Origin of the sequence: Faecalibacillus intestinalis (assembly GCF_015097455.1) — a bacterium.
GTDB lineage: Bacteria > Bacillota_I > Bacilli_A > Erysipelotrichales > Coprobacillaceae > Faecalibacillus > Faecalibacillus intestinalis.
In genome coordinates this window covers 692,059-807,401 of the sequence record NZ_AP024085.1, presented here as the reverse complement: position 1 = coordinate 807,401, position 115,343 = coordinate 692,059, and the positions used below count along the sequence as shown (strand labels likewise).

Sequence of the window (115,343 nt, the reverse complement as noted above, 5' to 3'; positions counted from 1 at the left end):
CAAGAGACGCATTCAAAATAATATTTAAAACACTATTCGATATTTGCATTAAAAATGCAGGTATTCCTGTTTGAATAATTTGTTTTGAAATATTCAACTGTAATTTCAATAAAGTTGTATTTAAAGGAATAATCGTTCTTTTTCCAAATAAAAATGCAAGTTGCCATAAAGCACTTAAAAACTGTCCACCAATCGTTGCAAAAGCAGCTCCTTTCATTCCCATATGGAAAATGCAAATTAAAATATAGTCAAATAAAATATTAAACCCTGCTCCGATCAATTGTGAAATCATGGCATTTTTAGGATTTCCTTGAGCTCTAGAAAAATTATTTCCTGCCATTGCAATACATTGAAAAACAGCACCATATAAAATAATACTTAAATAATTTTCAGCATAAGGCAAAACAGTTTTTGAAGCACCTAATAAACGTAACATTGGTGCTAAAAAAACATTTCCTAAAATCATAAAGACTAGGCCTAAAATAATTGTTAAAGTTAGACCATTTCCCATATACTTTCCAGCTTCTTCCTTTTTACCTTGTCCTAACGCTATTGAAAAACGAGTGGCTCCACCCATTCCAATCATTAAAGAAATGGCCATTAAAACAAGAGTTACAGGATAACAAATACTAATTCCTGCTAAACCAATTGACCCCAATTTTGGAGCATTTCCAATAAACATACGATCAACGATATTATAAATTGCATTAACAAGCATTCCGATAATAGCTGGAATTGAAAATTCTACTAATAAAGGTAATATATTTTTAGTCCCCATCTTATCATCATTTTTCATACGTATCCTCCAAATTCATTTTCATTTTTAATAAAAGTTCTTCTAAAAGAATAAGCTCATTTTGATCAATATCTTTAATCATCATCTCTGTTGTCTCTTTAATGACATCTTTAATTTTAGGATATAATTCTTTTCCCTTAGAAGTTAAAGACAAAACATGATTTCTTTTATCCTCTTTTGCTGTTTTTTTAATAATAAATCCCTTATCTTCTAATGTTTTTAAAATTCTCGTAACTGCACTTTTATCAATTTGTAATCTTTTATTTAAATCTTCTTGTTTGATATTATTTTCTTCATAAATAATTTTTAAAGTAATCGCTTGTCCATGGGATAAACCAAACTCTTTAAGTTGGACATTCATATAACTATTTTTTTGATTATGAAGAATAGAAATTAAGCGTGATAAATTCATATTTTCTCCTATAGTTGACACATCAACTATAGGAGATTTTATATCTTTTGTCAATAAAAAAAGAAATATATATCGAATATATACTTCTTTTATATTGTGTTATTTAAGAATTGAAAGAAGGCCTTTTTCATCTATTGGTTTTGATATATGTCCATTCATCCCTTGAGCAATCGCCTTTTTTCTATCTTCCTCAAAGGCATTAGCTGTTAAAGCAATGATAGGAATCGTGGTTTTGTCTTTATTTGACAATTGACGAATAGTTTGTGTTGCCTTATAACCATCCATATGAGGCATTTGAATATCCATTAAAATCAAATCATAGCTTTTAGCAGGCATTTGTTCCATTTTGGCCACACATTGAATCCCATCTTCAACACGTTCAACTATTAATCCCATATCTTCTAAAAGAGTAATCGTAATTTCAGCATTCAACAATCCCATTAGGTGCTAATTCATATGCTTCAATAATATTTTTATTTTTTTATATAACTTGCAAGCTGATTAAACTGTTCATCACTGATTGTATGTTTTGAAGATATAATATTTTTAAACATTTCAGAATTTTCTAAATATCTTCTAAGTTGTGTTTCTATTTTTCGAACAGTATCTTCTGCAGTATAACTTGCACTTATTTTTTCTTTATTTACTTCAAATTGAATTAAAACAAATAAACATGATACCCATCACTATAATAAAAAATAGGCCTGTTTTTCTTTTTAATTTATTTAATTGAACAGCCTCTTCTTTATTCATTACTTCTACCTATTTATCCAAACATTTACAAATTCATTATACACATTTATATAAATTCTCTCTATAAAAAGCTTAATAAAAAAGAGCAATCTTAATGATTACTCCTTTATACAAATTAATAAGCTTTTGCAAAGTAAACAACTTTTTTAGCTGGTTTACCACAAATTGGACAAACATCTCCAAATGGTTCTTCATCCTCTTTGATACATCTTGATGTAGCACCTGTTTCTTCTTTGATTTTAGCTTCACAAGCATCATCTTCACACCACATCATACGAATGTATCCTGCTTTAGTATTTAAGATTTCTTTAAATTCATCATATGTTTTCGCAGTTCTAATGTTTTCATCTCTAAATTTCAATGCTTTTGCATACATTTCATCATGAATTTGGTCTAATAATTGATGAATTGTATTTGGTAATTCTTCATTTAAAGCATATGTTTCTTTTGTACCATCTAATCTTTTAGCTAAGACACATTGTCCTTTTTCAATATCTTTAGGTCCAATTTCAAGTCTTAATGGAATTCCTCTCATTTCAGCATCTGCAAATTTATAACCTGGTGTTTTATCACTCGCATCTACTTTAACACGAAGCCCAGTTGCTTTTAATTGTTTTTCAATTTCATAAGCCTTATCTAAAACGCCTTCTTTATGTTGCATAACTGGAACGATCATCACTTGAATTGGTGCCACTCTTGGTGGTAAAACAAGTCCATTATCATCTCCATGAACCATAATGATTGCTCCAAGTAAACGTGTTGATACTCCCCAAGAAGTTTGATAAACATATTCTTGTTTATTATCTTTATTTAAGAATTTAACATCGAAAGCTTTTGCAAAACCTTGACCAAAATAATGAGATGTTCCTGATTGTAAAGCTTTTCCATCATGCATTAAAGCTTCAATTGTATAAGTTTCTTCAGCCCCTGCAAATTTTTCACTTTCAGTTTTACGTCCAGTAACCATTGGAATTGCAAGTAAATCTTGTGCAGTAGAGCGATAAATTTCTAACATTTGTAAAGTTTCTTTTCTTGCTTCTTCTTCACTGGCATGAATTGTATGCCCTTCTTGCCATAAAAATTCAGATCCACGTAAAAATGGTCTTGTTGTTTTTTCCCAACGTACTACTGAACACCATTGATTATATAATTTTGGTAAATCACGATAAGAATTAACAATTTTTGCATAATGTTCACAGAACAATGTTTCAGAAGTAGGTCTAATAATCAAATTTTCTTCTAATTCATTTAAACCACCTTTTGTAACAACGGCACATTCTGGTGCAAAACCTTCTACGTGATCAGCTTCTTTTTGTAATAAAGATTGAGGGATCAACATCGGCATATAAACATTTTCATGTCCTGTTTCTTTAAATTTTTTATCCATATGATTTTGAATTTGTTCCCATAAAGCATATCCATAAGGGCGATAAATAATAAACCCTTTCACACCACTATAATCCATTAATTCAGCTTTACGACATACATCTGTATACCATTTAGCAAAATCAACATCTCTAGCAGTAATAGCTTCATTTTTCTTGTTATTTGCCATCTTTTTTCCTCCTCTAAAATGCTCCTCTATTTTACTATAGAAATGATAAACAAGCAAGATTAGATCGTCTGAATCACACTTTGTTTTTGTTTTCTTTCAACTACAAGTTGTCGTTCAATACGATCTTTTAAATCACTAACATGTGAGATGATTCCAATTAATTTATTTTCATGATGCAATTCCATTAAACAATTCATTGCTTGATCTAATGATTGACTATCTAGAGAACCAAACCCTTCATCAATAAAAAGCGTATTTAATTCAATTCCTCCAGCATAATCTTGAACCATTCTTGAAAGTCCTAAAGCAAGAGATAAAGCCGCTTTAAAGGATTCCCCACCAGAAAGTGTCTTAATACTTCTAATATTTCCACTTTCTTGATCAAAAACATCTAATTCTAACCCTTGCTGACTTCTTCCTTTACCTGCATCATCTTTCCTTAATAATTGATATCTTCCTTGACTCAATTGTTTCATGATCACATTGGCATAAATCAACATATTTTCAAAATAAGTTGCTAGTACATATCTTTCAATCGACACTCTTGCATTATTTTTACCACTTGCTAGATTATAAAGATCTAAATATCTTTGATAAGTATCTTCATCTTTTTCTAATTGTTGATTGATTTTTTGAATATCTTTGATCATTTTTTCTTTTAATGAATAATCTATTTTTAATTTTTCTAAATCATCATTTTTTTCTCTCAATTGTTGATTTACTTCTTTAATTGTTTCACTTAAAGAAGATAAATCAACATATGTTGAATCTTTGACTTCATTTTCTAATGAAATAATCTGTTCATTTAAACTCTTTAAAGAAATTAAATAATCTTGATATTTCTTTTCCAAGATACTGATTTGATTGATTTGTGTTTTTAAATTTAAAAATTCTTCTTCATTTATAAATGCATCTAAAGCAGTATGATATTTATTATCTAATTCATCATATATTTCTTGTTCTTGAATAATTTGTTGATTCAATGACGAAATTTTTGTTTTTATTTCAAGATATTTATTTTTGACCTTTTCATAATCCTGTTGAATAGTTTCTATTTCTAATGAAAGTTGACGATATTCTTTTTGAACTTGTTGATAATTTTTATTAACTTCTCCAATTTCATATTGTCGCAGTGAATCATTTAATTTACCAGATAATTGATGAATTTGTACTTGAATATTCTCTAGACTTTGTGCTTGTTTTAATTCTTTACTTTCATAAGTAGACATATCTTTCAATGAAAGAGCCACACTCTTTTTAAGCTTTTGAATATATTTAAGTTCATCTTGTAATTCAAGATATTCTTTTTTCATTCTTTTTTCATCTTTTGATAAATGATCTAATTCTTTAATAAAGATTTCTTTAGATATCTCTTCTTGAATATTAAGTTCACTTGAAAGTTGTTTTGTTTGTTTAACAAGCATTTCCTTTTTTTGATTAGATAAGAGTATTTTTTGTAAGATATCTTGTAACCTATGTTCTTGTTGTTTTACTTTTTTAGCTTGTTGATCTAATTTTTCTTTTGTTATATCTTCTTTTTCAATTTGTGCCGGATGAGGATGATGTAAAGAGCCACAAATAGGGCATGGTTGATCCTCTTTTAATTGTAATGCAAAAATACCTGCTTGTTTTCTAAAATACAATTTTTCCATTTGATTATATTGCATTTTTTCATGATCAACTTGTTTTTCAACAACTGTATACTCTTCTTGTAAATCACTTTTATTTTCATTAAGTTTGAGTATTTGATCATAATAATCCGACAATTGATGAACTTTTACTTTTTGTTCGTTTAAACGAACATATTGTTGTTTGATCAGTTCATATTTAGATTGTACTTGTTGTTCACTTTGGATTCTTTCTTGATCTCTTTGCAGCCCATTTTCAAATTTTTCTTTCTTTTTTAAAAAGAGTTTATGTTCTTCATCTAACATTCTATATTGTTGTTTTAGAGTTTGTAAGTTTTGATAATCATTTTGATATTGATAGATTTGATTGATTAATTGTTTCGTTTCTTGAATTTGGTTTTGTAATTTTTCTTTTGTTTGTTGTTTGTAGTCAAGAAAATCTGCTTGTACCTTTTTTTCTTGATAATCTTTTTCAAGTTTTTTTAATTGTTTTAAAAAATCTTCTTGATTTAATTTTAAGGTTTGAAGTTTCTTTTGTTGTTTAATATAAGAAATATATAAATAATTTGTTTCTTGTGCTTTTTTTAAAGTATCTACAGTTTTATTTAATTCTTGATAATCATTTTCTTGTTTCTTTAAATCTTGAAATTGTTGTTTTAAATCTTTTAATTGTATTAATCGTTGATTTTGCAAGCGATAGAGTTGTAATTGTTGTTTCTTTTGATCTAAATCTTTTTTTAAATCATCATATTCTTTTTGTTGACTTGCGATAAGTTTTGTTTGTTTAGATAAATATTCTTGATGATCTTCAACTTGTAATTCTTGCATCAAATCTTTCCTTTTATTCAATAATAAATCATATTTATCCTGATACGTTTTTAGATGAACTTTAAGTTTTTCTTCTAACTTTTGATACGTCTCACTATGAAATAACTCTCTTAATACTTTTTCTCTTTCATCACTTGAAGCCATAATCAATTTTGTAAATTCTCCTTGAGCAATCATACAAATCTGTTTAAATTGTTGATCATCGACCCCTAATAAAGAAATCATTTTTTGATTGACTTCTTTAATACCTTCGACCATTTTGCCATCTGGTAAAATAAGTAACGCTGAAGGTTGTTTAGGTGTTTTTTTCCCTTCTAGATAATATTTAGGATTTCTTTTAATTGTATAATTTTGTTGATGCAAAGAAAATGAAAATTCAACAAAAGTAGGAATTTCATTTAAGGCATGATCACACCTTAAACTGTCCGTTTGTCTAATTTGACCACTTGTTTTACCATATAAGGCAAAGATCATGGCATCAAAAATCATCGTTTTTCCACTACCTGTAGGCCCTGTAATTAAAAAGAGACCATCTTCTTGAAATGATTCAAAATCGATTGTGATTGTATCTGGATAAGGTCCAAACGCTGATAATGTAAGGCTAATGGGCATCATCTTCACTTACCTCCTCTAGTAATTGTTGAATAATTTCTTCACTTTCTTGACTCATTGCTTCACCTTTCATTTTTTCATAGAATTCTTTAAATATTTCTATTGGAGATTGTTTTTCAACATCTAAGGAAGAAGCTGTTTGATTTGTTTTAAGTTTTTCTAGTGATTGATAAGTAATTTGTAATAAATAAGGGTATTTTTCTTTTAAAAAATCATATGCATGACCAATGACTTGTTTATCTAATAATTCTACCGCTACAAAATCATTTTCGTTATTTGGATAATGTAAAACATCTTCATATTTTCCAACGACCTTCACTAGATCTTTTTGTGGCTTTAAAGGAATAATTTGCGTAGAAACCCCAGTTTCATCAATAGTTACTTCAACCATTCCTTTTTTTTGATGAACTTCATCAAATGAATACTTCATTAAACTTCCTGCATATCTTACATAATCATATTTAATTTTTTGACTTGCATGAATATGACCTAAAGCTACATAATCAAAATCTTTACATAAATCAACATCAATAATTTCACTACCACCCACGGAAAGAATTACTTCACTTTCACTTCTAATCACTTCTTTATTTCCCGCAATAAATTGATGTGTTACAAGAACTTTAGGATGGTCTTCAACAAATGTTTGTTGACTTAAATAATATGCAAAAGCATCCTGATACGTTTTTAAATCATCTTTTTCATATAAATAACGTATATAAGAAGGTTTAAAAAAAGGAACCAAATAAAAATAAACACCTTCTATTTCAATTGGTCTTATTTCTTTTTCAGGATAAGAAACAATATACAAACCTTGACTTTGAAGTAAAGAACTTGCAAAATCAAGTCTTTCACTGCTATCATGATTTCCTGAAATGATCAATACTTTTTTATGATAATGTAAAATCATTGCTTCTAAAAAATGATTTAAAGCAACTATACTTTCTTTAGAGGCAATCGCACGATCATAAACATCTCCAGCAATTACTAAAGTATCTATTTTTTTTTGAACCATATAATTCATCACTTGATTTAATAAATCAATTTGAATATCTAATAGATTATTTTGATAAATAATTTTACCTAAATGTAAATCCGCTAAATGTATAAATTTCATAACTCCTCCAAATCCAAACAATATATTCTTTTTATATAATCACCTTGATCAAAATCTTTCTTCAAACATGCAGGTACTTCTTTTGTTTCAAGATACTTAAATGGCAATGACTCAATAATCTTACGACTTGCTATATTATCAGGAGAACATGTAATCATTAATTGTTTAAATCCTTTTTCTTTTGCTTTATCAAACAATAATAAACAAGCATCTTTACTATAATGATACCCTCGGTATTCCTTTTCTATCGTATAACCAATATGTCCATCATAATATCTTTCTTCATTACTACCTTCTCTTAAAACAATTCTTCCTACTTCTATATGATCGACCATGATTAAATATATATAATAAGGTTTCCAACCACGTGGAAGATTTTCTTTTTCATATGTTAAAAGTTCTAATTTCATAAAATCACCTATCCCTATTGTATCATGTATCTATCAACAAATTAATATAATAATCTCTTTTAAATCCATTTATTTCCACTTTAAAAATTTATTTTACATATTCTTTATTTATTTAAAATATGCTATTATAGATAGTAGGAAGTGGTAAATATGTATAATTTATATAAAGAATATCTAGAATACTTTGACTTGTTAGATAATCAAATACTTTTACGTTCTCGTGATAGAAAGCTTGAAGAAGCAAATAAAAAATATGAAAATCTAATCAATGAAACAAAAGAAAGCATTATCAGATACTCTCAACTAAAATTTCATGAAGATATAAGCAGTTCTATAAATACTCTTTCTAAATATCAAATTTTTGATCTTTTAGATCATTTATATGATTTTAAAGAATTTGAAGAATTAAAAAAACATCTTCAAAACTTAAAAATTTTAATTTTTTGATAAAAAAAAGAAAAACACTCATAAAAAGTCAATATAAATAATGGAGGACTTTTTATGAACAAAAATAGAGAGAATTTTAAAAAATATTCAAATGATTTATATTTTCATCATTTGCTTGTTGAAAATGAAAGAATTAGAACCCTTATTTGTCAAGAGCTTATTTTAGACAGAGAGATTGTTTCTACTAAATTAAAAAACGCACAACAATATGGTAAAAATTTCTATGAAAAGAAACTTATTTTAGATATTTTAGCTATTGATGATGTAGGTGATCTCTACAATATCGAATTACAAACTTATGGTTTAAATGAAGAGATACTTGTTCGTTTTGAACTTTATAATGCTGAACTTTTAAGACAACAGGTAAAACAGGGAGAAGATTATACTAGTGCTCATGTAGTAAGATCATTAATTATCAGTTATGGGCATATTTTAGACAATGCTCCTCTTTATAAATGTTACTTTAGAATGGTTGATGATGAACATCATATTGTCTATCCATTTAATCGCATGGAAATAACAATTATTCAACTCGAATATATCAATCAAGTAATTAATGAAATGACGAGTTTTAATCAGTTGATGTATCTCTTTAAAAACGAAAAACCATATGATAAAATTGAAATAGATTATAGAATAAAGGAAGCGATACAAATGCATGACAAATATATATCTTCTGAAGAATCATACCTAGAATATCTTGATCGTTTAGATAATGAAATATTGCTTCGTTCTCGTGATAGAAAAATTAAAGAAGCGAATCAAAAAGCCGAGAAAGAGAAGAAAAAAGCGGAGGAAGCAAACCAAAGAGCTGAAAAAGCAAATAACGAAATAGATAGTATTCTTGATGAAACAAAGGAAAGTATTATTAAGTATATTAAAATGCAATTTCATGAAGATATCAGTGATTTTATAAGCACTTTTTCTAAACAACAAATTCGTAATCTTCAAAAACATCTATATGATTTTGAAGAATTTGAAGAATTAAAAAATTATTTTCAAAAACCAAAGGGTTTGTCAAGAAAAGTGTGTAAGTAATTTAAAACTTACTAAAAAATAGGTTATTCAAGTTTGTAATTATTTCTTGTAGTGTCACTAAAAGAACTTGTATTTAATAAACAGCAGTGTTAAAACCTATCTTTAATACTGCTGCTTTTTGAATATATAAAAGGTTATGCAATATATGAATAATTGCATCCTTCTCAAATCAAAAGAATAAGCAGACTCGCTTATTCTTTTTAACTATCTTATTAATTGTCTTAATTCTCCAACATCAAGAGAATATCTTTCTGCTACCATACGATTTACTTTTCCAGTATTTACTAAAGTAGCAAGTGATGCATTTAATGTTGTCATTCCTTCATTTCTTCCAGTTTGAATCATTGTATCTATTTGATGACCCTTATTTTCCCTAATTAAATTTTTAATAGCGTCATTAGCAATCATGATTTCTAAAGCAGCTGCTCTTCCCTTACCACTTGCAAGTGGTAAAAGTTGTTGAGTAACAACCGCTTGTAAAACAGAGGCTAATTGAGCACGAATTTGAGCTTGTTTATGAGGAGGGAAAACATCAATAATACGATCAATTGTTTTAGGAGCACCAATAGTATGAAGTGTACTAAATACAAGATGGCCTGTTTCAGCTAAAGTAATAACTGCTTGAATCGTTTCATAGTCTCTCATTTCTCCAACAAGAATAACATCTGGATCTTCACGCATGGCACTTTTTAAAGCTGTATCAAAAGAATCAACGTCTTCATGGACTTCTCTTTGATGTATAAGAGCTTGTTTTTGTTGATATACATATTCAATTGGATCTTCAATGGTAAGAATATGACAATTTCTCATTGAAGAAATAAAATCAATCATTGCTGCTAAAGTTGTTGATTTTCCACTTCCTGTAGGACCGGTTACTAGAACAAGTCCTCGAGGAAGTAAAGCCAATTTATGTAAAACATCAGGTAAATTTAATTCTTCTAATGTCTTGATTTGTTCATTGATGATACGAATTGCGGCTGTCATATAACCTTGTTGAAAATAAATATTAACACGATGTCTTCCTAAATCATTTACATAGACAAAGTCAGCATCTTCATGTTTTTCTACAATCTTTAAAATTCGATCTTTACACATTGATAAAATCATTTCTTTTATTTCTTCATTACTAAAAGTTTGTTCAAATTCAATAAGTTTTCCATCTTGTCTCAATGTTATACCTGTATTTTCACCAATATGGACATCACTACATCCTTTAATTCTTGCTTCATTTAAAATATCATTAATATTTGCCATAACATTCCCCTTTAATCAATATAAGCAATAATCTTATTGAATTCATCTACTGTTGTTTTACCTTCTTTAACAAGTTTTAAAGCTTGATCTCTTAAAGTTTCTACTCCTTGTTCTTCAACAAGATATTTCATAATATCATCTATTTCTTCTTGATTAGAAATCATTTTACGTACTTTACTATCTATTTCAATAACTTCATGAATAGCAATTCTCCCCTTATAACCTGTTTGATTACAATGAGGACAGCCTGTTCCTTTAGATATATATTTGATTCCTTCTTGTAAAGCTAAACGATCAGATAATGAAGTAGCTACTTCCTTTTTACAATAAGGACAAACCTTTCGCATTAAACGTTGAGCAACAACACCTACTAAACTGTTAGCAACCATATAAGGTTCAACACCCATTTCTTCAAGCCTAACAATCGTACTAATAGCATCGTTCGTATGTAATGTACTGACAACCAAATGTCCTGTAATAGCTGCACGAACAGAAATTTCAGCAGTTTCTTTATCACGAGTTTCTCCAACCATGATTACATCTGGATCTTGTCTCATTAAAGCACGCAATCCTCTATCAAATGTAAGACCAGACATTGTATTGACTTGCATTTGATTAATACGATTTAATTTTCTTTCCACAGGATCTTCAATCGTTGAAATATTGATTTGTCCTTGAGCTAATTTTTCAAGGATCATATAAAGTGTTGTGGTTTTCCCACTTCCAGTAGGACCCGTAACATAAATAATTCCATGTGGCATAGACATCATATGATTCATTTTCTTAAAGTTTTCTTCTGTCATTCCAAAAGTACTTAAGCGGTCAATAGTACTATTAGAATTCAAATAACGCATAACAATCTTTTCACCAAAGATAGTAGGAATAACAGATACACGAATATTTAATTCAACTCCATCAATTACTCCCATAAAATGACCATCTTGAGGTAATCTTTTTTCAGCAATATCCATGTTAGATAAAATTTTAATTCTAACAATCAAAGCCGCTTGTATATTTTTATTTAAATCTAAATAATCAACAAGCATTCCATCAATACGCATTCTTACATGCAATTTTTCTTCAAATGGTTCAATATGAATATCAGAAGCACTTGTATTATATCCTCTAATTAACAATGAATTTAATAATTTAACAACAGGTGTATCATCTTCATTCGCATCAAATAAATTTAGATCCTCTTCTACTTCAGGTAAAGTCGATTCATCAATATCATCTACTAAATTCAAAGTATCAACATCTGAATAATATCTTTCAATAGCAATTTGAATATCTGCTTTTGTTGCAAGTGAAACACTAATACGACAACCTGAAACAAGTCTTACATCTTCTAATCCATAATAATTTAAAGGATCACTTGTTGCTACTGTTAACACATTGTCATTAAAAGCATAACCAATGACATTATATTTTTGTGCCATTGCTTCAGGAATCTTTTTAACAGCATTAATATCAAAATCTATATTATCCAATGAAACTAAAGGCTCAGCTAATTTATCAGATAAAGCTTCTAACATTTGTTGTTCACTAACAAAACCTAAATCTATTAAATGTTCCCCTAATCTTTTACTTCTATCTTTCTTTTGGGCATCTAATGCAATCTGTAACTGTTCTTCATTAATATACCCATATTCTTTTAATACTTCACCTATTGGTAAACTTTTCATGTGTCAACCTCCATCAATTTACTGTACTCCAAAAATAATTTGGATTTGGATTACCATTAACAATTTCTAACATATGTGGCCATGTTGTTGGATTATTATCTTTATTTATACTTTGCATGGCTTTAAGATATCCTAAATCTTGAGCTTCAGAATATAAAACAATATCACCCTTTAAGTATGCACTATTTTTATTCCAGTCACGAGATAAAATTTGCCATCCAGAAGATGCACTTGATCCGGGACCTCCAGATCCATCCAATACTTTCAAATAATATTGTTTAACACCGTTTTTTTCTTCATTATATATATAATCACCTATTTTATAATCCGTTTTATTAACATCATATTTAGGAATGCTATTTATTTGGCTTTCCGTGAGTCGATCCAATTTATTTAAAACTGTATCAGTTCTTCTTATTGAAATATCATCACAATTATGTACATCTTTTGTAACCGTATTTTTAGGACCAATATACTTCCAATAGGTCTGCTTTCCATTAAATCCATCTGGCGCATATCCATCAGAACTATCACTGCCAACTCCCATAGAATACATATCCTGTAAGCATTGATAATAACATTGTTCTTTTTCAAAAAAAACAATATCACCTTTAGTATATGCACTGAGTGGACTATAATTTTTATCTATCTTTTTCCACCATCTTGCTTTACTTTTATCAGGTGAAGTAGCATTACTTTTATCTTGAATTAACTGCCACCATGACCCATCACAATAAACAAAATCACCTTTACTATAATGTCTTCCTTCTACATAATCACCACGATTATTTTTCGTATTAATACATTCAACCTGTTTAGCAACTGTGATTTCACTACCCTCTTTCTCATTATCATCGCTATTATTAGACGAATCATCTTTTATATAATAAAGTTTTGTATTTTCTGATAACTGTGTCGTACTAGAAATATTACTAAATAAAGTCGTTTTATCCGTTGTATTAATATTAAAATTGACTAGCTCATATGTATTCTTTGTTGAATATGCTTCTTCTGTCCCATTTAAATACTTAAGTGTTAAATCCAAACGATATCCATTAGTAGTAAAACCTCTAACATCCATTTGTAAATCTCGATTATTAATATAATAATCATCATCAAAAACTGCTTTACCATCACGATAAAGTCTACCTTTATTTTTATCATTTTTTAATACATAAAGATAATGCCAATCTCTATCATCTGGTTTAGTATTTGATACTCTTACATCTGTTGCATAGGTGATTTCATTGCTAATAAAATCTAGAACACCATCTAATGTTTGTTTATCTAAAGATTTCTTGGTTGTTGTATCAAAATAACCTAATGAGTTGACTAAGATTCCACCAGTAATTGTCATAATAATAGAAGCAATTAAAAGTACAACAACAATTTCAACTAACGTCATACCTTTATTATTTACTTTTTTTATCATCTTAGTCACCCTCTTTTCTATTTTGATGTTGTATAATAAATCCATTCATTACCACTTATTATTTTATAAAACTCTGAATATGTTTTATTTTCAAGTATTTTTGTACTTATTTCACTTTTTGGAATTAACCAAGTATCTTGATCATCTTCAACAGTTGTATTATCAAGCAATGCCCATATATCTGTTGGACGATCTCCTTTTTTTGCCTTATCACCAACTAAAATGTATACATATTTTTTATAGCCACCATCTTCAAAAAAATCTTTATAAGTTAAATTTTCTCTAGTACTATCTGATATATACATACATGGTGTAATATATTTATACTTTTCCTTATCAAAATCTTTGTTATAAGTTCCAATAACCTCTAATAATGAATCTAGTTCTATATCAGGGTATATACTTGCATATAATTTAGGTAAATTTGTAATAAAATCTGATTTGTTTTCACCTGTTTTTTGCATCATCCACTCTTTTATATATTCTTTAGTCTTTCCTTCAAATAATTTATCATCCGACGTGACTCCTTGCTCTTTTAAATAATTCGAAAATTCTTGCATCATTTTGCAATAATTTTTATAAATATTTCTTCCTTTTACAGTTTCACTAATTTGGATAGATGGAATAAAATTTGAAAGATTAACATCCTTATATGTTTTACTTGTTGCTTTTTTATAAGTACCATTGATGATAATTGGATTACCACTCCCATTAACAGTAATAGAATAATTAGCTAAAGTATCATCCACATCAATATCTGTATCTTTATTTTCTTCATCAACTAAAGCTTTTTGTTGTTTATTTGTTACATCTTTATAATGATTAGAATCTGTAAAAAGATTAAGTGCAGTAACAAAACCAACCACAATAATTAAAGATGCTGTACTAATAATTAATAGAGAGATGATTACTTCAATAAGTGTCATACCTTTTGTATTTTTCATATTCATCCCTCCTACTCAATTTTTAACCATTGATCTGTATTGCTTACAGCATTTTTTATACTGTCTACATTTAAAAAATCACTTTCTCTAAATGATTTATTTTTAGTAACATACCAAGATTGATCATAATAAATAAGATAAACTCCTCCATTACTTGCACCACTTGAAGGAGATGCATAGATAAAATACTTTCCATTACTATTTGGAAATACATGAAAATTAACATATAAATCTGGATACCAATATTTGTTATCATTAAAAATAATATTTTGATCTTTTATTTTTTTATAAATATCATCTTCCAACTTATCAAACTGATTATTTTGTGTCATACATGTTAAATATGCTTGTTTAATATGATAATCAGAGCCCTCACTATTATTAAACCACCAATCGCAATTATAATTAGCATCCGTAGTTTTATTCATATACTTACATTGATCTTTATACCAATCAATAAATGTATAAATATTTTTAAAATCTCCATAGTATTGATTCAACATAACCGTAAGTCTTTTATCAAGTGTATCTGCTATATTACTTCCTTCTGGCAAACCAATATTATTGTCATTATCATTATCTGTACTACCATTATTTCCTGAATCATTTCCATTTGAGCTACTATCAGTAGAAATATCTCGATTTCCATTTGTATCATATTGAACACATTTCCATTGATTATCAGACTGCGTTAAATAAGCATAAATTGTATAATCTTCATCATGGTAATTAGCTTTTAGTGATGCAATAATTAAATTTTCTTTTTTTCGATTAATTTTAATATTTGAAATTGTTCCATAAGGAACAGAACATTCCATCTTTGATACATTAATTTGTTTACCTGTATCTGGAATTAGCTGCGAACTATTTTCATCATTTTCAATAGCACCAGCTAGAGATTTAATTGCCGAATTAGCAATCAATTCAACTTGTGTCTTATTTCTATTTTTAATAGATTGATTATAAGACATATATGCAAAAGACAAAGAGGCACCTACAATGACTACAAGAACCATAATCAATGTAATTGCCCATACAATTGTTGATCCCTTTTTATTTTTCATTGTTTGCACCTCTTTTACTATTTTTCTACCATATAAACTGTATATGTAATTGTTAAATCCAAGTTACCTGTTGAATTTTCATAAGCAACAGAATTAATATGTAAGCCACTCATATTTTTAACATCTTCAATTAAATTGAGTAAATTAGCTTTTGTTCCTTTACATGTTTGTGTAACAACACATGAATAAACTAAAGTATTGGATGATTTAGATTCATCTGTATTATCATTTGCGTTATCAGATGAATTATCATCACTCTTTTTACTTGATAAATCTGTTTGTGTTATTTCAGACATTGTTAAATTAGTAGGACTGATTTTATGTTCTATTGTTAGATTTGTAATCAATTGATCAATATCTTCTTTTGACATAAGATTGTAAAATTGATCATTTAAAACTTTAATTTCTTGATTAATATTCATAATTTGTGTTTTGATATCTTCTGTTGAAGAAGATGAACTTGTTACTTTTAATTCAGTAAGTTGTAATTCTAAACTATCTTTTGAAGACTTTAATGATGTATGTGATGTTAATTGTGGTTGTAATAAAATCAACCATCCAAAACAAACAATCAATAAAATCACTAATATATAAATCAATGTCTTTTCTCTAGAAGAAAGTTTTTTAAATGAATCTTTAATCTTGTCCACTTGTCGTACCTCCTTCTAATGTACATGTAATCGATGATTTATAAGTAATTGGTGTCGTATTCGTTACTGTTTGTGTTGTTGTCGCACCTGTTGTAGGATCTGTTACGGTTTCCGTTGTTTCACTAACACCACCATCTTGAGTATACCCATTGTAATCAACTGTTTTAAAAGTACCTGATTCTCTAAGTGTTCTTACTGTTTCTTCACAACCATTAACTTTAGAAGCTGTTACAGTAAGTGATATAGCTCCTGTTTCTTGATTAAATGATATTGAATCAATTGTTAAGTTCTTACATGATTTATCAATTGTTTCTAAAATACCTTTATCAATTTGAGGGTATTTTGATAATGTTTGTGTAATTGTTTGTAAGTTTGTAAGTTGTTCATTGAGCTTACTTAATTCTTTTTGTTGATCAGAATTTGTATTAGATGCTGTTGCAGCAAGAGCCTCTTCTATTTGTGTTTGCAATGTATCAACATCCTTTTGCAAGTTTCTATTAGTGATTGTTAAATAAAGTGTACTTGTCGCAAAAATAAGAATGAGTAAAACAGGTAATGCTATAAGCAAGAGTGTTTTAGAATTTATATTTATTTTTTTCTTTGTTTTATAGACAGATAAAAAATCAATATCTTTGTTACTGTTTCTTGCCATCTTATCTCCTCCATAAACTTCCTACAAATAAATATTTATGAATAGGAAAATTATTATCTTTACTACAAGTATGGTTTGTTGGTTTAAAACGAGATGTCTCAATACTCAAATTAGAAGAAATAGTTGACATCAACATATCTTCTTCATAAGTTTCTAGCCCCGCAAAATAGATTTTTTCTAATTGGGCATCTTTATAAGTACCTTTAGTAAACTGCATTAATTTAGTAAGTGAATTGGACAATTCAGTAATAAAAGCAACTGTTCCACGATCAGAGAAAATACGTATTCTATTAGCTATTTCATATTGTCCATTAATAAATAAATAATGAATAACATCTTGTCCATTGATTACTGTTAAAACATAAGATAGGTTTGTTAATTTAGGAATAGATTCTGTTAATTTAATAATTGAATTTGTCATAATATCAATTGATTCTAATGAAATTCCCATTTCATCAAACAAATCAATATACGGCTTTAAAAACTCTCTTTCCATTGCCGCACATAAAACGAGTTGACCTTCTTTACCTTCAACTTTATATTTTATGATTGCATAATCATATAATAAATCCGTATATTGACTTTCAACGTCAATAAATTCATCCTTTACAAATTGAAGAATTTGTTTATGAGAAACTTTTGGTAAAACAGCACACTTCACTAAAATTTGCCCACTATCGACAACAAGTCTCACACTATCAACATTTTCTTTTTTTAAATCAAGTAAAACATCTCTAACAGGTTGATCATCAAGAATATTTCCATCAAGCATTGTTCCTTCAACAAATTCAAATTCTTTGCAAGAAGAAATATGAATATTATTTTTTGAAACATTTCCTTGAACCATTTGTAATCCTTTTGTTGATAAAAATACAATATAACTCATAATTCCTCCTACATATTTCCTACATTGTTATACAATGTATAAATTGGTAATAATACAGATATAATAATTAAACAAATCACAACCGCTAAAAAGATAATCATTAATGGTTGAATAAGGGTAATCATTCTCTCTGATGCTTGTTCTGCTTCAAAATCAAAATCATCTGCAAGAGTTGTAAGCGTTGATTCCAAACGTCCACTTTCTTCTCCCACAAAAATACTACTTGTTAATTTAATATCAAAACCATCAATGTCCTTGATTGCTTGAGATAAACTTTCCCCGTTTCTTAATTTCTTAATAGCTCCGTCAAACTGTGATTCAATATAAACATTACCAATCGTTGTTTTAGCAATATTTAAAGCATTAACAATAGACATCCCACTTGTATATAAAGAACATAAAGTTCTTGCAAATCTGCTCGTATAAATTGTCATCAACAATTTACCAAACTTAGGAATTTTTATTTTTAATTTATCTACTTGAAAACGTACCTTTTCTACTCTAAGTAAAGCAATAAAAGTGACAACCAAACCCGCAGCAATCAATAAGACAAAATACCAATAATCTTGTAAAAACTTTGAAATACTAATATTGATTTTAGTAATCAATGGTAACTCAACATTTTGAAAAATATCAAAGAAAGAAGGAAGCACTGCTAAATAAACAATCAACAAAACAGCAATTGTAACTATAATTAAAATAATAGGATACATCATTGCTGATTTAGTTTTACCTTTAATACGATGATCCTTAGAATACTGATCAGACATCGTTAAAGCCGTTTTATCCATATCCCCACTTGCTTCACCTGAACGATACATTTGAATCATTAAATTAGGAAAAGCAACACCTTGAGCTTCCATAGCAGCGGATAAAGTATATCCTTGTTGTAACTTTACATAAATATTTTCATAAATTTTTTTTATTTTTTTATTATCTTCTCTTCGAACCATAATAGAAAAAATACGAATCAAAGATAAACCAGAAGCAAGCATTGTTCCTATTTCTCTAGAATAAGCTGATAATTCATTTAATTTCATTTTATACTGATTAACAGTCTTTTTAGTGACATCTTGGCAACTTACTAAAAACAAATTTTGTTCTTTAAGCTTTCTCACTAAATCATTTCGATCATCAGCTTCTAACGTTCCTCTTATTGTTTTAGCTGACATATCTTTCGAAATATATTTAAATGTAGCCATTCTATCACCTCTTTACATCATTAAATTTAAATACCAACTTATAATTTCACTACCATAAGATAAAGCAATAAAAATACCAATTGATAAATAAGGACCAAAAGCAATATGTCCTTTTTTATCAATCTTTTTACTTATCAATAAATAAACACTATAACTTCCTGCAAGTAAAATACCAATAAAAGCAGCAAGTAAACTATACTTCCATCCTAAAGCTATTCCTGAGACAAACATTAATTTAATATCTCCACCACCAAAAGATTCAGCAATTAAAACATTTAATAAAATCATTGGTACAGAAATACAAAACATACCCATAATACTTTCTAACAAAGACATATGTCTTACATACATTAAAACAATAGAAACAATGAACATGGCTATATTTAAACCATCAGGAATAATCATTGTATCAAAATCAATCATTGTAATCGCAAGTAAAATCATCGCAATTACAAACATTAAAATCGTTTCAATACTAAAACCAAAACGATAAAAACAAAACATACCAATCAATCCACCAAAAATTTCAATCAAAAAACCTCTAATAGGAATCGAAGTATGACAATAACGACACTTACCCCTTAAAAAAATATAACTTACAATAGGAATCAAATCATACCATTTTAAAGTCTCACCACAATGATCACAATGACTCCTTCCCTTTACAAAACTCTCATTTCTAGGAACACGATCAATCACAACATTCATAAAACTCGCAACACACATTCCTATTAAAAACATATATACATAAATCAAAATAATAATTGAATCCATAAAAACCTCATCTAATCAAAATTATGATTACTATCAGTACTTACAATCTTTACATCCTTATTCTTTGTTAATGTAGCTTCAATATGATGATCATCATCACTAATCCAATACATTGTATAAGTATTACCATTTCTTTCTACATCAACATCATCTAACTCTGTCTTTTTTGCAATAATGCCTTTTAATTGATTATTATCTGCAGTATCAATTGTATTACCACTCAATATATCTTTAATATAATTATCTATATCATTTTCACTAGGATCATCTGTTGCCTTATACTTAGCCACTTCCGTTTCAACAACTGTATAAATAGAATGTGCCTCTTGAATATAGCGAGACTCTTTAGCTTCATTTACATAACCAATTACAGAAGGTACAGCAATCGCAGCTAAAATAGCTAAGATTACTAATACAACAATAATCTCTACCAACGTAAAACCTTTCTTATTTTTCATCTTCCTCACCCTAATTAACACTTACTGTTATATCTTTATTTCTTTTAATTACAGAATAAACATTCTTTCCATCATCATTTTTAAAATTAACATAGTACTTTGCATTATCTTTTCCAATATGACTACAAGTACCAAACGTCACATTTTGAATACCCGTTTTTTTTGTTATTGTTTCTGTTAATTCTTTTTTATACTCAGTATTATTATAAGTATCATCATTTAATTCATTGCCTAAAGCTTTATACCTTGCTTCCTCTGTTTGAATAACTGTATAAATAGAATGAGCTTCTTCAATATAGCGCGTCTTTTTAGATTCATCTACATATCCAAGAACAGCAGGTACAGCAATAGCAGCTAAAATAGCTAAAATCACTAACACAACAATAATTTCTACCAACGTAAAACCCTTGTTATTCTTCAATCTTTCCTTCATATGCCCATTCCCCTTTTTTGGCTATATTATAACACATATATATAAAATTTCTAATAATCCAACATTTTTCTCTTAATTATTACATAAAAAAACCATTCTTATAAGGACTGGTCATAAACTTCTTAGAATAAAATTATAATAATTTAAATTATTCAATTGATGTAATCTTAACTTGTTTATTCTTATAAAGTTCTGCTTGTATTTTTTTACCATCATCACTTGTCCAATGTAAAAGATAAACATAACCATCTTTAGATTCATTAGAATATATCCAGTCCATACTTTTAATACCTACTTTATTAGAAATAATATTTTCACCATCTGGATTATCAGCTGTATTATTACGTAGTTTCTTATACATATCTTCCATATTATGGTATGAATCACCTTTATCTGTGTAATCTATTTCATTTTCTAATCTAGCTTCTTCTACCTGAATAACAGTGTAAATAGCTTTAGCTTCTGCAATATATTTTTCTTTTTTAGCTTCTTCGACATATCCTAAAACAGAAGGAACAGCAATTGCTGCAAGTATTGCAAGAATAACTAATACAACAATAATTTCTACTAATGTAAATCCTTTTTTATTAAATCTTTTAATCATTTAAATCACCTCGAATACATATAGAAATACCACTACTTTTTTGGGTATATTAAATTATCCGGTGCTTAGAGGTTCACTCTAAATTATTAGGCGGAGTACCCTCTAAATTCTCGCGGGGATGTGAATCATCCCCTTTTTTGATACAATTTTACTGTCTGGTCCTGATTAAATTATTATTATGAACAACGAATTATTAAAACTATTTGATATCAAGGATGATGTTGTTGAAACATTTACTGTAGATCATAAAGAATCTAATTATGAAATCGATATTAGATTCAAGCCATCTAGATTTTCATGTCCTACATGTGGCAGCACTCATTTCATTAGTAAAGGCAATAAGAAAAGATCTCTTGTATCTGTACCTGTTAATGATAAACCTGTAAAGATGATTACTTATGTTAAAAGGTATAAATGCATTGACTGTAATGCTTCTTTTTCTGATGTAAATCCTATTGCTTATGGTGATTGGTCTTTTACTAGAACAGCTATCTTTTCTATTCTAAACAGGTTAAAACCTTATAATGCTACTTATGCTTCCATTGCTAGAATGTTTGGTGTTTCTTCTACCAGAATCATGGAAATATTTGATACTTTTGTCAGAATTAAAAGACATAGCCTTCCTAGAGTTCTATTGATTGATGAATTTCATTTCTCTAGAAACTCCAAATATAAATATCCTGCTATCCTTATGAACTTTGAAAACAATTTGATTATTGATATCGTTGAATCCAGAACTCATGATATCATGTCCGACTATCTATTTAAGATTGATTTGGACGAAAGAAAAAAGGTCGAATACATATGCACTGATATGAGCTTTATATTCAAACCCTTACTAAAGACATATTTTCCAAATTCGACCTTGCTTGTTGACCATTTTCACGTTACCAGACTAATAAATGATCAACTCAATCATACTCGAAAAAGAATTATGCGTAAATATGCTAAAAATAAAAAATCCAGAGAATACAGATTATTGAAACATCGTTACAAGATACTGTTAAAATCCAAAAATAACATAGACAATGAAACGTTCAAGTATGATAAGATAATGGAATGTCATGTAACTGAAAACATGATACTTGAAACTTTACTAAGCTTTGATGGTGAACTTAGACAGGCCTATAATGCCAAAGAAGAATATTTGATATTCGATCAAGTTTCAAAAGAAGAAGTCAATAATTCTAATAAAAGAAAGGAACTCAATGCAGTAATTAAAAAATTCAAACATACACATGTGGAAGAAAGTATAAGTGTTGCGGTGACGCTTGAACATTGGAAAGAAGAAATACTCAACTCTTTTACATGGATAAATGACAGACGTATATCTAATGGACCATGTGAAGGTAAAAACAATTATGTAAAGAAGATCTTATCCAATGCAAATGGTATGTCCAATTTTCAACGTGCAAGAAACAGAATCCTATATTCTCAAAATAAATATGAAACTTACACAATGAATGAACATACAGACAGAATAAAACGTATAGGAAATCCTAGAGGAACCTACAAAAAATAAAATAAAAATAGAAAACAAATAAAAGGAGGAACACCAGGACCAGACATCATCCTAATTTTCCTCTTAAAAAAGCACTGAATATTTTAGAGGGGATACTGATTTCACATCAATATCCCCCTTAATAATTTAGAGCGAATTTCGCTAAAGCACTCGATTATTTAGAGCGCCCTTTTTTGGTAGTGGTATCATTTTATTTTTCTATTATTTACTCTTAGAAATAATTTTTACATCTTTATTTTTAGTTAAATGAGCATTAATTGTTTTTCCGTCATCACTTTTCCATGTAAGATTATAATATTTATTTGAATCAGTAGGAGCAGTAATTTCTGTTACTTGTAATCCTGTCATATCAAACGCTTTTTTACAAATACCATCTCCTGTATATTTTGTAGCATCAGCATTAGCAGTACCTGAACCATAAGTAGGTGTTGCTTCTTCTAAAGCTTTTGATTTAGCTTCTTCAGTTTGGATTACTACATAGATTGATCTAGCTTCTTGAATGTATCTTTCTTCTTTAGCTTCGTTTACATATCCTAATACTGATGGTACAGCAATTGCAGCTAAGATAGCTAAGATTACTAATACTACGATGATTTCAACTAATGTGAAACCTTTTTTGTTAGATTTTTTTGTAATTTCTTTAATAATTCTTTCATCATTTCTTTTTTTCTTCTCCCTCTTTGATATGATATTTTAAAGAAATCCTATGACAGTTAAAAACCACCTATTATTTTGGTGGTTGCTATAACTCATAGACATACGAAAATATATCTTGATAGGTTAGGGTAACCGGCGATCATAGCACTTACGTACTTTAGACCCTAGGGCTTTGCGTCACTGTTTTTCAACAGCTTTGCCTTTTTCTTTTCTTTACAAATAGATAATAATATTTTTAAAGGGAATTTGCAACAAATTCCCCTCTAATTCGACCTTTTTTCACATATTTTTATAATTGAACAATCAATTCTATTATTTTTTGATAGTTATCTTTAACTATTTGTAGAAGTTTACCTGCTTCTTCAAGTTCTTCATCATTTAAATTTTCTTTTTCTCTTAAACATTCTGTTAAATTACAACTTGCTTGATATAAATCATCAAATCCCAAATTAACACTTATTCCTTTCAAGGTATGAATAAAACGGAAGGCTTCTTTATAATCAACTTTATTAAAAGCATCAATAAGATTATCAAATGTTTCATCATCTTTAAATTTCAATACAAATTTTCTAATAAATTCTTCATTAAATAATCTTCTTTTAACATCTTCAAAGTTCCCACCAACTTGTTTGTAAAATTCTTCTAACTCCATAAACAACTCTCCTATAATATTTCTATGTCTCCTAATATCCCTAAAACTTCTTCACCATCATAAATAACTTGTACAGTTATTTTAACATCTTTAATTGTATTATTGATTTTAAGTTTTGTATTCATCGAAAACTTATCTTTTTCTTTTTCTAAATCAATAGCTTGTTGTATGAATACATTAAAATCATTATTAATAAATAGTTTTGTAACTTTTTCATTACTTAATGGATCTATAATTTTAGGTTCTATATTTAATAATAATGCATCTTTTTTAGATAATGTAAGTAATGGTGGTACAACTGAATATTCAAATTGAATATTATTAGATAATTCACTGTAAAATTTATATTTTGATTTTTCAAAATATAAATCTTGATAAAGTAAATTAGATAAATTAAGACCTTCATCTTTTAAATGTTCTTGTGTACGTTCTTCAAAATATTCATTATCTTCATAAAATTCATTAATTTTTAAATCATTTTGAATGTATGATTCAATATCCATTAAACATTCTATAAGTAAAGGATTAAAAACACCACATTTGCCTTTTTGAATCATTTTTAAAGCTTCTTCATGACTATAAGCCTCTTTATAAACACGTTTACTTGTTAAAGCATCATATGCATCAACAATTGAAACAACTTGTGCCGCAATAGGAATTTCTTCTCCTTTTAAACCATCTGGATAACCATTTCCATCATATCTTTCATGATGCCATCGACATATTTGATAACCATATTTTACAATTGGTTCATCATTATAAAATGGTAAACTATTTAACATCTTTGCACCGATGATAACATGTGATTTCATGACTTCCATCTCTTCTTTAGTAAGGGATGATGGTTTATTTAAGATTTCTTCTGGAATAGCAATCTTTCCTATATCATGTAAAGAAGAAGCCACTTCAATTGAAATCATATCATCTAAAGTTAAGGAATATTGATTTGTTTTCTTAACTAAAATATTTAATAACAATTTTGTAAGTTTTTTAATGTGTAATACATGTAAACCACTTTCACCATTACGAGATTCAACGATATGACTTAAGATCATAATCATCATATCGTTATTTTTATATTTTTCATAGATTTGTTTATTAATGATGGTTGTAAGTTTTTTTTGTCTTTTATAATGAGAAATAATATTATTTATTTTTTTTAAGACAACAGCAGATGAAAACGGTCTTGTAATATAACCTGATACACCTAATTCATAGGCTTTTTCAATACTTTTATCATCTTTATCGATAGAAATAATCATCACTGGCACTTCTTCTATCAAATGATTTTTGTTCATATACTTTAAAACTTCAAAGCCATCCATTTCAGGCATGACAAGATCTAATAAAACAAGTGCAACACTTTTGCTATCAGATTTTAAATATTCTAAAGCTTCATAGCCATCTTTTGCTTCTATAACTGTATATTGATTTAATATTTCAGAGAGTATCTCTCGATTAGACTTTGCATCATCAACAATCAGTATTTTCCCATTTTTATCCATCCTAATCACCCTCATTACGCCTTATTAATTTCAAATAAATATCTTTTCTAGATAAAATAGTATATCTTCTTTTAAGCTTATTATACCATTTTAATCCCTTTTGATTTTGATACAATAAAACAATAAAATGAATAATGATATTTAGTTCAAATTCTTCTAACTCTATTTCACCATAAAAACTCTTTTCAAACAACCTACAAACTCTTAAAAAATCACCTTGATGAATCAAATCCATCTTTTCTAAAGTCTCATCCACTTCTATAGAATCTAACCCTAATTGATAATCTATACCATAAGATTTCAAATACATTTCCATTAAACCATATAAATATTTTGTTTTATTTTTAGAAGAAGCATGATGATAAATATATTTAACACCTATATTTAAAATCAATCTTAATAATTCTAATAAAATCCATATAATAAAGATAACTACACAAACAATTGTTAATACCCCTAAAGACATCATACCTAAATTTCCAACATGATCAATTAAATCATTAATCATGCCACCATTTTGACCATCATCAACAGATTGAGAATCTTGATGTCCTTTTTCAATATTTGTATCACTTTGTTCTCCTTGAGGAGTTGCGACCATATTCATTAAAGTATACACATCATAATAATAACCAGGTGTAACATCAATTGGTAACCATCCCATACCATCAAAATATACTTCTACCCAAGCATGTCCATCTTTTGAGGTTAAAGTTGCATTTCCCTCATCATCAATTGCATCACTTTTTAAATAATAACCTTCTACATATCTAGCTGGTATATCGTAATATCTAAAAGCTTCAACTGCTACTGTCGAAAATAATACATCATTACCTGCTGTTTTTTGATTTAAGAAATCCTCTAAACTATCTTTATCACTTATTTGATCATCATATTTTAAATAACTTGTCATTGTATCTCTAACATGTTGACAAACAGAATAAATACCTGTGTTTTCAAAATCATCTTGATCAAATAATTGAGAAATTGTTTTTTCTAATCCTTTATCTACCGTTTGATAATTTTCATAAACAAATGATCTATAGATAGATTCAGTATCTAAATATTCTTTTTGTGAAGCATTTGGATTATTTAACCAATCACTTCCAACCATTAATTCGCTTGGTGAAGTAGAGGAAGTTTCTTGATAGCTATAGCTTTTACTTCCAAATAAGGCTATTGATTGTAAATTTAAATCTTTTTGAATATTTGATGATGTAACATCACTTTGATTAATTGAATAAGGTGTATATAAGTATTTTTTATTTGCTGCTACGTTATTAATGGTTACATTTTGTTTTTGATCATCATTCTTTGATAGTTTTTGATAAAGGTTATATTGATATGTTGAAGAAAATTTCTTCTTTTTCAACCATTTCAACATACCTTCATGTTCACCATTATAACTTGCTTTTGTCAAATCTTGCCATTGATTATTTTCTAATGTACTTCCTACAAATCCTTTTAAATAAAGGTTTTTTCTTTGTGAAACTGTTATTTCTAATCTCTCTTGATTATTTTCATGAATCCTAGAAGCCTTATTTAAATCACCTTGAGGTAAATTATCTTTACCATAACGAAGATCATCTACTTGTTGTAAAACATCTTCTTTAATTTGTTCAATTGTTAAATTATCTTGGTAACTTGGTATCGCAAGAGAAACAAAGATAATACAAAGAATAATAAACCATTGAATTGTTTTTGTATTAATTACTTTATTTTGATGATACATCCATACCATTAAAGCATTAATACTAAACAACGTTCCTCCTACAAAAGAAAAACAATCGATCCATAATGTAAAAGAAAATAAAACAAAGAAAAGAATAGATAACACAGTATACTTTTCTTTCTTTATAGATTGATAAATATAATACGTCATCCAAATAACAATTACTAAACTCATTGCTTGTATATGTGATGATGTAATAGAAGCAGCCATCATCATATTTCTAGCATCTTCAAATTTTGTATTATAACATTCAATAATATAATTCATTATTCCAAAGAATCCATAATAAAAACTTTGAAATGAATAAATAATTCCAATCATTATTGTCATCATGATTGGTAAAATAATTGTTTTTATTTTTTTATACGATAACAAAGATAAAGCTAGTAATAAAACAATACTCACAATTATTTCTAATAACCAAGAACTTATTACTACATTATGATAAAAACATAGAAAACTGATACCACTCATTAAAGAATAAAAGAAGGTCACAATGAAAGAAATAATTCTATTTTTTTTATTTTTTTCCATATTTGACCTCCTTATATTTCAAAATGATACATATTTTGATCAATTGAATCTAATGGTAATTCATATAACTGATTTTGAAAATGTTTGATTGTTTGTACATTTTGAATATCATTTTTAATCGTAATTGCACTAATACTCAAAAAATCATTTAATCTAGATAACTCTTCATTAAAATCTCCAGCAGTTACATAAATCATCTTTGTAAAATATAAATCTAAATGCTCACTCGCAAACAAATGAAGTGCATCTCCACCTTGACTTGTAATACCTTTAGAAATCCAATTTTCCATACCTTGATAATAATCTTGAAGACTATTCATTTCTAACCAATAAAAACTTCCTTGATCATATAAAGCAACATAATGCCCTATATTTTTCAATAATAACTTTTCAGACATACTCATCGCAAAAGCTAACGATTTAGATAAAACATGTTTATCAATTTCACTCATTTGATCTTTTAAACCAATATCTACAAGTAAAACAGTTTCAAAACTACTATTATGAGAACCTTCCTTTAATAAAACTTGTCCTGTTTTAGCAGAAAGTTTCCAATGAACATGACGAATATCATCTCCAGGATAATATGTCTTTAAATCATAAATTTCAGACATATCAGGACCTTTTTTATATTGGTACTGTAAAACACCATTTTCATAAGGTTTAGAAAGTTCATTATATAATAATTCTATATTTACTTTCCCTGGATAAACCACAAGATGATGTTTTTGAGTTTGTGAAATAGGAACTCTACAAAACCCAAAAACATCATATAAATAAACTTTTTCATATGAAATCATGACATTCCCACAATAAGTCGCAGTATATTCTTGATTCTTTCGGGCTGTTTTTATTCCTAATGGAATAAAAATATTTCTTTTAAGTTCATTTTTTAAAGTCATGTTTTTATAAACAAAAACATAATCTATTCTTCCAGAAACAAGTAGTCTATAACGACTCTTTACTTCTGTTGTAAATGATAGAGACTGACCTACTTTTCCTTGCTTTGGACCTTGGATATCCATTTGAATATATCTTAATTCCAGTTTCAATAAAGTAATTAAAATAAATGGAAAAACAATACCAATGATCCAAATAATTAAGAAGTAGAAATATGTAGAATAAATATAGGCAACAAGTACCAAGAAATTAATTATTCCATACGACAAATATTTATTCTTCATCTTAATCAGCCAAAGGAGGTTTAACTTCTTTTAAAATTTCATTTAAAATATCTCTAGCATCTAAACCTTCTACCCTTGCTTGTGGACGTAATATCATACGATGTGCACATACATCTAAAAAGACATATTGAACATCTTCTGGAATAACATAAATACGATCTTCTAAAACAGCATGTGCTTTAGCCATTTGTACAAGTGCTAATACTCCACGAGGAGAAACACCTAATTCTACTAAAGGCATTTCTCTTGTTTTTTCACATAATAAGACAATATATTTTAAAACATCATCACAGATACGTACAGAAGATAAATAGTTTTGTACTTCAATCACATTTTCTTTTGAAGCAACTTCTTTAATTCTTTCAATTGGATTATCATAGCGACGTGATTTAATAATTTCTATTTGTTTTTCTAAATTAGGATAACCAATAGATAAACAAATCATAAATCGGTCCAATTGTGATTCTGGTAAAGGTTGAGTACCAGCAGAACCCATGGGGTTTTGTGTTGCCATCGTAATAAAAGGATGTGGTAAATCATAAGTAACACCATCAAATGTTACATTATGTTCTTCCATTGCTTCTAGTAAAGCAGCTTGTGTTTTAGGCGATGTACGGTTAATTTCATCAGCTAAAAGTAAGTTACTAAATACAGCCCCTGGTCTAAATTCAAATTTTTGTGTTTCATTATTTAACATTGTAAAACCAACAATATCTGATGGTAATGTATCTGTTGTAAACTGAATTCTTTTATAATCTAAACCTAAAGCTTTAGAAAAAGCTAACGCTAATGTTGTTTTACCTGTTCCAGGCGCATCGTTTAACAAAATATGTCCTCCTGCATAAATTGTCATTAAAACCTTTTTAATTATTTCATCTTTACCAATAAAGACTTTTGAGACTTCATCAATAATATGTTGTGATTGTTCAATTATCATTTTCATCTACCTCATTTTCTAAAGCTTCTTGTTTATTTTCATCTTGTTGATCATTTTGATCTTCATCATTGACTTCTTGTTGGTTATCTTCTGGTGCTTTTTCAACATCAGGAACAACTTCCTGATTGTCATCAGGTTGAGTACCTGTTTCTGGTAAAGTATATCCTAATAAACCAGCAATTTTCTTTACTGATTGATTAAGCTTTTCTTCGTTAACACTTGGATCATTATTTTCACAAGCTATGAAACGGTACTTCCAAGCATCTATGTATTTTTGTTCTAAACCTTTAGCTGCTCCAATTAAAGTAATATGGAAATCTTCACTAGCCATGTCACCAAAAGTATATTCAGTAAATTTATTATAGAATAATTCAATTGGTGTTGCATTTTGGAAAACAATTTCACTTAAACTTTCATCCCCACCAAAAGTATTTGTCCATAAACATGCAGGATAATCTGTATCATTTCCATAAGTTTTTGGAAAAATAACTTTTGAAATATTTGATCCATAAAATGCAACTTGCCCAATTGGTCCTAAACCATCAGGTAAAACAAGTTCACCTGTTAAATTCGTTCCATAGAAGGCATAATCATCAATCCAATACATATCATCTGTCATATTAAATTGAACGGAAGTAATTGGCACATCTTCAAAAGCACTTGTACAAATTTCAAATGTACCTTCTTTAGTAGCCACATCCCCTTGAACATCTGTTGTGGCATTGATTAAATAAAATTCATCTTCTACTGTAACAGTGTTTCCATTTTGATCTGTTCCTCGAGCATATCCATAAAGAATTTCTCCACCATAAGATTCATCTATAAAATAAGCACCACTATATGTATTACCACCATTATAGCCTTCTCCATCAAACGGGATATATATTTGTTTTGTTACTGAAGGCAAATAATCATTTTCAAAAATAGCTTTTTTAGCATTAAATGCCATATAACGTAAATCAAATAACCAACTATCTGTAATTTCTAAAGCATTTTCTTGAATAGTGATGCTATCTGTATTTTCAGAGAAAATACTTTCTAACGCCTCACAGCCATAAAAAGCATAGCTATCAATTTGATTAATATGTTTAGATAACTTGACATGTTTTAAATTTTTACATTCAGAAAAAGCATGTTGTCCTATTTCTGTAATTGTAACCCCTGGAATACTATTTTCGTCAAATTGTATTAAATTAGTAGGTGCATTTAATAAAATCGTCGCATGTGATCTATCACGATAATACATTTCTAGATATTCAAAACCATTCTTTGTTTGAAAACTTGAATCTGTTTCACTAAGTAGTGCAAATGAAGCTTGATCTATTTCATTCTTCCATTTATCATCATATAATTCATAATAATTTATTGACACATTAATTGCTTTTAATGAATCCGCTTGGCTAAATGTATCACTATTTGTACCTGGAATATCTTTCGTTAAAAAATTAACTTCTTCAACATGGCTATCTTTAAAAATTTGATGTCCTAATTCAACATCACCATGAGTAAAGATAATACATATAATTTTATCATTACCACTAAAAGCATAATCATCTATTTTTTCTACTGTTTCAGGAATAACAATTGTTCCTGCGGCACTATCCATTGTACTCACTAATTCTCTTTCATCATTTAAGAAAACCAAATTATTATTCACCGTATAATCATACGATTCTCCATTTTCATTAATTAAATTTGTTACAAATCTTCTATAACTTTTCTTAAAATAATCCAAATAATATTCATCAGGGACATGAATAATTGTATCTGTTTGAATATTCTTAAATGAACTTTGATCAACCATACATGGACCATCAAAATAAACATCTGATACAAACCAGGAAACAATACCTTTAATTGCTGTAACTCCTTTAGGAATATAAATTGCATCCGCTATCGGTGTTTGATAAACAATTGTTTGATCTTTATTCATTAACAAGCCATCTTCATTAGAACTATATTTTGTATTATTTTCATCAACAATATACTTACCATAAAGTTGTAAACCACTCCATCCAAAATGGGCACTTTCAATAGAAGCAGGTATATAAAAATCGCCATAGAAATTTTGCCAACCTGCATAATTCATTTCTATACTGTTTACTTCTTCAGGTACATGAATATCCGCAAATTCATCACCACTATAACCTGTAAATGCATAATTATAAATTGTATATAAATCTTCCGCAAATACATATTCACTTTGTAATTGAACTTCATACCCTTCAGGTAAATCTTTCATTTCTAACGGAATAAGTGAAATTCTTCCTTTTTTATGAGCTATATATGCTGTTTGTGAATCAATATCGCTACCATCTTCATTTTTCCAACCCATAAATATTTGTGTTTGTGTTTGATAAGTTGGTACGATCAAATTATAGTATTTTCGTAAATCTTCTGTTTCCTCTTTTTTTAAGTAGAAATAACCTGTTTCTTGTTGATTGTAATCTTGTAATGAAATACGTGTTTGATATTCGACCTTAAATGTCACTTCATATTCTTGCCAAGGACTTGAAGCATTCATTCTAAAATAAAACTTTACTGTAAAATCTTCCGTTGCATATTGAGGATAAGACCCTATTTTAAAATTATCATTGTAATCTTCTATTCGATAAAGTTTAGGCAACTTACCTTCTTCATTTTCAGCAATTATTACTACCATATTACATAATAATTTCCAAGGAGTAATGACACAACCTTCATATAATTGATCAACACTTTCTTTAGATAAAAATTCTGTACTTAAAAATTGAATTGTATAACTAGCACCTTCTTTTTGAAGAATACCATCATTTGTAAATGTTGATGCGTCTCCATAAATTAAATCATCAGACATATCTGGTAATCTAGCTATCGGATCAGGATCAACTATTGGTGTTTTATTATCATGATTGGTATTTTTATCTACTACTTCATTTGAAATACCTGTTCCTGTATTATTTATTGGTATCTTTTGTCCAGGAATAACAACTGTAACATTACCGTCACCTGTTCCATTTGGATTAACACCTATAGTATTATTTCCATTAACACCTAATCCTGTTTGTCCATATATCTTTGTTGGATCTACTCTTCCTTGATTTTTAAAGAGATAGGGTGAATTATTTAAATTTGTTTGTGATATTTTATCTAATGATTGTTGATTTTCTTTTAAATACTGACTTTCATCTGGTTCTTGATGAGTATGAGTTTGTTGGTCTTGATTTGAAAAAATGACTTGATTATTTTTGAGTTCTAATGCTTTTGATCGCGGTGAAAAGATAGAACTGTTTTGAGAAAGTTGATAAGCAGAAATCGCACATGAAAATGATACTACTGTGACTACTGCTACTTTTCCTAAATAAGGAATTGATAATTTATATGTTTTTTTCATCTATGTCTCTCCTTGAAAAGAATTGACCCAATTCTTTTTCCATTTCATTAAAATCAATCGGTTTAGAAAAATGGCCATTCATTCCCATTTTTTTTGAATATCTTTTATTTTCAACATAAGCATCCGCTGACAAAGCAAAGATAGGAATTGATTGACTATCTTCTCTATTTAAACTTCTAATTGCTTGTGTTGCTTCATAACCATTCATTTCAGGCATTTGAATATCCATTAAAATCAAATCATAATAATGTTCAGCATGCTTTTTAAAAGTCTCTACTGCAACTTGTCCATTTTCTACACGTTCAACAAAAGCCCCTTTAGCATTTAAAACACTTAAACAAATTTCAGCATTAATATCATTATCTTCCGCAAGTAAAATACGTTTTTGATCAAAACTAAATTCTTCTACAACAACTTCTTTTTTATCTTCATATTGTTGATTAGTAGAAATTGGTAAATTTAAAAAGACAGTAAAATCACTCCCCTTTCCTTCTAAACTATCAACAACAATTTCACCACCCATCAACTTAACAAGTTGATCTGTAATAGCCATGCCTAATCCACTACCACCATATTTTTTAGAAATCTCTACACCTTCTTGTTCAAAAGGTCTAAAAATATGACTTAAGAATTCTCTAGACATTCCTTTACCAGTATCATGTACACGCATCATAATATTAGCCACTTGATCTTCTTTATACATTTGTCTAAATGTCACTTTAATTTCACCTTTTTCAGTAAACTTACTAGCATTAGACAATAAATTAACAAGAATTTGCATAATACGTAATTCATCACCAACAAAATATTTAACATCAAAATCAAAATATTCTATTTTAAACATTACATCTTTTTTCTCAATTGTTTCTTTGAAAATATTATTTAATTGAGGTTCTAAATGATAAATATTAAATGGTTTATTTTCTAATTCTAATTTTCCAGCTTCCATTCTAGACATATCTAATACTTCATTAATTAAGGAAAGAAGGTATTGAGAAATATCTTGAGCTTGTTGTAAATAATAATCTTCTTGTTTAGTATCTTGTGTATTTATAGCTAATGTCAACATTCCAATAATACCATTCATTGGTGTTCTTATCTCATGAGACATTCTTGATAAAAAAGATGCTTTATATTCACTTTCATTTTTTGTAGTTTCTATTTGTTTTAAATAATCTTTTTCTTTTAAAACATCTTCACTATGATCATAGAAAGCAAATAAATGATATTTACCATTTTCTATCGCACTTACTGTAAGTACAAACCATTGATCTACATCTTTCATTTTAAAAGAGTATTTAAAAGAATTTTCTTGATTCCATGATTGATATTGTTTCATAAAATCACGATAAACTCTTTCCTCCACCATTTCTTTTAAAACCATAAAATCTACAACTATACGTTCTTTAGCTATATGAAATACTTCTTGAAAACGTGAAGAAATAAATAAAACTTTAAAATCTTTAGTTCTAACTAAAACATAAAGTTGACTTTGATCTTCATCAAATATTTGATTAGTTAAATCATTTTTATTAAAATGAGAGTTTTTATATTTTTTATAAAAGAATGAAATCATATTTAATACAATAATGATACAAATAATCACTAAAATACCTAATAAAATTGTTTGACTATTCTCTCCTGCAGCCATAATAATCTTTTTCATACAAAACCCTCCCATTTGGCTAATTACCCATTTTCTATTATAGAACCAAACTAACATTTATGTAAATTTTCATTTTCTGTTCATAAATTATAGTTATAATAAATAAGAGGTGACTTTATGAATGTAAATCAAAAAGAGATAAAAAAATATATGTATTTAATAAGTTTTGCTGGTGTTGTACTAGCAATTATTTTAAATTTATCACAAGTATTTCATTTTATTCAAACTATATGGAAACTTATTGTTCCTTTTTTAGTAGGATTTTGTATTGCTTTTGTATTAAATATTATTACTAAACAATTAGAAAATACACTTTTAAAGAATAGTAAGAATAAAAGAATGTTTTCTTTTATTATTACATTAATACTATTATTTGCTTTTATTATTCTTATTTGTTTTATTGTTGGTCCTGAACTTGTTCATTCTATTAAAGAAATTATTAGATTAGCACCTAATGCTTATGATCAATTTATCCAAACATTAAAAGATAATAGAAATATAATGAATGGTAGTTTTAAAAATATGATTGATTCTATTATTTCTTTAGATATAGATTTATCTTCTTTATATAAAACTATTGTAAATAATTGGCAAACACTTTTTCATTCAGGATTTTCTATTTTATCTAATACATTAAGTAGTTTATATACCTTTTTTATTGGTCTTGTTTTTTCAATCTACCTTCTTTTTTCAAAAGAAACATTATCTAAACAAATAAAAACAACATCCCAAGTATTAATCGGTCAAGAAAAAACACAAAAAATATGTAATATCATACAATTATCTAGTCATACTTTTTCTAATTTTATTACTTGTCAATGTTTAGAAGCTTGTATACTTGGTAGTATGTTTGTTATTTCAATGTCAATTTTACAAATGCCTTATGCCTTGTTAATGGGAGTTGTCATTGCTGTTACTGCATTAATTCCTGTTTTTGGTGCTTTTATTGGTTGTTTTGTAGGAATTATTATGATTGGTATAGTTAATCCTCTGCAAGCTTTAGAATTTATTGTTTTATTTCTTGTTTTACAACAAATAGAAGGAAATTTAATTTATCCTCATGTAGTTGGTAATTCAGTTGGTCTTCCTTCTATATGGGTATTTGTCGCTGTTATTATTGGTGGTAATCTTATGGGTATATTAGGAATGTTCTTATTTATTCCACTTACATCTATTCTTTATACTTTATTTAAAGAATATATTAAAGCAAAAGGAGATAATCGTTCTTGATTATCTCCTTATTTTATATCTTCTACAATTTTATTAACAATATCATCTAATGTCCCATCGTTATCAACATGATAATGACAACTATCTAAATAAAGATCATGTCTTTCATCATAGAGTTGATAAAGTTTTTGAGGGCCATCTTTTAATAAAGGTCGATGTGCTGTTTCAACATCACTTACTATATTATCTAAAGGTCGATCAATATAGAAAACAGTACCCGCTTGTTTTAAAATATCACGATTTTCTTTTCTTTTAACAACGCCACCACCAGTAGAGATAATATAACCATCAAGTTGAGCCATATCTAAACAAGCTTCACTTTCACGATCTCTAAAATAATCTTCAGAAATATCAAACATTTCTGGAATAGTCAATTGATATTTCTTTTCAAGATATTCATCCATATCGATTACTGGCATATTCAGTTTTTCTGATAATAATTTGGAGATGGTTGTTTTACCACACCCCATGATTCCCACTAATATAATATTTTTCATTCTTACGCCCTTTTATAATTTCCCAATACTTTTAATGTTGTACTATTAGCTTTCATTTTATTGATCGCTCTTTGTATTCTTTCTTCATGCATATTTCCTTCAAAATCAATATAGAAGTAATATTGCCAATATTGTGTTTCAATTGGTCTAGACTCAATACGATCTATATTAATTTGACTTTGTTTAATTGTTTGTAACATGTTATCTAAGGCACCTACTTGATGTGGTAAAGTAAAGATAACTGAAACTTTATCACTTTCTTTTGGACAAATAAGTTCTTTAGAAATAACCATAAAACGTGTTCTATTATTTTTCTTATTTTGAACATTTTCTTTTAACATTTCTAAACCATATAATTTACAAGCAAGGGGTGAAGCAATTGCTGCTTTTGTTGGATTATTTGAATCTTTAACATATTTAGCAGCCATTGCTGTATCTTGAAATGGTCTTTGTTCAATATAGCGATGTTGATATAAGAACTCACTAGATTGTGCTAATCCTTGAGGATGTGAGTAAACTTGTCTTATATCTTCAATCTTTGTTCCTGGAAGTGCCATTAAACATTGACTAACATTTACAGCAGTTTCTCCTACAATATAAAAACCATATTTTCTAATTAAATCATAGTTATCATTAATAGATCCTGTTAAGCTATTTTCAATAGGTAAAACCCCATAATCAATTTCACCATTTTCTAATGCTACATAAACATCTTCAAAGTCTTTATAACCAATATTTCTTGTCCCTTCACCAAAGAAGTTTTCTACAGCACTTTGAGAAAATGCTCCAGCAATTCCTTGATATCCAACAAGGGGATCTTTTTTGAATTCAGTTTTAATATTTTTATCTAATTCAAGAGGTAATAAATCTGATTGATAAGATTTAGAAACAGTCATCATTTCTTGAATAAAACATCTTGCATATTCTTTAAGATTTTCATTTTCTAAACGATTTAAATTCTTTTCAATAACTTCTCTTTCTCTTTCAGGTTGAAAGATTTCTAAATGATTCGCTATTTTATATTCAACAACACTTTTTGAAAGAGACATTCTTTTTTCAAAAAGTTCCATTAATTGTTGATCTATTTCATCTATTTCAATTCTGCATTGTTTTAAATCTTTCATACTTATTCCCCCATCATATCAAGTATTCCTAAAGCCATCATCGCTTCAACAACAACAACTGCTCTTTGAACAATACAAGGATCATGTCTTCCTTTTATTTCTAATTCAACATTTTCTTTAGTTTCAACATTAATTGTTTTTTGTTTTTTAGCAATCGAAGGTGTAGGTTTAAAAGTCACTGTACAACTCACAGGCATTCCATTGGTAATTCCCCCTGTAATACCCCCATTATGATTAGATGATGTTTTTACATCCCCATTTTCATCATAATAATAACAATCATTTGCTTCACTACCAAGCATTTGATCAATCATTTCACCATCTCCAAAAGAAACACTTTTAACAGCTGGAATAGAAAACATTAAAGATGATAAATGACTTTCTAGTGAATCAAAGAATGGTTCTCCAATACCTGCAGGTACATGAAGTGCTACACATTCCACTTTTCCACCTACACTATCTAAATTTTCTCTTGCTTTTAAAATAGTTGCTTCCATTTTTTCAAAAACATCTTCTTTAATTGTTGGATATTGTTTTTGACTTAAACTTGAAAGTAATGTTTCATCTACATTATATGGAAATCTTTCATCTTTTACATTTCCAATCGATAAAATATGCGCTCCTACAACAATACCTTTTTGTTTTAATATTTGTTTAGCAATATTTCCCGCAAAAACGATTGGGGCTGTAATTCTTCCCGAAAAATGACCACCACCACGGACATCATTAAATCCTTTATATTTAATATAAGCTGGATAATCACTATGTCCTGGTCGCATATTTGTTTTAAGTAAAGAATAATCTTTAGAATGTTGATCACTATTATAGATGACTCCTGTAAGAGGTGCTCCTGTGGTAATACCATCTTGTAACCCTGATAAAATTTCTACTTGATCTGCTTCTTTTCTAGCTGTCGACATTTTGTTTTGTCCTGGTGCTCTTCTTTTCATATCACGCGAAACTTCACCTAAATCAATTTGAATACCGCTAGGAAGATTGCCAATGGTAATACCAATAGCTTTTCCATGGGATTCACCAAAAATTGTCAGTTCTATATTATTTTTATAAGTTGCCCCCATCGATTTTTCCTCCTAACATCTCGAAATCTTCCCAAAAACTTGGATAAGATTTTTTAACACATTCTTTATTATCAATAATGACTGGTTCCTTACACACTGTTGAAGCAATCGCTAGCATCATCGCCATACGATGATCATCATGACTTGATACATTTCCACCAGTTAAAGTTTCTACGCCATCTAATTCCATAGAAGATTCATGTTCAACTGCATGTGCTTTTAGTTTATTCAATTCTTCAACTGTTGCTTGAAGACGATCACATTCTTTAATACGTAAACGTCCAGCATTGATGACTTCACTATGTCCACTTGCCACTGCTAAGGCAAGAGAGACAACTGGAATAACATCAGGGCATTGACTCGCATCCACAATTGTTGCTTTTAAACCATGACTCACCACTTTAATTCCTTCATCATTTTCTACGATTTCACAATTCATTTGTTTTAAAAAATCAATTGTTGCTTTATCACCTTGTAAAGAATCTAAGTTTAAATCTAATAATGTAACATCATTTCCTAAAGCACCCGCTACTAAATAGAAAGCAGCTTGAGAAAAATCAGATTCCACACGATAATCTCTTGCCTTATATTCTTGTCTACCTCTTACAATAAATTGTTTATATTCATGATTCACAATTTCAATACCATAAAGTTTTAATACTTGTAATGTTAAATCAATATATCCTTTACTTTCAAGTGGTGTCGTAATTTCAATGATTGAATCAAATGATAATAAAGGTAAAGCAAATAATAAACCGGTAATAAATTGTGATGAAATATTACCTGGAATACGATATAAATCAGGTTTTAATTCACCCACAACATTTAAATCTAAAACATTTTCACGATATAAATAACCAATATTTTGTCTTTCAAAGATTTCATAATAGGTATCTAATGGTCTTTTCCCTAATTGTCCTCTTCCTATAAAACGTACTTTATTTTCTTTAGCAAGAGAAATAGGAACCATGAAGCGAAGCGTTGATCCTGATTCTTCACAATCAATTTGGACTCCTGGCATCGTATTATTTTTAGTAAATGTGTAATTACCATTAATAATAAGATAATCTTCATGTTGTTCAATAATTGTTCCAAGTGCTTCCATCGCACCAATTGTTGCTTTAATATCTTGAGAATATTCTATATGATCAATTCTTGAAATACCTTTAGCAAGACTAGCTGCAATAATCGCACGATGTGCTAATGATTTTGAAGGTGGAACAGATACTTTTCCTTTTAGTTTTGTAGGAATTAACTTAATTTGACTCATTTTATACCCTTTCTTTTTTTAATAAAAATTCTTGATTTGTTTGATAAACATAACTATCTCCTATTTCTTTTAATAAAACAACAGATAACGAATTATTAATATTCTTTTTATCTAAAGAAATAGCTTGAATAAGATTTTTTGTTTCAACTTGACATTCATATGGTAGATTGTATTTTTGTAAGATTTCTTTAATTTGCATGGAAGATTCTGTTTTTGTCAAATCTAAACTTTCAGCAAGTTTTGTAATTTGATACATTCCAATACCTACGGCTTCCCCATGTGAATATTTTTCATAGTGATAATATTGTTCAATGGCATGCGCATAGGTATGACCAAAGTTAAGTAATAAACGATCACCAAAATCAAATTGATCTTTTTCAACAACTTCTCTTTTGATGTTGACACAATTATATATGATTTCATCAATAAATTCATAGAGTTCTTCAAAATTTTGATAAGAATTTAATTGATCAAATAATTTTTTATCTTTAATACATCCATATTTAATGACTTCTCCCATGCCATCACTGATAAAATGTGGATCTAATGTCTTTAATGTACATGGATCAATCAAAACCATGGATGGATGATAGAAAGCTCCTACCAGGTTTTTCCCTTCAGGTAAATCAACCGCTACCTTTCCACCAACAGAACTATCCACTTGTGCAAGTAAAGAAGTAGGAATTTGGACAAGTTTTACCCCTCTTAAATAACTACTTGCGACAAATCCTGCCATATCACCAATCACACCACCACCTAAAGCAATGATTAAATCCGTTCTTGTAAGTTTAAAATCTAAACATGCTTTATAAAGTGCTGGTAACATATCAAAACGTTTTGATGTTTCTCCATGTTCTACAACAACATGACTTACTTCATAATCTTTTTCAAGATTTCTTGTTAATGCATCTCCATATAAAGGATAAACTTGATCATCGGAAATGATCATTATTTTCTTTCCTTTAAAGATTTCTTTTATTTTATCATTTGCTTTATCTAAAATATGTTTTTCTATATAAATAGGATAACTATGTTCCTTTAAATTAACGATCATTTCCATTATCATCACCTTATAATTCTTTCCCTACTGCATCAGCAATTGGTTTTAATTCTTTCATTAATTGTTCAAATTTGGCTGGTTTTAATGATTGTGGTCCATCACATAATGCTTTTTCTGGATTATTATGCACTTCGATCATTAATCCATCACATCCTGCTGCGACTGCTGCTTTTGCCATTGGATTTACTAACCACCATTTTCCTCCGGCATGACTTGGATCGATAATGATTGGTAAGTGTGTCAATTCTTTGATTACTGGGACTGCTTGTAAGTCTAATGTATTTCTTGTGTATGATTCAAATGTTCTCACTCCTCTTTCACATAGGATGACATTTGGATTCCCACTTGCCATGATATATTCTGCTGACATGATCCATTCTTGGAATGTTGCACTCAACCCTCTTTTTAACAAGATTGGTTTCTTTGTTGCTTTCCCGACTTTCTTTAACAAGTCGAAGTTTTGCATGTTTCTTGCTCCAATTTGAATCAAGTCTACTTTTTCAATGAATTCATCTAAGTATTCTGCATCCATCAATTCTGATACGATTGGTAATCCTGTTGCTTCTTTAGCTGCTACTAGAATATCTAACCCTTCTGATCCCATTCCTTGGAAAGCATATGGTGATGTTCTTGGTTTGAACGCTCCACCTCTTAATAGATTAGCTCCTGCTGCTTTGGCTGCTTTAGCGATTTCAATAACTTGTTCCTTGCTTTCTACTGAACATGGTCCTGCGATCACTGCTAGATGTCCTCCACCAATTTTAACGCCACCTACATCAATAACTGAGTCTTCTGGATGGAAAGCTCTATTAGCTAATTTATATGGTTCTGATACATGCATGACCTTTTCTACAGCTGGATCAACTTCAATCGATTCTGGATCTACTTTTGTTGTATCTCCAATAATTCCAATAACTGATTGTGTTGCCCCATTTACAACATTTACTCTTAACCCTAATTTTTCTACTGATCCTGATACTTTTTCTACATCTTCTTTAGATGCTGTTGATTTCATTACAATAATCATATTACTTGTCCCCTTTTCTTCATTTCCCTTGATATAAATAAAAAAGCTCTCATCCTCTAAGGACGAGAGCTATAGCTTCGTGATACCACCTTTGTTTATTAGTATATTACTATACTAACCTCATCGAGTACAATCATACTCTTCCACTTTAACGGGTGTAACCGGAGATGCCTACTTAAAACTGTTCAACACTCTACTCCAAGATGAATTCAACAAAAATCTCTACTTTCCTTTTCACCTACCAGGAAATCTCTACGCTAAAGATCAACGTCTACTCTTTCTTTTCACAGTATTTATATCAAATGTGATTACATTTTATACAAATTGTTATCATCTGTCAACCATTTGTTTTAAATATAATAAAAACTCTATTTTGTTGGTTATTTGCTTATAGGAAGTTTTATTATATCTTTAACACCTACAAAATATCAAATATATACTCGATTAGTTGTATCTTTGATTCTTTTCTTTTCAATGATTAGAATATCTAGAAAAGAGTTTGACAATATTATTGAACAGATCAATGAGGTATTGGATACTGGAGCATTTATTACAGCGGTAGTAACATTTATGATCTTTGCAATAAATATTGCTTTAACATTTTTATCTTATACCTTATTTAAACAAACTACTGTTAATAACAATATTATAAGTATGCTCTATTCAAAGCATCCTTATATTACAGGATTGATTGTTATATTGCTTCTTCCTTTTGTAGAAGAAATTCTATTTAAAGCTCAAATATTTAAAAATACAAAGTTTTTAGATAATCATAAAGTAATTAAAACAATTATTATCGCCCTACTCTTTGCATGTTTTCATTGTATAACTGAAATAGTAACATTAAATTATAAAGTTATTATTTCAATGATAAATTATATATTATTTTATTCAATAACAAATACGATCTACATACGTAGCAATTACAATATTATGAAACCAATTGCTATACATATGTTACTTAATGCTTTATCACTAATAATTTCATTATAAACGTGTAAATAATCAATTTTATAATGTTAAAAAAGGACTGTACAAAATCATATTCAATACCGTAACAGTCCTTTTACTGTAAAATCATTTATTCATTTTTTATACTACTATTTATATTTATGCACTTATTTGGTTAATATTTTTATCAGCTAATCGATATTTATGATGAGCAATTGACTCAACTGCTTGATCATGAGTAACAATAATAATTGTTTTCCCATTTTCATTTAATTGTTTCAATAAATCTAAAATAATCATTTTATTTTTAGAATCAAGATTACCTGTCGGTTCATCACATAAGATGATTTCACTAGGTTTTACAAATGCTCTTGCAAAGGCTACCCTTTGTTGCTCTCCTCCTGATAATGAGCTTACTTTTTCATTTTTTAGTTCTTCTAAATGAAGTTGTTTTAAAATAGATTCAATCTTTTTATGATGATTCCCTTTTGTATATTTTAATCCCAGTTCTATATTTTGATAAACTGTTTCATCATCAATTAAGGCATAATTTTGAAAAATATAACTGATGTCATTTCTTAAAATCAACATAGCTTGTCTAGTATTTGGTTTTACATTTTGATAATCAAGAATATTGATTGCTCCTGCTGTTGGTTTTAAAAGTAAGCCAATAATATTTAAAAGGGTTGATTTCCCTGAACCACTTTCTCCCATAATCGTGTTGATCGTTCCTTTTTCAATAGCTAGATCAAGATTTTCAAATAATACTTTTTGATTAAACTGCATTTTGATATCTTCTAGTTCTAAAGCATTCATTTTACGAACCTCCCTTTAGATAATAGACCGTTTTTACATTATAAATATAATATGTCACATATATATGTAATAATCCATCAAACAATAAGAATAATACTGGAACCAGCAAATATTCTCTACATAAAACTAAAACTGGTAGATAACATACTAGCAATTCTAAATATAAATTTTTAAAGATATCCCATCTGTTTAACCCCATGATCTTTTTGACCATTACCTTTTTCATATTTAATTTTATATAAAAACAATAATTTTCATAAAGAATCATGATTATCAACAAAACTGTCAATAAAGTAATGATTGTATTTTTAAAAATATAATATGGTGAGCGTAATTCAGTTTGTTTTATATAGTCATCTAAAGAATACCATTTCAATGTTCCTTCAAAACGACTTCCTTTAACAATTTTATCAACTTGATGAATTGTCTTTTTTATATAGATATTAATATAAGAATTTCTTTCTTTTCTTTGATAGTATTTTCCATAAACAAATAGAATTGCCTTGTCATTTGTTTCTTCACAACTACTTGCATCTAAATTTCTTAAATGAGGTTGTTCATTATTTATAACAACTTTTTCTAGTTTCATATTTCTTTCTTGTAAAAATTGTTGGATATCAATATCTTTTAACGATTCAGGAACAAGAACAAAACATTGGTCTGTCTCTAAATTAATATTGAGTTTTTTTCCGCTTATATCAATCATTGGAAATTGTTTTAAATATTGATAATTTACAATATATTCATCAACATTTTCCCTAAACGGTTGCCACATAAAAGAAATAGCACCATTTTTTTCTAGCAAGTCATAATAATACTGATATTCTTGAATACTTGAATTTAATTTTCCATCAAAAACATCATTTAAACTATAATTAAAATCCTGATAATGATAATCCATCGTATAGATATTTATATAATCTTCTATTCCTTGATAATTAGACTTAACATACTGTAAATTTTGAAAATCATTGATAAGTATTTGATTATATTGAACTATCAAAGGCATCAGAAGCAACATAAATATAAGTTTTGCTATATAATTTATATTTAAGAAAATCTTTAGGCTTTTATTTCCATATAAACCATCCAGCTTAAAATGTATTGACAAATAAATTGTCATAATAATCAATATTACAATAAGGCTTACGATTTCTAGTAAACTGATTACAAATAAACTGAAAATCATTTTATTTGTAAAAACATTGATGTTTTCTACAAAGCAAACAAATAAAACAACAGGAACTAAAACTGAGAATATCATTCCTAATAAAAATGTCTTCAAATATAAATCTTTAACAATCTCTATTACGCTTACACCATTTAAAAAATAAATCATATGTGTTTTTTTATTTTTTGTTATCCATCCTATGATAATCAATAAAAATACAATAGCGCAAATAACAAACATAGTCATATTAATACTTACATGATTATTATCACTTTCATGTTCATCTATTTCCATCTTTTCATTTCTTTTTATTGGATATTTTATATCTAATTCTTTTAAAAATGATGAAATCATTTTATTATTTCCACTAAAATAATAATCCCCTACTACATCATGATTATTATACAAATATGATATTGGTTTTATATTTAAAAATATATTTTTACCCATTGAAAACAATGAAATTGCATTTTTATTTTTGTCTAAATTAGAATAATATTTTTTTTGCTTTAAATCACCGAAATCAATATCTTTATCTACGATAATATCACATAGATCATGAATATTTTCATGGGAATAAATATAATAATTATATATTTCTCTTTTTTCATCAAAATCAGATTTTACGACAGTAACTTTATATTTATCAGCCAATGTAGATAAGTCATTTATAAAGTCTTTATTATTTTCATAATTAGTCTGTTCAAAAGTAACTATATTATTAAATTTATTATTTATCGAATCGATTCCATATAAATTATCCTCATGCGTTGTTTGATACTTATTATAAATATCATAAAACAAGAAAGATGAAACGATAATAATAATCCCTGTAAATATTTTTTTCATAAAAATCTATGATTCTACTCTTATTTTATGAGTATGTGCTTTTTTTGATCTAACAGTTACTTTTGATTTGACATAAGAACTAGTAAGACTTTGTGGACCAACAAATTCCCCACCATTTACAACGCTTACATAAGCACAAAAATATTGATTTCCATTTCGTACAGTTCTTTTTGTCCAATGATTTCCTGATTTATCAGTCAAATTATTTTGAGTCCATCCTCCTGAATAAGCTGAAAAAGAATCAGCTTGATAAAAACCTGGATAGTCCTTACCATCTGCATGATTTTTTACACCTGCATCACGAAATGCAAAAACAGAACCTGAAGCTAACATAACCATACTTAATACTAGTGAAGCAATACTTTTTTTCAACATGATTATTTCCTCCTTTATTTATTTTTAGGTAAGCGCTTTCTTTGATTACAGTCTAGCATAAATAAATCATATGTCAACAAATACTTATCTTATATAGGCATTGAATTAAATATGTTATATGTTTATAATTAAATTAGGTGATAATGATATGGCTAAAAATACAAAAGGCTTTTTCAAAATGGAAATGTTATTATTAAAAATAATAAGCGAAGGTGATTGTTATGGATATCAAATAGTACAAACTTTAGATAAAATCTCTAATGGAACAATACATATTGCTGAGGGAACAATGTACCCTATTTTATATAGATTATTAGATGAAGGTTTAATCAGTGATGAAAAAAGACTTGTTGGTAAAAGACAAACAAGAATTTATTATCATATTGAAGAAAAAGGTATTGTACATATGCAGAAACTATATGAAGAATATTTAACAATGATTAATAGTATTGAAAGAATTATGGAGAATAAATATGAAAGTGAATAGAAATGTAAATAAATATATCAAAGATTGTAAACATTTTTTCCCATTTTTATCAAAAAACGAAAAAATCTTTTTAAAAAGATTAAAAACAAATATTATTGAAAATATCGATTCTGATAATATAACTTATGATGATTTATGTAATGAATTTGGTTATCCTTCTGATATTATTATTTCCTATTTTGAAGATCAAGATGCTAATTATTTAATTAAACAATCTCATATAAAAAATATTTTGAAAAAAGCAATCATTTTTTGCACTATAGCTGTTCTAATATGTTGTTTATGGCGTGGAATACTTATTTATAAAAGCTATCGTGATTCTGAAAATTCAAAAATCAAAAATATAGAGTATACAATTGAAGAGAAGAATTAATTATGAAAAAAATTATTACAATACTAACAATCTTAAGCAGTATTTTATTCTTATCATTTCCTGTGTTTGCATTAGAACAAAAAAAGAAATTATTCAATTAGATAATGGATACTATCTTGAAACAATTATAGAAGAAACTCCTACAACAAGAGCATCTAATCAAAAAACAGCTAAAAAAACAGGAAATTACAAAAATGCTCAAGGAACAACAATGTTTAGTGTAACTGTAACTGGCACTTTCACATACACAGGTTCTTCATCAACATGTACAAAGTCTATTGCCAGTGCTACATCTAAAAATGCAAATTGGAAAATTTCTTCAAAAAGTGCTTCCAAATCAGGAAATAAAGCTACTGCAAAAGCAACAGCAAAAAGATATGTAGATGGAACAGCAGTAGAAACACAAAATTGTACTGTTACATTAACTTGTAGTTTAAACGGTTCTTTATCTTAAAAACATTATTTTAGGATAAAACATAATTTTCATCAATTTAACTTTTTACTTCTTATTCAATCATATTATCTATTTTGCTATACATAAATAATAAAAGCTTCTTGATATAAAAAAATATGAGCCAAGTTGGATATAAAAAAATATGAGCCAAGTTGGTTCATATTTTTTTATTTTTCTTCACACGTTTACGTATTTTAAATCTAATAGAGTTATTTAATATTTTTTATTTATTAGTATAAAAATACGTCCAAGACTTCTCAAAATATTACACTATTAGTATAATTTATATGTAATGTTAATAACAAAAAAAAGGTAATAAAACATGATAATATTTTTTTACATTGTAATATTTATAATTGCAATTATTTATTTTGCACATGAGTTTTTAAAAAAACTAAAATAAAACATATAATAAAAACATCTCATTAGAGATGTTATCATCACTTGGAGCGGGTGATGGGAATCGAACCCACGTAGTCAGCTTGGAAGGCTGAAGTTCTACCATTGAACTACACCCGCAAGTATGGTGCCCGAAACCGGACTCGAACCGGTACAGCTGTTACACCGGCAGATTTTGAGTCTGCTGCGTCTACCAATTTCGCCATTCGGGCTTGTGTGCCTTATCATTATAACAAGACCTTTATTATAAAACAAGCAAAAAATAAAAAAAGAGTATTCCCTACTCTAATTTATCTTTAAAATCATTCCATTTTTCTTCTGTGAAATTTTTTACACGATCAATCCCATTTTCTACATCATCTACAGCATCTTGAAAAATACCTTCCCCATTTCCATAATAATGCATCATCAATGTTTTCGTTTTCTTTCCTAATTCTAAAATTTCTTTTTCTTCACTTGATAACTTTTGATCTGTATTTTTTTCTATATACTCTAATCGACTCGCAGCTGCGTAAACTTTTTTAGCTTCTTCTTGATTATCTTGAGTAATTCCTTCTTTTATTTTATCATAACCATCTAAAATTGTTTGTGTCAAGGCTTTAACATCTTGTTTAGAAGTATCATTTTCAACATCTTGATCTATTTGATCAAAATCATCCTTTACATCATCCCACGCAATTTCTACGTTTCCTTTAAAACCACTATCAGTTGTTTGATTTCTACAGCCTGTTAAAGTAAAAGTACAAGTTATTAAAAGTATCAAAGTTATAATATATCTTTTCATTTTATTCCTTCTTTCATTTCTAGTATGTCCTTGATATTTTATTTCATACTTTTATTGAAGAAAAAGCATGTTTTCGATAAAATATAAAAAAAGAGGAATGCTTATGACAAATAAAGAAAGATTTATAGAATTATATAAAACAAATATAAAAAGACCTGGAAGTGAAAAACTTCTTGAATATTTATTATCTCCACATTCTGATTTCTTTGAAGCACCTGCCAGTGCACGATTTCATGGAAGCTATGATGGTGGATTACTTGAACATAGCTTAAATGTTTATGATTGTTTGAAAGATTATCTTCAAAGAGAAAGAGTGAAAGATACATATCAAATGAATTATAGTGAAGAAACAATTGCGATTGTTTCATTATTACATGATTTATGTAAAATTAACTGTTATAAAAAGGGAACACGTAATGTTAAAAAAGATGGTCAATGGATTCAAGTACCAAACTATGAATATGATGATCAATTGCCTTATGGTCATGGTGAAAAAAGTGTTTATATGATTAGTGGTTATATGCGTCTTACAAGAGAAGAAGCTTTTGCGATTAGATATCATATGGGCTTTTCTGGAAATGAAGATGCTAGAAATGTTGGAAAAGCTTTTGAAATGTTTCCTATTGCTTTTGCATTAAGTGTTGCCGATATGGAAGCAACTTATTTTATTGAGGGGAAAAAATAATGAATGAATTATTTATTAAACGAATGAAAGAATTATTAAAAGATGATTTTGATGCTTTTATTAATTCTTTAAATGAAAATGAAGTTAAAGGATTTTATTTAAATCCTTTAAAAAAGGATGTTTTAAATCATTTAAATCATCAATATATAGAAAAACATCCTTATGTAGATGGTGGTTATTATTTTGATTATCTTCATTATCCACTAGGTAAAAGTCCTTATTTTATGTGTGGACTTTATTATATTCAAGAACCAAGTGCTATGAGCGTAGCCGCTTGTTTAGATATTAAAGAAAATGATTATGTTTTAGATATGTGTGGTGCTCCTGGAGGTAAGACGTGTTATGTTGCCAGCCGTCTTTCTAATGAAGGATTAATGATTGCTAATGATATTTCTAAATTACGTGCTTCTATTTTATCAAGTAATATTGAAAGATTTGGTTTAAAAAATACAATTGTGACGAATTGTGATCCTTTAAAAATGAAATTTGAAAGTTTCTTTGATAAAATCATTTTAGATGCTCCTTGTTCTGGAGAAGGTATGTTTAGAAAAGATAAAGAAGCAATTGATACTTGGTCAATGCAAAAGATAAATGAGTGTGCTTATATTCAAAGAAACTTAATTGATCAAGCATATAAGATGCTTAAAAAAGATGGCATTTTAATTTATTCTACATGTACTTATTCTTTAGATGAAAATGAAAAACAAGTTGAATATATGATCAATGAATTAGGTATGAAATTACTTCCAATTAATAAAAAAGAAGGAATGTCTGATGGTTTTATTGAAGGAACCATTAGAATGTATCCTCACATTAATCGTGGTGAAGGACAATTTATAGCCATGTTACAAAAAACAACAGAAACAGCTATTTCAAAAGAAAAAATTTTAAAACCAAATTTAAAGAAAGAACAGCTACAACTTGTTCAAAAGTTTTATCAAGAAAACTTAAATATTCCTGTACCACCTTATCTTTATCAATCAAATAATCATGTCTATGCTATTTTAAATCATTTTCCTGAACTTCCAATCAAAGTTTTAAGAAATGGTCTTTATTTAGGAGAATGTAAAAAAGGAAGATTTGAACCAAGTCTTTCACTTGCTCTTACTTTAAATAAAGATGATGTTAAAAGATCTTATAATTTTAAATGTGATAGTCAAGAAGTAAAAGATTATCTTTCTGGTTTAACTTTAAAAGGAAATAATAATAAAGGATATGGTATTATTTTTGTTGATGGTTATCCACTTTCTTTCTATAAAGAAAGTAATAATCAAGTTAAAAATTTATATCCTAAAGGACTTAGACGATGAAAAGATATTTAGAAATTGAAAAAATCGTATATCAAGAACTTGAAAAAAACTGTTTTGGAAACAAAAAAAGACAAGGCTATCGTCATCTATTTGGCGTTTCAACCTTATGTATTGCCTATAGTCAGTATGTACAATTAGACTGTGAACTATGCGCTATTATGGGACTTTTACATGATTATTCCGTTTATAAAAACAATACCTCATTTAATCACGCTCAACTTTCAAGTGAACTTGCTAGAAAGATGTTAGAAGAAAGTTTATTGTTTGAAAATGAAGAAATAGATATTATCGTTCAAGCTATTAAAAATCATTCAACTAAAAATAAAATTCATGATCAATATAGTGAACTACTTAAAATGTGTGATGTTTTAGAAACTTATTATCATGATCCTGATTGTATTTTTGATGAATATCATCAAAAATATATTGAAAAAGCATCATTACTTCTTAACAAATAAAAAAAACTTAATGGTTCTTTATTTCAGACTGTTGACAAATAAAAACAACAGTCTTTTCTTTTGTAAAATAAAAAGACATTAAAAATAGAAATTTTAAGTATCTTTATAATACAATTATTCTATTATAAGAAACAATTGTATCTAATTAAAACAATTCCTCAACTATAACATTCGAGGAATTAATTAGTAGAAAATATATATTATTGATAAGAGATCAATATTCTATTTTTTAGTTAGAATTTATAACAAAAAAGGATGTTACGATTTTAAATTATTTCGTAACATCCCCTTTATTTTAATTCTTCTAATATAATTTTAGCAATCTTTTTGTTATGAATAATATAACTGCTATGATCTTCTCCTTCGAGAATTCTAAACTCACAGTTTTTAATATGATGTGAAATACGTTCAATATGATCTAATTTAATTAAATCATCACTTCCTGCAAGTAGTAATGTTTTAGCTTCTATTTGATGAAGTTGTTGATTAGAAATATGGGGTTCTTCTAACATCATTCTAATTAAAGGATTTTTTGTTTTTTGATATTGCTCCTTCATTTCTTGATAAACTTCTAATATAACACCATTGGGTTTAACATTGACTCCTGCAAGAATTAAATGATCTACAAGTTTTGGATAAAGACTTCCTATTAATAAACCAATAATTGCTCCATCACTACTTCCCATTAAAGAAACATCTTTTAATTCAAGTTGTTCAATCATTTCTTGAATATCCTTTGCCATATCTAGATAATGATATTCTAGAACTTTATCACTTTGACCATGTCCTCTAGAATCAACAGCATAAACAGTATAATGCTTTTTTAATAATTCTATAGCTTCATCAAAAATACGATGATCTTCTTCATTTCCATGAAGTAAAATTAAAGGTTTCCCTGTTCCTTGTTTTTCATAAAACAAGCGCACACCATTTACATGTATAAACATTAACAATACTCATCCATACACGCTTGAATTCTACTTTGAACAAGAGCAGCAATTTCAGGTGTTTTTAAATCTTTATATTCATCATATTCAATTGGTTTTAAATAATGAATTTGTGCTTTTACGGGTTTAATTGTATTGTTATCAAATACTTGATAACAATCAATCATTGCTACTGGAACAATTGGACAATGAGATTTTAAAGCAATTTTAAAGGTTCCACCTTTAAATTCACCTATTTTATTACCTTGTTTAGAACGTGTTCCTTCTGGATAAATAACATAATTCATACCAGCTTCTATTTCTTTAGAAACGTTTTTAACCATTTTGGCACCATCTCTAATACTACTACGATCCAAAGCATAATAGTCTAATGTTTTAACAACATCTTTAATTAAAATTGTAGATGCTAATTCTTTTTTTAATACAAATTTAGCTGTTTTATCATGTGTTTTAAAAACAGCCACAATATCAAATAATCCTTGATGATTAGGAGTAATGAGATATCCATTTTCTTGAGGAAGATTTTCTAAACCATAACATTCTAAATCTACTCTTGCTTTTTTAACAATTTCATCAGCAACATTATGTATAAATTGATATCCTTCATCAATTGTTGGATATTTTTCTTTATTTTGATATTGTTTTAACTTATAAAACCACCAATAAGGTAATTTAAAAATACATCTTAAGACAACTAAAATTATTCTTTTCATATCATCATCCCTTTTTATAGATTTGTAAGACAAATGTTTCCATTTGTGTTTCTTTTTCTAATTGAAAATTATATTCGTCAAAACTTGGAAAATAGGTTTCACCTTCATGTTTTCCTGGTATTCTAGAAATCATTAGTTCATCTACATAAGGAAGTGCTTGCTTATAAATAGAAGCCCCTCCACAAATAAATAAATCTTCCTTTTTATTTTTATATTCTTGAATCGTTTCTACTAAATCATGTCTTACTTCTACACGTTCATCATCTAATTCACCACGGGTTACAACAATTGTTTTTCTATGAGGAAGTGGTCTTCCTATTGCCATGTATGTTGTTTTTCCCATTAAAATTGTTTGATGAAGTGTTGTTTTTTTAAAATGTTGTAAATCTTCTTTATTATGCCAAGGCATTCCATTAGAAGAGTCTTTTTTACCAATTAATAAATCATCATCTGTTGCTACAATAATAGAAATCATTAGACACTCACCTTTCCAACAAGTCTACCATGAGATTGATAATTTTCAATTTTAATATCATCTATTGTAAAATCAAAAATAGATTTAACTTCTGGATTTAAAACAAGTTGACATTTAGGATAAGGAGTTCTAGAAATTTGTTCCTTAACAACATCAAAATGATCTTTATAAATATGAGCATCTCCTATAGTATGCACAAATTCTTTTGGTTTGTACCCACATACTTGAGCAAGCATTGCTGTAAATAAAGCGTAAGATGCAATATTAAATGGTACTCCTAAAAATGTATCTGCACTTCTTTGATATAATTGACAACTTAAATATTTTTTATCATTGCTTACATAAAATTGTAAGAAAGCATGACATGGTGGAAGTGCCATTTCATCAACTTCTGCTGGATTCCAGGCACAAATAATATGTCTTCTTGAAAATGGATTATTTTTTAATGAATCAACAAGTTTTGCTACTTGATCAACACCTTCATTATTAAAATTACGCCATTGTCTACCATAAACTGGTCCTAATTCACCATATTTAACAACAAATGGATCATCTGCTGGTAATTCTTTGATTTTAGCAACAAATTCTTCTAAAGTTTCTCCATGAAAATCTTCACTTTTCTTAAAAGCTTCATAAGGCCATTCATTCCAAATCTTCACATTTCTATCAACAAGATATTTTATATTAGTATCTCCTTTAATAAACCATAATAATTCTTCAGCAATAGGTCTTAAAAACATTTTCTTTGTTGTAAGTAAAGGAAAACCATCTGTTAAATCATAACGTGTTTGATAACCAAAAACACTACGTGTTCCTGTTCCTGTACGATCATCTCTATCTTGACCATTTTCTAATATATATTGACACATATCTAAATATTGTTTCATTTCATTCACCTCTCTTTGTCAATTATATAGAAAATCATTTCAATTGTCATCTACAAAAAAAGAGGATTTCTCCTCTTAATCATATCTATGTCGATATTCTTCCATCATTCCTTTAAAGATTTCACCATTTGTAGGTGGTGTAAAGGTTACAGCATTTGCTCCTGCTTGAATAACTTCTCTAACTGTTTCTTCTGTTGGTCCACCAGTAGCAATAATAGGGAAATTAGGATCAATTTCTCTTAATTTTTTAACAATTTTAACAGTATCTTTTCCTCCAGATACATTTATAATATTTGCTTTCGTATGTAACATTCTTTTTTCTAAATCTTCATTTAAAGAAACAATTGTTAAAACAACAGGAATATCAATATCATCTGCAAGATTTTGAACAAATTCAGTTGCTGTTGGTGCATTTAAAACAACAGCTGTTGCTCCATGTAACTCTGCATCTAAAGCAATCGATTCAACACGTTTACCGGCAGTTGTTCCACCACCAACACCAACAAAAACAGGTCTTTGAGCAACTGAAATAATTGCTTCTGTAATTTGAATTGTTGGTGTAAAAGGATAAACCGCAATAACAGCATCCGCATTACAATTAGCAATCACCGCTACATCTGTTGAAAAAACCAGTGATTTAATCCTTTTTCCATTAATTAAAACTCCTGTAGCTTCACGATAAACTTCAGGTACAAGAATTGTATGACTTCTCAGTTGTGTATTAATTTTAGGTATTGCTTTATTCATAAAATCCTCCTTAATGTCTTTGAATATAATGATATGTTGCTCCAATTAAATTCGCATCATTTCCAAATTGACATACTTTAATATTTGGTCGTACATGTGCATGCGTTAATTGAGAAAAAATAATATCTAATTGTTCATTGACTTTATCTAATAAATCACTTCTTGATGAAATAGCTCCACCAATAATAATCATGCTTGGATCATAAGCATATTGTAAATTATAAATACCCATTGCAAGAGTACGATAATATTCATCAACATATTTTTTATAAACTTCATTATTATCCGCTTGATCAAAAACTTCTTTACCATCTAAAGTATGATAATCAACGCCTAGTTCCTTAGCCACTCTTTTAGTTACCGCAACTGTTGATCCATCATCTGACCATGTATAATATCTCTTTTCATCTTGATCATATCTCATAATCATATAACCAAATTCTCCACCATGTAATGCATTTCCATGATGAACATGACGATCTTTAATAACTGCTCCACCAATTCCTGTTCCACTAACAATAAAACAGCAATCATTTTCATGACATGCAACACCTTTCCATACTTCTGCAAGGGCTGCACAGTTAGCATCATTTTCAAATTCAACATCTTTATTTAAACGTTGTTTTAAATCTTCTTTAATATTTGGACCATGAATATAATCGATAGCACTTGAACCATAAATAATACCACCATCACTATCAACAGCTCCTGGCATTGATAAAGCAATTCCTTCTATATCTTGATATTCATGAGCTACATTTTCTATTTCTTGATACATTTTTTCTAATGTATCTGGTGTTTTAAATTTATTTGATGAAGACACTTCTCCTTCTTCATTTACAACAGCATATTTGACAGATGTTCCCCCAACATCAAACGCTAAATATTTTTTCATAAGCCTCTCCTTTCGTTTCTTACATTATTATAGTATATTTTTTTGAACAAATCATTAACATCCTTATTTTATAAACACCTTATTCCATTCATCACAATTTCTTTCCAATAATTCAAAATCAACCGTTGCTAATTTTATATAATTATAAGAAGATTTTCTTTTTTTCAGTTTATAAACAATTTGTGCTCGTCTCAATATATCCTCTTGATTTTTAAAACTTCTTAAAACCTGAACTTGATCTATTAATAATCCCTTATACTTTAAATCTTTTTCTAAAAAAATATTAAACTCATGATAACATCCTTCAGGAACAGGAATCATATTATTAAATAATAACTTTCCTAGATATGATTCAACCGTTGGATTTCCATTAAATATTCTTTTAATAGTTGGAACTCGTGTAAATTGAACTTTTTTATGACCATCTTGATCATTAAAATAATCTCTTTTATCAGGTGAAGATAAGGGAACAAAATACTTATAACCATTTATTAATACTTTTATAGCAATAAATTTTCTTTGATGATTTCCACTATTATGTATTAAAACTTTTGAATCTGCTTTGTATAAATATTCCATATATTGACTATCAATTTCATATAATTTCATAAATATAGTTCCTTTTAGATAATAAAAAAACGAAGAGGTTATCTCTTCGTATAAGTATTTGATTTCTTATAAGAAATCTATGATTTTTTAGCTCCCACTATTTGGCAGGGAATCTCCTGATTTTTTAGCTCCCACTATTTGGCAGGGAATCTCCTGATTTTTTAGCTCCCACTATTTGGCAGGGAATCTCCTGATTTTTGAAGACAATTTCTCCACTGTTATAATAGCAATTTTTGTCTCAAAATACAATTGATTTATTAAGATTATTCATCTATTTTTAATACATGGATTCCATGGTATCGACAATAATTCAAACATTTCTTTCTCAGTTTTTGTAAGTTTTATTTTCTTTGATAATTCTTCGATGTTTTTCATAAGAACACTCCTTATTATTTTTTATAAAAAGGTATCTTTTCGATACCCTCTACATGCGTTATCCATCGTTTTTACCACCCGCAAAACATTGATTGTAAACAATCCTATTCTTTTAAATTTTAAAACTTTACCTGTTTTTATAAATATTTTCTTAAAAATATAAACACTTATCAAATATATAAATTTTATTATCTATTTATGCTTTGACATATGCAAGAATCATTTCTTTTAATTTGATCAACTCTGGTGTGTAGTCTTCATTTTCTTTAGAACCCCAAATAAAACCTCCTGCATAATATGCACAAGCTGTCATCATTGTATGAACTGTTACTCTCATAAACTCTTCTTCTGCCATATCTGTTTTAAACGTTTTATCTTCTTTGGCTTTTTCATACATCATATGAAAACGTGTATTTGCTGAAAAAAGTGCTTGATTAAATTCATCCATTTGTAAATCTTTTCTTCCTGAATGAGATACATAATGATTGAAATTATCATTATACCGAAGAAGAGCTTTATGCGTTTGATACATTTCAATAAAACTATCTAATGTAAAAATCAAACGACCAATAGCTGGTATATCTCCTACTGAACTCATTGGTCTTTTTTGATCTAATTCATCAAAATATTCTTTCCATTCTTTTGTATTTACCGCAATAACAAGTTCTAATTTTCCTGGGAAATAACGAAACAATGTTGCTCTTCCAATTCCTGCTTCTTTTGCTATTTCTCCCATTGTTACAGATTCGATTTTTTTATCTACAAAAAGACGAAAAGCAACATCTATAATTTTCTCTCTGCGTTCATCTTTTTCTGACTTTTTTATTATCATAATTTCCTCACTTTATAGAGATACTCTATCTCATTAGTATTATATAAATAGTATTTTCTTTTGTCAATTTTATGTAAAAAGCTCAATTCTTTATTTAAAAATTGAGCTTCTACGTATACCATATCTTAAAAATATAAACTATTTTTTATCTTTAATTTGTTGTTTTAACATTGAAACAAACTCATCAATAGTAACAGTTGTTGCTTTTTGTTCACCATGTTTACGATAAGTTACAGTTCTTTCATCACGTTCATTATTACCTAAAACTAAGATATAATTTGCTTTTTGCATTTGTGCTTCACGAATACGATATCCTAATTTTTCATCTCTTGAATCAAGTTCTACTTCAAAACCTTCATCTAATAATAATTGATAAATTTCATTAGCGTAATCTAAATGATATTCATTTTTAACAGGTAATACTTTGACTTGTGTAGGAGCTAACCATAATGGTAAGTTTCCTTTTGTTTCTTCTAAGATATAAGCCATGAAACGATCTAATGAACCTAAAATAGCTCTGTGTAAAACAACAGGAGTTTTCTTAGTTCCATCTTCCGCAACATAAGTTAAGTTAAACTTAGCTGGTAAACAGAAGTCTAATTGACAAGTTGATAAAGTGATTTCATTACCAATAGCTGGTTTAACATTAACATCTAATTTAGGACCATAGAAAGCAGCTTCCCCAATTTCTTCAGTATATTCAATACCAAGTTCATTCATTACTTCACGTAATTCATTTTCTGCTTTATTCCACATTTCATCATCATCATGATATTTTTCTTTATCTTCTGGATCTCTAAGAGATAAAACACAACGATAATCTGTAATATTGAAATCTTTATAAACATCTAAGATTAAATCGATAACACCTTTAAATTCTGATTTAATTTGTTCTGGTGTTATAAATAAATGAGCATCGTTTTGACAGAAATGTCTTCCTCTTTCAATACCTTTAACAGCTCCTGATGCTTCATATCTAAAGTCATGAGCAATTTCACCAATACGAATTGGTAAGTTTTTATAAGAATGTAATTTATTTGCATAAATCATCATATGATGAGGACAGTTCATTGGACGTAAAACAAATGATTCTCCATCCATTTCCATTTGTGGGAACATATTTTCTTTATAATGATCCCAGTGTCCTGATGTTTTATATAAGTTTACTGTTCCTACAGCAGGAGTTAATACATGTAAGTAACCTAATTTCTTTTCTTTTTGTTTGATGTATCTTTCAAGTTTTTGCCAGATAGCATATCCTTTTGGTAAATACATTGGAAGACCTCTACCAATTAAATCATCAACCATGAAGATTTCCATTTCTTTACCAATTTTACGATGATCTCTTTCTTTAGCTTCTTCTAATAAATTTAAGTGTTCTTCTAATTCTTCAGCAGTTGGGAAACAAACACCATAAATACGTTGTAAAACTTTATTGTTTTTATCACCTTTCCAATAAGCACCAGAATGTTTGATTAATTTAAAGTTTTTACACATTTTAACTGTTTCAACATGAGGACCTCTACATAAATCAGTAAAATCTCCTTGACTATAACAAGTAATTGTTCCATCTTTTAAATTAGAAATTAAATCTAATTTATATTCATCATCTTTAAACATTTCTAAAGCTTCTTCTTTAGAAATTTCACGACGAACAATTCTTTTACCATCTTTACAGATTTTTTTCATTTCTTTTTCAATTTTAGCGATTGCTTCATCACTAACAACTTCATCACCTAAATCGACATCATAATAGAATCCTTCAGCTACAACAGGACCTACCCAAAATTTAGCTTGAGGATAAAGATGTTTGATTGCTTGTGCCATAACATGGGCACAAGAGTGATTTAATGTATTTAATTGTTCATTTTCTTTAAAATCTACCATTTTCCTTCTCCTTTACATAAAAAACTCTCATCCAAAGGACGAGAGTTTCGTGGTACCACCTTAATTTGCTTTTCAGCCTCAAAACTTTAACGCAGTTAACGACAATCTTTTTCAAGTGTAGCTATTAGGGAGTATCTTATAAACATTCTCAAGGTTTTCACCAACCACCTTTTCTCTAAATCAAATCATTTATAAAACATATCCTAAATCATTGCTTTTTTTATTTACGTTTTTATTCTAATACAATATTTTACATTGTCAACTGATTATTGGTTTTCATTTCTTTTATTTGCATACATTTTTTCTTAAAAGCTAAATAAACAAGTTTTGAAGGAAGGGGTTCATACAATGTGAGCGTATCACATTTAACACAATATAATCCTTCAATCCCATTAACACATATATTTTCTACCCATTCATCCGTTGCTTTGCAAATACTACAGTTTTTTAATTGTTTATCATCAATAATTTGTACTCTCATTTCCATCACCAACAATTAGTATAAGCACTCATGCATAAAAATGATGTCGAATTTTATTTTCCAACTAATTTTTTTAAATCTTTTACTTCTTGTGGTTTTAAACGACGATATTCTCCAGGACGTAATCCTTTTAAATTGACACAACCAACAGAAATACGATGTAATCTTTTTACTGGATGTCCCACACTTTCAAACATTTTTTTAACTTGTCTGTTTTTTCCTTCATAAAGTTTAATTTTTAAAACATTTGTTTTATGTTCCATATCTTTATAAGTGACTTTGATTTTACAAGGCATTGTTTTTTTACCTTCTAAATAAACACCTTTTTCTAAATGATGTAAATCTTCACCTTTAATAAGACCTTTAATTGTTACTTCATAGATTTTTTCTAAGTGGCTTCTTGGATGCATGATCATATTTGCAAAATCACCATCATTAGACATAATTAAAGCACCTGTTGTATCGAAATCTAAACGTCCAACAGGATAAATTCTTTCTTCAACTTCTTCAAAGTAATCAATTACTTTTGGTCTATCGAACTCATCATCTAATGTACAAACACATCCTTGTGGTTTGTAAAAAAGATAATAAACTTTATTTTCACCAACAATAGCTTCTCCATCAATTAAAACAACATCTCCAGATTTAACTTTAGTTCCAAGTTCAGTTACAACTTGACCATTAACAGAAACTCTACCTTCTCTAATTAAATCTTCTGCTTTTCTTCTTGATGTATAACCACTTGAAGCAATATATTTTTGTAATCTTTCCATTTATTTCACCTACTTTGTCAAAAGTTATTATACCTAATTTTTATATCTTTGCAATCTGTTTTTATTTTTTTAAAAAATACCTTTTAAACATACTTTTTTCTTTCCTAAATACTTAATAATTGTTATACTAATTTTTGGTGAAATAAAAAAATGAACGAACAATTATTAATAAAAAATATTGCTGAAATCGGTAAATTATTACTTAAAAATGGTGCTGAAATTTACCGTGTAGAAGAAAGTCTAGAACGTATGTGTCAAAGCTATGGCTTTCAAGATATAGGTGTTTTTGCTCTTCCTACTTATTTTACAATGAGTGTTACTTTTCAAGATGGAACAAGTACTTCTCTTACTAAAAGAACTTTACAAAATCGTACAAACCTTGATGCTGTTTGTGCTTTAAATGATCTTGTTAGAAAAATCTGTAATGAAACACCTACTAATGATTTTATTGAACAACAAATAAAGGCTATCAATTCCTTACACCCTATCATGCCACTTGTTTTTTTAGGGTATGGTTTAGGGGCTGGAGGTTATGCTATTTTTTTTGGAGGTGGACTTCATGAAGGAATTATTGCTGGAATCATAGGTTTTTTAATGTATTTTTTTATATGGATCAATGAGATTTTAGGAATTAATTCATTAATGCGTACAACACTAACAAGTATGTTTTTAACTATCTTAGCGATTTTGTTTTATCATTTTCATTTGATTTATAATCTAGATGCGACAATTATTGGTTGTCTAATGATTTTAACTCCTGGAATTGCAATTACCAATAGTTTAAGAGATATTATCGATGGAAACTATGTTTCCGGGCAAGCACGTCTTGTTGAAGCTTTTTTTATTGCAACAGCAATTGCTTTAGGAGTTGGATTGATACGTATTTTATTGAAAGGATTGATTTAATGGAACAAGTAATTCAATGTTTAAGTGCTTTCTTAGGGTGTTTAGGATTTGCTTTTGTTTTTAGAGTACATCGTCATCTGCCTTATGCACTTTTAGCTTCTCTTGGTGGGATGCTAGGATGGATCGTTTATTTACTGGTGATACCCTATCTAAGTAATATTATGTCAAATTTATGTGCGATGATCGTGGTAGCTTTATTTAGTGAAATTATGGCAAGAATATGTAAAGCTCCTGCAACTATTTTTATTGTTGTTGGTTGTTTTCCCATTGTCCCTGGGAAAGGAATTTATCAAACAATGCTTTATTTGATTTCACATGATCAAGATTTATTTCTTGATTCTCTTTTTCAAACAGTAGGAACAGCTTTAGCCCTTGCTACTGCAATTTTAATTGTTTCAACTTTCTTTAAAGTTATTAAAACCATTAAACAAAAGGACTATCATTTATGAAAATATTAGGAATCATTGTTGAATATAACCCTTTTCATACCGGACATCTTTATCACTTACAAAAAGCAAAAGAAATGGTAAAGCCCGATTTAACAATTGCTATTATGTCTGGTAATTATGTTCAACGAGGAGAAGTCGCAATTATTGATAAATTTAAAAGAAGTGAACTTGCTATTAAATACGGTGTTGATTTAGTTATCGAACTCCCTTTTGCATATGTTTGTCAAAGTGCCGATTATTTTTGTAAAGGAGCGATTGATTTACTTTATCATATAGGAATTACTGATCTTGTTTTTGGTAGTGAATGTGGTGACATCGATACTTTTAAAGAAATTGCCTATGCTATTAAAAATCATCCTAATGAATATGATCAATATGTCAAAAATGCAATGAAACAAGGCTTACGTTATCCTGATGCTTGTAATCAAGCTTTAAGTTTGTTATTAAATAAAAGTATTCAAACCCCTAATGATTTATTAGGTTTAGGCTATGTAAAAGAAGTCATTGAAAATGATTATCCTATTACTTTACATTGTATTAAAAGATCCAATGATTATCATGATACTACACTTACAAAAATTGCTTCTGCTACAGCTTTACGTAAAGCTTTAAAAGAAAAACAAGATGTTCATGATTACCTATTAGATATGTCTTATTATGATTCGCTTTATCATCAAAATGATTTCTTTGATTATTTGAAATATCAAATTATCATTCAAAGCCCTACACAATTAAAAAAGATCCATCTTGTTGATGAAGGCATAGAGAACTTATTAAAGAAAGTTATCTTTGATACTAATAGTTATGAAGAACTTGTAAATTCGCTTACAAGTAAACGTTATACAAAAACTAGAATCCAAAGAATGTTATTACACATTTTAATGAATAATACAAAGGATGAAATCAAAAACTGTTTTCCTATTGATTATATTCATGTTTTAAAAATGAATCAAAAAGGACAAAAGTATTTAAAAACAATCAAAAAAACATGTTCTTATCATATAATTACAAATCTTTCATCTTATAAACATCCTGCTTTAGATTTAGAAATTAAATCATCAAAATTATTATCTTTAATAGATCATCAAATGATCAAAAAAGAATTTCAAAATATTCCTGTTATCGAACTATCTAAAAGATAGTTCTTTTTTATTATTGAAATATGTGCTTAAATTAAGATAGTAGCTAAATGAAAGATTTGAATTATGATCATTCTTTATACTATTCTTTAAAAGAAAAACATAAAAGCTTAGAAATTAAAGATTTTAAAACTAAAAATATTTTAGGAAGTAATTATATTCAAAAAAACCATGATTTACCAATACAATCAACACCTCATTTTATTAATGAAAGAACAGTCAATCAACTATTAAAAAAATCATATCATTTACCAATAATCATCTTATACAAAAATAAAAAATGTCTTGTTAATCCCTTTATTTTAAACCAAGAACTCTATGGAATGTGCCATATTATCGTCATTCCTACAAATAAAGAAATTAATTATGTACAAATCAATTATCCAAACAATGAAAAAGAAAAACTCTTTTATGAAAAAAAATTTATTCAAACACTCATTCAACATATTCGTTATTATATGTTACAAGAAAATGAATTTTATTCTTTTTCAGAACTTCAACAATTTGAACAAAAATAGGAGCGCAATTTCCTTCCTATAAGCGAAGCGTAGGGAGGGGGCTAGCTCCTTTTATAGTTTTTATAAGAGATGTTGTTTTAGACGTGCAGCTGAGATATACTATAAGTATAAAAGACGCTCAGTCGTACTTGATTTTAGAAAGGATATTGCTATGGAACTTGATACTAATAATCATTCAGTGTTCATGCTTAATTATCATTTAATTATGTGTGTCAAATACAGGAATAATGTTATTGATGATGCTATCTCATTACGGCTTAAAGAGATATTTAAAAACATATGCCTTAATTATAATATTTCGTTGGAAGAATGGAATCACGATAAAGACCATGTTCATGTACTGTTCAGAGGACAGCCTAATAGTGAGATTTCTAAATTTATCAATGCTTATAAGTCAGCAAGCAGTAGACTTATAAAAAAAGAATATCCAGAAATCAAGAAACATTTATGGAAGGATATGTTCTGGTCACAAAGCTATTGTTTGATATCTACAGGTGGGGTGACCGTAGATATTATTAAGGAATATATTCAAACGCAAGGAAGGTAAAATATATGTCAAAAGCAAACAAAAGTAACAAGGCAATTAAATATAGACTCTATCCAAATGATGAACAAAAAGTCATGTTTGCAAAAACTTTTGGTTGCTGTCGTTTTGTCTATAACCAATTACTCGCCCTGCAAAAACAAAGATACAAAGATGGAGAATCCCATCTTTCTAAGCTTAAATCAAATGAGTTCGCTACTCGTACATTAAAAAAAGATTATGATTTTCTCAAAGAAATAGATAAATTTGCTGTTTCAAATGCCGTTTTTCATTTAGCAGACGCCTATGACAGATTTTTTAAAAAACAAAATCATTTTCCTAAATTCAAAAGCAAAAGAAAATCTAAAAAGTCGTATACAACAAATTTTACAAACAACAATATTCTTATTGGTAAAAATGTCATAAAGCTTCCTAAAGTTGGAATGGTCAAAGCTGTTATTCATAGGTTGCCTAAAGATGATTGGAAGCTTAAATCTGTTACTGTCTCTCAAGATAGTGTCGGTAACTATTTTGCTTCCGTTCTTTTCGAATATGAACAGGAAGACATTCCATCTGTTTCCAAATCGAGTACAAATGCTATTGGACTTGACTATAAATCCGATGGACTTTATATGGACAGTAATGGGAATAAAGCAGGAGTTCATAAATACTATCGAGAAAGTCATAAGAAGCTTGCTAAACAACAAAGAAGACTTTCACGAAAAGCAGGTTCTAAAAAGAATGAAACAAAATCAAGCAACTATTTTAAACAAATGAGAAAAGTAAACAGAATCTATAGAAAAATAGCGAATCAACGTCTCGACAGTCTTCATAAGAAATCTACAGAGATAGCCAATCAGTATGATATCGTATGTGTCGAAGACTTAGATATGAAAGCTATTGGAAATAAAGGTTTTGGCAATGGAAAAGCGACCTTTGACAACGGTTATGGAATGTTTCTTAATATGCTTGAGTACAAGCTTAAAGAAAGAGGTAAATATTTTGTAAAAGTTGACAAGTGGTACCCTTCTAGCCAAATCTGTCATTGCTGTGGAAGTGTAAAAAAACTCGACCTAAAAGACCGAGTTTATACATGTGATTGTGGTTATACTGGAGACAGAGACCATAATGCAGCAATCAACATACTTACAGAAGGATTGAGGATTCTTCAGTCCTTATAGATAAATTATAAAAGTAGGCTTGGGACTAGCCAAACTTATACGCTTGTGGACACTGTGTAAGACCTATAATGTATTGTCATTAGAGGCTATAGTGGTTGAAGCAAGAAGCTCCGACTTCTAAACGAAGTGTAAGTCGGAGTAGTTCACCTCTTACAATCTTATCAAGATGATGCATTATCATCTGTAGAAGTTCAAGAATTATTCTTAAATGAAATAAAGAATATTGAAAAAGACATCATTGATTTACAAAAAGAATACCAAAATAAAAAAGATATTCTTGAAAAACTTAAAAACATAAATCAAGAATATAATCATCTCTTAAAACAAGATGATGAAGCATTAATTACGATTCATCAAGATAATTATAAAGAATATCAAGAGTATATTTTTTCAATCATTCATAAAACTTTAATGAATTTATCTCCTGATGATACTTATCGTAAAAGAGATCTTTTAAAGTCTATTGAAAGGAAACATCAACTATGAAGCATTTATCAACTTTGATTGCTGTAAAAAATCTAACTATTATTCAATTTACAAAAATAATTCAAGATTTATTTTATTTAGATGAATTTATATTAGATTCATTGATCATTCATTTAGAGAATTGCACAATTTATCATGATGAATCAGCGATTGCTTTTTGTATTCAATATCAAAATAATGATTATGAATATATTTTTAACGAAACAAAACAAAATATATATCTTTCTATTAATAAACGTAATAATCAATTTATCGATTTAATAACATATCTTAATAAATATCATTTTTTAAACAATAATCATTTTTCATATATTCAACCAAATATCAAAAATATGAATGATTTAAATCAAGTCATTGAATTTATAGAAAATAAAACAATTCTTCCTGTTATTTATTTAAATATGTCTTTAAAAGATTTTAAAAATGAGATTCTAACTGAAATTCAATCAACAGCTTATATTCTTACAAGCGAAGATAAAAATTTTCATCAAGCATTTCAAAACCATTTTCATTTAAGAAATAATAGTTATATTCTTTATTTAAATCATGAATTTCAAAAAATTTCTTTTTTAAAAAAAGAATCTCCTCAAGAATTTATTGAGAAAGTAAAAATAAAAATTCAAAGTTATGTTTTACAACGTACATATTCATTTCCTTATAATATGAAAGATTTTCAACATCATATTATTAAAAAAATAATTGAAAATCATAAAGAAAATGATTTTCTCGAAAATTCTTCTATTGAACAACAAGTCTTAGCTTTAGAAGATAAGAAAAAGAATTTACAAAAAAATATTGATGATTTAAATAATCAAATATTGATTTTAGAAAATCAAAATGAAGAATTAGGAAGTTATATTAAACAACAAGGATATTATCCTTTAATATTAAAAGAAAATGAAAAAGAATTTTACAAAGGTGAACAAAGAGATCTTCTTCTTTATCTTTTAAAAGAAGAACTTAAAAATAATCATAATCAAAAACAACAACAAATCATTCATACAATTCTTGAACAAAATCCTCCTGTTGGTAATCGAAATAGATATTTAACAGATATTTTTAACTTATTAGTCAATGAAGGTCTTTCAAAGAAATCTATTGATACTTTAAGTCGTTATGGAATTATTTTAAGTCATACAGGTAAACATCCAACAACTACTTTTTTTAATGATTCACGTTATACTATGACATTTTCTTCAACACCAAGTGATCTTAATGTTGGTAGACAATATTATCGTCAAATTAGAAAACTATTCTTTTAACTTTTCCATAAAAAAAGAGGTGTGTTTGACACCTCTTTTGATTATCCTCTAAGTACTGCTCCAAAATCTTTTTCAACAGCTTTTAAAATTTTTTCCATAGCTTCATTAATTTCTTGTTCTTTTAATGTTTTCTTATCATCTTGGAAAGTTAAATTAATAGCTACTGATTTTTTACCAGCTTCTACATGTTCTCCAACATAAACATCAAAGATGTTTGTTGCTTTAACAAGTTTATTACTTGACTTAATGATTTTTTGACAAACATCATTTGCTGGAACAGATTCATCCATTACTAAAGCAATATCTCTTGAAACTGATGGATATTGTGGAATTGGTTGATATTTTACTTTACCTGTTTTGATATTTAATAATGCAGATAAGTTTAATTCAACTACATAAACATCTTTCACATCATATTTCTTTTCCATTAGTGGATGAACTTGTCCAACGACCCCAACCACTTCATTTTGTACTTTAATATAAGCACTACGTCCAGGGTGGAATGATTGGTTATCACTTTCAACACGTTCTAAACGATAACGTGATTCATTGATTCCTAATCTTTCAAAGATTGTTTCTACAAATCCTTTAACTAAATAATAATCTGCTTTGTATGAAATTTGTTTAAATGATAACCCATGGTATTCACCAGTACATGCAATCGCAAGGTTTTGTAATTCAACACCTTTTGAATATGTTGTTGATAATTCATATAAATGAACATCTTTCATATTTCTTGATTGGTTATAATTAATGACTTGTAACAATGAACCAATAATTGATTGTCTTGTCACTGATCTTTCTTCACCTAATGGCATTGCAAGTTTAACTGGTTCTTGATCATGGAAAATATTGAAATCATGAACAAGTGATGGTGATGTTAATGAATATGTTAATGTTTCATGTAATCCCAAGTCTTTTAATAAGACTTTCATCATATGTTTCTTTTCTTGAATTTCTGTTCTTTTTCCAATTGTCATAGACATTTCTGGTAAAGTTGATGGAATGTTATCAAAACCATACATACGCACAACTTCTTCAATTAAATCTGCTGACATTGTAATATCATTACGATAAGTTGGAATTTTAACATTAAATGTATCTTCTTTTAATTCATATTTGAATTTTAATGAATTAAAGATTTCTGCGATTTCATTTGTTTGAATGTTTGTTCCAAGTAATCCATTAACTTGTTGAGTTGAAACTGAAACATATTTATCTTCAATATAAAGAGTTGTTGAAACAGTTTCATAGATTTCTTTAGCATCAGCAAGTTCTTCTAATAAATTTGCACATCTTTCTAAAATATTTAAAGAATTAGCAGTATTTAAAGCCCCTTTAATATAATGTTGAGAGGCATCTGTTAATAAATTTAAACGTCTTGCTGTTTCTCTTAAACTTGGTCCATCAAAAGTAGCTACTTCAATGACAATATTTTGTGTGTTTTCATCAATTTTAGTACTATCAGCGCCCATAACACCTGCGACACAACCAACACCATTATCTGTTGAAACAATGATATCTTGAGGTTCTAATTTATATTCTTCACCATCTAATAAGATTGCTTTTTCATCAAATCCTGTTTTTACGATAAATTCTTTTTTAGTTAATTTATCATAATCATACATATGGATTGGTTGACCTGTTTCTAACATAACATAGTTAGAAATATCAACAATGTTATTAATTGGTTTAATACCAGAAGCAAGTAATGCCGTTTTAAGCCATGCTGGTGATTCTTTTGTTGTGACACCTTTGACAAGTTTAGCCCCAAAGAATGGACATAATTCAGTTTCTACTTTAACTTCAATATTACTTCCAGCAATACCTTTTTCTTTAATGGTTGGTAAGTTAACATCTCTTTTTAAAACAGCAGCCACTTCATAAGCAAGTGAAGTTAAAGCCATACAATCCGCTCTATTTGGTGTTAAACCAATATCTAAAATCGTATCTTTTAAACCTAAATATTCTAAAGGATCTTCTCCTACAGGTGCATTTTCATCTAAAACATGAATGCCATCTTTATCTTCAGGAGATAATAAACGTTGATCTAAACCAAGTTCTGCCATCGAACAAATCATCCCGTTAGATTCTTGTCCACGAATGGTACTTTGTTTAATAACAAAACCTTCTCCTAAATCACATCCAGGATTAGCTACAATAACTTTTTGTCCAGCAGCGACATTTGGTGCTCCACAAACAATTTGTGTTACTTCTCCAGGTCTTACTTCTACTTGACAGACATGTAAATGATCACTATCAGGATGATCGATACATTCTTTGACATAACCAATTGTCATATTGTTTCCATTAGCTAATGAATGCATTCCTTCTACTTCTAAACCAATTGAAGTAATTTTATCAGCAAGTTCTTTTGGATCTTGATCATCGATTTTTACATATTTATTTAATAAATTTAAACTGACTTCCATTTTCTTACTCCTCTCTTTGGAATTGGTTTAAGAATCTTAAATCATCGTTATAGAAATCACGAATATTATCAATTCCATATTTCAACATAGCGACACGTTCAATACCAATACCAAATGCAAAACCTTGATATTCTTTACTATCAAAACCACACATATCTAAAACTTTAGGGTTAACCATACCAGCACCTAAGATTTCAATCCATCCAGTTCCTTTACACATAGCACATCCTTTACCACCACAATGATGACAAGAGATATCTACTTCTACTGATGGTTCAGTAAATGGGAAGTAAGATGGACGTAATCTAATTTCACGTTTTTCCCCAAAGAATTTTCTTGCGAAAACTTCTAATGTTCCTTTTAAATCAGCAAGCGTGATATTTTTATCAACAACAAGACCTTCACATTGCATGAATTGATGTGAATGTGTGGCATCATCATCATCTCTACGATATGTTTTACCAGGACAAATAACTTTAATAGGTCCTTTCCCTTTGGCAGCAAGTAAGGTATGTGCTTGTACTGGAGAAGTATGTGTTCTCATTAAAGTATTTTCATCAATATAGAAAGTATCTTGCATATCTCTTGCAGGATGTCCTTTTGGTAAGTTCATTAATTCAAAGTTGAAGTAATCACTTTCTACTTCTGGGCCTTCAGCAATTTGATATCCCATACCTAAAAATAATTCTTCAAGTTGAGAAACAATGATTGATAAAGGATGCATTGTTCCTTGATCTAATTTATAACTTGGTAATGATAAATCAATAGTTTCACTATTGATTTTATCAATAATAGCTTGATGTTCTAAAACTTCTTTTTTATCTTCAACTGCTTTAGATAATTCTTGTTTAACTTTATTACTTGTTTGACCAAATGTTTTTCTTTGATCAGGGTCCATATTTTTCATCGATTTCATAGCTTCTTGAATAGGACCTTTTTTCCCTAAATAAAGAACACGAATATCATTTAATTCTTTTAAAGATGAACAAGCTTCAATTTTTTCTAAAGCTTCATCTTTAATCTTTAATAATTCATTTTCCACTTTATTTCCTCCTCAAACATAAAAAAACTCATTCCAATAGGAACGAGTTGATCGCGGTACCATCCTAATTCATGTTTAAAACATGCTCTTAATTAAACATTAACGCAGTCTCACGTCACTGATTAGGTGCTCTCCATGGTGAATTCAATAAATTATCTGTAGGAGTTTCCAGCACTTCTCCCTCTCTAAAACAGCATCATCCATTTACTAATCCATATCAACGATTTATATTCCCCACTATTATATCAAATTTTCCTAACAAAACAAGTCTCTTTTAAAAGCATATTTTCATATTTTTTCATATTTCTGAAATCGCCTACATAATAATTGTATATACATTTATAAATATGGTATAATCGATATGTAAGAGGTAAAAAAATGTCAAAGAATCCAAAATATATAAAAATAATGAGTGATTTAGAATCACAAATCAAAAACAACGAATTAAATCCTGGTGATCAAATTCCAACAGAAAAAAATCTATGTGAAATGTATAATGCGTCTAGAATGACTGTTAATAAAGCTATTATGATGTTATGTGAAAAACGTCTCGTTGAAAGAATTGCTGGAAAAGGCTCATTTGTGAAAGATTATCGAACAATAAAAAATTTACAGCTTGGATCTACTGGAAGTTTTACAGAAGATATGATTTCGACTGGCAAAGTACCCGGAGCAAAACTAATTGGATATAAACTTGTTAAAGGCAAAGAAGTTCCTCATGTAAGAGATGCTTTAAAACTATCAGATGAAGACTTTATCCACTATTTTGTACGTCTTAGAACCGGTGATAATATTCCAATAGCAATTAGTTATACTTATCTATCAACGCATATCATTCCATCTCTAGACATCCAGGTCTTAGAAAACTCTCTTTACAAATATATAAAGAAGCTTGGGTATCAAATTCAAGGTATTGATGCACAATATTCAGCTGTTATGCCAACAAAAAAACAAAAAGAGTTATTAAAGGTTGACAATATAGCTCTTTTTAAAAGTCAACATGTTACTTTTTTATCAGATGGAACTCCTTTCGAATATATTTCTACCTATTATCGAGGAGATCAATACACATATTCATTAAAAACAATCTTTAAAGATAATTAAATAACAATTCTCATTTAATGGATTATTTTTATGTGTAATTAAAAAACTGTGGGGATTTCTCAAGCTATAAATAATCCAGGGGTAGCAGCTCCTGGATTTTACTTTTGGCTGTTAATTTTTTTGGGGTATTTTCTTGATGTCTATTTTGTTATTTCCATAAATCATTTATCATACTCTTAAGGTCAAAAAATTTATAGAAAGAAAAATGGATAAACATCTAACTTTGGCAGGCGAGATGTTTATCCATTCCATAAGAACACGATGATAATAATAAAACTTTCAAACAAAATCAAGTATATTTCTCAAATTCAATATGATAAAATCGTTTTTTTGAATTTTAATCATCTTTAATGCCCAAACTGTCATTCCAATGGTTTAATCATTCATGCCTACTATGACCGCCATATCAATATCTTTGATTGAAATCACACCATCAGGGTATTAAGACTCAAATATCCTTCCTGTAATTCTACCCACGCTGTCTTGATTGAAGACATGGTCCTTACTCTGTTGCTTCTTTTGATATCATCGTTGATATTTTAAACAATGATGATTTTTTATCATCTCTCACACCTTTTTTATGTGCGTTATGAATGTTTCAAAAGTTATTTTAACACTTTCCTTTTAAAATTTCTTTTATCTTTAAAATAACGCCATCATTTTCATTACTATCAATCACTTGATAAGCAACCTCTTTAACAGGTGGCATGGCATTAGCCATCGCATAACTATATTTTACAGTTTGTAACATTTCATAATCATTCATTTGATCGCCAAAGGCTCCTGCTTCTTCTGGTTTAATCTTTAAGATTTCTAAAAGATGTGTTAAAGTTGTTCCTTTATTCACATCTTTATAAAAGATATCAAACCAAACATTACCTGTTGTTACTAATTTTAAATGTGGTTTTAGTTGTTTTTGAATCTTTTCAATTCTTTGTTCCATTTGATCATCAAAGCTTGCGATAGAGAATTTTAAGATATCATCTTCAATATCATCATAGCTTTCTACAAATTGAACATTTTTCATAAACAATGAAATAAAATCTTTTTTATCTGCAAAGCTTTTAGAAATATAAGCATGCTTGTCTCCTGAAACGACTAGCATACATTCTTGATCTTCTTTTAAAATATCTAGAACTTCTTGAGCATCTTGTTTTTCTAAAGCTTTTTTATAAAGTGTTTTTCCTTGATAAACAATCTTTGTACCATTTTCACAAAGATAATAAAGATCATTTTTTATTTCTTCATCAAATTTACAAGCAAGGGCTTCATATTGATTGCCTGAAGCAATTACAAATTGAATTCCTTGTTTTAACATTTGTTTATATAAATCATTAAATTCATCATTGTAGGCTTTATCATCTCTTAGAAATGTTCCATCCATATCTGTTGCAAGTAATTTCATTTTAAAACCTCTATTTATACATTTTTCTTTTAATTCGCGTTATTTCTTATATTGGTCTCTTAATCCGTCAAGTTTTTTACTTCCAATTCGTGCATGAAATTGTGGATCTTTTGGAATATCTGGATTAATTCCCAAATCTTGTGGTGCTAAACAAGCTAAAACTTGCATTGGAATAATGTATTCCCAAGGAGAAAATAATGGATCTTCAACAAATTCAACAATGCAATCATTTTTATTTTGGTTTTCAATCTCTTCTGGTGATGCAATCAAATAATTATGAGGTGTCCATTCTTTTAATATTTCTATAAGTTTCAAAGTACGTGGTTTATAATCACCTTTAGAAGCAAGATAAAAGATATGTGCACTTTCTGTAATAGAATTGTAAATTCCATGGAAAAATTCTTCAATATCATATCCTGTTACACCTTGGCGCACAGTTTCTAAAACTTTTAAAGCACCTTCTAAAACATCTGCATAATTACCATCATATCCTACAACGATAATTCTTTTTGCCGGTAAGAACTCATCTTTGATTCTTCCATACCATTTTGTAGCTGCATCTACAACTAATGGCATATTATGAATTACATTAAACATTCTTTCTTTATAGAGTTTGAATTTTTCTTCTTTTAAAATTCCTTTAATAATAGCAAGTTCACTTAGCATCATCATCAACGTTACGGTTGTTCCAGCATATCCTTTAGTTTTTGCACCGCATTTTTCATTTCCAACTTCAATTCTTGTTTGAGTTTGTGCATGTTCAAAAATCAAAGCAGTAGGATTTTCTGAAACAGATGCTGTCATCAAGCCTCGTTTTGAAGCTGCATCTAATCCCTCAACTGTCGATAAACTTTGTCCACCTTGTGACATACCAATGACTAATGTATTTTTATTAAATACTTTTTCACTTCTAGAAAATTGTGTAGGATACATACAAAAAACTTTTATATTTAAGATTTCTTCTAAATAATTTTTTGCAGATAATCCAGCATGATATGATGTTCCAGAACCAATCACATAGATTTGATCAATCTTTTTATCCTTATATTCATTTACAAATTCTTGAACTATTTCTTTTCTATTATTAATAATATATGTTAGAACACCCGGTGTTTCACATATATAATCATACATATTTGTTTTCATTATAAAATACCAAAGAAAGATAATACAATACCAAGGATTAAGATTCCCCATAATAATGTAGTACTTTTCATTCCTTTTTCTAATAATGCATAAATAATAAATGTAAATCCTAATGGTAAGAAACCTTTAATAATACCATCAAAAATATCTTGTAAAACAATTTTTGTTCCATTTAGTTTAAATACAAATGGTGTTGTAATTGTAACCATGGAAGCACACATAGATCCAACTACAATAAGACCAAGTATTTTAGCAACTTCAGTTAATACTGCAACCATACCACCTTCATTCATACTTGCTAAAAATCCAACTCCACTTTTATAACCAATTTTCAACCCAAAATAACGAACAATCAAATGTGGAACATTATAAATCAATAAGAATAAGATAGCTCCTAAAATGCTTCCTTTAGCAGCTAGACTTGTCCCAATACCTGCACCAATAATTCTAAATGTTCCCCAGAAAAAAGAATCACCAATTCCAGCAAGCGGACCCATCAAAGCAGCTTTTACAGCATTAATTGATTCCTCATCAACTTCTTCGCCTTTATCTTTAGCTTTTTTAAATTTTTCTTCCATGGCAATTGCCGCACCAGCAATAAAACTGACAACTGCAGGAGTCGTATTAAAAATAGCTAAATGTCTTTTTAAAGCATCTGAAATATCTTTTTTATTCTTATATAACTTTTTTAATGCTGGAATCATCATGTAAGCAAAACCAACATTTTGCATACGTTCAAAACAAAAACATGCTTGCAAAGGAAATGTTCGCCAAAATGTTTTTCTATATACATCTGGTGTCATAACCGTATCTTGAGTTTCGAGTTCTTTATTTTCCATTATAATTCTCCTCCTAAATCATCAGAGATCATATCAACAGAATTGTTATGATTCTTATTAGAGATTGTATATTGATAAATTGTATAAGCTATTGCAGTTCCAACAACAGCTGCTCCCACTGTATTAACAGAGAATAATGCTGTCATCGCCCATCCAATAAAGAAAAATGCCGCATTTTTCTTATCAAATAATAATTGCATTAAAATTGCAATACCTAAAGCTGGTAACATACCACTTGCTGCATTTAACCCATCTGTGACAAATTGAGGAATCATTTTAACAAATGCACCAATAACTGAAGATCCTAAAAATGCGCCTAAAAATACTAATAAGAAATAACTTACAAAAAATAAAATTGCGCCTCTCCATAAAGCTTTATCAATTCCAGAAAAATCCGCATTTTCAGCAGCTTTATCTGCCATATGTACAAAATAACCATTAGCAGTTCTTACAAAAATACCCACCAATTGTCCTAATGTAGCAATCGGTAAAGCTAAAGCAACCGCTGCTGAGACATCTAACTTAGATACAATTGCAAATGCTGTTGCCAAAATTGCACCAGAAACTGTATCAGGTGGTGTAGCAGAACCAATTCCAACAATTCCCATCATAATTAATTCTAACGAACCGCCAACAATAATCCCTGTTTTAAAATCACCTAAAATCAAACCTACAATTGGACCTAATACTAATGGACGATCTAACATCCACATACCGCCAATTCTACTATCCCATATTCCAATACCACCTAACAAACCAAGTAGTAAAGCATGAACTATACTCATTATTATTCCCCTTTCTATTTATTAAATTTATCTTTAATTTCTTCTGTACTTAATTTTTGGGAAGTAGGAACAGATTGCATAAAAACATGATATCCTTCTTTTTCAAGTTCATCCATAACATGAATATCATTTTTACTCATATATGAATTCATATCTATTTGTTTTTTACCCTCTCCATTTCTAAGTCCACCTAATAAAATATCTTTAATTGCTCCATTAGTTTGTTCACACACAAATTTTGCATCATTCAAATCTTTAGTAATGACCATAATTTTACGCATTGCATGTTTTGGATTATTAATAACATTAACCGCTCCTTGTAAAGATTTCATTGAAAGTGTTACTCCTGATGGTGTAGCTAATCTAAATGCAACTTGCATATCTTTATCAGTAATTAAATGATTATTAGCTACTAAAATAACATCCACCTTATAATGGCGTGTCCAAGATACAGCAACTTGTCCATGTAATAACCTATCATCTACTCTTAATACTTCTATCATTTTTTATCCCCCTTTTATAAATCATCATCGTCTGATAATTCATCATTACAACTTATAACATCATTAACTAAATAGATTCCCTTTTGTGATTCTTCAATCGCATCTCTAATTTTATTTTTATTATCTTCATCATCTTGTGAAAGTGATAAAAAAGATAAACTCATTACTAATCCTAAATTCATGCCAGTTACAACATAAAGCAACTTGTTATCTGAAATTCTTTGAATAGCTGTTTGTGTTGTACTTCCTCCAGGAATATCAGTAACAACAATAACTGGTTGATTATCATCAAACGATTGAATCATTACATCTAAGTTATTTTTAATTTCTTGAATATTTTGATCCAATAAAATATTTAAAACTTTAAAATGATTTTCTCCAATAATAAGTTTACAAGAATCTGCTAATCCTGTTGCCAGTTGTCCATGCGAAAACAAAATAATGTTTGCCATTTAATTCACCTATCCTTCTTTTAAATAACTATTCATTTTAAAATGAAATTGTGGATCACTTGGTATATTACAATCAATCCCTAAATCTAATGAAAGTTTTCTAGCTAGTACTTGCATTGGAACAATGTATTGCAATACAGCAAATTCTTGATCATCTGTAAACGGAAAAACTAAATCCTTTGAATTATTTGTGTTTTCATGTGTAATCAAGAAATTGTGACTATGTCTTTCTTCTTCAAAATATCTTTTCAATCTTAGAATACGATCATAATATTGACCCTTTGAGCATACATATAACATATAAGTATCTTCATCAATGCAATGATAAATACCATGCATAAACTCTTCTAACTCAAAACCTTGAACACTATATCGCACTGCTTCACAAATTTTTAATGTTCCTTCCATCATATCCGCTAAACAATTATCATAACCAATGACATATAAACGACGGCATTTCATTAAATCATTTCTATTTTGTAAATACCATTTTGACGTAGCTTCAGCAATATCTGGAATTGCATCCGCACTTGCTTGCATTCTTCTTAAATAATCATCAAATTCATCTTGTGTGATTTTTTCTTGCCTTAACGCAACCTTTAAAGCAAAAATCATAAATGTTACAATTGATCCAATATACCCTTTTGTTTTTGGGCCTGCTTTTTCTTCCCCGATATCAACATATAGTTTTACATCACCATGATGTTCAACCGGTCTTCCTTTTTCAGCAGTCATCGCAATTGTTCCAAAACCATTTGCCTTTGCTTTATCCAACCCCGCAATTGTTGATGCCGACATTCCCGCATGTGAAAGTCCCATAACTAAAGTATTTTTGTTGAAAATTCTTTCATCTTTAAATACAATAGGATATGAAGCAAATACTTTCATTTGTAATACTTTTTCCATTAAATTTTTTGCAGCTAATGCAGCATGATAAGATGTACCAGATCCTATCACATAAATTTGTTCATAGTTGCCATTAAAAAAGTATTCAATAGCATCATGAAAGATTTCTTCATGGTTAGAAATAATATTTCTAACCGCTTTTTTTGATTCTAATATGTATTGATACATATCTCCGTAATCTCTTTTCATTCCGTTTCTCCTTTCTTATTTGTATATACATTTTATTATACATATATACATATGTCAATGCTTTTTATTAAATTAATAATTATTTATCATAGAAGCTACTTTTTATTGTTATTTTCATTCAAAAAGCGCTTACAAATTTTATCATTAATATTTACTTTTCACTAATAAATATTGACTCTCAGATAAAAAAGTACAATACATTAAACAGATAATTTTATCTAAAAAAATAATCATTTAGTATTGTTATTGAGGATAAGTTTCATTGAAAAGGAAAAGAATATAAATAAAAGAAAATTAGTTTTAGAAGCATTACTTGCATTATCCTTAACTACACTTTTATCTACAGTTGTTTATGCAGAAAAAACACATCAACCAGAAGGAAATACTGTAATTTCAGAGAAAGATAAGCCTTCTATTACTTTAGCTATGGATAAATGGGCTGGAGAAAATGATATTGTTTTAAATGTTCAATCAAAAAAGAACACAACAATTAAATTATTGGAAATGTATGTTTGGGATGATTCAACATCTTTAGGTGGAATTTATGTAGAACCCAAAATTGATCTTGACGAAAACGGAAACGGTACAATTACTTTCAAAAATGATGATTTAAAAAATGTAAAAACATTAATCGGTTCTAATGACCCACTCGATTGGATAAAAATCAAACAAATTGAAATGTATTTTGTTTTTTGTCTAGATGAAACAGAAATCTATGACTCTAAGTCTGCATGTATTCCTGTAGAGATTTCAAAAACACCAGCTCCAGTAGAAACAGAAAAGCCAAAAACAACTGAAACAGTAAAAAAAGAAACAAAAGCCACTACTAAAAACACACAATCCAAGGCTGTAAAAACAGGTGATAATACAAATATTACCCTTTATACTTCACTACTTATTATAAGTGTTATTATTGTTGCAGGAACAACTGTTTTACGAAAAAAGAAAAGTTAATTTAATCAAAAGAATCCTATAAACAATAAATCCAGAAGTCATTCTTCTGGATTTACTTCTATTAATTTTATTTTTCATCAAGCACTTTTTCATGATAAAGTGCTTTTAAAATACCCTCTTGATCAAAATTATCCGTAATATAAGTTGCCTTTTCTTTTAAAACATCAACAGCATTACCCATCGCAATACCATGACCTACTTCTCTAAACATTGCTTGATCATTATAACCATCACCAAAAGCATAAGCATTATCTTTATCAAGATGGAAATAATCTAATAAATAAGCAATCGCACTCCCTTTATCAAATTCAATCGTTGAACAATCACAAGAACCCATTCCACCATGATCATTAATAATTAAATCTTCTTTAAAGAGTTCAACCATTGTTTGATAATGTTCTTGATTTTGATAAAACATATCAAATGTATAAAACTCCCCTTCTAAAGAATCAACGAGACGTTCAATCCCATATTCCTTTTCTAAATTAACTTCTTGTTTTTGATCCAAATGATATTTTAAAGCTTTATCATCACTAACAAACATCGCCCCTAGTTTTCCTTGATCAAGCTTATGTACATAATAATCTAATTGTTCCTTCGTAAATGCTCTACTATAAAGCTTCTTTCCTTCATAAAGAATATAGCGTCCATTACAGCTAATAATCCCACTTACAAGATTACCGAATAAACGACTTGCATAAAAAGGTGCTCTTCCCGTACAAATAAAAGTCTTATATCCTTTTTCTTTTAATAAATGCAGTGCTTTTAAATTTGATTCTGTAATAACACCATGTTGTCCTAGTGTCCCGTCAATGTCAAAAAATAATATCTTATCCATATCTATTCTCCTTGAAAATGATACATCATAACACTTCCTGCCACAGCCACATTTAATGATTCAATGGTTGTAATTGGAATATAGGCAATTTGATCACAAATGTCGATAATTTCTTTTTCCATCCCATTCCCTTCATTTCCTAAAACATAAGCCATTTTTTCTTGTTTTTTAATTTCATGAATAGGCCTTCCATTTTCTAAAGCACTGCCTACAACACAGACACCTTTTTCTTTTAAAGCAGGAATAATTTCTTTTAAATCCCCATAAAGACAAGAAAGATGGAAGTGTGCTCCTTGCATTGATCGCAGTAATTTATCATTATAAAGATCCACACATTCATTAGATAAAATCACTTGATCTATGCCAAAAGCAAGTGCTGTACGAATAAGTGTTCCAATATTTCCAGGATCTTGTAGATAATCTAAAATCAAATATCTTTTTCCATCAACTAATTTCTTATCTTTTTGAATAAAACATCTTGCCATAATAGGTTGAGGTGTTTTAGTAAAAGCAAGTTTTTCCATAATTTCTTTAGATACCACCAAATTTTCTACACCTAAATCAACCGGTTCAGTTGAAATAATCAAATCTGTTTGTTTAGCTTTAATTGCTTCCTCTACTAAATGATTTGTTTCTACTAAATAATAATCTTTTCGATATTTCTTTTGTTTTAATTTTAATAATTCTTTAACCGTTTTATTTTGCATTGACGTAATCATATACCCACATCCTTTAATAATCTTTCTCTTTCTTTATAATCTGGCATTCTTTTTTCTATTTCATGATAGAATGCTTTTGAATGATTTGCTTCAAGAAAATGACAAAGTTCATGAACAATAACATAATCAATTAAAGCATAATCAATATGTGCTAATACTAAATTAAAGCACACTCTATTTTTTTGATAAAAACAAGCACCCCATCTTCTTTTCATTTTCTTAATTTGAATTTCAGGAAAAACATGATGAAAGCTCGTACTTAAATAAAAATCTATTCTTTCTTTTAAATAATTCATCAATTCTTGTTTTAAAAACATTTCAATGGTTGCTTGGATATTTTTTGAGTAAACATAGATTTGACGATCATGAATGGCACATTTTTTGATATTCATATCTTTTAAAACAATTTGATATTTTTGATTAAACAAATAAACATAACCATCTTCTTGATAGTTATATTTAGGAACATATCCTTTTATTTGTTCAAGTATTTCTTCTTGATGATTTCTAATCAATTTTTCTATTTCACTTTGAGAAAACAGCGGTGAACAACGAATCACCACTTCTCCTTTTTCTACTCTTAAATAACAATTCTTAATTCTTTTATAATGAATTTTATAAACAATTTCTTGTTGATCTAAAATAATTATTTTAGTTTCTACCATGTATATTTTTCTCCTTTTTGGGTCACTCTTTTTAAGGAGTGATAAAATGGATATTCGACAAGCTATATTTCAAAGACTACATGCTTGTTCAAGTAGTGAACTTAAAGAGATTATTGAAAGTGGTATTGCTTCTAAAGAAGAAACCGTCTTACCAGGGCTTGGTGTTCTTTTTGAAACTTATTATAATTCTTTAAGCTCAAAAGATGAATTACTTGACAGTCTTAGTCATTTATTAAAATAGACTCTTAGAGTCTATTTTTATATATTTGTTTCAATGAACGTAAAATCATAAATCCAAACATCAAATAAGCATCTATATGAAATAATGTTGGCAATTGAACAATTTGTATAATAACAAGTAAAATAGCCATGATTACATATATCATCCATGAGATTGAATAATTATGTTCATGATACATAAATTTTAATGTTTGATAATAATTTTCATCATACCAATCATTAATGATTTTAAACAATTCAAAAAGCAAATAATTAAAAATCCATAATAAACAAAAATACATTAATGTAAAAATATTATTAAAAAAGATGTATGGTATTGTTGCTGGAAAGGATATTTGATAATAATTCGATAAATCCAAACTAAATGTAAAAAGTGTAATTAAAAAAGTCATGATTCCATTTCTTGCAAGATATAAAACAATAAAATCTTTTTTTAATTTTAAGTATCTTTCTTTATTCATACAAACCACCATTTTCCTTTGAAAAGTTTAATTTGAAAACATAACTTTTTTGACTTTGATCTTTTGATAAAATAATAACAACACTTAATTTTTTCTTTTTTAAAGATCCTTGATTTAAATCATGGTTATATGTTTGATAGATTTTTTGATTAACAATTTCTTTAGTCTTTCCATTTATTTTTTTAAATACAACATAATTCTTATCATTTTTATCATTTAATTTATTACTTTTTAAATAACGATATTCTAATGAAATATTTGGATATTTCTTCAATAAATCTTCATCTGTAGACGTTAAATACCCAAGCCTCATAAAATCATCACTGATACATGCATTTTCTACTTTAAATGTTTTTGAAGAACATGATAATTTTTCAACTTGTTTTAATTTTAAAGTATGTTGATAAACCGTCTTTTGATTATCATCTTTGATGATTAACTGAACATTTTTAATTTCTTTTATATTTTTTAAATCTTCCTTATTTTCTAAAGAATAACTTCCACCCTCTAAATATTTTAAAGAATAATCAATATGTTGTTTTCTATTTATTTGAATTATGACATCAATATCTTGTCCGTCTACAAGAGAATCGATTTTTCCTAAAACAAGTGTCCCATCTCCACAATGATAATTTGATTGATCTTTATAAAGCTCATAATCCTGTAAAGTAAAGCCTTGATGATTTAATGATAAAAAATAATCATAATACGTTTTTGTATTATATGTATGAAAAGAAAAATTATCATACATTGTTAGTAAAGAAACAAAAACGATTATCAGGCATAAACATGTAATAATTAAATTTGATTTATGTTTTTGATCCATATTTTCTCACCACAACTATTATACACAATAGTTTTGTTTTTACCAAATATGACATAATATGATATGATTTAAAAAAGGAGGATTTCTCATGGAAAAAGAAATATTATTAAAAGAAATAGAAAATACAAATCATTTAAATGAGCTTTATCAATTATGGAATGAATTTAAAGCTTATCTTGAAAATCAACCAAGTTTATTGGAACTTGGTCAACTCTTTGGATTTAATTATCATCTTCAAGAAAAATTCAATCAATTAAGTCAACTTTTTATTCAAGAAAAGAAATATCAAGAAAGTATAGAATTTCATCAAGATTTTATGAATTATTTTAAAGATGATAAGTATCTTTGCCCTTTTTATAAAAACTTAGCTTTATCTTATTTTTATCAAGATAATGATCAAGGAATTTCATATTTTCAAGAATTACTTGAACGTTACCCTTATGATTATGAAATTATGGATGCTTATTTTTCGTGTCTTTATAAACAAAATAACTTACAAGAATTAAAAAATATGATTCAAAAACATTTACCTCTATCTATCGAATATAATATTGAAACAGAAAATATTATTCATCATGTCATTGAGCTTTTTAAAGCAATAAATGAAGAAGAACTTGCTTTACAATATGCTCAAATTGAAAAGCAACAAAATGATTTTGGTAAGAAAAAACCAACAAAAGTCATCAAAGTGGGGCGTAATGATCCTTGCCCTTGTGGAAGTGGTAAAAAATATAAAAAATGTTGTGGTAAATAATGAAGAAGTTCTTTCTTATTTTTATACCGATCATTTTGATTCTTACTTACATTTTTTATCAAAGTGATCTTTTACCTCATCCAAAATATACAAATGATGATTTTGGTATTCAAACTTATAAAAGCATAAATGATCAAGATCATGATGGTATTGACGATCAAAGTGATATTGTACAAAACGTTAGAAAATATATTGAAACAAAGCCTCAATACAAAAGTAAGTATTATCAAGGTGGTTACCCAACAGACCATTATGGAGTATGTAGTGATGTTGTCGCTTTTGGCTTATTGAATGCAGGTTATGATCTACAAATTCTTGTAGATCAAGATATTAGAGAAAATCCTCAAAGTTATCAAGTTGAGCATCCAGATAAAAATATTGATTTTCGACGAGTAAGAAATTTAAATGTTTATTTTAAAAGACACGCCCTATCTTTGACTCTCGATATTTATGATTTAGATAAATGGCAAGGTGGCGATATTGTTATCTTTAAAAAACATATTGGTATTGTTTCTAATTATCGAAATAAAAAGGGAATCACTTTCGTGATTCACCATGCTTATCCTCATCAACTTTATTATGAAGAAGATATTTTAGAAAAAAGAAATGACATTATAGGTCATTATCGTATTTCTTAGTACCACCAATGGTGGTACTTTTATATTTCTTTACCAACAGCATCAGCAATTGGTTTTAGTTCTTTCATCAATTGTTCAAATTTGGCTGGTTTTAATGATTGTGGTCCATCACATAATGCTTTTTCTGGATTATTATGCACTTCGATCATTAATCCATCACATCCTGCTGCGACTGCTGCTTTTGCCATTGGATTGACTAACCACCATTTTCCTCCAGCATGACTTGGATCGATAATGATTGGTAAGTGTGTCAATTCTTTGATTACTGGGACTGCTTGTAAGTCTAATGTATTTCTTGTGTATGATTCAAATGTTCTCACTCCTCTTTCACATAGGATGACATTTGGATTCCCACTTGCCATGATATATTCTGCTGACATGATCCATTCTTGGAATGTTGCACTCAACCCTCTTTTTAACAAGATTGGTTTCTTTGTTGCTTTCCCGACTTTCTTTAACAAGTCGAAGTTTTGCATGTTTCTTGCTCCAATTTGAATCAAGTCTACTTTTTCAATGAATTCATCTAAGTATTCTGCATCCATCAATTCTGATACGATTGGTAATCCTGTTGCTTCTTTAGCTGCTACTAGAATATCTAACCCTGCTGATCCCATTCCTTGGAAAGCATATGGTGATGTTCTTGGTTTGAACGCTCCACCTCTTAATAGATTAGCTCCTGCTGCTTTGGCTGCTTTAGCGATTTCAATCACTTGTTCCTTGCTTTCTACTGAACATGGTCCTGCGATCACTGCTAGATGTCCTCCACCAATTTTAACGCCACCGACATCGATAACTGAGTCTTCTGGATGGAAAGCTCTATTAGCTAATTTATATGGTTCTGATACATGCATGACCTTTTCTACAGCTGGATCAACTTCAATCGATTCTGGATCTACTTTTGTTGTATCCCCAATGAGTCCCATTATTGTTTGATTTTCTCCTTTTGAAACATGAACTTGTAGTCCTTTTTCTTCAATAGTTTTTTCAATTCTTGTCACATCTTCAGTTATAGCTTCTTGTTTTAATACAATAATCATTTTCTTTTTCCTCCTTTATAAACAAAAAAACTCATCCTATAAAGGACGAGCTCTATTCCCGTGGTACCACCTTTTTTTCACCTAAAGGTCACCCTTTAAGCCTCATCAAGTACAATCATACTCTCATCATGTAACGGTGATCACCGGAGATGCCTACTCAATTCAACATTCTACTCATAGCTGTATTCACAAATGACGCCAAATCTTTTTCCACCAACCAAAGACTCTCTATATTTTAATCATTTGTTACTATGTCTACTCACTGTATTTATGCTTATTCTACTTGACATTGTTTCCTGTGTCAATCATTATTTAACTTCTTAACCACCTCTAATAATTCTTCATCACTATAAACAACAAAATCAATAAAAGAAGTATCCTTTTCTTGTTTTTGATGATTATACCAAATCGTCTTTACTCCTGCTTGATAAGCTCCCATCATATCTATTTCATAACCATCTCCTACATAGTAACTATCATTTCCTTGAATTAATTCAAAGATTTCTTTTTGTGGTTTTTGATAACCTACTTTTTCTGAAATTATAATAGGAAAATCAATGATTGGAAATAATGAATTAATTTTATTCATTTGTGTTTTTTCTTTTCCATTAGTAATAATACCATAAGAAATATTCTTTTCTTTTAGGTAGTTAAAAAGTTCTTTCATTGTAGAAGATAATGTTAAATGTGCTTGTTGATCTTCATAGACTTTTTGAAAATCAAGTGCTTGTTGATTTGTAATGAATTGATGAAAATCTTTAAAAGCATTCTTTAAACGATAAATAGATAATTCGTCTTTTGTGATTAATTTATTTAAATATTTTGGGTAAATTTCATTACTATAGATTCTACTTTGTTTCCATAAAGCATATATATCAAGATCTTCATGAAATACTTTTTGATAAGCTTTATAAAAAGGATCATATAAACGATAAAGTGTATCGTCTAAATCAAAATAAATAACCATAACTCCTCCTAAAAGAAAAAACAGGTCACCCTGTTTCTTCTTGGTTGGTTCTCTTTTTATATTATGACAAGTGGAAAGTAAGTTTATATGAAGTAGCCAACCTCTACTATTTTCCTCACATTTATTTTACCTCTTTTGATTTAAAAAGTCTACTTTTTATCAATATTTTTTATTATGGTCGAATAATTTCAACAAACTTAAAAGTATCATTTTCAAATGTAAAATGTAATATACAACAATTAGTAAAGCCTCCACTTTTTAATATTTCTTCAGGATCAATAACAGTGGATAGAAAACACATACAAGCACCAGCATGTGAAAGAGCAAGAACTGTTTGATGATCTTCTTTATCCATCACATCTGTAAGTGTTTCTTTTAATCTTTTTTGTACATCTTCTTTTCTTTCTCCACCATAATGTGGAAATAAATCATCATAACCAAAATCATCAAAATTAGGGTTTAAATCTTCACTTTCTCCTTCAAACATTCCAAAGTTTCTTTCTTTTAAACCTTTTAATCTTTTATAATATTGATCACCAATAATAAGTTCAATCGTATCACAACATCTTTCAGAAGTACTACTATAATAATGATCGAAAGAAATACCCTTCAAATTTTCTTTAGCCTTTAAAGCTTGTTGCTTACCAAGTTCTGTAAGTGGTGAATCACACCATCCTTGTATTTTTCTTCTTACATTAAATAAGGTTTGTCCATGTCTCATTAAATATAAATCTTTTTTCATATTCATACTCCTTATCCAAAAATTTCTTTAATAACTTCTAACAAGTCCTTTTGTTCCTCATTCATTGGTATACAAGTATTAATTTCTTGATAATATTTTTTCAACAAATCATTATTTCCTATTTGTTGTAAAGTAGTCATCACTTTATAATAAAGCATAAATCTAAATTGCGGATACTCTTTACAAATATTTTTCATTTCTTGATCTAAACAATCTGGATCATCTTTAATAAGTGTACTTAATAAATCCATACGTATTTCCGTATATCTTAAAGAAAGTCCATATTCTTTTTGTAATTCTTTAATTAGATCATAGATTTCTTTTAATAACTTAGAATCAACTTCAACATAAGCAAGATCTTGAAATACACGTGTAAAGAATTGTTCTAAATCTATTCCATAAGGATTAAAAGTATTTTGTAAATCTTGATTTTTTTCATGATTCATTTTAATAAGTCTTTTTATAATATTTTTTGTTTTATTTAACAAATCTAAATAATCATGATCTTTTTGAATAAGTTCTAATAAATCATTCGCTATATAGTTTTTATCAGCTACTTGATGAATATCTTCAAAATGTTCAATTACTTTAACAATATAATAAACAAGGGCATCATCATCAAATACTTCATTTTTTTCGCCTAATTGATCTAATTGTTGATCATATTTTTCATCAAAATGTGCAATTGTTTCATCTGTATTAAAACATTGATGATAAAAATCAAGAACTTCTTTATATCGAATATCAATATTGTTATTATTTAGTTCTTTTTCTATCATATGATAAGTTAAATTTTGAAAAAGTTTTTGTTTTTCATTTAAATAAGTTTGATTATCTTTATATTCATTTTTTAATGTATGTATTGTTGTCTTCATAAAAAACCTCCACCGTTATTTTATCATATAAAGCAAAAATAAAAAGAAGATATTTCTATCTTCTTCATCATTATTATTCAGCTGGTGAAATAGCTTCTACTGGACAAGTTCCAACACATGCTTGACAACCAATGCATGTATCTTTGTCACATTCCATTTTACCATCATCATCAAAAGCTAAAGCTTCTACTGGACAAACACCAGCACATGCTCCACATCCGATGCAAGTATCTTTATCTACGTTCATATTTAACTCTCCTTTTCCTTTTTTCCTATAATTAGTATAACACTTTCCACTTTTCAGTCAATACAAAGTCACTATTTTTCATAGCTTTGAATACAACAATTTTCGGGTAACCATGTCATTAATTCTTCATTTGTCATATCATGAAAATAACTATGAATGACACGCACGATACCTCCATGACAAACAACTAAAATGTTTTTATCAGGATATTTATTTTCAAGTTCTTCTAAAAAACTATACACACGATGGACTACTTGAAATAAAGATTCTCCGCCTGGATAATGGAGTCCATGATTTTGTTTATAATATTGAAATTCTTCATTATTAACAATTCCTTCAAATTTGCCAAAATTGATTTCTTGAATTCTAGAATCTATTTTAATTTCTAATTGATGATTTTCATTTATGATTTTTGCAGTTTCATGTGCTCTTTGAAGTGGTGAAGCAAAAATCATATCTAATGAAATATCTTTTAATTGTTCACTGGCCATTTTAGCTTGTTGCTTTCCTAAAGATGTTAATTCAACATCCGAAATGCCACAAACTTTATTATCAATGTTATAATCTGTTTGACCATGTCTTACTATATATAATTTCATTTTTTTATGTCCTTTATCTTCATTTTGTTTTATGTTATCATATTTTTGGTATTTTGAGAACAAATGAAAAAGGAGAAAATTACATATGGGTGGTATGTTTGGCGTTGTCAGTCGTAAAGACTGTGTCACTGATTTGTTTTTTGGTATTGATTATCATTCTCATTTAGGAACAAAAAAAGGTGGGATTGCAGTTTATGGAGAAAACGGTTTTAACCGTGCAATTCATAATATTTCAAATTCACCATTTAGAACTAAGTTTGAAAATGATATTAAAGAAATGTCTGGAAAAATGGGGATTGGTTGTATTTCAGACAATGAACCTCAACCTCTTTTAATAAATTGTCGTTTAGGTAGTTATGCAATTGTTTCTGTAGGTAGAGTTGCAAATATGGAAGAATTAATTCAAGATGCTTTTGATAATGGGCATACTCATTTTTTAGAGATGTCTGGGGGCGAAGTCAATCAAACTGAATTAATTGCTGCAATGATCAATCAAAAGGATACTTATGTTGATGGAATTATCAATGTTTTAAGAAAAGTAAAAGGTTCTATTTCTTTTATGTTGATGACAAAAGATGGTTTGTATTTAGTACGTGATAAATTAGGAAGAACTCCATTAAATATTGGTAAGGGTGAAAATGGATTCTGTGCTTCGTTTGAAAGTCATGCTTATATCAATTTAGGCTATTCTTTATATAAAGAATTAGGACCTGGTGAAGTTTGTTTTATGACCAGTGAAGAAGTGAAAACACTTGTAGAAGCCAATGATAAAATGAAAATTTGTTCATTTTTATGGGTATACTATGGTTATCCAACAAGTTGTTATGAAGGACGTAATGTTGAAGAAATGCGTTATGAATGTGGTCGTTTAATGGCTCAAAGAGATGATATTAAAGATATTGATCTTGTAGCAGGTGTTCCTGATAGTGGAATTGCCCATGCGATTGGTTATTCAAATGAATCACATATTCAATATGGAAGACCTTTTATTAAATACACACCTACGTGGCCACGTTCATTTATGCCACAAATTCAAGCAGATCGTAATTTAATTGCAAAAATGAAATTAATTCCAATTGCGAGCTTGATTAAAGGAAAATCATTATTATTAATTGATGATTCAATTGTTCGTGGAACACAACTAAGAGATACAACTGAATATTTATATAATTCTGGAGCAAGAGCAGTCCATATCAGACCTGCTTGTCCTCCAATTATGTATGGATGTCCTTACTTAAACTTTTCAAGAAGTACAAGTGATATGGATTTAATTACACGTCGTGTTATTAAAAAACGTGAAGGAGAAAATGATATCAATATGTTAGAAACATATAGTGATCCAGATACTCCTGAATATAATGCAATGGTAGAAGAAATCCGTAAAGAACTTAATTTTACTTCTTTACGTTTTAATCGTTTGGATGATATGCTTCAAGCTATTGGACTTGATAGTGATAAGATCTGTACTTATTGTTTTAATGGTAAAAAATAATACGGAAAGAAAATTTCCGTATTTTTTTAAAATATATTTAATAGCTTTCTAAGGAGTGCTATAATATTGAAGGAAAAAAAGGAGACTATTATGAAATATTTAATTGACCCAATGGATTTAAGTGTAGAAGAAATTGATGAACTAATTGATATTGCGAATGATATTATTAAAGATCGTACACGCTATCAAGATGTTTGTCGTCACAAAATTCTAGCTACACTCTTTTTTGAACCAAGTACACGTACAAGACTTTCTTTTGAATCAGCTATGTTATCACTTGGTGGAAGTGTTTTAGGTTTTTCAAGTGCAAGCAATACAAGCGCTTCTAAAGGTGAAAGTGTTAGTGATACTATTAGTGTTGTTTCAAGCTATTGTGATATTATTGCAATGCGTCATCCAAAAGAAGGAGCACCTCTTGTTGCTACAAGAAAAAGTACAGTACCTTTAATCAATGCTGGAGATGGTGGTCATAACCATCCAACGCAAACTTTAACTGATTTACTTACTATTTATAGAGAAAAAGGTAGATTAGATAATCTAACAATTGGATTTTGTGGGGATTTAAAATTCGGACGTACAGTTCATTCTCTTACAAAAGCAATGTCACGTTATAAAAATATTAAATTCGTGTTTATTGCACCACCTGAACTTAAAATTCCTGAATATTTAAAACATGATTTATTAGATGCTAAGAATTTAGATTATAAAGAAGTTGAAACGATTGAAGAAGTTGTTGAAGAGTTAGATATTCTTTATATGACACGTGTGCAAAAAGAAAGATTCTTCAATGAACAAGACTATATTCGTTTAAAAGATACATATATTTTAGATTTAAAGAAATTAGAAAAATCAAAATCTGATTTAATCGTTATGCACCCATTACCTCGTGTTAATGAAATTGCTATTGAGGTCGATGATGATTCAAGAGCTAAGTATTTTGATCAAGTTCAAAACGGACGTTTTATGCGTATGGCACTTATTTTAAAAATGTTAGGATTGGAAAATGAGGTAGAAAAATAATGAAGATAGATAGTATTAAAAACGGAATTGTTTTAGATCATATTACTGCTGGCAAATCTTTAGAAGTTTATAAAGCACTAGGATTAGATAAATTAGATTGTAGCGTTGCTATTATTAAAAACGTTAAATCTAATAAAATGGGTAAAAAAGATATTTTAAAAATAGATGAAGAATTTGCATTAGATTTTGATGTTTTAGGATATTTAGATCCTAATATTACTGTTTGTATTATTAAAGATGGTAAACTTGTTGAAAAGAAAAAATTGCAACTTCCTCAAAAAATCATTAATGTAGAAAAATGTAAAAATCCTCGTTGTATTACATCAGTAGAACAAGGATTAGATCATGTTTTTTATCTAGCAAATAAAGATAAACGTATTTATCGTTGTCTTTATTGTGAAACAAAAGTTGAAAAAAAATAGAAGCTTTGCTTCTATTTCTATGCTGGAGTAGCTCCAACGGTAGAGCAACTGACTCGTAACCAGTAGGCTGTGGGTTCAAATCCCATCTCCAGCACCATTATCAAAATCAACAGTCGTTGATTTTTTTTATACTCACCTTATTATTACAAACATCAAATATAAACCTTTTCTTCCCATTTCATCATGACATCTTTTCCATGATGGGCTAAGCCTATATAAATCACTTTTCCTTTTAAATCATAATCATATCTTCTATCTTTGATTTGTTGAATAGCTTCATTTGATAATTTATCCAATGCTTTTTCAAAATCTTTTTTATCTTCTTTGAAATACTTAAATTCAATAATAAACGATGTTTTCTTTTCATCATGAGCCTGGATAATGAGATCACATCTTCCTTTACCTTCTTCTCGATTATAAATAACTTTATAGTTATCTGATAGACATAAACACATTCCTAACATCATCATATGATAACTGTTTTCATTATTTAAATCATGATAGCTTGGAATCATTAATACATTTTGATAATTTTTGAAAAAATCATTTTTGTTTTCAGCAATCAAATTGTCAACAATGCGATCATATTATCCATTGTTCATTCCTAGTTGATGTTCCGTTAATCTTATAAAATATCTTCTTACCTCATAATTTGGTATCGCAATTCTAAACTTTTCTTTTTTTGGATCAATTGCTTTTACTACTGTTAAATATCCAGCACTTACAAACATCCCCCACAAGTTAGGTGTATTTGCCACTTCATAAAAGCTTGTTTGAAGGACAACTCTTGTTTCTAGATAGTTATTCTTTATAAGTTTTTCATATTGTTTTTTAAAGTCGTAGTCTGCTTTTTATATAGCTTGTTTAAGCATTGTATTAGCACTCGTATTGACCCAATAAGGAACAAGTACTTTTCTTCTTACATAATTTAAAATAGACCATGGATTATAGATTTCTTTATCTCCCATTTTATAGCCATCATACATTTCTTTGACTTCTTCATCTAATTCTAAATCATAATATTCTAACAGTTCTTTGGTTTATTCTATACTGAATTCAAAATATTCACTATAATCATTATCAATTACTGTATACACATCTAAATTATTTAAATCACTGAAAATATTTTCTTTAGCCACTCTTTGGATTCCTGTAAGCATCGCATATTTTAAGCTGGTTGATGTTTTAAGAGAATTATGAAGCAATCCTGCAGGTCCTCCTCTTACTTCATCATAGAACCCTCCTGTATGTGCTTCTACAAATGGTGTATCATATTCATCTATGAATACCATAACTTCTTTTCCATAATAATCTTCCATTCTTTCCATCAAGAATGAAATTGCATCATCTATTCCCTTAAGATTATTCTTGTTATTATCAGCTAATACTTCATAAGTCTTTCATAATTTATTTCCTTAAATCCCTTAAGATTTTCAAATACAAAATCATATTTATCCCATTGATTTTGTATTTGTGTTCTTATCGTTGAAACAACTGTTTCTTTATCTCTTTTGGCATCCGCAAAAGAGATAAAGATTGTTGGATATTGATTGATTTCAGCTACATAAGGTGTTTCCATGATTTTTGTACCTTTAAAGATTTCTTTAGAGTCTTTGGTAATATCAAAGAATTCCGCCATCATTGACATATTAATGGTTTTTCCAAATCTTCTAGGACGAGTAATCAATGTTACATCTGTTACTCTACCTAAGAACTCTTTGATCATCAAGGTCTTATCTACAAAATAATAATTTCCTTCTACAAGTCTTGAAAAACTTTTCGTTCCTATTGGTATTTTCTTCATTTCTATCACCCTTTCTTTACATATTATAAACTATTTTAGAGATGTTTACTGATGAATATAAATTCAATTTTTAATTTGATCTATATTGAATATTTCATAGTTATGATTTTTAGCTTATCTAAATCTAATGAAAAATGGTAGTTGATCAAGTATATAGGAAAACTAGAGTAGAAAAATCACGATAACAATAAAAATAAAGGAGGAAAATCAAGACTGATCATCAGTCTAATTTTCCTCCTAAAAAACATTAGATATTTTAGAGGGGATATTGATTTCACATCAATATCCCCTTAATAATTTAAAGTAATTTTTCTAAAACACGCGATTATTTAGAGCGCTATATAATCAATGTTATCTATTATTACTCAACGATCACTTTTAGCAACTAGAATAACTATTTCCCATTTAAGACATCTTTAATTGCTTGTAGATTTTCTTTAACACTATCATCATTTGGAATCATATAATAAAGTTTGCTATCAGGCATGTAAGCTCCACCTGTTTGCATAACTCCTGTTCCGGTAAATTGTTTTTGTTTAAATGTCCATGAAGCATTATCATTTATTTGCATTTTTATTAAATCTGTTATATCACTCGATGCCATATTTGTTTCAAAACATCCTGATATAGCTTTTAAAACACTACTATAATTAGTAATAACTGCAGGTGACATCATTTTATTAAGCATAGCCATTAAAACATCTTGTTGATGTTTTACACGTACATTATCTCCATCAGCAAATGAATGTCTTTCTCTTGAATAAGCTAATGCTTCTTTACCATTCATTTGTTGAAGACCTAATTTATAGGTATAACCACCCGCGCTAAAATCTCGATCAACATTAACAGTAATACCACCCAATGCATCAACCATTGTGACCAATGATGTAAAGTTAACTCTTGCATAGTAGTTGATATCTGTCCCTAAAAACTGAGCCATTGTTTTAACCGTATTTTCAGGTCCAGCAATACCTGAATGCGTTAACTTATCCTTTTTTTTCATATTCGCAAGAGTTACGTAGTAATCTCTTGGAATAGATGTTAATAAGATCTTCTTTGTATTTGGATTAACAGTAACGATCATATTAACATCTGATCTAGATACTGTTGTAATACTTCCATATGTATCAATACCACTGATATAAATAATAAATGGTGTATTTGTTACAGAAACTCTTGTTGAAAAGTCTTTGACTTTTGTTTCTATGTCACTTGTCCATATTTCTTTAACTTCATTTTGAAAATCTGGATGATTATCTTCAAACATACCATTATATGCTGTATTAATTAATATAGCATTAACGGTATTATTATAAAGATCATCCCCTAGTTTTGAATATGTCATAGCAACATCAAAATTCAAGCTTGATTCTTTCTGTTTAGCTTCAGCAATAACTTGATTCATATCTTTTTCTTCATCATATTGTAAACAATATTCAATCGATTCATTTTGTAATTCAGATAAACTGCTTATTTTACTACTTTTTAATACAACAATTGCATAATGAGTAGATTTTGTATTTGAATTCGTAATATCATCTAATGTTGAATAACCTTTATTGATCATAACTGATCCAAATACCATTAGTACACTTAATATTAAACTTAATACTTTTCCAATAATTTCTCTTGGTTTTGTTTTATGATGATGTTCTTTTTTATTAGGTTTCATTAATGCATAATTAATAAAACCTAATAAAACAAATATCATCCCAACCATAACAGCATATGTTGTTGGTAAAATATTAAGCTTAAAAATAAAAAATAATAATACTACTGTTGTAATGACCTGTATTCCTAATATTACAGGCCAAGATATAATTTTCTTTATATTTTCCATAATTCATTTTCCTTTTATTTCTATGATAGTATCATTATACACATAAATAATTAAAAATTAAACCTTTTTTCTACTCATATATTTTAATTCAGCTAAACAAATAGGCTATTCGAAGTATCTGCTGACCATTGAAATTTTAATCAATAATCAATTACTATTTTTTTATTTGAGGGTACGTAATACTTTCCAACAATATTGCCTCTTGCTTCAATAATATTATTATATTTCCATAATCTTTCATCTTCTATTAATTGGAATTCAAATTGCTGTTTTTCTTCATTAAGAATTATTTCATTTACAATAAAATGACACTCATATATTTTTCTTTTATTTATAAAATAATAACCTTGACAATAGTTGTGATTTATTCTCACTCTTGAAATTTCTAATAAGAGTTCTTTTTCTTTTACTTCTTCTTTGTCATCACTAATTGTTCCACAAATTTTTATTTTTGAAGGAAATTGATTTTTTTGTAAAAACTCGGCTATAAATTCTTTATTTGATATTATATGTTTTGAACATTTATCTTCTTTAAATTTTATTAAAAGCTCTTCATTTTTTAAATTATTAATAATTACTTTTTCATCGTCATTTAAATTATTAGAAATAAGTTTTTGTTGTAATTCAATGTAACCTATACAATCATCAATATTGATTCTTTTCGTAAAATCATCATAGGTTGCTTCATGAATTAATTTATTTATTGGGATAAATGTTTCAACAGAATATTTTTTTTCATCAAGTAACAACTGTTTTGAATCTTCTCCATATTTATAAGGTCCATAAAAGCCAAACGGTTCTTCTTTCAAAATCATCCAAATTACCTTAGCAAATAAGTAAACATCCGAAGCTTTAAAATCAATATAACTAAATGCTCCCAAATTACTAAATTCTGGTGGCGCGATTTTACCCGGACCTATTCTTTCATTTAAATCTGTCAAATTATCAATATCGTTATCACAAAATATTAATCCAAAATCTGTTAAATATACTCTGTTATTTAAAATAAGAATATTATCTGGTTCAATATCTCTATGTTCCATATCTCGGGAATGCAATTGTTTTATAACTAAAGCAATTTTCATTATATCATCTAACTTCTCATTGAGTTTTTTTCTAGTATTAACCTTATACTCCCTGGCCTTTTTCATTAAATACCAAGAATTATCCATTGAAGATAAATTACAATCCTCAATTAACATAATCCCCTCAATGTCAGTAAGCTTATTTACATATTCTATTTCCTTTTTAAAACGTTCAAATCTCTTATTACACTTTTTTAGATTTCTTTTATCTGCAGAAAAAAACTTTGCAACAAAATCCAATTTTGGATGTCCTATTATATCTACATCATATACTTTTCCATTGCCACCCGAACCTATTTCTTTCTTTATAACAAATTTGTATCTTGCTCCCTCATAAATTTTATTTTTTTTATTCATTTTCGGCAGCCATCCTTTGTTGTAAAGATTCTTCATCATAAGATTTACCTAATTCATAGAATATATCTGCTGTTATTGGATAATCAATTTCTAATGCTTTAGAAAATTTATAATATTTATTTGCTATTTCTTTTTCAGATTTTCCAGCATCAGGTGAATATACTCCTCTTTTATTAGACTCTGCAATAATAAATGACTTATTTAAATCATTACTATTATATTTTTCAATAATTTTTCTTACACTTTCATGTGGTGGATATCCATCGTTGCCTACTGGAGCATTTGCAAATAATGAACCAACTAGTCTCTCATAAAGATATTCCTGATTTTGATCTTTTAATAAATGTTTAAAATCCTCTAACCACTTACAAAGCTCTTCATAATCAACATTTCCATTTTTTTCTGAAGGGCAAAATTTCATTTTATAAAAGCAACTAGTTAAACTACTTCGTACATTTTCATCAATACCCATTTTTTTATTTCCATCTTTATCTTTGAAAATACAACAAATTAAATCAGCATAAAAAATAGGATTTCTTTTTATTTCTTTTTGAATACATTTCATTGCATCCCAGTCTAAAATACCACTGAATATCCATTCTATTTTTGCAATTTCACTACATTTTTCATCATCATTAATAAATTCTTTTTGTAATAGTTCTAACAATTCTTGCAACGGATAATCCATAACAGAGTAATGACCTTCATATTTCAAACTGGAAATTTTGATGAAATAATCATATAGTTCTTGTAAAGAAAAGTAATCTTTCATATCATCTAAAAATAAAATATAGTTTTCCTTATTTGAATACTTTAAACATTCGGCTAATGCTTTTTCAATTACCTCTTTACTAGCATTTTCAAATATAAAGAAACATCTTTCTCTTTTCCAAAAAATACTCTTTACCTGTTCATCTTCCGTGAAAATGTAAGCATCCTCATTTCCATTTACTCTTTGTAATGAAAATATATCGGATATTAATTCTGTATTATCTGTCATTTCTTTTAAATCATTAATAACACTTCTTAAGTCAATTGCTTTGTTACAGTAAAAAGTTTCTATAAATGATCTAGTTTGCTTTCCTTGAGAATCTTTGCTTATTAAAAGATTCAAAATTTCTTTATTATATTTACATTTACAATAATATTGTGCCAAAACTGTTCCAATATCATAGTCATCATCACCTACTAAGATATCTATTAAATCCTCAATTGAATAATCTTTTTTGATAAATTCATTTATTTTATCATCAATCAATTGATTTTTTAATTGTTGATTTTTATTTCTATAATCATCACCTTTATATGGAATTGGATGCAGAAGAGGCATATTATGCTTTATAAATAAATATCTATAATCAAAAATAGGATTATTAAAAGAAATAGCACTTATTGTATTTTCATAAATCATAAGTTTATCTTCTTCCATTGCCCAATCGCTCTGATTATAAAATCTATGTCTATAAACAATATAACGTATTTTTGTTTTCAAATACTCTTTATCATTGTCACACATTGATTGTGCCTTCTTAATCAATTTATTAAAAAAATCTTTTTGAAGATCAATTGAATATCTATCTAGATGCTCAATCAGAGTTTTCCAACGTTTTTTATCCATACCAGCATATTGCGTACATAAATTTAAGTATTCAATATATACATTATCTAAATCACCGTAAGTAATTTCTTCAGATTCATTAACAATTCTATATTTAGGTTGCAATAAGGGAGACATCATAGCGTGTGACTCAGGTAACTGACTTGCAAATACATTCCATGCTGTCTTATATTTTTCAATTAAACTTTGAGCTTGTTTAATTTTTTCATTTGAATTTAAGGAGCATGAATCGAACCATGGACAAAAAATGACTTCTAATGTATTTTTAGGACTATTTCCCATTTTGTAATCTATTTCAAATTCATTCATTCTAAAAAAACAATTTATTGTTCGAGAAACATATTTTCTTATATGAACTAACTGTTCTAAACCAAATATGATATTTACATAGTAATTATTACTTTTAAATATATCTCCTGAATTCTTTTCAAATAATTCTTTTAATCCTGTTGGTTTAACAAATTCAGATTCTATTCTATCCAAACATGAATTTGGTGATGCCTCACATAGTGGTATAAAATATTGAGAAATACATGCCCATTGTTCTATTCCTCTTATGTTTTCTAATATTGCTTTAACTATATTATCAACTTGATATTGATAATTTTGATTATTCTTATAAATTACTTTCATAATCAATGTTCGCAACATTCCATCTTTTAATACTTTTGAATATTTAGGCTTTTCTTTTATAACATTCACTAAATAATGCTCATTAAAATCTTTCTTAAAAATTGGCTCCAATTCTTCAAAAACCTCTTTTAACAAAGAAATATATTGTTTCCAAGTTTCAGGAAAAATCAATGCATCCAATTCCATCCATGCATCTTCAATTGAGGAAATCATATAACGTATTGATCCATGGTTATCAATTTTAATAACAAATGGTTTTTCAACTGTTGAATAAGAATTAAGTTCTTGAATAACATCATCGTACTCTTTTTCCGCAAGTTTAGAAATAATTTCTTTATCTCCTTCACATTCCGTCCATGCTCCGCAAAGTAAAGCCGCAATTACTGCTTTTGATCTATTTTTCACCCATTGTGGCTTAAAATTAATGGCACGATTAAATAAATGTTTTCTCATAAATGCATAGATGCCACTTGTATTATTTACAAGATTTCTAGCATCTTCGTGATCTAATCCTATTTTTTCTAAAGCGCTAAGTAAGTTATGAATGGTTCTTTTTCTAAGATGTAATTCATTAGTTTCATAGAAAATATCTCCTTCATTATAAATGAAGATATTTGTATTATCTTTTTTCACTAGTATTTCTTCATTATTAAAATAAGGTACAAGGATTGCATTTCTTATATCATCCTCAATAAGACTTAACCAAGATTTTTCGTCTTTCACAATTAATATTATTCTATCTTTAGAAAATCTTTTAAATAATTTAAAATGCGATACAAACTTTCCTCTTTTGATTTTCCAACTATGATAATTTTTTCATTATCTAATTGATCTTCAAAATCCATTTCAAATTGTTCATCATCAATTTCAAAAAAATCTAAACTTAATTTTTCAAAAGAACTACTTTTTTTAATATCAGATTCAATATCTTCTATTGATAAAACATGTATATTATCTTTACCAAGTTTTTTTACTTCAATTTCAATTGCATCTAATTGTTTTTTTAGAGAAAAATAGTTTTGTTCTGATTGTTTTCTCCAAATTTCTAAATAAGATTCCAAGGCTTTATCAGTATCATATTGTTTTAATTCATCTAATATAATTTGAATGAAATGGTAACTATATTCATGTGCATTTCTTTCCGATACTCCGTATTCAATAAATAATTCAACAATTTCATTTTCTAAATAAGAAATTAATTCATATCCTCTTTTGTCATAACTTTTTTCAGCTATATTTTGCATATTATCTTTAGAAAATATAACTAGTAAATCATTTTTAAACCCATCTTGATCATCAAGATTTTTAACTACTTGTTCTCCAGTTTCTAAAAATAAATTTTTCCATTTTTTTTCATTTACCTTATTATTAATAAACTGTATTATAAAGTCTAAAGTTTTGCCTATAATAGCACCTTTAATATCTAAACTATTAGCTGCTTTTCCTATTAGACTCGTTTCATTTGAATATTTCATAGATAAGTATCCTTTCTTGTATTTTTTAACGAATTCCTCATGACATCTATTATATATTAATAATAAGATTATTTCTTGTAAAACAAATTATCAATCCTACTAATTTTAAAATTATTGATTATGTTTTATGAAATGCATGAAATTATTCACTATTTAAAATATCATAAGTTAATTTTGAAAGAATTTGTTCTCCCCACTCTTCCTTTTGTAAAGAATTAAAATATAATTGATTTTTAACCTCATTCATATCAAAAAACCAGTCCGGATAAGTATCTAATAAAGATTGACAATATTCATCTGTAAAAATATACTTGCTTCTTAAAAGCTTTGATACATAATCATTATGTAAATTATACAATTCTTCTATATGCAGTATTTTTGAACTATTTTGTACTTTTTGTTTTAAATCTTCTTCTACATTCTTTGATTTAATTTTTATATTAAAATCATTAGATAACCCTAAATAACATAGCTGCTCATCTGTTTCAATTTCAAAAAAAATATCATATCCATATTCCTCTTCAAAGGGATATAATAAACTCTTATTATCAAAAGTATCTTCCGCATTTTTAGCGTTATTGCACACAGGACAATATGCAATAAGATTATACATTGATAGGGCTAAATATGGATATTTAGATTTAGGATAGTAATGATCATATTGTGGTCGTGTTCCCTTCTTGGGTGTTGTATAAATAAAACTTCTATTACAATAAGGACATATTTTTACTCCTATTTTCTTAGCCCAATTCCTTCCAAACTCTCTATTCGTAAAATTATTATATATACTTTAAAATTCATCATGTAACTTTTTATCATCTTTGTTTTTTTCTAAAATACCAATTTCTTTTATAACTTTTTCTAGAGCTTTACGATCTCCAGTAATTACTTCTATTACTTTATTGTCACATATCTTATCATCCTCATAAAAGTAATCAATTATTTTATTTCTGTTTTCAATATTATATGTATCTTTCTCATTCTTCTTTATTTTTTCTAATAAATCTGAATATGATTTTTTTACGTCATCGTAAAATTCTTTTTTATTTTTATCACATATTTTTGATATTTTAATCATTTTTCTTCACAACCTTTTAAAAATTATTGTTTCTTTAGTTCATTTATTTTGTTTTCGATTTCTCTTTTTTGTTTTTCTAAAAAACGAATCATTTCTTCATTTTGACTAGAATCTAATTTATTTTTTTTAGGTTCATTAATTAATTTTCTTAAATGATTTTGAATAATAGGCTCACCAATGAGATCAATCAAACGATTAATGTTTTCTTTATCATCAAACTTTCCAGTTTTAATTTCTTTAGCTATATTATTTATAAAAGTCCTTGAGTACTCACCAAAAGTATTTCCATTTTCTAAAAAAAAGCATCTTTATACAAATTAAAAATATTACATCCAAATGTTTGCTTAACCTCTTTTTTCATTATTATTCCTGTATGATCCTTCTTTAAAAAAATACAATTTTGTGTAGGCATATCTGATAAAACAATTGGTGAATGCGTTGAAAAAACAATTTGGAATACGTTATCTGGAAAGCATTCATTTAATTCGTTTATTAATGTCGTTATTATTTTTTGTTGCCAAGTTGGATGTAGATAAAGATCTATCTCGTCAATCAATAATAAAATATTTTTTCTTAACTTATAATCTTTATCTTTAAAATAATCTTTAATTTTTGATAAAAAATATATACGTGACATGAAATTAAGGATTGCTCTTTCACCAGATGAAGTGTACTCGTCTAATATATGAATATATTTTAATAGGAAGGAAGTTTCATTAGAAATAAAATTTTTAATGAAGTTCCAAAATGTCTTTATATTTTCTGTATAACAATTTCCATTTTTTTCAAAGCTTTTTCTTTTTATTTTATCTATCTCTTTTATTGCATTTTGAAAATATGCCTTTTCTTTATTATCTTTACTATCTGTAAATGGATATTCTTTAATAAATCCTTTGCATTTTTCATACAATTCATCAATTGTATAGTATTCCCCAATATGTTCATTAAAATTAGGATAACAGTAAATTAATTCTCCCGCTAGATTCATAATTAAAGAAGATGTTATATCATTATTTGAATTTATATTTGTAGGTAGTTTTATAAATTTCTTTTCAAATTCTTTCACATCTTTTTCGTGATACTTCTTAGTATAATAGTTTAAATCTTTTAAATCACTACTAATAAAATTATCAATCTTATCTATTTTGAATTGAATATTTGAAATATCTTTACCAATAAATTTATCTTTTAAACCTTTTACATGTACTAAAAAATCAATATCAATCAAACTTCGAAAACGATTATCCATAAAATTAGGAAATATACTTTGCATAATATTAAATTTTGTATTATTCAATCCATATTGATCATTTAACGCTCCTTTAGAAGTAAAAAATTCTTTTTCTAAAATTTCAAATGTTTTACTCGATAAATTAATATAGTCAATTTTTCCTAACTTTCGATAATAATTTTCTCCAGAAAAATTACTATTTGTAAGGTAAACTTTGGATAGTTGATCTAAATTGACATCTATTTTAGAACTTGAATATTTTACTAAACAATCTGTCGCTTCTCCTTCAACATTTACTTCCTGACTTGTTGAATTAAAAATAACAAAATCATCATCATAAAAAACAGCAATAAATTCTTTTTTTACTTTTGATTTTTGTGATTTTAATTTAATATCAGATATGCTCCCTAGTTTATTTAATAATGTAGTTTTCCCTGTCCCATTTTCACCAACTACACCACTAATATTTAATATTTTGTCTGTTTTAAAAATATTAGGTATATTTTTCTTTTCAATAAACAACTCATTGTTTAAATTATCAAAATGAATATCATATTCAGGTGTGAAACAAAATTCTTGTTGTAATGTATCAATTGGATTATCACCAATCCAGATATATAATAATTCCATAAAATCCTCCCTATTTTTAATGTGGTTTTATAGTTTTGTAACCGATTACATTATAACATAAAAAGAAAGAGCAACACTCTAGTGCTACTCTTCATAACAAATTATTTCCTTTTAGCATTATTCAAGGAAGAACAAACTTTTAATCTCTTCTAAATAAATCTCTTGTATATACTTTATCTTCTACATCATCTAGACAACTATCATAGCGGTTCGCTATGATTGCTTGACTTAGTTCTTTAAATTTATTTAAGTCATTTACTACTTCACTTCCAAAGAATGTTGTTCCATCTTCTAATGTTGGTTCATAAACAATGACTTTTGCTCCTTTGGCTTTGATTCTTTTCATGACTCCTTGGATTGATGACTGTCTGAAGTTATCACTGTTTGATTTCATTGTTAATCTATATACTCCAACAATAACTTCATTTTCTTTTTCTTGATCATATGAATCATTTGATTCATATGCACCTGCTTTTTCTAATACTTGATCAGCTATGAAATCTTTTCTTGTTCTGTTACTTTCAACAATAGCTTCGATTAGATTTTGTGGGACATCTGCATAGTTAGCTAATAACTGTTTTGTATCTTTTGGTAAACAGTATCCTCCATATCCAAATGATGGATTGTTATAATGTGATCCTATTCTTGGATCTAGACATACTCCATTGATGATTTGTTGTGTGTCTAATCCTTTTAGTTCTGCATAAGTATCTAATTCATTAAAATAAGACACTCTAAGTGCTAAATATGTATTAGCGAACAGTTTTACTGCTTCTGCTTCTGTAAATCCCATAAACAATGTATCAATATCTTCTTTAATGGCTCCTTCTTGTAGAAGTGATGCAAATGTATGTGCTGCTTCTACTAAGCTTTCATCTTCCATATCTGTCCCTACAATGATTCTTGAAGGATAAAGATTATCATACAATGCTTTTGATTCTCTTAAGAATTCAGGAGAGAAGATAATATTCTTGCTTCCTGTCTTTTCTCTTATACTTTGTGTATATCCTACTGGTATTGTACTTTTGATAACCATGATGGCATCTGGATTGATTTCCATTACCTGTTTGATTACACTTTCTACTGCACTTGTATCAAAGAAGTTCTTCTTTGAATCATAGTTTGTTGGTGCAGCAATGATAACAAAAACAGCATCCTTATATGCATCTTCTGCATTTAAGGTTGCTGTTAGATTTAATTCTTTTTCTTTTAAATATTTTTCTATATATTCATCTTGAATAGGACTAATTCTATTATTAATCTTATTCACTTTATCTTCTATGATATCCACAGCCATCACTTCGTGATGCTGTGCTAATAATGTAGCAATACTTAATCCTACATATCCTGTTCCTGCTACTGCTAGTTTCATTTTATTTCACCTTTCTATTTATATAATTTTTTGTTGCATTTTCTCTATGTTTAATAATACATGGATTTCCAAACACGATAGAATGATCTGGAATATCACAATTAACAAAACTATTTGGGGCAATTAGCACGTCATTTCCAATTTTTACATTGCCAACAATAGTACTATTTATACCAATCCATACTTCATCACCAATAACTGGTGTACCTTTGCGCCCCCCCCGATTTTCTTGACCAATAGTAACTCCTTTGTGAATATTACAGTTTTTTCCAATAGCCACTTTAGGATTAATTGTTATACAATAAGGATGACCTATATATAAACCCTCCCCAATAGTAATATCTATAGACATATCTATTAAATTCTTATTTCTATAGTATCTAAATAAAATTTTATAGACTAATCGTAAGAATTTGTTGTTAGTATCCTGATATCTTCTAAACATTTTTTGGAAAATTGGCATATCATTTTTTAAATAACGATTTTTATCATAATTTATATACTTCATGTTAAATAAGTTCCTTTTATTTAGTTTATAAATATAATATAATTCATTTGTAAAAAGTTTACTAAGTAGATAGTATAAAATATATTACATATATTTCTATTTAAACTTAATATGCTGCTTTTTAATATATTTTTATAATTTTTTGCCAATTAAGTAATTCTTTTTTTCTTTTGGCGAAAGATGTTTAGTAGAAAATATTTTATCTCTATTTTTTTTCTCGTAATCATCTAGTGTTTCTATTAACTTTGCAGGAATTCCCCCTACAATAGATCCTGAAGGAACATCGTGAGTGACAACCGCATTACATGCTACAATACAATTATCACCTATTGTAATTCCAGGCATTATAGTTGCATTTGTCCCAATATGAACATTATTTCCTATATTTATTCTTCCAAATTTATCTGCATTTTTATATTTATCAGCAAAGCCTGAATAATCACTTCTTAGTACCCACATTCCTCCATCATGGGTAATAAGTTGTACACCTGCGTTTATTCTTACATGGTTTCCTAAAGAAATTAAATATGGTTCAGATCCAAAATTAACAGACTTATATATTTCACAATCTTCACCTATTTTCACACCATTAGTTCTTAAATATGAAATATAATTAGAAGAATTCATAAGTTTTATTCTTATTTGATTTATTAAATTCATCTCTATTCATCTCCCATATAAAATTCTTTATACCATCTAGCAAATTCTCTTAGTCCATCTCTTAATGATGTACTTGGTTTAAATCCAAAGTCTCTTTCCAATGCTAATGTATCTGCATACGTTACTGGTACATCTCCTGGTTGCATTGGTACAAGTTCCTTATGTGCTTCAAAATCATAATCTTCCGGCAATACTCCTGCACTAATCAGTTCCTGTTGCAAGATATCTACAAATTCTAATAAGTTTTCTGGATGACTGTTCCCTATGTTATAGACTGCATATGGTGGTACTGGTAATCCATCTTCTCCCGTCTTTCTTTCAGGAGCTTTCTTCATCACTCTTGATACTCCTTCTACAATATCATCGATATATGTAAAGTCTCTTTTACAGTTGCCATAGTTATAGATCTTGATTGTTTCGTTATTTCTTAATTTATTTGTAAATCCAAAGTAGGCCATGTCTGGTCTTCCTGCTGGACCATAGACTGTAAAGAATCTTAGTCCTGTTGACGGAATGTTATAAAGTTTACTATAAGCATGAGCCATCAATTCATTTGACTTCTTAGTAGCTGCATATAGGCTTACTGGATTATCTACCTTATCATCTGTACTGTATGGTACTTTCTTGTTAGAACCATAAACACTGCTTGATGATGCATAAACAAGGTGTTCCACACCTTTGTTTCCATCATCGTAAGAATGTCTGCATGCTTCTAAAATGTTATAGAAACCAATTAAATTGCTTTCGATATAGGCATCAGGATTACTGATAGAATATCTTACTCCTGCTTGTGCAGCTAAATTAACTACAATATCAGGTCTATGTTCTTCAAAGATCTTATCAATCAGATTCTTATCAGATATATTTCCATAATAAAAAGACCACTTATTTGTAGTCTTCTTTACTTCTTCTTTAATTTTATTCAGTCTGTATTCTTTTATTGATACATCATAATAGTCATTCATATTATCGATACCGATAATATGAATATTTTCATTTTCTTTTAATAATTTTAATACTAGGTTAGAACCGATAAAACCGGCTGAACCTGTAACAAAAATGACCTTTTGTTTGCTATATTTTTTCCCCTCTATCATTATATTTTCTCCTTTAACTTAAGTATAGTATCCTAATATAAATCAAAAATTAGATTTATTTTTATTCAATGAAACATATAAACTATTTGCTTCCAAATTTTTATATACAACCGCATTAGGCCCAATTTTTGTATTTTTTCCGATCTCACTTGAAATAATTTTACATCCTACAGACAATAAACAATTTTCGTTAATAATTATATATTGATCTTGCAAAGGCAAATTTTCATTAATTCCAAGTGTTACTTGATGATAAATTGTTTGATTATCTTTGACAATTGCTTTTGATGAAATGACAACGCCCATTCCAGAATGAAGTAATCGAATATTTTTACCAATTGTTGCCTTATAAGATATTTGACAATTAATTCGTAATAAAAAAAAGAATATTTCCTGAAGCAATCTACAAACGAGTAAAAACAGTTTACAATATTTAGTATTATATAAGTAATTCATTATCCTATAAAAGAACAAAATCATAAAACTTCTAAAATTATTATTTTTCCAATCGCTGATTATTTTTTCTAACATATTATTCTCCCCTTATTCCTTTCCTATAATTTTATTAATATTTTTTAAAATATATCTATAATCAGGAATAATTAATACTAATATAGTGCAATAAACTATTAAAAATATTATTGCACTACATATCCATCCTAAATTGAATGAATACACAATATAGTTATTTACAAAAAAAGATACACCAGAAGAAAGGAAACAAACTAGCATTAACTTTAAAACATTTTTCATAAAACCACAATTAATTCCAATTTCTTTTCTTAATAGATTGATTTTTATCAATAATGAAATATAAAGAGAAATAGTTGTAGCTAAACTTAATCCTGAAACATCAAAATTATTTATCAAGGAAACATCAAAAATAACATTTAAAAAAATGTTAACTATTGTTGTATATAATAACCATTTTGTTTTTTTTAAAATGAAAAAAATATCATTTATAATTGTTGTGTAACACATTCCCAGTAGTCCTAATCCATACATTAACAAGACATTTGATGTGCTATACACTGCAATTAAATTAAATTTACCATATCCAAAAACTAGTTGCACAATATTTTTTGAATAAAGACAAATCAAACAACTGATAGGCAATAGTATTGCAGCAATATTAAACATATAATTATTTAAAAATTCATTAATTTTATTTTTTTCCTTTTTTGCAAACATTTCTGTAATTAAAGGAAATATTGCTGTTGTAACCGCCGTAGAAAAAATACCATCAAATAAATTAATTAATTTACTTCCATAATTTAAATAAGTAACTGCCCCAGTATTAAGAATTGATGAAAATGCTTTATCTATGATATTATTCAATTGATTAACAATAGAATTTACACACGCGATTGGCACCTGTTTAATAATAGTTTTTGTTTGATTATCTAAAATATGTTTTGAAAATTCAAATTGATAATCTTTTCTAGACAAAAACAATTCAACTAATGCAGATAAAACTGCGCCTGTCAAAAAGCTGTAAGCTAATCCTTTTATACCAAATTGTTGTGAGAAAGCTAAAAGTAAAATAATTGATGGAATATATTGTATAACTTCTTTAACTTGTGATTTGGAGAACTGCCCTGTAGATTGAAGAATTGCAGATGAAAAAGTAGCTAAACAATTAAACACAAACATAAAAACTACTATTCTTAATAGTTCTATCGCCATCCTAACATGTTCAGAATTAAAACCTGGCGCAAATACTTTGATTATGTATTGAGGATAAATGAAAATAAAAACCGTCAAAAAAATAAAAATCAACAGAAAAAATTCAATTAATTTATTAGTAATTATATTTGCCTCTTCGTATTCACCTTTAACACATCGAGTTTTATATTCAGGTAAAAACACTTTCCAGATTCCAACTGAAATCATTGGATAACAAATTTGAACAATTCCGATTACCATATAATAAACATCTGTTTCTTCCGAAGCACCAAATTTTGTTGCAACTAACAATTCAATTATAAAGGCGAATAGTTTAGCTAATAGTGAAAAAAACATTACCGTAGATATATTCTTTATGATTTTACTGAATTTCATTTTTTATCTTTCCTTTTTGAATATATTTTCTTGAATAAGCATATATAATCAAAATAGGATATATCTTAAACCACATCATATTTTTCAATAAAGAATATGATTCGGCTCTAAATACTTGATATACCGATATTAAAATAATCATATATACTATCATTTGAAAATCATTTTTTATTTTTAATTTTTTTACAAACCATCCTAAAAACATAAATATAATTATATTTCCTAAAATGCCAAAATTCATAAACGCTTCTAATATACATGAAAATCCTCTACCACCGCCAATGTTATATACCGATAATTCATAGTTTTTCACATACCATGTAGATAATGATTCAAAATTAGTAACAGGAATAAATAAATTAATAAAAGTTTTGATATACGATTTTCCAAATAGATAACTATTCTTTGAATTAGATAAAATATTTATTGAAATCTTATACCAACTATCAAATTCACTGTCAAATGAGATATTTACCTCACCCCAAAAAAGACTTTTCCACATTCCAAAAAATAAAAAAATCACTATTGACAAAATAATGATTTTTTTGTTGCTTATTACCTTGAAATAATACAATAAAAAAATCACAGGTAACAACACAGAAATTAATTCAGCACGCGAAGCACTCATTACAGCATTGAAGATTGATAATAAGCAAGTAACAAAAAAAAGAAATAAAGATTTTTTGTCCTTATTTTTTAGAAAAAAATACAAGTATATAGACATAATCATGGGAATCGTACTTTTGTAAAATGATAATAATGAATAATCAGCCATTAATAAAGCTTTACTTGCTCGTGATGCAGAAATAAAATATCTATAACCTATTTTTAAAAAAACAACATATATTTCAGCAAAAATCGAAATAATTAAAAATAAAAACAAACATTTTTTCATCCTATGAAGATTATAAATATATTTATTTTCTTTAAAAATATTTACTTTTGATACACTAGTCATACAAAACGCAATATTAAACATTAAAATCGATAAATGTGCTAACATCATTGTATTCCCTACGCTAGGAATGATTGGTTGATTTTGCAATATGAAATTTTCTAAAATATAATAATTAGAATACAAAATACCAAATATATTAAATATAACTTCAATAGATATCAACATTCTCTTAAAACAATAATATAATACAAAATATCCTATAATGAAAAATGACAAAAAGAAATCTAAAACATATATATTAAAAAAATGATAGTTTGAAAAAAAAAGAACAAAAAAAATTGTTGTAATTATTGTATAAAACATCATAACATTAATCATTTTTTTATTAACTATCATTTATTTTCCTCCTGAAAACTTCCTTTTAATGTATTTTTTATTAACTCATTTAATTGAATAATATCAATACTTGACGAAACGCATATTTTTCTTTTATTTGTTATTAAATTACATTCTGCTAAAATTTTTTTTAGCATTTTAATTTTTTTATCAGTGTTATTCTCTTTTTCCACCCTAGAATCTGTAGACTTTCTATAATTTAATCTTTTTAGAATAATTTCAATATCCTCTTTAATATAAACATATATTATAAGGTTTTCCTGTATGTTTATTAATTCTAAAAATTTTTTTTCATTATAATTTGCATTTTTTTTTCCGTATAATGATGCTGAAATAGAAGATTGTATTAACCCTTCATCCCAAATATATATTTTATTTTTTGAGGAATTATACTTAATTACTTTTGGTATAATATTAATTAAGTTTTTATATACAAGCATTGGCTGTAAATATTCATTTTCTTTAATAGATGATTTTAATTTTCGATATAATTTGTTTTCTGTAAAATAAAATAATATATATTGCAAAATTTTTTTTATTCTTCTTATTATTTTATTATTACAATGATCAAGCTCATATGTTGGTTCTTCAACACAAAAATTATTTTCTTTTAAATAAAGCGCCAATGCATGAGATATAGTACTTTTCCCGCATCCTGGCAAACCATAAAATTCAATATGAATTGTTTTATTTATATTATTTTCCATATTTCATTCATAACCTTACCTAATGATTCATTCATTTCAACAGAAGTATCAATTACTACAGAATTTTTTGATGGATTCATTTTCATTACTGCTTCTTTCTTATTTTCAATCTCCTGTTCTGTCATTTCGGGTTTTCTTTCAATTGCAATATTTGTAGGAACCATGAGTTTTATTGTTAAATCAGGTGGATTTTTATAAGCTAATTGATAAATATTAAGTTCTTTATTCGCTTTTCGATATAAGAACCCTTTACCATTTGCTAAATACTTCGAAATTAACGGTCCATCACTATATCCAGCTATCTCAGTTTGCGGATATCTGTCAACTAGCACGACCATACCATTATTTCTTGCTTTTGTAATCTCTTTTAATTTTTTCTTCTTTTCATTAGCCAACACATCTGCCCAAATCACTTTTGCTAAAGAATATAGTCTTGCTTTTAATGATATATGAGACATATCATCTTTATGTTTTTTAAATTCTTCTTCAACAGAATGTCCCAAACCTTTTCCACCTACTCTTTTTGCTACCAGTTTCATTGGTTTTCTTAAAAAAGAACTACTTCCATCTCCACTACCTAAATAAATTGTTTTAACATCTATTTTTTTACTAAGTTCTTTTTTCACATATTCTATAGTAGTTGATTTACCTGCTCCATCACATCCCAAAAATGTTATAACACATCCTCCTGATGGAGAAATTCTTCTATTAGGCTTATTAGAATTTAACCCTCCATGACGAATAACAGCGCCAATAGCCCAATAAAATTCTCTCTTTGTTCTTTTATACCATGAATATTCTCTGGTATATCCAGTATAAATTGCTAGTTCTTGTCTTAATTTCTTTTGTAATTTTAGAAATTGTTTTTTATGTGTTAGATTTGTTGTAATTAGTTTCATAACCTCTTTAGCTGATTCTTGATTCAAATAAGTCATGACTCGCACTGAAATAGTATCCAAATCTACTTTTTTCAATAACCAATCAATTTCTGCTAAGTCATCTTTTCCTATTTTTTTGCTATAATCTCTCCATCGAATTTTTAACGAATTTCTTACTAAAAGAAGTATTAACTCATCTTCGTATGATGTTGTATATATTCTCTTATCATACTTTTTTCTATTTTCTAATAATTTATATCCCCAAGGATTAACAGTATATCCCTTAAGATGTTTTTCACCTAATGTCATTCTATAATGAGTATGTAAGTGCCATATTTTATTAGTTTCAATATCAAAACCAATATAATCTTCTATAGCATTGTATTGCATTAACGGAGTTGATCTAAAACGTTTTAACCCACATTCATTTAAAACTTTATCAACAATTGAACGTTGTTCTGGTAAAAACAACATATCTAAATCAGTATCACCATTTAAAGCCGGTTCCAAATGTTCATTACTTTTCCAATGACAATACTGTATGTCATTTATTTCAAGTGCCTCTAACATGTCTTTTATAGTCTTAAGCATATTTTCTCCTTTCGTTTTCTATTTTATTCTATTGTAAATACTTATGTATTCAGTGTGCATTTTATCCAAAGAAAATTCTTTTTTTGTATTTATTTTTATATCTGAAGAAATAGAATCCAATTGTATTTCACTCAAAGAATCTATCCTTTCTATCGCGTTTACCCATTGATCAATATCAAATGGAAGGGTGAAAACATTCTTACACTTTTCCTTTATTTCCATATGAGGAGCAATATTAGATATAATAGGAATTAATCCAATAAACATAGCTTCTAAAACTGATATTGGTAGTCCTTCAATATATGAAGCAGACACATACAATCTTGCTTTATTAAGTCTTAAAAACACTTCATTTCTAGGGAGTAATCCTAAAAATTCAACTCTATTAATAACATTTTCTTCCATTGCAAATTCTCTAATACTTTTTTCTTTATCTTCTAAACCTATCAAAACCAAATTATATTCTGGAAGTCTTTTTATTAATTCTATAAGAAACCTATGATTTTTTAGGGGTATCATTCTTCCCACACAAACAAGTTCTTTTTTATTTTTCTTTTCTGAAATATTATTAATAACTGCTTCTATTCTATATGTGTCAACTCCATTAGTAATTGCAAGAAATTTCTCCCTTTTTATTTTTTTTACCAACGGCGAATATTCTTCATATGCAGAATTACTAACACAGTTAGCATAATTTGCCATTAATGAGCAAAAACAACTTGATATTTTGTATTTAATATTTCTTTTGCTATAGGTGCTATGAACTGTATACATTGAATGTCTTCTTACACTCATCCCCATTGTTGCAATGAAAAAAAGTAATGCAGATTTTTGATGATGCAAATGATATACAATAGAAGATTCATTTTCATTAATATTTTTAACAATTTTCCTGATTTTTTTATAACTCTTCCCAACATAATATACATCTACATTTTTAGGAATACTAACATTAAATTCATTTGAATCATCACATACAATAAGTATTTGTTTAAGCCCATAATTATGCAAACTACGATAAATAACAAATTCATTTATAGGCATACTAGTTGGAGAAACCGAGTCAACTATCGATATAACAGTAATCATATTTATATTCTCCTAGTTATTTTTTCAATACTATTTAAATACTCTCTTATTACAATATTTCTTGAAAAGTTTTCCTCTATATATTTTCTTCCATCTTTTCCCATTAAATGTCTTTTATCATTTTGTAATTGTAAAAAATCTTCAATCTTTTTAACCAATTCTTCAACATTTCCACCACGGTAAACAAAACCAGTTTTATTATTTAATACTGTCTCTTTACATCCGACATTATCTGTAGTAATAATTACTCTTCCAGAACTAGCATTTTCTAGAAGAACATTACTCATTCCTTCACCATAAGTACTAGGGTGTATTATTGCATGTGATCTTTTAATAAATGGCCTAACATCTTTTTGGCTCCCACGATAGCTGATGATTCCTTCTTCTTCTAATTTTTTTAATTCATCGTTATAGTGGGATTCTGTTGGCTCAACAAATCCAATTAAATTAAATTCCGTTTTTGGATATTTACTTTTAATTATTTTTGCAGCATTTAAATAATCATCAACACCTTTATCATGTAAAATTCTTCCTATATAATTGAAAATAACAGGTTCTCCCTCAATACCATTACCACCATTGGGATATTCTTGCAAAATAAATCGAGAAGTATTTACCCCAGAACCAGGAATCAATTTGTAATCTCCTCGAACTAATCCTAATTGTTTTATCATATTCATATTTGCTTCGTTTTGAAACATTATACAAGCTGCATTTTTATATGCTAACCCAAACAAAAATAATATAAATTTTTGTACGTATTTTGATTTATTCAAAACACTTCCTAATCCTGTAACATTATTTATGTAAGGTATTTTTAACGATTTAGCAGCTAAGCTAGCATAAACATTAGGTTTTGCTGTATATGTTAATACAACATCAGGTTTAAATTTTTTTAACATCTTTTTGTAATGTAATAAAAGTTTAAAATCAGCAATAAAATTCATTCCTCTTCTATCAATTGAAGGATTATCATAGTAATATTTAATATCTTTCATAAGTTCGAATTTTGGACCATAAGGGCAAGAAATGAGTATTTCATAATTTTGTTTTAGAAATGCCTCTATTAATTCTTTTCTAAAACAATAAATATCATCATCATTATTAGTAATTATTGCGATTAATTTTTTCTTTTCCATTTTCCCCTCCTACACTT

Annotated in this window: 120 protein-coding genes, 3 tRNA genes, 1 riboswitch and 3 other annotated features (2 of these 127 only partly in view); of the genes, 27 read left to right on the top strand and 96 right to left on the bottom strand. The window is 27.9% G+C overall.

Annotated features, from left to right (window positions below):
- From Fi14EGH31_RS04165 to Fi14EGH31_RS04135, 7 genes are all read right to left on the bottom strand, one after another.
- Positions 1-796, bottom strand: partial view of an MATE family efflux transporter gene (locus Fi14EGH31_RS04165; protein WP_022000860.1) — the 5' portion only. It extends 542 nt beyond the left edge of the window; the window shows 796 of its 1,338 coding nt (coding positions 1-796); its start codon is at positions 794-796; the stop codon falls past the left edge of the window.
- Positions 786-1,208, bottom strand: a complete 423-nt coding sequence (locus Fi14EGH31_RS04160; protein ID WP_022000861.1) for a MarR family winged helix-turn-helix transcriptional regulator — start codon at positions 1,206-1,208, stop codon at positions 786-788. Before Fi14EGH31_RS04160 ends, Fi14EGH31_RS04165 begins: the two co-directional genes overlap by 11 nt.
- Before the next feature lie 99 nt (positions 1,209-1,307).
- On the bottom strand, positions 1,308-1,649 hold the full coding sequence (locus Fi14EGH31_RS04155; protein WP_117832585.1) for a response regulator: 342 nt from the start codon (positions 1,647-1,649) through the stop codon (positions 1,308-1,310).
- Positions 1,650-2,076: 427 nt separating this feature from the next.
- Positions 2,077-3,516, bottom strand: a complete 1,440-nt coding sequence (proS, locus tag Fi14EGH31_RS04150; protein ID WP_118748949.1) for a proline--tRNA ligase — start codon at positions 3,514-3,516, stop codon at positions 2,077-2,079.
- A gap of 59 nt (positions 3,517-3,575) precedes the next feature.
- The gene (locus Fi14EGH31_RS04145) at positions 3,576-6,587 is read right to left on the bottom strand and encodes an AAA family ATPase (protein WP_117829058.1); all 3,012 of its coding nucleotides are present in this window, start codon (positions 6,585-6,587) and stop codon (positions 3,576-3,578) included.
- Positions 6,574-7,701, bottom strand: a complete 1,128-nt coding sequence (locus tag Fi14EGH31_RS04140) for an exonuclease SbcCD subunit D (protein WP_107029883.1) — start codon at positions 7,699-7,701, stop codon at positions 6,574-6,576. The genes Fi14EGH31_RS04145 and Fi14EGH31_RS04140 overlap by 14 nt, the downstream gene beginning before the upstream one ends.
- On the bottom strand, positions 7,698-8,111 hold the full coding sequence (locus Fi14EGH31_RS04135; protein WP_118473418.1) for a GNAT family N-acetyltransferase: 414 nt from the start codon (positions 8,109-8,111) through the stop codon (positions 7,698-7,700). Before Fi14EGH31_RS04135 ends, Fi14EGH31_RS04140 begins: the two co-directional genes overlap by 4 nt.
- A gap of 150 nt (positions 8,112-8,261) precedes the next feature.
- Between Fi14EGH31_RS04135 and Fi14EGH31_RS04130 the strand changes: the two genes are divergently transcribed.
- Both Fi14EGH31_RS04130 and Fi14EGH31_RS04125 read left to right on the top strand, forming a co-directional pair.
- Entirely contained in the window at positions 8,262-8,558 is a 297-nt protein-coding gene (locus Fi14EGH31_RS04130; RefSeq protein WP_107029881.1) for a hypothetical protein, read from the top strand.
- A 54-nt stretch (positions 8,559-8,612) separates the two neighbouring features.
- Positions 8,613-9,596 carry a PD-(D/E)XK nuclease family transposase gene (locus Fi14EGH31_RS04125; protein WP_022000869.1) on the top strand — a complete coding sequence of 328 codons (984 nt, stop codon included), beginning with the start codon at positions 8,613-8,615 and terminating at the stop codon, positions 9,594-9,596.
- Positions 9,597-9,800: 204 nt separating this feature from the next.
- On the opposite strand, the gene Fi14EGH31_RS04120 is transcribed toward Fi14EGH31_RS04125, so the two are convergent.
- The 13 genes from Fi14EGH31_RS04120 to Fi14EGH31_RS04060 all read right to left on the bottom strand — a co-directional run bounded on the left by Fi14EGH31_RS04120 (position 9,801) and on the right by Fi14EGH31_RS04060 (position 21,634).
- Positions 9,801-10,850 (bottom strand): type IV pilus twitching motility protein PilT, encoded by a 1,050-nt coding sequence (locus tag Fi14EGH31_RS04120; RefSeq protein ID WP_022000870.1) that lies wholly within the window; start codon positions 10,848-10,850, stop codon positions 9,801-9,803.
- Positions 10,851-10,861: 11 nt separating this feature from the next.
- Complete coding sequence (locus tag Fi14EGH31_RS04115) at positions 10,862-12,535, bottom strand: GspE/PulE family protein (protein WP_118632628.1); 1,674 nt, start codon at positions 12,533-12,535, stop codon at positions 10,862-10,864.
- 13 nt (positions 12,536-12,548) lie between these two features.
- Positions 12,549-13,967, bottom strand: a complete 1,419-nt coding sequence (locus tag Fi14EGH31_RS04110; protein ID WP_158560092.1) for a PilW family protein — start codon at positions 13,965-13,967, stop codon at positions 12,549-12,551.
- A gap of 17 nt (positions 13,968-13,984) precedes the next feature.
- The gene (locus Fi14EGH31_RS04105) at positions 13,985-14,911 is read right to left on the bottom strand and encodes a type IV pilus modification PilV family protein (protein WP_200765165.1); all 927 of its coding nucleotides are present in this window, start codon (positions 14,909-14,911) and stop codon (positions 13,985-13,987) included.
- An 11-nt stretch (positions 14,912-14,922) separates the two neighbouring features.
- Entirely contained in the window at positions 14,923-15,975 is a 1,053-nt protein-coding gene (locus tag Fi14EGH31_RS04100) for a hypothetical protein (protein WP_107029875.1), read from the bottom strand.
- Positions 15,976-15,992: 17 nt separating this feature from the next.
- A complete protein-coding gene (gene gspM, locus Fi14EGH31_RS04095; RefSeq protein ID WP_117829062.1) occupies positions 15,993-16,625 on the bottom strand; it encodes a type II secretion system protein GspM in 633 nt (210 codons plus the stop codon).
- Positions 16,612-17,277: a hypothetical protein gene (locus Fi14EGH31_RS04090; protein WP_117813775.1), complete on the bottom strand. Its 666-nt coding sequence runs from the start codon at positions 17,275-17,277 to the stop codon at positions 16,612-16,614. The genes gspM and Fi14EGH31_RS04090 overlap by 14 nt, the downstream gene beginning before the upstream one ends.
- A gap of 1 nt (position 17,278) precedes the next feature.
- Positions 17,279-18,163, bottom strand: a complete 885-nt coding sequence (gene pilM / locus Fi14EGH31_RS04085) for a type IV pilus biogenesis protein PilM (RefSeq protein WP_117788082.1) — start codon at positions 18,161-18,163, stop codon at positions 17,279-17,281.
- A gap of 8 nt (positions 18,164-18,171) precedes the next feature.
- Positions 18,172-19,365 (bottom strand): type II secretion system F family protein, encoded by a 1,194-nt coding sequence (locus tag Fi14EGH31_RS04080; RefSeq protein WP_118573403.1) that lies wholly within the window; start codon positions 19,363-19,365, stop codon positions 18,172-18,174.
- A 12-nt stretch (positions 19,366-19,377) separates the two neighbouring features.
- Positions 19,378-20,139 carry a prepilin peptidase gene (locus tag Fi14EGH31_RS04075; protein WP_200765164.1) on the bottom strand — a complete coding sequence of 254 codons (762 nt, stop codon included), beginning with the start codon at positions 20,137-20,139 and terminating at the stop codon, positions 19,378-19,380.
- Positions 20,140-20,150: 11 nt separating this feature from the next.
- A complete protein-coding gene (locus tag Fi14EGH31_RS04070) occupies positions 20,151-20,597 on the bottom strand; it encodes a prepilin-type N-terminal cleavage/methylation domain-containing protein (protein ID WP_117481428.1) in 447 nt (148 codons plus the stop codon).
- Between the two features lie 10 nt (positions 20,598-20,607).
- Positions 20,608-21,030, bottom strand: a complete 423-nt coding sequence (locus tag Fi14EGH31_RS15625) for a type II secretion system protein (RefSeq protein WP_117481431.1) — start codon at positions 21,028-21,030, stop codon at positions 20,608-20,610.
- A 148-nt stretch (positions 21,031-21,178) separates the two neighbouring features.
- A complete protein-coding gene (locus Fi14EGH31_RS04060; protein WP_117481432.1) occupies positions 21,179-21,634 on the bottom strand; it encodes a type II secretion system protein in 456 nt (151 codons plus the stop codon).
- A 178-nt stretch (positions 21,635-21,812) separates the two neighbouring features.
- Between Fi14EGH31_RS04060 and Fi14EGH31_RS04055 the strand changes: the two genes are divergently transcribed.
- Entirely contained in the window at positions 21,813-23,156 is a 1,344-nt protein-coding gene (locus Fi14EGH31_RS04055; RefSeq protein ID WP_118721956.1) for an ISL3 family transposase, read from the top strand.
- Between the two features lie 201 nt (positions 23,157-23,357).
- Here Fi14EGH31_RS04055 and Fi14EGH31_RS15260 read toward each other — a convergent pair whose 3' ends face one another.
- The 8 genes from Fi14EGH31_RS15260 to Fi14EGH31_RS04015 all read right to left on the bottom strand — a co-directional run bounded on the left by Fi14EGH31_RS15260 (position 23,358) and on the right by Fi14EGH31_RS04015 (position 35,396).
- Positions 23,358-23,504 carry a hypothetical protein gene (locus tag Fi14EGH31_RS15260; protein WP_234697825.1) on the bottom strand — a complete coding sequence of 49 codons (147 nt, stop codon included), beginning with the start codon at positions 23,502-23,504 and terminating at the stop codon, positions 23,358-23,360.
- 433 nt (positions 23,505-23,937) lie between these two features.
- Positions 23,938-24,024, bottom strand: a riboswitch (cyclic di-GMP riboswitch).
- 78 nt (positions 24,025-24,102) lie between these two features.
- Positions 24,103-24,465, bottom strand: a complete 363-nt coding sequence (locus Fi14EGH31_RS04045; RefSeq protein WP_022000763.1) for an Hpt domain-containing protein — start codon at positions 24,463-24,465, stop codon at positions 24,103-24,105.
- 11 nt (positions 24,466-24,476) lie between these two features.
- Positions 24,477-25,970: a response regulator gene (locus Fi14EGH31_RS04040; RefSeq protein ID WP_158562292.1), complete on the bottom strand. Its 1,494-nt coding sequence runs from the start codon at positions 25,968-25,970 to the stop codon at positions 24,477-24,479.
- Position 25,971: 1 nt separating this feature from the next.
- The gene (locus Fi14EGH31_RS04035) at positions 25,972-28,236 is read right to left on the bottom strand and encodes a transglutaminase-like domain-containing protein (RefSeq protein WP_200765163.1); all 2,265 of its coding nucleotides are present in this window, start codon (positions 28,234-28,236) and stop codon (positions 25,972-25,974) included.
- Positions 28,237-28,247: 11 nt separating this feature from the next.
- Positions 28,248-29,420, bottom strand: coding sequence for a DUF58 domain-containing protein (locus Fi14EGH31_RS04030; protein ID WP_107030676.1), 1,173 nt, complete (start codon positions 29,418-29,420; stop codon positions 28,248-28,250).
- A gap of 1 nt (position 29,421) precedes the next feature.
- A complete protein-coding gene (locus Fi14EGH31_RS04025) occupies positions 29,422-30,357 on the bottom strand; it encodes an AAA family ATPase (RefSeq protein ID WP_118473907.1) in 936 nt (311 codons plus the stop codon).
- Positions 30,347-33,730, bottom strand: a complete 3,384-nt coding sequence (locus Fi14EGH31_RS04020; protein WP_118473903.1) for a leucine-rich repeat protein — start codon at positions 33,728-33,730, stop codon at positions 30,347-30,349. Before Fi14EGH31_RS04020 ends, Fi14EGH31_RS04025 begins: the two co-directional genes overlap by 11 nt.
- Positions 33,714-35,396, bottom strand: a complete 1,683-nt coding sequence (locus Fi14EGH31_RS04015; protein ID WP_158569951.1) for an ATP-binding protein — start codon at positions 35,394-35,396, stop codon at positions 33,714-33,716. Before Fi14EGH31_RS04015 ends, Fi14EGH31_RS04020 begins: the two co-directional genes overlap by 17 nt.
- Before the next feature lie 117 nt (positions 35,397-35,513).
- Here Fi14EGH31_RS04015 and Fi14EGH31_RS04010 point away from each other — a divergent pair, with 117 nt between their 5' ends.
- Positions 35,514-36,626 carry an AI-2E family transporter gene (locus tag Fi14EGH31_RS04010; RefSeq protein WP_117347312.1) on the top strand — a complete coding sequence of 371 codons (1,113 nt, stop codon included), beginning with the start codon at positions 35,514-35,516 and terminating at the stop codon, positions 36,624-36,626.
- 8 nt (positions 36,627-36,634) lie between these two features.
- On the opposite strand, the gene Fi14EGH31_RS04005 is transcribed toward Fi14EGH31_RS04010, so the two are convergent.
- The 6 genes from Fi14EGH31_RS04005 to aroF (Fi14EGH31_RS03980) are packed head-to-tail and all read right to left on the bottom strand — an operon-like array spanning position 36,635 to position 42,683.
- Positions 36,635-37,123, bottom strand: coding sequence for a shikimate kinase (locus Fi14EGH31_RS04005; protein ID WP_107030672.1), 489 nt, complete (start codon positions 37,121-37,123; stop codon positions 36,635-36,637).
- A gap of 2 nt (positions 37,124-37,125) precedes the next feature.
- Complete coding sequence (gene pheA, locus Fi14EGH31_RS04000) at positions 37,126-38,247, bottom strand: prephenate dehydratase (protein ID WP_117829405.1); 1,122 nt, start codon at positions 38,245-38,247, stop codon at positions 37,126-37,128.
- 2 nt (positions 38,248-38,249) lie between these two features.
- Positions 38,250-39,326 carry a chorismate synthase gene (gene aroC, locus Fi14EGH31_RS03995; RefSeq protein WP_117347314.1) on the bottom strand — a complete coding sequence of 359 codons (1,077 nt, stop codon included), beginning with the start codon at positions 39,324-39,326 and terminating at the stop codon, positions 38,250-38,252.
- Positions 39,310-40,596 (bottom strand): 3-phosphoshikimate 1-carboxyvinyltransferase, encoded by a 1,287-nt coding sequence (gene aroA, locus Fi14EGH31_RS03990; protein WP_022001258.1) that lies wholly within the window; start codon positions 40,594-40,596, stop codon positions 39,310-39,312. Before aroA ends, aroC begins: the two co-directional genes overlap by 17 nt.
- A gap of 1 nt (position 40,597) precedes the next feature.
- Positions 40,598-41,656, bottom strand: a complete 1,059-nt coding sequence (gene aroB / locus Fi14EGH31_RS03985; RefSeq protein WP_118473906.1) for a 3-dehydroquinate synthase — start codon at positions 41,654-41,656, stop codon at positions 40,598-40,600.
- Positions 41,657-41,666: 10 nt separating this feature from the next.
- Positions 41,667-42,683, bottom strand: coding sequence for a 3-deoxy-7-phosphoheptulonate synthase (gene aroF / locus Fi14EGH31_RS03980; protein ID WP_200765162.1), 1,017 nt, complete (start codon positions 42,681-42,683; stop codon positions 41,667-41,669).
- Between the two features lie 55 nt (positions 42,684-42,738).
- Positions 42,739-42,980 (bottom strand) — a binding site (T-box leader).
- Between the two features lie 87 nt (positions 42,981-43,067).
- On the opposite strand from aroF (Fi14EGH31_RS03980), the gene Fi14EGH31_RS03975 reads away from it, so the two are divergent.
- Positions 43,068-43,676 carry a CPBP family glutamic-type intramembrane protease gene (locus Fi14EGH31_RS03975; RefSeq protein WP_118473974.1) on the top strand — a complete coding sequence of 203 codons (609 nt, stop codon included), beginning with the start codon at positions 43,068-43,070 and terminating at the stop codon, positions 43,674-43,676.
- A 117-nt stretch (positions 43,677-43,793) separates the two neighbouring features.
- Here the strand turns inward: Fi14EGH31_RS03975 and Fi14EGH31_RS03970 are convergent, their stop codons facing one another.
- The 3 genes from Fi14EGH31_RS03970 to Fi14EGH31_RS03960 are packed head-to-tail and all read right to left on the bottom strand — an operon-like array spanning position 43,794 to position 46,845.
- Positions 43,794-44,450 (bottom strand): ABC transporter ATP-binding protein, encoded by a 657-nt coding sequence (locus Fi14EGH31_RS03970; RefSeq protein WP_022001326.1) that lies wholly within the window; start codon positions 44,448-44,450, stop codon positions 43,794-43,796.
- A 1-nt stretch (position 44,451) separates the two neighbouring features.
- Entirely contained in the window at positions 44,452-46,470 is a 2,019-nt protein-coding gene (locus Fi14EGH31_RS03965) for a hypothetical protein (protein WP_200765161.1), read from the bottom strand.
- Positions 46,471-46,476: 6 nt separating this feature from the next.
- Positions 46,477-46,845, bottom strand: coding sequence for a hypothetical protein (locus Fi14EGH31_RS03960; protein WP_022000926.1), 369 nt, complete (start codon positions 46,843-46,845; stop codon positions 46,477-46,479).
- A 148-nt stretch (positions 46,846-46,993) separates the two neighbouring features.
- Here Fi14EGH31_RS03960 and Fi14EGH31_RS03955 point away from each other — a divergent pair, with 148 nt between their 5' ends.
- Genes Fi14EGH31_RS03955 through Fi14EGH31_RS03945 form a run of 3 tightly spaced genes read left to right on the top strand, consistent with a single transcriptional unit; the run spans position 46,994 to position 48,159 of the window.
- Positions 46,994-47,332 (top strand): PadR family transcriptional regulator, encoded by a 339-nt coding sequence (locus Fi14EGH31_RS03955; protein ID WP_117575219.1) that lies wholly within the window; start codon positions 46,994-46,996, stop codon positions 47,330-47,332.
- Entirely contained in the window at positions 47,319-47,705 is a 387-nt protein-coding gene (locus tag Fi14EGH31_RS03950) for a DUF6120 family protein (protein ID WP_117575217.1), read from the top strand. Before Fi14EGH31_RS03955 ends, Fi14EGH31_RS03950 begins: the two co-directional genes overlap by 14 nt.
- A complete protein-coding gene (locus Fi14EGH31_RS03945) occupies positions 47,689-48,159 on the top strand; it encodes a hypothetical protein (protein ID WP_022000699.1) in 471 nt (156 codons plus the stop codon). The genes Fi14EGH31_RS03950 and Fi14EGH31_RS03945 overlap by 17 nt, the downstream gene beginning before the upstream one ends.
- Positions 48,160-48,604: 445 nt before the next feature.
- On the opposite strand, the gene Fi14EGH31_RS03940 is transcribed toward Fi14EGH31_RS03945, so the two are convergent.
- From Fi14EGH31_RS03940 to Fi14EGH31_RS03930, 3 genes are all read right to left on the bottom strand, one after another.
- A tRNA-Gly gene (locus tag Fi14EGH31_RS03940) sits at positions 48,605-48,678 on the bottom strand.
- A gap of 5 nt (positions 48,679-48,683) precedes the next feature.
- Positions 48,684-48,770, bottom strand: a tRNA-Leu gene (locus Fi14EGH31_RS03935).
- Positions 48,771-48,838: 68 nt separating this feature from the next.
- A complete protein-coding gene (locus Fi14EGH31_RS03930; protein WP_022001186.1) occupies positions 48,839-49,342 on the bottom strand; it encodes a hypothetical protein in 504 nt (167 codons plus the stop codon).
- A 103-nt stretch (positions 49,343-49,445) separates the two neighbouring features.
- Here Fi14EGH31_RS03930 and Fi14EGH31_RS03925 point away from each other — a divergent pair, with 103 nt between their 5' ends.
- The 3 genes from Fi14EGH31_RS03925 to Fi14EGH31_RS03915 are packed head-to-tail and all read left to right on the top strand — an operon-like array spanning position 49,446 to position 51,795.
- On the top strand, positions 49,446-50,027 hold the full coding sequence (locus Fi14EGH31_RS03925; RefSeq protein ID WP_022001187.1) for a hypothetical protein: 582 nt from the start codon (positions 49,446-49,448) through the stop codon (positions 50,025-50,027).
- Positions 50,027-51,337 (top strand): RsmF rRNA methyltransferase first C-terminal domain-containing protein, encoded by a 1,311-nt coding sequence (locus tag Fi14EGH31_RS03920; protein ID WP_200765160.1) that lies wholly within the window; start codon positions 50,027-50,029, stop codon positions 51,335-51,337. Before Fi14EGH31_RS03925 ends, Fi14EGH31_RS03920 begins: the two co-directional genes overlap by 1 nt.
- A complete protein-coding gene (locus Fi14EGH31_RS03915) occupies positions 51,334-51,795 on the top strand; it encodes an HD domain-containing protein (protein WP_117788308.1) in 462 nt (153 codons plus the stop codon). Before Fi14EGH31_RS03920 ends, Fi14EGH31_RS03915 begins: the two co-directional genes overlap by 4 nt.
- A 290-nt stretch (positions 51,796-52,085) precedes the next feature.
- On the opposite strand, the gene Fi14EGH31_RS03910 is transcribed toward Fi14EGH31_RS03915, so the two are convergent.
- The 11 genes from Fi14EGH31_RS03910 to Fi14EGH31_RS03860 form a co-directional block, all read right to left on the bottom strand.
- A complete protein-coding gene (locus tag Fi14EGH31_RS03910; protein WP_032091678.1) occupies positions 52,086-52,742 on the bottom strand; it encodes an alpha/beta fold hydrolase in 657 nt (218 codons plus the stop codon).
- A complete protein-coding gene (locus Fi14EGH31_RS03905; protein ID WP_117575209.1) occupies positions 52,742-53,455 on the bottom strand; it encodes a lysophospholipid acyltransferase family protein in 714 nt (237 codons plus the stop codon). The genes Fi14EGH31_RS03910 and Fi14EGH31_RS03905 overlap by 1 nt, the downstream gene beginning before the upstream one ends.
- Positions 53,456-53,459: 4 nt before the next feature.
- Positions 53,460-53,930 (bottom strand): dihydrofolate reductase, encoded by a 471-nt coding sequence (locus tag Fi14EGH31_RS03900; protein WP_022001192.1) that lies wholly within the window; start codon positions 53,928-53,930, stop codon positions 53,460-53,462.
- Positions 53,930-54,817, bottom strand: a complete 888-nt coding sequence (gene thyA, locus Fi14EGH31_RS03895) for a thymidylate synthase (protein WP_022001193.1) — start codon at positions 54,815-54,817, stop codon at positions 53,930-53,932. Before thyA ends, Fi14EGH31_RS03900 begins: the two co-directional genes overlap by 1 nt.
- A 75-nt stretch (positions 54,818-54,892) precedes the next feature.
- Positions 54,893-55,564, bottom strand: a complete 672-nt coding sequence (locus Fi14EGH31_RS03890) for a beta/alpha barrel domain-containing protein (RefSeq protein ID WP_022001194.1) — start codon at positions 55,562-55,564, stop codon at positions 54,893-54,895.
- A 10-nt stretch (positions 55,565-55,574) separates the two neighbouring features.
- Positions 55,575-56,459, bottom strand: a complete 885-nt coding sequence (locus tag Fi14EGH31_RS03885) for an ROK family protein (RefSeq protein ID WP_022001195.1) — start codon at positions 56,457-56,459, stop codon at positions 55,575-55,577.
- Between the two features lie 63 nt (positions 56,460-56,522).
- Positions 56,523-57,068, bottom strand: a complete 546-nt coding sequence (locus Fi14EGH31_RS03880; protein ID WP_022001196.1) for a type III toxin-antitoxin system ToxN/AbiQ family toxin — start codon at positions 57,066-57,068, stop codon at positions 56,523-56,525.
- Between the two features lie 571 nt (positions 57,069-57,639).
- Positions 57,640-58,275: a TetR/AcrR family transcriptional regulator gene (locus Fi14EGH31_RS03875; protein WP_022001198.1), complete on the bottom strand. Its 636-nt coding sequence runs from the start codon at positions 58,273-58,275 to the stop codon at positions 57,640-57,642.
- Between the two features lie 138 nt (positions 58,276-58,413).
- Positions 58,414-60,162 (bottom strand): threonine--tRNA ligase, encoded by a 1,749-nt coding sequence (gene thrS / locus Fi14EGH31_RS03870; RefSeq protein WP_118473958.1) that lies wholly within the window; start codon positions 60,160-60,162, stop codon positions 58,414-58,416.
- A 250-nt stretch (positions 60,163-60,412) separates the two neighbouring features.
- Positions 60,413-60,643 carry a hypothetical protein gene (locus Fi14EGH31_RS03865; RefSeq protein WP_052011167.1) on the bottom strand — a complete coding sequence of 77 codons (231 nt, stop codon included), beginning with the start codon at positions 60,641-60,643 and terminating at the stop codon, positions 60,413-60,415.
- A gap of 53 nt (positions 60,644-60,696) precedes the next feature.
- Entirely contained in the window at positions 60,697-61,416 is a 720-nt protein-coding gene (locus Fi14EGH31_RS03860) for a pseudouridine synthase (RefSeq protein ID WP_200765159.1), read from the bottom strand.
- Between the two features lie 150 nt (positions 61,417-61,566).
- Here Fi14EGH31_RS03860 and Fi14EGH31_RS03855 point away from each other — a divergent pair, with 150 nt between their 5' ends.
- From Fi14EGH31_RS03855 to Fi14EGH31_RS03825, 7 genes are all read left to right on the top strand, one after another.
- Entirely contained in the window at positions 61,567-62,322 is a 756-nt protein-coding gene (locus Fi14EGH31_RS03855; protein WP_117832831.1) for a threonine/serine exporter family protein, read from the top strand.
- A complete protein-coding gene (locus Fi14EGH31_RS03850; protein ID WP_022001203.1) occupies positions 62,322-62,771 on the top strand; it encodes a threonine/serine exporter family protein in 450 nt (149 codons plus the stop codon). Before Fi14EGH31_RS03855 ends, Fi14EGH31_RS03850 begins: the two co-directional genes overlap by 1 nt.
- Positions 62,768-63,913, top strand: coding sequence for a nucleotidyltransferase (locus Fi14EGH31_RS03845; protein WP_117788304.1), 1,146 nt, complete (start codon positions 62,768-62,770; stop codon positions 63,911-63,913). Before Fi14EGH31_RS03850 ends, Fi14EGH31_RS03845 begins: the two co-directional genes overlap by 4 nt.
- Before the next feature lie 47 nt (positions 63,914-63,960).
- Positions 63,961-64,428, top strand: coding sequence for a hypothetical protein (locus tag Fi14EGH31_RS03840; protein ID WP_117575204.1), 468 nt, complete (start codon positions 63,961-63,963; stop codon positions 64,426-64,428).
- Positions 64,429-64,579: 151 nt separating this feature from the next.
- Positions 64,580-64,975: an IS200/IS605 family transposase gene (gene tnpA / locus Fi14EGH31_RS03835; protein WP_107029640.1), complete on the top strand. Its 396-nt coding sequence runs from the start codon at positions 64,580-64,582 to the stop codon at positions 64,973-64,975.
- Between the two features lie 5 nt (positions 64,976-64,980).
- Complete coding sequence (locus Fi14EGH31_RS03830; protein WP_200765158.1) at positions 64,981-66,132, top strand: RNA-guided endonuclease TnpB family protein; 1,152 nt, start codon at positions 64,981-64,983, stop codon at positions 66,130-66,132.
- 482 nt (positions 66,133-66,614) lie between these two features.
- On the top strand, positions 66,615-67,880 hold the full coding sequence (locus Fi14EGH31_RS03825) for a hypothetical protein (RefSeq protein ID WP_118473968.1): 1,266 nt from the start codon (positions 66,615-66,617) through the stop codon (positions 67,878-67,880).
- A gap of 41 nt (positions 67,881-67,921) precedes the next feature.
- Here the strand turns inward: Fi14EGH31_RS03825 and pheT are convergent, their stop codons facing one another.
- The gene (gene pheT, locus Fi14EGH31_RS03820) at positions 67,922-70,312 is read right to left on the bottom strand and encodes a phenylalanine--tRNA ligase subunit beta (RefSeq protein ID WP_118473969.1); all 2,391 of its coding nucleotides are present in this window, start codon (positions 70,310-70,312) and stop codon (positions 67,922-67,924) included.
- Positions 70,313-70,316: 4 nt separating this feature from the next.
- The gene (gene pheS, locus Fi14EGH31_RS03815) at positions 70,317-71,354 is read right to left on the bottom strand and encodes a phenylalanine--tRNA ligase subunit alpha (protein ID WP_117788887.1); all 1,038 of its coding nucleotides are present in this window, start codon (positions 71,352-71,354) and stop codon (positions 70,317-70,319) included.
- Between the two features lie 35 nt (positions 71,355-71,389).
- Positions 71,390-71,584 (bottom strand) — a binding site (T-box leader).
- 148 nt (positions 71,585-71,732) lie between these two features.
- Between pheS and Fi14EGH31_RS03810 the strand changes: the two genes are divergently transcribed.
- On the top strand, positions 71,733-72,458 hold the full coding sequence (locus Fi14EGH31_RS03810) for a GntR family transcriptional regulator (protein ID WP_117347330.1): 726 nt from the start codon (positions 71,733-71,735) through the stop codon (positions 72,456-72,458).
- 610 nt (positions 72,459-73,068) lie between these two features.
- On the opposite strand, the gene Fi14EGH31_RS03805 is transcribed toward Fi14EGH31_RS03810, so the two are convergent.
- Genes Fi14EGH31_RS03805 through Fi14EGH31_RS03775 form a run of 7 tightly spaced genes read right to left on the bottom strand, consistent with a single transcriptional unit; the run spans position 73,069 to position 78,683 of the window.
- Positions 73,069-73,863, bottom strand: a complete 795-nt coding sequence (locus tag Fi14EGH31_RS03805) for an HAD family hydrolase (protein WP_200765157.1) — start codon at positions 73,861-73,863, stop codon at positions 73,069-73,071.
- Between the two features lie 39 nt (positions 73,864-73,902).
- A complete protein-coding gene (locus Fi14EGH31_RS03800; RefSeq protein WP_200765156.1) occupies positions 73,903-75,009 on the bottom strand; it encodes an SIS domain-containing protein in 1,107 nt (368 codons plus the stop codon).
- Positions 75,009-75,848 (bottom strand): PTS system mannose/fructose/sorbose family transporter subunit IID, encoded by an 840-nt coding sequence (locus tag Fi14EGH31_RS03795; protein WP_227359893.1) that lies wholly within the window; start codon positions 75,846-75,848, stop codon positions 75,009-75,011. The genes Fi14EGH31_RS03800 and Fi14EGH31_RS03795 overlap by 1 nt, the downstream gene beginning before the upstream one ends.
- Positions 75,848-76,633: a PTS mannose/fructose/sorbose/N-acetylgalactosamine transporter subunit IIC gene (locus Fi14EGH31_RS03790; RefSeq protein WP_200765155.1), complete on the bottom strand. Its 786-nt coding sequence runs from the start codon at positions 76,631-76,633 to the stop codon at positions 75,848-75,850. Before Fi14EGH31_RS03790 ends, Fi14EGH31_RS03795 begins: the two co-directional genes overlap by 1 nt.
- Before the next feature lie 14 nt (positions 76,634-76,647).
- Positions 76,648-77,136 (bottom strand): PTS sugar transporter subunit IIB, encoded by a 489-nt coding sequence (locus tag Fi14EGH31_RS03785; protein WP_117347333.1) that lies wholly within the window; start codon positions 77,134-77,136, stop codon positions 76,648-76,650.
- 14 nt (positions 77,137-77,150) lie between these two features.
- Complete coding sequence (locus Fi14EGH31_RS03780; RefSeq protein WP_117347334.1) at positions 77,151-77,588, bottom strand: PTS sugar transporter subunit IIA; 438 nt, start codon at positions 77,586-77,588, stop codon at positions 77,151-77,153.
- Positions 77,589-77,597: 9 nt separating this feature from the next.
- Positions 77,598-78,683 carry an SIS domain-containing protein gene (locus Fi14EGH31_RS03775; protein ID WP_117347335.1) on the bottom strand — a complete coding sequence of 362 codons (1,086 nt, stop codon included), beginning with the start codon at positions 78,681-78,683 and terminating at the stop codon, positions 77,598-77,600.
- A 246-nt stretch (positions 78,684-78,929) separates the two neighbouring features.
- Between Fi14EGH31_RS03775 and Fi14EGH31_RS03770 the strand changes: the two genes are divergently transcribed.
- Positions 78,930-79,637: a hypothetical protein gene (locus Fi14EGH31_RS03770; RefSeq protein ID WP_200765407.1), complete on the top strand. Its 708-nt coding sequence runs from the start codon at positions 78,930-78,932 to the stop codon at positions 79,635-79,637.
- Positions 79,638-79,704: 67 nt separating this feature from the next.
- Here Fi14EGH31_RS03770 and Fi14EGH31_RS03765 read toward each other — a convergent pair whose 3' ends face one another.
- The 3 genes from Fi14EGH31_RS03765 to Fi14EGH31_RS03755 are packed head-to-tail and all read right to left on the bottom strand — an operon-like array spanning position 79,705 to position 81,859.
- Positions 79,705-80,475, bottom strand: a complete 771-nt coding sequence (locus tag Fi14EGH31_RS03765; RefSeq protein ID WP_200765154.1) for an HAD family hydrolase — start codon at positions 80,473-80,475, stop codon at positions 79,705-79,707.
- Positions 80,476-80,477: 2 nt separating this feature from the next.
- Positions 80,478-81,194: a TrmH family RNA methyltransferase gene (locus Fi14EGH31_RS03760; RefSeq protein ID WP_022001884.1), complete on the bottom strand. Its 717-nt coding sequence runs from the start codon at positions 81,192-81,194 to the stop codon at positions 80,478-80,480.
- On the bottom strand, positions 81,191-81,859 hold the full coding sequence (locus Fi14EGH31_RS03755) for a M48 family metallopeptidase (RefSeq protein WP_117575098.1): 669 nt from the start codon (positions 81,857-81,859) through the stop codon (positions 81,191-81,193). The genes Fi14EGH31_RS03760 and Fi14EGH31_RS03755 overlap by 4 nt, the downstream gene beginning before the upstream one ends.
- Before the next feature lie 46 nt (positions 81,860-81,905).
- Here Fi14EGH31_RS03755 and sspI point away from each other — a divergent pair, with 46 nt between their 5' ends.
- Positions 81,906-82,100 carry a small acid-soluble spore protein SspI gene (gene sspI, locus Fi14EGH31_RS03750; RefSeq protein ID WP_022001886.1) on the top strand — a complete coding sequence of 65 codons (195 nt, stop codon included), beginning with the start codon at positions 81,906-81,908 and terminating at the stop codon, positions 82,098-82,100.
- Positions 82,101-82,104: 4 nt separating this feature from the next.
- On the opposite strand, the gene Fi14EGH31_RS03745 is transcribed toward sspI, so the two are convergent.
- Together Fi14EGH31_RS03745 and Fi14EGH31_RS03740 are read right to left on the bottom strand one after the other, a co-directional pair.
- A complete protein-coding gene (locus Fi14EGH31_RS03745) occupies positions 82,105-82,560 on the bottom strand; it encodes a hypothetical protein (protein WP_200765153.1) in 456 nt (151 codons plus the stop codon).
- Positions 82,553-83,386 carry a hypothetical protein gene (locus Fi14EGH31_RS03740; RefSeq protein WP_107030591.1) on the bottom strand — a complete coding sequence of 278 codons (834 nt, stop codon included), beginning with the start codon at positions 83,384-83,386 and terminating at the stop codon, positions 82,553-82,555. Before Fi14EGH31_RS03740 ends, Fi14EGH31_RS03745 begins: the two co-directional genes overlap by 8 nt.
- Positions 83,387-83,474: 88 nt before the next feature.
- On the opposite strand from Fi14EGH31_RS03740, the gene Fi14EGH31_RS15250 reads away from it, so the two are divergent.
- Positions 83,475-84,140, top strand: coding sequence for a tetratricopeptide repeat protein (locus tag Fi14EGH31_RS15250; RefSeq protein ID WP_234697824.1), 666 nt, complete (start codon positions 83,475-83,477; stop codon positions 84,138-84,140).
- The gene (locus tag Fi14EGH31_RS03730; protein ID WP_118573687.1) at positions 84,140-84,778 is read left to right on the top strand and encodes a DUF1287 domain-containing protein; all 639 of its coding nucleotides are present in this window, start codon (positions 84,140-84,142) and stop codon (positions 84,776-84,778) included. The genes Fi14EGH31_RS15250 and Fi14EGH31_RS03730 overlap by 1 nt, the downstream gene beginning before the upstream one ends.
- 20 nt (positions 84,779-84,798) lie before the next feature.
- Here the strand turns inward: Fi14EGH31_RS03730 and aroF (Fi14EGH31_RS03725) are convergent, their stop codons facing one another.
- The 6 genes from aroF (Fi14EGH31_RS03725) to Fi14EGH31_RS03700 all read right to left on the bottom strand — a co-directional run bounded on the left by aroF (Fi14EGH31_RS03725) (position 84,799) and on the right by Fi14EGH31_RS03700 (position 89,245).
- Positions 84,799-85,815: a 3-deoxy-7-phosphoheptulonate synthase gene (gene aroF, locus Fi14EGH31_RS03725; RefSeq protein WP_200765152.1), complete on the bottom strand. Its 1,017-nt coding sequence runs from the start codon at positions 85,813-85,815 to the stop codon at positions 84,799-84,801.
- 38 nt (positions 85,816-85,853) lie between these two features.
- Positions 85,854-86,087: a binding site (T-box leader), on the bottom strand.
- A gap of 29 nt (positions 86,088-86,116) precedes the next feature.
- Complete coding sequence (locus Fi14EGH31_RS03720; RefSeq protein ID WP_022000929.1) at positions 86,117-86,782, bottom strand: HAD family hydrolase; 666 nt, start codon at positions 86,780-86,782, stop codon at positions 86,117-86,119.
- Positions 86,783-86,954: 172 nt separating this feature from the next.
- Entirely contained in the window at positions 86,955-87,524 is a 570-nt protein-coding gene (locus tag Fi14EGH31_RS03715) for a histidine phosphatase family protein (protein ID WP_117829199.1), read from the bottom strand.
- Between the two features lie 11 nt (positions 87,525-87,535).
- On the bottom strand, positions 87,536-88,399 hold the full coding sequence (locus Fi14EGH31_RS03710; protein WP_117829198.1) for a hypothetical protein: 864 nt from the start codon (positions 88,397-88,399) through the stop codon (positions 87,536-87,538).
- Between the two features lie 73 nt (positions 88,400-88,472).
- On the bottom strand, positions 88,473-88,646 hold the full coding sequence (locus Fi14EGH31_RS03705; protein WP_107030655.1) for a 4Fe-4S binding protein: 174 nt from the start codon (positions 88,644-88,646) through the stop codon (positions 88,473-88,475).
- A 71-nt stretch (positions 88,647-88,717) separates the two neighbouring features.
- Positions 88,718-89,245: a histidine phosphatase family protein gene (locus Fi14EGH31_RS03700; RefSeq protein WP_117829197.1), complete on the bottom strand. Its 528-nt coding sequence runs from the start codon at positions 89,243-89,245 to the stop codon at positions 88,718-88,720.
- 85 nt (positions 89,246-89,330) lie between these two features.
- Here Fi14EGH31_RS03700 and Fi14EGH31_RS03695 point away from each other — a divergent pair, with 85 nt between their 5' ends.
- The 4 genes from Fi14EGH31_RS03695 to Fi14EGH31_RS03680 all read left to right on the top strand — a co-directional run bounded on the left by Fi14EGH31_RS03695 (position 89,331) and on the right by Fi14EGH31_RS03680 (position 92,276).
- Entirely contained in the window at positions 89,331-90,737 is a 1,407-nt protein-coding gene (locus tag Fi14EGH31_RS03695) for an amidophosphoribosyltransferase (RefSeq protein ID WP_022001257.1), read from the top strand.
- Positions 90,738-90,827: 90 nt separating this feature from the next.
- The gene (gene pyrB / locus Fi14EGH31_RS03690) at positions 90,828-91,757 is read left to right on the top strand and encodes an aspartate carbamoyltransferase (RefSeq protein ID WP_234697823.1); all 930 of its coding nucleotides are present in this window, start codon (positions 90,828-90,830) and stop codon (positions 91,755-91,757) included.
- The gene (locus tag Fi14EGH31_RS03685) at positions 91,757-92,179 is read left to right on the top strand and encodes an aspartate carbamoyltransferase regulatory subunit (protein WP_107030658.1); all 423 of its coding nucleotides are present in this window, start codon (positions 91,757-91,759) and stop codon (positions 92,177-92,179) included. The genes pyrB and Fi14EGH31_RS03685 overlap by 1 nt, the downstream gene beginning before the upstream one ends.
- A 21-nt stretch (positions 92,180-92,200) precedes the next feature.
- Positions 92,201-92,276: transfer RNA gene (locus tag Fi14EGH31_RS03680), tRNA-Thr, on the top strand.
- 55 nt (positions 92,277-92,331) lie between these two features.
- Here the strand turns inward: Fi14EGH31_RS03680 and Fi14EGH31_RS15245 are convergent.
- The 25 genes from Fi14EGH31_RS15245 to Fi14EGH31_RS03575 form a co-directional block, all read right to left on the bottom strand.
- Positions 92,332-92,745: a PD-(D/E)XK nuclease domain-containing protein gene (locus tag Fi14EGH31_RS15245; protein ID WP_022000721.1), complete on the bottom strand. Its 414-nt coding sequence runs from the start codon at positions 92,743-92,745 to the stop codon at positions 92,332-92,334.
- A 21-nt stretch (positions 92,746-92,766) separates the two neighbouring features.
- A complete protein-coding gene (locus tag Fi14EGH31_RS15240) occupies positions 92,767-92,910 on the bottom strand; it encodes a hypothetical protein (RefSeq protein WP_230312801.1) in 144 nt (47 codons plus the stop codon).
- Between the two features lie 120 nt (positions 92,911-93,030).
- Positions 93,031-93,165 (bottom strand): hypothetical protein, encoded by a 135-nt coding sequence (locus Fi14EGH31_RS15530; protein ID WP_267905644.1) that lies wholly within the window; start codon positions 93,163-93,165, stop codon positions 93,031-93,033.
- Positions 93,166-93,219: 54 nt separating this feature from the next.
- Complete coding sequence (locus tag Fi14EGH31_RS15525) at positions 93,220-93,498, bottom strand: AAA family ATPase (RefSeq protein WP_267905643.1); 279 nt, start codon at positions 93,496-93,498, stop codon at positions 93,220-93,222.
- 62 nt (positions 93,499-93,560) lie between these two features.
- A complete protein-coding gene (locus Fi14EGH31_RS15520) occupies positions 93,561-93,983 on the bottom strand; it encodes an AAA family ATPase (protein WP_267905642.1) in 423 nt (140 codons plus the stop codon).
- Positions 93,984-94,377: 394 nt separating this feature from the next.
- On the bottom strand, positions 94,378-95,823 hold the full coding sequence (locus Fi14EGH31_RS03670) for an LCP family protein (RefSeq protein ID WP_200765151.1): 1,446 nt from the start codon (positions 95,821-95,823) through the stop codon (positions 94,378-94,380).
- 140 nt (positions 95,824-95,963) lie between these two features.
- Positions 95,964-97,265 (bottom strand): protein kinase domain-containing protein, encoded by a 1,302-nt coding sequence (locus tag Fi14EGH31_RS03665; protein ID WP_200765150.1) that lies wholly within the window; start codon positions 97,263-97,265, stop codon positions 95,964-95,966.
- Complete coding sequence (locus Fi14EGH31_RS03660) at positions 97,258-100,239, bottom strand: hypothetical protein (protein ID WP_200765149.1); 2,982 nt, start codon at positions 100,237-100,239, stop codon at positions 97,258-97,260. Before Fi14EGH31_RS03660 ends, Fi14EGH31_RS03665 begins: the two co-directional genes overlap by 8 nt.
- Before the next feature lie 8 nt (positions 100,240-100,247).
- Positions 100,248-100,991, bottom strand: a complete 744-nt coding sequence (locus Fi14EGH31_RS03655; RefSeq protein ID WP_200765148.1) for a hypothetical protein — start codon at positions 100,989-100,991, stop codon at positions 100,248-100,250.
- 142 nt (positions 100,992-101,133) lie between these two features.
- A complete protein-coding gene (locus Fi14EGH31_RS03650; protein WP_267905654.1) occupies positions 101,134-101,715 on the bottom strand; it encodes an HNH endonuclease in 582 nt (193 codons plus the stop codon).
- A 66-nt stretch (positions 101,716-101,781) separates the two neighbouring features.
- Entirely contained in the window at positions 101,782-102,069 is a 288-nt protein-coding gene (locus tag Fi14EGH31_RS03645; RefSeq protein WP_117575118.1) for a hypothetical protein, read from the bottom strand.
- Positions 102,070-102,092: 23 nt separating this feature from the next.
- The gene (locus tag Fi14EGH31_RS03640) at positions 102,093-102,260 is read right to left on the bottom strand and encodes a hypothetical protein (protein WP_158548270.1); all 168 of its coding nucleotides are present in this window, start codon (positions 102,258-102,260) and stop codon (positions 102,093-102,095) included.
- Between the two features lie 101 nt (positions 102,261-102,361).
- On the bottom strand, positions 102,362-103,930 hold the full coding sequence (locus Fi14EGH31_RS03635; protein WP_200765147.1) for an AAA family ATPase: 1,569 nt from the start codon (positions 103,928-103,930) through the stop codon (positions 102,362-102,364).
- A gap of 139 nt (positions 103,931-104,069) precedes the next feature.
- Entirely contained in the window at positions 104,070-105,302 is a 1,233-nt protein-coding gene (locus Fi14EGH31_RS03630) for a nucleotide sugar dehydrogenase (RefSeq protein ID WP_200765146.1), read from the bottom strand.
- A gap of 1 nt (position 105,303) precedes the next feature.
- Positions 105,304-105,810, bottom strand: coding sequence for a serine acetyltransferase (locus Fi14EGH31_RS03625; RefSeq protein ID WP_200765145.1), 507 nt, complete (start codon positions 105,808-105,810; stop codon positions 105,304-105,306).
- Between the two features lie 132 nt (positions 105,811-105,942).
- The gene (locus Fi14EGH31_RS03620; protein WP_117481237.1) at positions 105,943-106,470 is read right to left on the bottom strand and encodes an acyltransferase; all 528 of its coding nucleotides are present in this window, start codon (positions 106,468-106,470) and stop codon (positions 105,943-105,945) included.
- A gap of 2 nt (positions 106,471-106,472) precedes the next feature.
- Positions 106,473-107,567, bottom strand: coding sequence for an NAD-dependent epimerase/dehydratase family protein (locus Fi14EGH31_RS03615; protein WP_139938926.1), 1,095 nt, complete (start codon positions 107,565-107,567; stop codon positions 106,473-106,475).
- Between the two features lie 42 nt (positions 107,568-107,609).
- Positions 107,610-108,098 carry an LbetaH domain-containing protein gene (locus Fi14EGH31_RS03610; protein WP_139938924.1) on the bottom strand — a complete coding sequence of 163 codons (489 nt, stop codon included), beginning with the start codon at positions 108,096-108,098 and terminating at the stop codon, positions 107,610-107,612.
- Positions 108,099-108,110: 12 nt separating this feature from the next.
- Positions 108,111-109,628: a murein biosynthesis integral membrane protein MurJ gene (gene murJ, locus Fi14EGH31_RS03605; RefSeq protein WP_139938922.1), complete on the bottom strand. Its 1,518-nt coding sequence runs from the start codon at positions 109,626-109,628 to the stop codon at positions 108,111-108,113.
- The gene (locus tag Fi14EGH31_RS03600; RefSeq protein ID WP_234697847.1) at positions 109,615-110,889 is read right to left on the bottom strand and encodes an O-antigen polymerase; all 1,275 of its coding nucleotides are present in this window, start codon (positions 110,887-110,889) and stop codon (positions 109,615-109,617) included. The genes murJ and Fi14EGH31_RS03600 overlap by 14 nt, the downstream gene beginning before the upstream one ends.
- Positions 110,890-110,918: 29 nt before the next feature.
- A complete protein-coding gene (locus tag Fi14EGH31_RS03595) occupies positions 110,919-111,629 on the bottom strand; it encodes an AAA family ATPase (protein ID WP_139938918.1) in 711 nt (236 codons plus the stop codon).
- Positions 111,614-113,098 carry a nucleoside/nucleotide kinase family protein gene (locus tag Fi14EGH31_RS03590; protein WP_139938916.1) on the bottom strand — a complete coding sequence of 495 codons (1,485 nt, stop codon included), beginning with the start codon at positions 113,096-113,098 and terminating at the stop codon, positions 111,614-111,616. Before Fi14EGH31_RS03590 ends, Fi14EGH31_RS03595 begins: the two co-directional genes overlap by 16 nt.
- A gap of 18 nt (positions 113,099-113,116) precedes the next feature.
- The gene (locus Fi14EGH31_RS03585; protein WP_139938914.1) at positions 113,117-114,187 is read right to left on the bottom strand and encodes a glycosyltransferase family 4 protein; all 1,071 of its coding nucleotides are present in this window, start codon (positions 114,185-114,187) and stop codon (positions 113,117-113,119) included.
- 2 nt (positions 114,188-114,189) lie between these two features.
- Positions 114,190-115,326, bottom strand: coding sequence for a glycosyltransferase family 4 protein (locus Fi14EGH31_RS03580; RefSeq protein WP_139938912.1), 1,137 nt, complete (start codon positions 115,324-115,326; stop codon positions 114,190-114,192).
- Positions 115,327-115,335: 9 nt separating this feature from the next.
- On the bottom strand, positions 115,336-115,343 hold the 3' end of the coding sequence (locus tag Fi14EGH31_RS03575; protein ID WP_139938910.1) for a sugar transferase. The gene runs 685 nt beyond the window's last position; only the last 8 of its 693 coding nucleotides appear in the window; the start codon falls outside the window, past its right edge — the gene reads right to left on this strand; its stop codon occupies positions 115,336-115,338.

Coding starts and splice junctions, on each gene's coding strand:
- Fi14EGH31_RS03645 (WP_117575118.1), bottom strand. CDS start 102,069: ATGATTAAAATATCAAAAATATGTGATAAAAATAAAAAAGAATTTTAC.
- Fi14EGH31_RS03860 (WP_200765159.1), bottom strand. CDS start 61,416: ATGGAAAGATTACAAAAATATATTGCTTCAAGTGGTTATACATCAAGA.
- Fi14EGH31_RS03880 (WP_022001196.1), bottom strand. CDS start 57,068: ATGAAATTATATGAAATTGATAGTCAATATATGGAATATTTATACAAA.
- pyrB (WP_234697823.1), top strand. CDS start 90,828: ATGAAATATTTAATTGACCCAATGGATTTAAGTGTAGAAGAAATTGAT.
- Fi14EGH31_RS03810 (WP_117347330.1), top strand. CDS start 71,733: ATGTCAAAGAATCCAAAATATATAAAAATAATGAGTGATTTAGAATCA.
- Fi14EGH31_RS04005 (WP_107030672.1), bottom strand. CDS start 37,123: ATGAAAAATATTATATTAGTGGGAATCATGGGGTGTGGTAAAACAACC.
- Fi14EGH31_RS03625 (WP_200765145.1), bottom strand. CDS start 105,810: ATGAAGTATATAAATTATGATAAAAATCGTTATTTAAAAAATGATATG.
- Fi14EGH31_RS04010 (WP_117347312.1), top strand. CDS start 35,514: ATGAATGTAAATCAAAAAGAGATAAAAAAATATATGTATTTAATAAGT.
- Fi14EGH31_RS03890 (WP_022001194.1), bottom strand. CDS start 55,564: ATGAATAAAGCAATACCTAAAATTAATACACAACTGAGAAGTCATACA.
- Fi14EGH31_RS03925 (WP_022001187.1), top strand. CDS start 49,446: ATGACAAATAAAGAAAGATTTATAGAATTATATAAAACAAATATAAAA.
- Fi14EGH31_RS03740 (WP_107030591.1), bottom strand. CDS start 83,386: ATGGATCAAAAACATAAATCAAATTTAATTATTACATGTTTATGCCTG.
- Fi14EGH31_RS03610 (WP_139938924.1), bottom strand. CDS start 108,098: ATGTTAGAAAAAATAATCAGCGATTGGAAAAATAATAATTTTAGAAGT.
- murJ (WP_139938922.1), bottom strand. CDS start 109,628: ATGAAATTCAGTAAAATCATAAAGAATATATCTACGGTAATGTTTTTT.
- Fi14EGH31_RS04045 (WP_022000763.1), bottom strand. CDS start 24,465: ATGGAGTTAGAAGAATTTTACAAACAAGTTGGTGGGAACTTTGAAGAT.
- Fi14EGH31_RS03730 (WP_118573687.1), top strand. CDS start 84,140: ATGAAGAAGTTCTTTCTTATTTTTATACCGATCATTTTGATTCTTACT.
- aroB (WP_118473906.1), bottom strand. CDS start 41,656: ATGGAAATGATCGTTAATTTAAAGGAACATAGTTATCCTATTTATATA.
- Fi14EGH31_RS04140 (WP_107029883.1), bottom strand. CDS start 7,701: ATGAAATTTATACATTTAGCGGATTTACATTTAGGTAAAATTATTTAT.
- aroC (WP_117347314.1), bottom strand. CDS start 39,326: ATGGGGGCAACTTATAAAAATAATATAGAACTGACAATTTTTGGTGAA.
- Fi14EGH31_RS15525 (WP_267905643.1), bottom strand. CDS start 93,498: ATGGAAGATTATTATGGAAAAGAAGTTATGGTATTCATAGATGAATAT.
- Fi14EGH31_RS03965 (WP_200765161.1), bottom strand. CDS start 46,470: ATGAAAAAAATATTTACAGGGATTATTATTATCGTTTCATCTTTCTTG.
- thyA (WP_022001193.1), bottom strand. CDS start 54,817: ATGAAACAATATTTAGATATGTGTCAATATATATTAGAAAATGGTCAA.
- Fi14EGH31_RS04080 (WP_118573403.1), bottom strand. CDS start 19,365: ATGGCTACATTTAAATATATTTCGAAAGATATGTCAGCTAAAACAATA.
- tnpA (WP_107029640.1), top strand. CDS start 64,580: ATGGAACTTGATACTAATAATCATTCAGTGTTCATGCTTAATTATCAT.
- Fi14EGH31_RS03875 (WP_022001198.1), bottom strand. CDS start 58,275: ATGATAATAAAAAAGTCAGAAAAAGATGAACGCAGAGAGAAAATTATA.
- Fi14EGH31_RS04015 (WP_158569951.1), bottom strand. CDS start 35,396: ATGAAAAAGATTATTATGGCTGCAGGAGAGAATAGTCAAACAATTTTA.
- pheT (WP_118473969.1), bottom strand. CDS start 70,312: ATGGAAGTCAGTTTAAATTTATTAAATAAATATGTAAAAATCGATGAT.
- Fi14EGH31_RS03710 (WP_117829198.1), bottom strand. CDS start 88,399: ATGAAGACAACAATACATACATTAAAAAATGAATATAAAGATAATCAA.
- Fi14EGH31_RS04100 (WP_107029875.1), bottom strand. CDS start 15,975: ATGAAAAATAAAAAGGGATCAACAATTGTATGGGCAATTACATTGATT.
- Fi14EGH31_RS15520 (WP_267905642.1), bottom strand. CDS start 93,983: ATGAAGAAAATACCAATAGGAACGAAAAGTTTTTCAAGACTTGTAGAA.
- Fi14EGH31_RS03715 (WP_117829199.1), bottom strand. CDS start 87,524: ATGAAAAAAGATTTATATTTAATGAGACATGGACAAACCTTATTTAAT.
- Fi14EGH31_RS03930 (WP_022001186.1), bottom strand. CDS start 49,342: ATGAAAAGATATATTATAACTTTGATACTTTTAATAACTTGTACTTTT.
- pilM (WP_117788082.1), bottom strand. CDS start 18,163: ATGAGTTATATTGTATTTTTATCAACAAAAGGATTACAAATGGTTCAA.
- Fi14EGH31_RS04040 (WP_158562292.1), bottom strand. CDS start 25,970: ATGGATAAAAATGGGAAAATACTGATTGTTGATGATGCAAAGTCTAAT.
- Fi14EGH31_RS04060 (WP_117481432.1), bottom strand. CDS start 21,634: ATGATTAAAAGATTTAATAAAAAAGGATTTACATTAGTAGAAATTATT.
- Fi14EGH31_RS04110 (WP_158560092.1), bottom strand. CDS start 13,967: ATGATAAAAAAAGTAAATAATAAAGGTATGACGTTAGTTGAAATTGTT.
- sspI (WP_022001886.1), top strand. CDS start 81,906: ATGGATATTCGACAAGCTATATTTCAAAGACTACATGCTTGTTCAAGT.
- Fi14EGH31_RS03590 (WP_139938916.1), bottom strand. CDS start 113,098: ATGCTTAAGACTATAAAAGACATGTTAGAGGCACTTGAAATAAATGAC.
- Fi14EGH31_RS03900 (WP_022001192.1), bottom strand. CDS start 53,930: ATGATTTCTATTATTGTAGCAACAGATGATGATTTATTAATTGGTAAA.
- Fi14EGH31_RS04070 (WP_117481428.1), bottom strand. CDS start 20,597: ATGAAAAATAAGAAAGGTTTTACGTTGGTAGAGATTATTGTTGTATTA.
- Fi14EGH31_RS15260 (WP_234697825.1), bottom strand. CDS start 23,504: ATGACAGGATTACAAGTAACAGAAATTACTGCTCCTACTGATTCAAAT.
- proS (WP_118748949.1), bottom strand. CDS start 3,516: ATGGCAAATAACAAGAAAAATGAAGCTATTACTGCTAGAGATGTTGAT.
- Fi14EGH31_RS03915 (WP_117788308.1), top strand. CDS start 51,334: ATGAAAAGATATTTAGAAATTGAAAAAATCGTATATCAAGAACTTGAA.
- Fi14EGH31_RS03755 (WP_117575098.1), bottom strand. CDS start 81,859: ATGGTAGAAACTAAAATAATTATTTTAGATCAACAAGAAATTGTTTAT.
- Fi14EGH31_RS03910 (WP_032091678.1), bottom strand. CDS start 52,742: ATGTTTATACATGTAAATGGTGTGCGCTTGTTTTATGAAAAACAAGGA.
- Fi14EGH31_RS03615 (WP_139938926.1), bottom strand. CDS start 107,567: ATGATAGAGGGGAAAAAATATAGCAAACAAAAGGTCATTTTTGTTACA.
- Fi14EGH31_RS03950 (WP_117575217.1), top strand. CDS start 47,319: ATGAAAGTGAATAGAAATGTAAATAAATATATCAAAGATTGTAAACAT.
- Fi14EGH31_RS03785 (WP_117347333.1), bottom strand. CDS start 77,136: ATGATAGAAGTATTAAGAGTAGATGATAGGTTATTACATGGACAAGTT.
- Fi14EGH31_RS03585 (WP_139938914.1), bottom strand. CDS start 114,187: ATGATTACTGTTATATCGATAGTTGACTCGGTTTCTCCAACTAGTATG.
- Fi14EGH31_RS03840 (WP_117575204.1), top strand. CDS start 63,961: ATGAAAGATTTGAATTATGATCATTCTTTATACTATTCTTTAAAAGAA.
- Fi14EGH31_RS03620 (WP_117481237.1), bottom strand. CDS start 106,470: ATGAATTTAATAAATCAAATAAGAATAAAACTTATGAATTCTTCTAAT.
- Fi14EGH31_RS04055 (WP_118721956.1), top strand. CDS start 21,813: ATGAACAACGAATTATTAAAACTATTTGATATCAAGGATGATGTTGTT.
- Fi14EGH31_RS04160 (WP_022000861.1), bottom strand. CDS start 1,208: ATGAATTTATCACGCTTAATTTCTATTCTTCATAATCAAAAAAATAGT.
- Fi14EGH31_RS03920 (WP_200765160.1), top strand. CDS start 50,027: ATGAATGAATTATTTATTAAACGAATGAAAGAATTATTAAAAGATGAT.
- Fi14EGH31_RS04125 (WP_022000869.1), top strand. CDS start 8,613: ATGAACAAAAATAGAGAGAATTTTAAAAAATATTCAAATGATTTATAT.
- Fi14EGH31_RS03795 (WP_227359893.1), bottom strand. CDS start 75,848: ATGGAAAATAAAGAACTCGAAACTCAAGATACGGTTATGACACCAGAT.
- aroF (WP_200765162.1), bottom strand. CDS start 42,683: ATGATTATTGTAATGAAATCAACAGCATCTAAAGAAGATGTAGAAAAA.
- Fi14EGH31_RS04115 (WP_118632628.1), bottom strand. CDS start 12,535: ATGAAAAGTTTACCAATAGGTGAAGTATTAAAAGAATATGGGTATATT.
- Fi14EGH31_RS04025 (WP_118473907.1), bottom strand. CDS start 30,357: ATGATAATTGAACAATCACAACATATTATTGATGAAGTCTCAAAAGTC.
- Fi14EGH31_RS15625 (WP_117481431.1), bottom strand. CDS start 21,030: ATGAAGGAAAGATTGAAGAATAACAAGGGTTTTACGTTGGTAGAAATT.
- Fi14EGH31_RS04030 (WP_107030676.1), bottom strand. CDS start 29,420: ATGAAGAATAAATATTTGTCGTATGGAATAATTAATTTCTTGGTACTT.
- Fi14EGH31_RS03600 (WP_234697847.1), bottom strand. CDS start 110,889: ATGTTTTATACAATAATTACAACAATTTTTTTTGTTCTTTTTTTTTCA.
- Fi14EGH31_RS03745 (WP_200765153.1), bottom strand. CDS start 82,560: ATGAATAAAGAAAGATACTTAAAATTAAAAAAAGATTTTATTGTTTTA.
- Fi14EGH31_RS03775 (WP_117347335.1), bottom strand. CDS start 78,683: ATGAAAAGAGATTACGGAGATATGTATCAATACATATTAGAATCAAAA.
- Fi14EGH31_RS04020 (WP_118473903.1), bottom strand. CDS start 33,730: ATGAAAAAAACATATAAATTATCAATTCCTTATTTAGGAAAAGTAGCA.
- Fi14EGH31_RS03780 (WP_117347334.1), bottom strand. CDS start 77,588: ATGGCAAACATTATTTTGTTTTCGCATGGACAACTGGCAACAGGATTA.
- Fi14EGH31_RS04130 (WP_107029881.1), top strand. CDS start 8,262: ATGTATAATTTATATAAAGAATATCTAGAATACTTTGACTTGTTAGAT.
- Fi14EGH31_RS03960 (WP_022000926.1), bottom strand. CDS start 46,845: ATGTTGAAAAAAAGTATTGCTTCACTAGTATTAAGTATGGTTATGTTA.
- Fi14EGH31_RS15240 (WP_230312801.1), bottom strand. CDS start 92,910: ATGTTTGTAAGTGCTGGATATTTAACAGTAGTAAAAGCAATTGATCCA.
- Fi14EGH31_RS03800 (WP_200765156.1), bottom strand. CDS start 75,009: ATGAAAACAAATATGTATGATTATATATGTGAAACACCGGGTGTTCTA.
- Fi14EGH31_RS15530 (WP_267905644.1), bottom strand. CDS start 93,165: ATGTATGATGGCTATAAAATGGGAGATAAAGAAATCTATAATCCATGG.
- Fi14EGH31_RS03885 (WP_022001195.1), bottom strand. CDS start 56,459: ATGAAAAAATATTTAGCGTTTGATGTTGGGGGAACATCTGTCAAATAT.
- Fi14EGH31_RS03955 (WP_117575219.1), top strand. CDS start 46,994: ATGGCTAAAAATACAAAAGGCTTTTTCAAAATGGAAATGTTATTATTA.
- Fi14EGH31_RS03825 (WP_118473968.1), top strand. CDS start 66,615: ATGAAGCATTTATCAACTTTGATTGCTGTAAAAAATCTAACTATTATT.
- Fi14EGH31_RS04145 (WP_117829058.1), bottom strand. CDS start 6,587: ATGATGCCCATTAGCCTTACATTATCAGCGTTTGGACCTTATCCAGAT.
- Fi14EGH31_RS03805 (WP_200765157.1), bottom strand. CDS start 73,863: ATGAAATTACTTGCAACAGATATGGATGGAACATTTCTAAGAGATGAT.
- Fi14EGH31_RS03685 (WP_107030658.1), top strand. CDS start 91,757: ATGAAGATAGATAGTATTAAAAACGGAATTGTTTTAGATCATATTACT.
- Fi14EGH31_RS03670 (WP_200765151.1), bottom strand. CDS start 95,823: ATGGAAAATATAAAGAAAATTATATCTTGGCCTGTAATATTAGGAATA.
- Fi14EGH31_RS03635 (WP_200765147.1), bottom strand. CDS start 103,930: ATGGAATTATTATATATCTGGATTGGTGATAATCCAATTGATACATTA.
- Fi14EGH31_RS03665 (WP_200765150.1), bottom strand. CDS start 97,265: ATGAATAAAAAAAATAAAATTTATGAGGGAGCAAGATACAAATTTGTT.
- Fi14EGH31_RS04105 (WP_200765165.1), bottom strand. CDS start 14,911: ATGAAAAATACAAAAGGTATGACACTTATTGAAGTAATCATCTCTCTA.
- Fi14EGH31_RS03830 (WP_200765158.1), top strand. CDS start 64,981: ATGTCAAAAGCAAACAAAAGTAACAAGGCAATTAAATATAGACTCTAT.
- Fi14EGH31_RS03595 (WP_139938918.1), bottom strand. CDS start 111,629: ATGGAAAATAATATAAATAAAACAATTCATATTGAATTTTATGGTTTG.
- Fi14EGH31_RS03580 (WP_139938912.1), bottom strand. CDS start 115,326: ATGGAAAAGAAAAAATTAATCGCAATAATTACTAATAATGATGATGAT.
- Fi14EGH31_RS03705 (WP_107030655.1), bottom strand. CDS start 88,646: ATGAACGTAGATAAAGATACTTGCATCGGATGTGGAGCATGTGCTGGT.
- Fi14EGH31_RS03850 (WP_022001203.1), top strand. CDS start 62,322: ATGGAACAAGTAATTCAATGTTTAAGTGCTTTCTTAGGGTGTTTAGGA.
- Fi14EGH31_RS04155 (WP_117832585.1), bottom strand. CDS start 1,649: ATGGGATTGTTGAATGCTGAAATTACGATTACTCTTTTAGAAGATATG.
- pheA (WP_117829405.1), bottom strand. CDS start 38,247: ATGAAAGATTTAAAACAATGCAGAATTGAAATAGATGAAATAGATCAA.
- Fi14EGH31_RS03695 (WP_022001257.1), top strand. CDS start 89,331: ATGGGTGGTATGTTTGGCGTTGTCAGTCGTAAAGACTGTGTCACTGAT.
- Fi14EGH31_RS03655 (WP_200765148.1), bottom strand. CDS start 100,991: ATGAAATATTCAAATGAAACGAGTCTAATAGGAAAAGCAGCTAATAGT.
- aroA (WP_022001258.1), bottom strand. CDS start 40,596: ATGAGTCAAATTAAGTTAATTCCTACAAAACTAAAAGGAAAAGTATCT.
- Fi14EGH31_RS03865 (WP_052011167.1), bottom strand. CDS start 60,643: ATGAGAGTACAAATTATTGATGATAAACAATTAAAAAACTGTAGTATT.
- Fi14EGH31_RS04135 (WP_118473418.1), bottom strand. CDS start 8,111: ATGAAATTAGAACTTTTAACATATGAAAAAGAAAATCTTCCACGTGGT.
- Fi14EGH31_RS04120 (WP_022000870.1), bottom strand. CDS start 10,850: ATGGCAAATATTAATGATATTTTAAATGAAGCAAGAATTAAAGGATGT.
- Fi14EGH31_RS04035 (WP_200765163.1), bottom strand. CDS start 28,236: ATGGAAAAAAATAAAAAAAATAGAATTATTTCTTTCATTGTGACCTTC.
- Fi14EGH31_RS04075 (WP_200765164.1), bottom strand. CDS start 20,139: ATGGATTCAATTATTATTTTGATTTATGTATATATGTTTTTAATAGGA.
- Fi14EGH31_RS03905 (WP_117575209.1), bottom strand. CDS start 53,455: ATGAAAAGAATAATTTTAGTTGTCTTAAGATGTATTTTTAAATTACCT.
- Fi14EGH31_RS03760 (WP_022001884.1), bottom strand. CDS start 81,194: ATGATTACGTCAATGCAAAATAAAACGGTTAAAGAATTATTAAAATTA.
- Fi14EGH31_RS03720 (WP_022000929.1), bottom strand. CDS start 86,782: ATGGTTATTTATTTTGATTTAGACGATACACTTTATCGTTTATATGAT.
- Fi14EGH31_RS03630 (WP_200765146.1), bottom strand. CDS start 105,302: ATGAAACTAGCAGTAGCAGGAACAGGATATGTAGGATTAAGTATTGCT.
- Fi14EGH31_RS03765 (WP_200765154.1), bottom strand. CDS start 80,475: ATGGATAAGATATTATTTTTTGACATTGACGGGACACTAGGACAACAT.
- Fi14EGH31_RS03970 (WP_022001326.1), bottom strand. CDS start 44,450: ATGAATGCTTTAGAACTAGAAGATATCAAAATGCAGTTTAATCAAAAA.
- aroF (WP_200765152.1), bottom strand. CDS start 85,815: ATGATTATTGTATTAAAACAAGAAGCTATAACTGAAGATGTGACAAGA.
- Fi14EGH31_RS03845 (WP_117788304.1), top strand. CDS start 62,768: ATGAAAATATTAGGAATCATTGTTGAATATAACCCTTTTCATACCGGA.
- thrS (WP_118473958.1), bottom strand. CDS start 60,162: ATGGTAGATTTTAAAGAAAATGAACAATTAAATACATTAAATCACTCT.
- Fi14EGH31_RS04090 (WP_117813775.1), bottom strand. CDS start 17,277: ATGGCAAGAAACAGTAACAAAGATATTGATTTTTTATCTGTCTATAAA.
- Fi14EGH31_RS03855 (WP_117832831.1), top strand. CDS start 61,567: ATGAACGAACAATTATTAATAAAAAATATTGCTGAAATCGGTAAATTA.
- Fi14EGH31_RS03700 (WP_117829197.1), bottom strand. CDS start 89,245: ATGAAATTATATATAGTAAGACATGGTCAAACAGATTATAACATTGAT.
- Fi14EGH31_RS15250 (WP_234697824.1), top strand. CDS start 83,475: ATGGAAAAAGAAATATTATTAAAAGAAATAGAAAATACAAATCATTTA.
- Fi14EGH31_RS03790 (WP_200765155.1), bottom strand. CDS start 76,633: ATGAGTATAGTTCATGCTTTACTACTTGGTTTGTTAGGTGGTATTGGA.